This window comes from Ruegeria sp. BJ5, assembly GCF_056537865.1.
Map to the genome: position 1 here is coordinate 1 of NZ_JBQFSH010000005.1, position 110,436 is coordinate 110,436.

At 61.6% G+C, this 110,436-nt stretch carries 117 protein-coding genes and 1 tRNA gene (1 of these 118 only partly in view); 77 read left to right on the plus strand and 41 right to left on the minus strand.

Annotated features, from left to right (window positions below; all coding sequences use genetic code 11):
- The first annotated feature begins 15 nt into the window (after positions 1-15).
- The 6 genes from ACR0NY_RS15420 (at position 16) to ACR0NY_RS15445 (ending at position 4,967) form a co-directional block, all read left to right on the plus strand.
- Positions 16-92 (plus strand) — tRNA-Met (locus ACR0NY_RS15420).
- Between the two features lie 252 nt (positions 93-344).
- Positions 345-1,055, plus strand: a complete 711-nt coding sequence (locus tag ACR0NY_RS15425; RefSeq protein WP_170342586.1) for a hypothetical protein — start codon at positions 345-347, stop codon at positions 1,053-1,055.
- A gap of 567 nt (positions 1,056-1,622) precedes the next feature.
- Complete coding sequence (locus tag ACR0NY_RS15430; RefSeq protein ID WP_170342584.1) at positions 1,623-2,492, plus strand: glycosyltransferase family 8 protein; 870 nt, start codon at positions 1,623-1,625, stop codon at positions 2,490-2,492.
- Between the two features lie 461 nt (positions 2,493-2,953).
- Positions 2,954-3,346 carry an MAPEG family protein gene (locus ACR0NY_RS15435; protein ID WP_170342582.1) on the plus strand — a complete coding sequence of 131 codons (393 nt, stop codon included), beginning with the start codon at positions 2,954-2,956 and terminating at the stop codon, positions 3,344-3,346.
- A gap of 28 nt (positions 3,347-3,374) precedes the next feature.
- Positions 3,375-3,617: a YciI family protein gene (locus ACR0NY_RS15440; protein WP_254432984.1), complete on the plus strand. Its 243-nt coding sequence runs from the start codon at positions 3,375-3,377 to the stop codon at positions 3,615-3,617.
- A gap of 120 nt (positions 3,618-3,737) precedes the next feature.
- On the plus strand, positions 3,738-4,967 hold the full coding sequence (locus ACR0NY_RS15445) for an RNA polymerase sigma factor (protein ID WP_170370005.1): 1,230 nt from the start codon (positions 3,738-3,740) through the stop codon (positions 4,965-4,967).
- Positions 4,968-5,015: 48 nt separating this feature from the next.
- Here ACR0NY_RS15445 and ACR0NY_RS15450 read toward each other — a convergent pair whose 3' ends face one another.
- Entirely contained in the window at positions 5,016-5,303 is a 288-nt protein-coding gene (locus ACR0NY_RS15450) for a hypothetical protein (RefSeq protein ID WP_170589195.1), read from the minus strand.
- An 82-nt stretch (positions 5,304-5,385) separates the two neighbouring features.
- Here ACR0NY_RS15450 and mgtE point away from each other — a divergent pair, with 82 nt between their 5' ends.
- From mgtE to ACR0NY_RS15470, 4 genes are read left to right on the plus strand one after another with little or no spacing between them, the layout of a single operon-like run.
- On the plus strand, positions 5,386-6,759 hold the full coding sequence (mgtE, locus tag ACR0NY_RS15455; protein ID WP_170342577.1) for a magnesium transporter: 1,374 nt from the start codon (positions 5,386-5,388) through the stop codon (positions 6,757-6,759).
- A 2-nt stretch (positions 6,760-6,761) separates the two neighbouring features.
- Positions 6,762-7,247 carry an ATP-dependent zinc protease family protein gene (locus ACR0NY_RS15460; protein ID WP_170342576.1) on the plus strand — a complete coding sequence of 162 codons (486 nt, stop codon included), beginning with the start codon at positions 6,762-6,764 and terminating at the stop codon, positions 7,245-7,247.
- Complete coding sequence (rimK, locus tag ACR0NY_RS15465) at positions 7,244-8,149, plus strand: 30S ribosomal protein S6--L-glutamate ligase (RefSeq protein ID WP_093963715.1); 906 nt, start codon at positions 7,244-7,246, stop codon at positions 8,147-8,149. Before ACR0NY_RS15460 ends, rimK begins: the two co-directional genes overlap by 4 nt.
- Before the next feature lie 4 nt (positions 8,150-8,153).
- Entirely contained in the window at positions 8,154-9,197 is a 1,044-nt protein-coding gene (locus ACR0NY_RS15470; protein ID WP_170342571.1) for a succinylglutamate desuccinylase/aspartoacylase family protein, read from the plus strand.
- A 64-nt stretch (positions 9,198-9,261) separates the two neighbouring features.
- Here ACR0NY_RS15470 and ACR0NY_RS15475 read toward each other — a convergent pair whose 3' ends face one another.
- Genes ACR0NY_RS15475 through ACR0NY_RS15485 form a run of 3 tightly spaced genes read right to left on the minus strand, consistent with a single transcriptional unit; the run spans position 9,262 to position 12,289 of the window.
- Complete coding sequence (locus tag ACR0NY_RS15475; RefSeq protein ID WP_170370003.1) at positions 9,262-10,407, minus strand: ABC transporter permease; 1,146 nt, start codon at positions 10,405-10,407, stop codon at positions 9,262-9,264.
- Entirely contained in the window at positions 10,404-11,330 is a 927-nt protein-coding gene (locus tag ACR0NY_RS15480) for an ABC transporter ATP-binding protein (RefSeq protein ID WP_170370001.1), read from the minus strand. Before ACR0NY_RS15480 ends, ACR0NY_RS15475 begins: the two co-directional genes overlap by 4 nt.
- A complete protein-coding gene (locus ACR0NY_RS15485) occupies positions 11,327-12,289 on the minus strand; it encodes an HlyD family secretion protein (RefSeq protein ID WP_254432983.1) in 963 nt (320 codons plus the stop codon). Before ACR0NY_RS15485 ends, ACR0NY_RS15480 begins: the two co-directional genes overlap by 4 nt.
- A 300-nt stretch (positions 12,290-12,589) precedes the next feature.
- Between ACR0NY_RS15485 and iolG the strand changes: the two genes are divergently transcribed.
- The 10 genes from iolG to ACR0NY_RS15535 all read left to right on the plus strand — a co-directional run bounded on the left by iolG (position 12,590) and on the right by ACR0NY_RS15535 (position 22,862).
- Positions 12,590-13,603 (plus strand): inositol 2-dehydrogenase, encoded by a 1,014-nt coding sequence (gene iolG / locus ACR0NY_RS15490; protein WP_170369999.1) that lies wholly within the window; start codon positions 12,590-12,592, stop codon positions 13,601-13,603.
- A gap of 122 nt (positions 13,604-13,725) precedes the next feature.
- Entirely contained in the window at positions 13,726-14,646 is a 921-nt protein-coding gene (locus ACR0NY_RS15495) for a sugar ABC transporter substrate-binding protein (RefSeq protein ID WP_093963710.1), read from the plus strand.
- A gap of 62 nt (positions 14,647-14,708) precedes the next feature.
- The gene (locus tag ACR0NY_RS15500; protein ID WP_170369997.1) at positions 14,709-15,815 is read left to right on the plus strand and encodes an ABC transporter permease; all 1,107 of its coding nucleotides are present in this window, start codon (positions 14,709-14,711) and stop codon (positions 15,813-15,815) included.
- A gap of 1 nt (position 15,816) precedes the next feature.
- Positions 15,817-16,638 carry an ATP-binding cassette domain-containing protein gene (locus ACR0NY_RS15505; RefSeq protein WP_170369995.1) on the plus strand — a complete coding sequence of 274 codons (822 nt, stop codon included), beginning with the start codon at positions 15,817-15,819 and terminating at the stop codon, positions 16,636-16,638.
- 158 nt (positions 16,639-16,796) lie between these two features.
- The gene (gene iolD, locus ACR0NY_RS15510) at positions 16,797-18,629 is read left to right on the plus strand and encodes a 3D-(3,5/4)-trihydroxycyclohexane-1,2-dione acylhydrolase (decyclizing) (protein ID WP_170369993.1); all 1,833 of its coding nucleotides are present in this window, start codon (positions 16,797-16,799) and stop codon (positions 18,627-18,629) included.
- The gene (gene iolE, locus ACR0NY_RS15515) at positions 18,626-19,525 is read left to right on the plus strand and encodes a myo-inosose-2 dehydratase (protein ID WP_170369992.1); all 900 of its coding nucleotides are present in this window, start codon (positions 18,626-18,628) and stop codon (positions 19,523-19,525) included. Before iolD ends, iolE begins: the two co-directional genes overlap by 4 nt.
- A gap of 43 nt (positions 19,526-19,568) precedes the next feature.
- Positions 19,569-20,750, plus strand: coding sequence for a phytanoyl-CoA dioxygenase family protein (locus ACR0NY_RS15520; RefSeq protein ID WP_170369990.1), 1,182 nt, complete (start codon positions 19,569-19,571; stop codon positions 20,748-20,750).
- Between the two features lie 43 nt (positions 20,751-20,793).
- Positions 20,794-21,600 (plus strand): 5-deoxy-glucuronate isomerase, encoded by an 807-nt coding sequence (iolB, locus tag ACR0NY_RS15525; protein ID WP_170342557.1) that lies wholly within the window; start codon positions 20,794-20,796, stop codon positions 21,598-21,600.
- Positions 21,597-22,355 (plus strand): SDR family NAD(P)-dependent oxidoreductase, encoded by a 759-nt coding sequence (locus ACR0NY_RS15530; protein ID WP_170369988.1) that lies wholly within the window; start codon positions 21,597-21,599, stop codon positions 22,353-22,355. Before iolB ends, ACR0NY_RS15530 begins: the two co-directional genes overlap by 4 nt.
- 90 nt (positions 22,356-22,445) lie before the next feature.
- Entirely contained in the window at positions 22,446-22,862 is a 417-nt protein-coding gene (locus ACR0NY_RS15535) for a VOC family protein (protein ID WP_170369986.1), read from the plus strand.
- A 42-nt stretch (positions 22,863-22,904) separates the two neighbouring features.
- Here ACR0NY_RS15535 and ACR0NY_RS15540 read toward each other — a convergent pair whose 3' ends face one another.
- The 3 genes from ACR0NY_RS15540 to ACR0NY_RS15550 are packed head-to-tail and all read right to left on the minus strand — an operon-like array spanning position 22,905 to position 25,591.
- Positions 22,905-23,744, minus strand: a complete 840-nt coding sequence (locus ACR0NY_RS15540; protein ID WP_170342552.1) for a class II fructose-bisphosphate aldolase — start codon at positions 23,742-23,744, stop codon at positions 22,905-22,907.
- Positions 23,741-24,577: a 5-deoxy-glucuronate isomerase gene (locus tag ACR0NY_RS15545; RefSeq protein WP_170369984.1), complete on the minus strand. Its 837-nt coding sequence runs from the start codon at positions 24,575-24,577 to the stop codon at positions 23,741-23,743. Before ACR0NY_RS15545 ends, ACR0NY_RS15540 begins: the two co-directional genes overlap by 4 nt.
- Positions 24,578-24,586: 9 nt before the next feature.
- Positions 24,587-25,591: a PfkB family carbohydrate kinase gene (locus ACR0NY_RS15550; protein ID WP_170342549.1), complete on the minus strand. Its 1,005-nt coding sequence runs from the start codon at positions 25,589-25,591 to the stop codon at positions 24,587-24,589.
- Positions 25,592-25,687: 96 nt separating this feature from the next.
- On the opposite strand from ACR0NY_RS15550, the gene ACR0NY_RS15555 reads away from it, so the two are divergent.
- Positions 25,688-26,791, plus strand: a complete 1,104-nt coding sequence (locus ACR0NY_RS15555; protein WP_170369982.1) for a Gfo/Idh/MocA family protein — start codon at positions 25,688-25,690, stop codon at positions 26,789-26,791.
- A 43-nt stretch (positions 26,792-26,834) separates the two neighbouring features.
- A complete protein-coding gene (locus ACR0NY_RS15560) occupies positions 26,835-27,968 on the plus strand; it encodes a Gfo/Idh/MocA family protein (RefSeq protein WP_170369980.1) in 1,134 nt (377 codons plus the stop codon).
- Here the strand turns inward: ACR0NY_RS15560 and ACR0NY_RS15565 are convergent, their stop codons facing one another.
- Positions 27,969-28,967 (minus strand): LacI family DNA-binding transcriptional regulator, encoded by a 999-nt coding sequence (locus ACR0NY_RS15565; protein WP_170369978.1) that lies wholly within the window; start codon positions 28,965-28,967, stop codon positions 27,969-27,971.
- A gap of 245 nt (positions 28,968-29,212) precedes the next feature.
- Between ACR0NY_RS15565 and ACR0NY_RS15570 the strand changes: the two genes are divergently transcribed.
- On the plus strand, positions 29,213-30,319 hold the full coding sequence (locus ACR0NY_RS15570) for a saccharopine dehydrogenase family protein (RefSeq protein ID WP_170369976.1): 1,107 nt from the start codon (positions 29,213-29,215) through the stop codon (positions 30,317-30,319).
- A gap of 2 nt (positions 30,320-30,321) precedes the next feature.
- A complete protein-coding gene (gene amaB / locus ACR0NY_RS15575) occupies positions 30,322-31,836 on the plus strand; it encodes an L-piperidine-6-carboxylate dehydrogenase (RefSeq protein WP_170369974.1) in 1,515 nt (504 codons plus the stop codon).
- A 44-nt stretch (positions 31,837-31,880) separates the two neighbouring features.
- Here amaB and ACR0NY_RS15580 read toward each other — a convergent pair whose 3' ends face one another.
- Positions 31,881-33,458: a DUF5928 domain-containing protein gene (locus ACR0NY_RS15580; RefSeq protein WP_170369972.1), complete on the minus strand. Its 1,578-nt coding sequence runs from the start codon at positions 33,456-33,458 to the stop codon at positions 31,881-31,883.
- A gap of 143 nt (positions 33,459-33,601) precedes the next feature.
- Between ACR0NY_RS15580 and ACR0NY_RS15585 the strand changes: the two genes are divergently transcribed.
- Positions 33,602-34,420 carry a sulfotransferase family protein gene (locus ACR0NY_RS15585; protein ID WP_170367498.1) on the plus strand — a complete coding sequence of 273 codons (819 nt, stop codon included), beginning with the start codon at positions 33,602-33,604 and terminating at the stop codon, positions 34,418-34,420.
- 199 nt (positions 34,421-34,619) lie between these two features.
- Here the strand turns inward: ACR0NY_RS15585 and ilvD are convergent, their stop codons facing one another.
- The gene (ilvD, locus tag ACR0NY_RS15590) at positions 34,620-36,452 is read right to left on the minus strand and encodes a dihydroxy-acid dehydratase (RefSeq protein WP_170342535.1); all 1,833 of its coding nucleotides are present in this window, start codon (positions 36,450-36,452) and stop codon (positions 34,620-34,622) included.
- A 105-nt stretch (positions 36,453-36,557) separates the two neighbouring features.
- Between ilvD and ACR0NY_RS15595 the strand changes: the two genes are divergently transcribed.
- The 4 genes from ACR0NY_RS15595 (at position 36,558) to ACR0NY_RS15610 (ending at position 39,532) form a co-directional block, all read left to right on the plus strand.
- The gene (locus ACR0NY_RS15595; RefSeq protein ID WP_170342533.1) at positions 36,558-37,121 is read left to right on the plus strand and encodes a helix-turn-helix domain-containing protein; all 564 of its coding nucleotides are present in this window, start codon (positions 36,558-36,560) and stop codon (positions 37,119-37,121) included.
- A gap of 22 nt (positions 37,122-37,143) precedes the next feature.
- Positions 37,144-37,413 carry a CBU_0592 family membrane protein gene (locus tag ACR0NY_RS15600; RefSeq protein WP_170342531.1) on the plus strand — a complete coding sequence of 90 codons (270 nt, stop codon included), beginning with the start codon at positions 37,144-37,146 and terminating at the stop codon, positions 37,411-37,413.
- Between the two features lie 80 nt (positions 37,414-37,493).
- On the plus strand, positions 37,494-38,348 hold the full coding sequence (gene sseA / locus ACR0NY_RS15605; protein WP_170365657.1) for a 3-mercaptopyruvate sulfurtransferase: 855 nt from the start codon (positions 37,494-37,496) through the stop codon (positions 38,346-38,348).
- Positions 38,348-39,532: an amino acid aminotransferase gene (locus ACR0NY_RS15610; RefSeq protein ID WP_170369970.1), complete on the plus strand. Its 1,185-nt coding sequence runs from the start codon at positions 38,348-38,350 to the stop codon at positions 39,530-39,532. Before sseA ends, ACR0NY_RS15610 begins: the two co-directional genes overlap by 1 nt.
- A 67-nt stretch (positions 39,533-39,599) precedes the next feature.
- Here the strand turns inward: ACR0NY_RS15610 and ACR0NY_RS15615 are convergent, their stop codons facing one another.
- Together ACR0NY_RS15615 and ACR0NY_RS15620 are read right to left on the minus strand one after the other, a co-directional pair.
- Entirely contained in the window at positions 39,600-40,928 is a 1,329-nt protein-coding gene (locus tag ACR0NY_RS15615; protein WP_093963690.1) for an ammonium transporter, read from the minus strand.
- Between the two features lie 34 nt (positions 40,929-40,962).
- Positions 40,963-41,301: a P-II family nitrogen regulator gene (locus ACR0NY_RS15620; RefSeq protein ID WP_093963790.1), complete on the minus strand. Its 339-nt coding sequence runs from the start codon at positions 41,299-41,301 to the stop codon at positions 40,963-40,965.
- Positions 41,302-41,556: 255 nt separating this feature from the next.
- Between ACR0NY_RS15620 and ACR0NY_RS15625 the strand changes: the two genes are divergently transcribed.
- Positions 41,557-43,743, plus strand: a complete 2,187-nt coding sequence (locus tag ACR0NY_RS15625) for a transglycosylase domain-containing protein (RefSeq protein WP_170369968.1) — start codon at positions 41,557-41,559, stop codon at positions 43,741-43,743.
- Positions 43,744-43,791: 48 nt separating this feature from the next.
- On the opposite strand, the gene leuB is transcribed toward ACR0NY_RS15625, so the two are convergent.
- Positions 43,792-44,895 (minus strand): 3-isopropylmalate dehydrogenase, encoded by a 1,104-nt coding sequence (gene leuB / locus ACR0NY_RS15630; RefSeq protein ID WP_170369966.1) that lies wholly within the window; start codon positions 44,893-44,895, stop codon positions 43,792-43,794.
- A gap of 143 nt (positions 44,896-45,038) precedes the next feature.
- Positions 45,039-45,932, minus strand: coding sequence for a LysR family transcriptional regulator (locus ACR0NY_RS15635; protein WP_170369965.1), 894 nt, complete (start codon positions 45,930-45,932; stop codon positions 45,039-45,041).
- Between the two features lie 96 nt (positions 45,933-46,028).
- Between ACR0NY_RS15635 and ACR0NY_RS15640 the strand changes: the two genes are divergently transcribed.
- Positions 46,029-46,940, plus strand: a complete 912-nt coding sequence (locus tag ACR0NY_RS15640) for a Rossmann-fold NAD(P)-binding domain-containing protein (protein WP_170369963.1) — start codon at positions 46,029-46,031, stop codon at positions 46,938-46,940.
- Here ACR0NY_RS15640 and ACR0NY_RS15645 read toward each other — a convergent pair.
- The 5 genes from ACR0NY_RS15645 to leuC all read right to left on the minus strand — a co-directional run bounded on the left by ACR0NY_RS15645 (position 46,935) and on the right by leuC (position 51,786).
- Positions 46,935-47,981 (minus strand): endonuclease/exonuclease/phosphatase family protein, encoded by a 1,047-nt coding sequence (locus ACR0NY_RS15645; RefSeq protein WP_170369961.1) that lies wholly within the window; start codon positions 47,979-47,981, stop codon positions 46,935-46,937. The two genes, ACR0NY_RS15640 and ACR0NY_RS15645, sit on opposite strands and share 6 nt — an antisense overlap.
- Entirely contained in the window at positions 47,978-48,808 is an 831-nt protein-coding gene (locus tag ACR0NY_RS15650; protein ID WP_093963685.1) for a hypothetical protein, read from the minus strand. The genes ACR0NY_RS15645 and ACR0NY_RS15650 overlap by 4 nt, the downstream gene beginning before the upstream one ends.
- A 332-nt stretch (positions 48,809-49,140) precedes the next feature.
- Positions 49,141-49,746, minus strand: a complete 606-nt coding sequence (gene leuD / locus ACR0NY_RS15655; protein WP_170342515.1) for a 3-isopropylmalate dehydratase small subunit — start codon at positions 49,744-49,746, stop codon at positions 49,141-49,143.
- 43 nt (positions 49,747-49,789) lie between these two features.
- Positions 49,790-50,344 (minus strand): HdeD family acid-resistance protein, encoded by a 555-nt coding sequence (locus ACR0NY_RS15660; protein WP_093963682.1) that lies wholly within the window; start codon positions 50,342-50,344, stop codon positions 49,790-49,792.
- A gap of 38 nt (positions 50,345-50,382) precedes the next feature.
- Positions 50,383-51,786 carry a 3-isopropylmalate dehydratase large subunit gene (gene leuC, locus ACR0NY_RS15665; RefSeq protein WP_170342514.1) on the minus strand — a complete coding sequence of 468 codons (1,404 nt, stop codon included), beginning with the start codon at positions 51,784-51,786 and terminating at the stop codon, positions 50,383-50,385.
- Positions 51,787-52,052: 266 nt separating this feature from the next.
- Here leuC and ACR0NY_RS15670 point away from each other — a divergent pair, with 266 nt between their 5' ends.
- The 4 genes from ACR0NY_RS15670 to ACR0NY_RS15685 all read left to right on the plus strand — a co-directional run bounded on the left by ACR0NY_RS15670 (position 52,053) and on the right by ACR0NY_RS15685 (position 54,944).
- Complete coding sequence (locus tag ACR0NY_RS15670) at positions 52,053-53,414, plus strand: mechanosensitive ion channel family protein (RefSeq protein ID WP_170369959.1); 1,362 nt, start codon at positions 52,053-52,055, stop codon at positions 53,412-53,414.
- Positions 53,415-53,578: 164 nt separating this feature from the next.
- Positions 53,579-53,938, plus strand: a complete 360-nt coding sequence (gene rsfS / locus ACR0NY_RS15675) for a ribosome silencing factor (RefSeq protein WP_093963679.1) — start codon at positions 53,579-53,581, stop codon at positions 53,936-53,938.
- A 44-nt stretch (positions 53,939-53,982) separates the two neighbouring features.
- Complete coding sequence (rlmH, locus tag ACR0NY_RS15680; RefSeq protein WP_170342510.1) at positions 53,983-54,453, plus strand: 23S rRNA (pseudouridine(1915)-N(3))-methyltransferase RlmH; 471 nt, start codon at positions 53,983-53,985, stop codon at positions 54,451-54,453.
- A gap of 5 nt (positions 54,454-54,458) precedes the next feature.
- Positions 54,459-54,944, plus strand: coding sequence for a flavodoxin family protein (locus ACR0NY_RS15685; RefSeq protein ID WP_170369958.1), 486 nt, complete (start codon positions 54,459-54,461; stop codon positions 54,942-54,944).
- A 3-nt stretch (positions 54,945-54,947) separates the two neighbouring features.
- On the opposite strand, the gene ACR0NY_RS15690 is transcribed toward ACR0NY_RS15685, so the two are convergent.
- Complete coding sequence (locus ACR0NY_RS15690; RefSeq protein ID WP_170342506.1) at positions 54,948-55,295, minus strand: hypothetical protein; 348 nt, start codon at positions 55,293-55,295, stop codon at positions 54,948-54,950.
- A 35-nt stretch (positions 55,296-55,330) separates the two neighbouring features.
- Complete coding sequence (locus ACR0NY_RS15695; protein ID WP_170369956.1) at positions 55,331-56,041, minus strand: DUF599 domain-containing protein; 711 nt, start codon at positions 56,039-56,041, stop codon at positions 55,331-55,333.
- A gap of 81 nt (positions 56,042-56,122) precedes the next feature.
- On the opposite strand from ACR0NY_RS15695, the gene ACR0NY_RS15700 reads away from it, so the two are divergent.
- The 6 genes from ACR0NY_RS15700 (at position 56,123) to ACR0NY_RS15725 (ending at position 62,343) form a co-directional block, all read left to right on the plus strand.
- On the plus strand, positions 56,123-57,571 hold the full coding sequence (locus ACR0NY_RS15700) for an FAD-linked oxidase C-terminal domain-containing protein (protein WP_170369954.1): 1,449 nt from the start codon (positions 56,123-56,125) through the stop codon (positions 57,569-57,571).
- 26 nt (positions 57,572-57,597) lie between these two features.
- The gene (gene glcE / locus ACR0NY_RS15705; protein ID WP_170369952.1) at positions 57,598-58,698 is read left to right on the plus strand and encodes a glycolate oxidase subunit GlcE; all 1,101 of its coding nucleotides are present in this window, start codon (positions 57,598-57,600) and stop codon (positions 58,696-58,698) included.
- 4 nt (positions 58,699-58,702) lie between these two features.
- A complete protein-coding gene (gene glcF / locus ACR0NY_RS15710; RefSeq protein WP_170369950.1) occupies positions 58,703-60,025 on the plus strand; it encodes a glycolate oxidase subunit GlcF in 1,323 nt (440 codons plus the stop codon).
- A 119-nt stretch (positions 60,026-60,144) separates the two neighbouring features.
- Positions 60,145-60,936, plus strand: coding sequence for a trypsin-like serine peptidase (locus ACR0NY_RS15715; protein WP_367646371.1), 792 nt, complete (start codon positions 60,145-60,147; stop codon positions 60,934-60,936).
- Positions 60,933-61,751, plus strand: a complete 819-nt coding sequence (locus tag ACR0NY_RS15720; protein ID WP_170342494.1) for a trypsin-like serine peptidase — start codon at positions 60,933-60,935, stop codon at positions 61,749-61,751. The genes ACR0NY_RS15715 and ACR0NY_RS15720 overlap by 4 nt, the downstream gene beginning before the upstream one ends.
- 124 nt (positions 61,752-61,875) lie before the next feature.
- Entirely contained in the window at positions 61,876-62,343 is a 468-nt protein-coding gene (locus ACR0NY_RS15725; protein ID WP_170342492.1) for an Hsp20 family protein, read from the plus strand.
- Between the two features lie 142 nt (positions 62,344-62,485).
- Here ACR0NY_RS15725 and ACR0NY_RS15730 read toward each other — a convergent pair whose 3' ends face one another.
- The gene (locus tag ACR0NY_RS15730; RefSeq protein WP_170369948.1) at positions 62,486-63,961 is read right to left on the minus strand and encodes an NAD-dependent succinate-semialdehyde dehydrogenase; all 1,476 of its coding nucleotides are present in this window, start codon (positions 63,959-63,961) and stop codon (positions 62,486-62,488) included.
- 288 nt (positions 63,962-64,249) lie between these two features.
- Between ACR0NY_RS15730 and ACR0NY_RS15735 the strand changes: the two genes are divergently transcribed.
- The 8 genes from ACR0NY_RS15735 to ACR0NY_RS15770 are packed head-to-tail and all read left to right on the plus strand — an operon-like array spanning position 64,250 to position 71,496.
- On the plus strand, positions 64,250-65,329 hold the full coding sequence (locus tag ACR0NY_RS15735; protein WP_170369946.1) for a coiled-coil domain-containing protein: 1,080 nt from the start codon (positions 64,250-64,252) through the stop codon (positions 65,327-65,329).
- A gap of 6 nt (positions 65,330-65,335) precedes the next feature.
- Entirely contained in the window at positions 65,336-65,710 is a 375-nt protein-coding gene (locus tag ACR0NY_RS15740; RefSeq protein WP_170369944.1) for a hypothetical protein, read from the plus strand.
- Positions 65,711-65,743: 33 nt separating this feature from the next.
- A complete protein-coding gene (locus ACR0NY_RS15745) occupies positions 65,744-66,862 on the plus strand; it encodes a hypothetical protein (protein ID WP_170369942.1) in 1,119 nt (372 codons plus the stop codon).
- Between the two features lie 21 nt (positions 66,863-66,883).
- The gene (locus tag ACR0NY_RS15750; protein ID WP_170369940.1) at positions 66,884-68,815 is read left to right on the plus strand and encodes an AAA family ATPase; all 1,932 of its coding nucleotides are present in this window, start codon (positions 66,884-66,886) and stop codon (positions 68,813-68,815) included.
- Positions 68,812-69,180, plus strand: a complete 369-nt coding sequence (locus ACR0NY_RS15755) for a hypothetical protein (RefSeq protein ID WP_170367519.1) — start codon at positions 68,812-68,814, stop codon at positions 69,178-69,180. The genes ACR0NY_RS15750 and ACR0NY_RS15755 overlap by 4 nt, the downstream gene beginning before the upstream one ends.
- Positions 69,181-69,235: 55 nt before the next feature.
- Positions 69,236-70,573 (plus strand): DUF6638 family protein, encoded by a 1,338-nt coding sequence (locus ACR0NY_RS15760; protein ID WP_170369938.1) that lies wholly within the window; start codon positions 69,236-69,238, stop codon positions 70,571-70,573.
- A 1-nt stretch (position 70,574) separates the two neighbouring features.
- Positions 70,575-70,841 (plus strand): hypothetical protein, encoded by a 267-nt coding sequence (locus ACR0NY_RS15765; RefSeq protein ID WP_093963662.1) that lies wholly within the window; start codon positions 70,575-70,577, stop codon positions 70,839-70,841.
- A 10-nt stretch (positions 70,842-70,851) separates the two neighbouring features.
- Positions 70,852-71,496 (plus strand): DUF1523 family protein, encoded by a 645-nt coding sequence (locus ACR0NY_RS15770; RefSeq protein ID WP_093963661.1) that lies wholly within the window; start codon positions 70,852-70,854, stop codon positions 71,494-71,496.
- A 50-nt stretch (positions 71,497-71,546) separates the two neighbouring features.
- Here ACR0NY_RS15770 and ACR0NY_RS15775 read toward each other — a convergent pair whose 3' ends face one another.
- The 6 genes from ACR0NY_RS15775 to ACR0NY_RS15800 all read right to left on the minus strand — a co-directional run bounded on the left by ACR0NY_RS15775 (position 71,547) and on the right by ACR0NY_RS15800 (position 78,789).
- A complete protein-coding gene (locus ACR0NY_RS15775) occupies positions 71,547-72,641 on the minus strand; it encodes a flagellar basal body P-ring protein FlgI (RefSeq protein ID WP_170342478.1) in 1,095 nt (364 codons plus the stop codon).
- Positions 72,638-73,645 (minus strand): flagellin, encoded by a 1,008-nt coding sequence (locus ACR0NY_RS15780; RefSeq protein ID WP_170342476.1) that lies wholly within the window; start codon positions 73,643-73,645, stop codon positions 72,638-72,640. The genes ACR0NY_RS15775 and ACR0NY_RS15780 overlap by 4 nt, the downstream gene beginning before the upstream one ends.
- A 2-nt stretch (positions 73,646-73,647) precedes the next feature.
- Positions 73,648-75,093: a flagellar hook-associated protein FlgK gene (gene flgK, locus ACR0NY_RS15785; RefSeq protein ID WP_170369936.1), complete on the minus strand. Its 1,446-nt coding sequence runs from the start codon at positions 75,091-75,093 to the stop codon at positions 73,648-73,650.
- 32 nt (positions 75,094-75,125) lie between these two features.
- Positions 75,126-76,421, minus strand: coding sequence for a flagellar hook protein FlgE (locus tag ACR0NY_RS15790; RefSeq protein ID WP_170369934.1), 1,296 nt, complete (start codon positions 76,419-76,421; stop codon positions 75,126-75,128).
- A 97-nt stretch (positions 76,422-76,518) separates the two neighbouring features.
- The gene (locus ACR0NY_RS15795; protein WP_170369932.1) at positions 76,519-77,358 is read right to left on the minus strand and encodes a flagellar motor protein MotB; all 840 of its coding nucleotides are present in this window, start codon (positions 77,356-77,358) and stop codon (positions 76,519-76,521) included.
- A 93-nt stretch (positions 77,359-77,451) separates the two neighbouring features.
- Positions 77,452-78,789 carry a FliI/YscN family ATPase gene (locus tag ACR0NY_RS15800; RefSeq protein ID WP_170369930.1) on the minus strand — a complete coding sequence of 446 codons (1,338 nt, stop codon included), beginning with the start codon at positions 78,787-78,789 and terminating at the stop codon, positions 77,452-77,454.
- 87 nt (positions 78,790-78,876) lie between these two features.
- Between ACR0NY_RS15800 and ACR0NY_RS15805 the strand changes: the two genes are divergently transcribed.
- Genes ACR0NY_RS15805 through ACR0NY_RS15845 form a run of 9 tightly spaced genes read left to right on the plus strand, consistent with a single transcriptional unit; the run spans position 78,877 to position 83,434 of the window.
- On the plus strand, positions 78,877-79,266 hold the full coding sequence (locus tag ACR0NY_RS15805; protein WP_170342467.1) for a FlgB family protein: 390 nt from the start codon (positions 78,877-78,879) through the stop codon (positions 79,264-79,266).
- A gap of 10 nt (positions 79,267-79,276) precedes the next feature.
- The gene (flgC, locus tag ACR0NY_RS15810) at positions 79,277-79,663 is read left to right on the plus strand and encodes a flagellar basal body rod protein FlgC (RefSeq protein ID WP_170342465.1); all 387 of its coding nucleotides are present in this window, start codon (positions 79,277-79,279) and stop codon (positions 79,661-79,663) included.
- Between the two features lie 12 nt (positions 79,664-79,675).
- Positions 79,676-79,966: a flagellar hook-basal body complex protein FliE gene (gene fliE, locus ACR0NY_RS15815; protein ID WP_170342463.1), complete on the plus strand. Its 291-nt coding sequence runs from the start codon at positions 79,676-79,678 to the stop codon at positions 79,964-79,966.
- A 3-nt stretch (positions 79,967-79,969) separates the two neighbouring features.
- Positions 79,970-80,242 carry a flagellar biosynthetic protein FliQ gene (locus tag ACR0NY_RS15820; RefSeq protein ID WP_093963653.1) on the plus strand — a complete coding sequence of 91 codons (273 nt, stop codon included), beginning with the start codon at positions 79,970-79,972 and terminating at the stop codon, positions 80,240-80,242.
- On the plus strand, positions 80,242-80,952 hold the full coding sequence (locus tag ACR0NY_RS15825; RefSeq protein ID WP_170342461.1) for a flagellar hook-basal body complex protein: 711 nt from the start codon (positions 80,242-80,244) through the stop codon (positions 80,950-80,952). The genes ACR0NY_RS15820 and ACR0NY_RS15825 overlap by 1 nt, the downstream gene beginning before the upstream one ends.
- Positions 80,953-80,976: 24 nt before the next feature.
- Complete coding sequence (gene flgG / locus ACR0NY_RS15830; RefSeq protein WP_093963652.1) at positions 80,977-81,762, plus strand: flagellar basal-body rod protein FlgG; 786 nt, start codon at positions 80,977-80,979, stop codon at positions 81,760-81,762.
- Positions 81,762-82,178, plus strand: coding sequence for a flagellar basal body P-ring formation chaperone FlgA (gene flgA / locus ACR0NY_RS15835; protein ID WP_170369929.1), 417 nt, complete (start codon positions 81,762-81,764; stop codon positions 82,176-82,178). The genes flgG and flgA overlap by 1 nt, the downstream gene beginning before the upstream one ends.
- Before the next feature lie 2 nt (positions 82,179-82,180).
- Positions 82,181-82,909 (plus strand): flagellar basal body L-ring protein FlgH, encoded by a 729-nt coding sequence (flgH, locus tag ACR0NY_RS15840; RefSeq protein WP_170369927.1) that lies wholly within the window; start codon positions 82,181-82,183, stop codon positions 82,907-82,909.
- Positions 82,910-82,921: 12 nt separating this feature from the next.
- Positions 82,922-83,434, plus strand: coding sequence for a flagellar basal body-associated FliL family protein (locus ACR0NY_RS15845; RefSeq protein ID WP_170369925.1), 513 nt, complete (start codon positions 82,922-82,924; stop codon positions 83,432-83,434).
- 28 nt (positions 83,435-83,462) lie between these two features.
- Here the strand turns inward: ACR0NY_RS15845 and ACR0NY_RS15850 are convergent, their stop codons facing one another.
- The 8 genes from ACR0NY_RS15850 to ACR0NY_RS15885 form a co-directional block, all read right to left on the minus strand.
- Positions 83,463-83,849, minus strand: a complete 387-nt coding sequence (locus ACR0NY_RS15850; protein WP_170342453.1) for a hypothetical protein — start codon at positions 83,847-83,849, stop codon at positions 83,463-83,465.
- A complete protein-coding gene (gene flhB / locus ACR0NY_RS15855) occupies positions 83,846-84,931 on the minus strand; it encodes a flagellar type III secretion system protein FlhB (protein ID WP_170369923.1) in 1,086 nt (361 codons plus the stop codon). Before flhB ends, ACR0NY_RS15850 begins: the two co-directional genes overlap by 4 nt.
- Positions 84,928-85,701, minus strand: a complete 774-nt coding sequence (locus tag ACR0NY_RS15860; protein WP_170369921.1) for a flagellar biosynthetic protein FliR — start codon at positions 85,699-85,701, stop codon at positions 84,928-84,930. The genes flhB and ACR0NY_RS15860 overlap by 4 nt, the downstream gene beginning before the upstream one ends.
- Positions 85,698-87,725 (minus strand): flagellar biosynthesis protein FlhA, encoded by a 2,028-nt coding sequence (flhA, locus tag ACR0NY_RS15865; RefSeq protein ID WP_217354985.1) that lies wholly within the window; start codon positions 87,723-87,725, stop codon positions 85,698-85,700. The genes ACR0NY_RS15860 and flhA overlap by 4 nt, the downstream gene beginning before the upstream one ends.
- 63 nt (positions 87,726-87,788) lie before the next feature.
- Entirely contained in the window at positions 87,789-88,493 is a 705-nt protein-coding gene (locus tag ACR0NY_RS15870; RefSeq protein ID WP_170342446.1) for a transglycosylase SLT domain-containing protein, read from the minus strand.
- A 72-nt stretch (positions 88,494-88,565) separates the two neighbouring features.
- On the minus strand, positions 88,566-88,994 hold the full coding sequence (locus ACR0NY_RS15875; RefSeq protein WP_093963783.1) for an Lrp/AsnC family transcriptional regulator: 429 nt from the start codon (positions 88,992-88,994) through the stop codon (positions 88,566-88,568).
- A 56-nt stretch (positions 88,995-89,050) separates the two neighbouring features.
- The gene (locus ACR0NY_RS15880) at positions 89,051-90,370 is read right to left on the minus strand and encodes an MFS transporter (protein WP_170342444.1); all 1,320 of its coding nucleotides are present in this window, start codon (positions 90,368-90,370) and stop codon (positions 89,051-89,053) included.
- Entirely contained in the window at positions 90,370-90,624 is a 255-nt protein-coding gene (locus ACR0NY_RS15885) for a metal-sensing transcriptional repressor (protein WP_170342441.1), read from the minus strand. The genes ACR0NY_RS15880 and ACR0NY_RS15885 overlap by 1 nt, the downstream gene beginning before the upstream one ends.
- Before the next feature lie 131 nt (positions 90,625-90,755).
- On the opposite strand from ACR0NY_RS15885, the gene ACR0NY_RS15890 reads away from it, so the two are divergent.
- The 7 genes from ACR0NY_RS15890 to ptsN all read left to right on the plus strand — a co-directional run bounded on the left by ACR0NY_RS15890 (position 90,756) and on the right by ptsN (position 95,537).
- Entirely contained in the window at positions 90,756-91,370 is a 615-nt protein-coding gene (locus tag ACR0NY_RS15890; RefSeq protein WP_093963642.1) for a ribonuclease D, read from the plus strand.
- Positions 91,367-92,335: a KpsF/GutQ family sugar-phosphate isomerase gene (locus ACR0NY_RS15895; RefSeq protein WP_170342439.1), complete on the plus strand. Its 969-nt coding sequence runs from the start codon at positions 91,367-91,369 to the stop codon at positions 92,333-92,335. The genes ACR0NY_RS15890 and ACR0NY_RS15895 overlap by 4 nt, the downstream gene beginning before the upstream one ends.
- Before the next feature lie 12 nt (positions 92,336-92,347).
- Positions 92,348-92,947 (plus strand): LPS export ABC transporter periplasmic protein LptC, encoded by a 600-nt coding sequence (gene lptC, locus ACR0NY_RS15900; protein ID WP_093963640.1) that lies wholly within the window; start codon positions 92,348-92,350, stop codon positions 92,945-92,947.
- Between the two features lie 3 nt (positions 92,948-92,950).
- The gene (locus ACR0NY_RS15905; protein ID WP_367646370.1) at positions 92,951-93,442 is read left to right on the plus strand and encodes an LptA/OstA family protein; all 492 of its coding nucleotides are present in this window, start codon (positions 92,951-92,953) and stop codon (positions 93,440-93,442) included.
- Positions 93,442-94,200, plus strand: a complete 759-nt coding sequence (gene lptB / locus ACR0NY_RS15910; RefSeq protein WP_170369917.1) for an LPS export ABC transporter ATP-binding protein — start codon at positions 93,442-93,444, stop codon at positions 94,198-94,200. The genes ACR0NY_RS15905 and lptB overlap by 1 nt, the downstream gene beginning before the upstream one ends.
- A 252-nt stretch (positions 94,201-94,452) precedes the next feature.
- On the plus strand, positions 94,453-95,016 hold the full coding sequence (hpf, locus tag ACR0NY_RS15915) for a ribosome hibernation-promoting factor, HPF/YfiA family (RefSeq protein ID WP_170369915.1): 564 nt from the start codon (positions 94,453-94,455) through the stop codon (positions 95,014-95,016).
- A gap of 56 nt (positions 95,017-95,072) precedes the next feature.
- Positions 95,073-95,537: a PTS IIA-like nitrogen regulatory protein PtsN gene (ptsN, locus tag ACR0NY_RS15920; RefSeq protein ID WP_093963782.1), complete on the plus strand. Its 465-nt coding sequence runs from the start codon at positions 95,073-95,075 to the stop codon at positions 95,535-95,537.
- 59 nt (positions 95,538-95,596) lie between these two features.
- Here the strand turns inward: ptsN and dalA are convergent, their stop codons facing one another.
- Entirely contained in the window at positions 95,597-96,115 is a 519-nt protein-coding gene (gene dalA, locus ACR0NY_RS15925; RefSeq protein WP_093963636.1) for a divisome-associated lipoprotein DalA, read from the minus strand.
- A gap of 169 nt (positions 96,116-96,284) precedes the next feature.
- Between dalA and ACR0NY_RS15930 the strand changes: the two genes are divergently transcribed.
- Together ACR0NY_RS15930 and ACR0NY_RS15935 are read left to right on the plus strand one after the other, a co-directional pair.
- Positions 96,285-96,884, plus strand: a complete 600-nt coding sequence (locus tag ACR0NY_RS15930; protein ID WP_093963635.1) for a L,D-transpeptidase — start codon at positions 96,285-96,287, stop codon at positions 96,882-96,884.
- A 138-nt stretch (positions 96,885-97,022) separates the two neighbouring features.
- Positions 97,023-97,205 carry a hypothetical protein gene (locus ACR0NY_RS15935; protein ID WP_005979327.1) on the plus strand — a complete coding sequence of 61 codons (183 nt, stop codon included), beginning with the start codon at positions 97,023-97,025 and terminating at the stop codon, positions 97,203-97,205.
- Positions 97,206-97,280: 75 nt separating this feature from the next.
- On the opposite strand, the gene hemH is transcribed toward ACR0NY_RS15935, so the two are convergent.
- Together hemH and ACR0NY_RS15945 are read right to left on the minus strand one after the other, a co-directional pair.
- Entirely contained in the window at positions 97,281-98,330 is a 1,050-nt protein-coding gene (gene hemH / locus ACR0NY_RS15940) for a ferrochelatase (protein ID WP_170369913.1), read from the minus strand.
- Positions 98,331-98,385: 55 nt separating this feature from the next.
- The gene (locus tag ACR0NY_RS15945; protein ID WP_170342434.1) at positions 98,386-99,216 is read right to left on the minus strand and encodes a methyltransferase domain-containing protein; all 831 of its coding nucleotides are present in this window, start codon (positions 99,214-99,216) and stop codon (positions 98,386-98,388) included.
- On the opposite strand from ACR0NY_RS15945, the gene ACR0NY_RS15950 reads away from it, so the two are divergent.
- Genes ACR0NY_RS15950 through ACR0NY_RS15965 form a run of 4 tightly spaced genes read left to right on the plus strand, consistent with a single transcriptional unit; the run spans position 99,197 to position 101,541 of the window.
- Positions 99,197-99,961 (plus strand): ComF family protein, encoded by a 765-nt coding sequence (locus ACR0NY_RS15950; protein ID WP_170342432.1) that lies wholly within the window; start codon positions 99,197-99,199, stop codon positions 99,959-99,961. The two genes, ACR0NY_RS15945 and ACR0NY_RS15950, sit on opposite strands and share 20 nt — an antisense overlap.
- A gap of 37 nt (positions 99,962-99,998) precedes the next feature.
- Positions 99,999-100,256, plus strand: coding sequence for a glutaredoxin 3 (gene grxC, locus ACR0NY_RS15955; protein ID WP_170342430.1), 258 nt, complete (start codon positions 99,999-100,001; stop codon positions 100,254-100,256).
- Complete coding sequence (locus tag ACR0NY_RS15960; RefSeq protein ID WP_170342428.1) at positions 100,256-101,086, plus strand: carbon-nitrogen hydrolase family protein; 831 nt, start codon at positions 100,256-100,258, stop codon at positions 101,084-101,086. Before grxC ends, ACR0NY_RS15960 begins: the two co-directional genes overlap by 1 nt.
- Positions 101,087-101,100: 14 nt before the next feature.
- Entirely contained in the window at positions 101,101-101,541 is a 441-nt protein-coding gene (locus ACR0NY_RS15965) for a MarR family winged helix-turn-helix transcriptional regulator (RefSeq protein WP_005979313.1), read from the plus strand.
- A 3-nt stretch (positions 101,542-101,544) separates the two neighbouring features.
- Here ACR0NY_RS15965 and ubiG read toward each other — a convergent pair whose 3' ends face one another.
- Entirely contained in the window at positions 101,545-102,291 is a 747-nt protein-coding gene (gene ubiG, locus ACR0NY_RS15970; protein ID WP_170343132.1) for a bifunctional 2-polyprenyl-6-hydroxyphenol methylase/3-demethylubiquinol 3-O-methyltransferase UbiG, read from the minus strand.
- Positions 102,292-102,339: 48 nt separating this feature from the next.
- On the opposite strand from ubiG, the gene pip reads away from it, so the two are divergent.
- From pip to infB, 6 genes are all read left to right on the plus strand, one after another.
- Entirely contained in the window at positions 102,340-103,317 is a 978-nt protein-coding gene (pip, locus tag ACR0NY_RS15975) for a prolyl aminopeptidase (protein ID WP_170369911.1), read from the plus strand.
- Entirely contained in the window at positions 103,314-104,135 is an 822-nt protein-coding gene (locus ACR0NY_RS15980; protein ID WP_170369909.1) for an ABC transporter substrate-binding protein, read from the plus strand. Before pip ends, ACR0NY_RS15980 begins: the two co-directional genes overlap by 4 nt.
- 182 nt (positions 104,136-104,317) lie before the next feature.
- Entirely contained in the window at positions 104,318-104,908 is a 591-nt protein-coding gene (gene rimP, locus ACR0NY_RS15985) for a ribosome maturation factor RimP (protein WP_149775996.1), read from the plus strand.
- Positions 104,908-106,527 (plus strand): transcription termination factor NusA, encoded by a 1,620-nt coding sequence (gene nusA / locus ACR0NY_RS15990; RefSeq protein WP_093963624.1) that lies wholly within the window; start codon positions 104,908-104,910, stop codon positions 106,525-106,527. The genes rimP and nusA overlap by 1 nt, the downstream gene beginning before the upstream one ends.
- A gap of 22 nt (positions 106,528-106,549) precedes the next feature.
- Positions 106,550-107,173 carry an RNA-binding protein gene (locus ACR0NY_RS15995; protein ID WP_170342420.1) on the plus strand — a complete coding sequence of 208 codons (624 nt, stop codon included), beginning with the start codon at positions 106,550-106,552 and terminating at the stop codon, positions 107,171-107,173.
- A gap of 8 nt (positions 107,174-107,181) precedes the next feature.
- Positions 107,182-109,668, plus strand: coding sequence for a translation initiation factor IF-2 (gene infB / locus ACR0NY_RS16000; protein ID WP_170342418.1), 2,487 nt, complete (start codon positions 107,182-107,184; stop codon positions 109,666-109,668).
- A 51-nt stretch (positions 109,669-109,719) separates the two neighbouring features.
- Here the strand turns inward: infB and ACR0NY_RS16005 are convergent, their stop codons facing one another.
- A protein-coding gene (locus ACR0NY_RS16005; protein ID WP_170369908.1) for an alpha/beta hydrolase crosses the window boundary here: on the minus strand, positions 109,720-110,436 show its 3' portion. It continues 111 nt past the right edge of the window; only the last 717 of its 828 coding nucleotides appear in the window; the start codon falls outside the window, past its right edge; it ends in the stop codon at positions 109,720-109,722.

Here is a 110,436-nt window from a genome sequence, read left to right on the forward strand (position 1 = left end):
ACCAAACCAAAGTGTCGCGGGATGGAGCAGCCCGGTAGCTCGTCAGGCTCATAACCTGAAGGTCGCAGGTTCAAATCCTGCTCCCGCAACCAAACTCAAAAAACCAAACTACAGCCCGAAAACCCAAAATTGATCCACTGGATCAATTGCTCAACGTCTTCACCGCGTCAGGCTCAAAACCAGAAGGCGCAGATTCAAGCTGCGCAGTTTCACAAAACGCTTACAAGAATTTTCATGCCCTTCGCAATTTAATGATGTCTCCGTACTGTAAATTAAGTAAGTCTCATCGAATGGTCGTTGCTTAGCCAACACAGAAGCACAGGTCCGCAGCCTAAGGTGACAACATGCTGTCGAATTTTGGATGGAAGTGGTTAAAGCTTTTGCTAAACCGCCAACAGAAAACTGAAGGCGATGCGCTTCGCGTGTTGTCGGATGATCTTGGCCACTATCGAAGCGTACTTGAGGTGCGCTGCGTAGACGCTGCGGGAGAAGAGATCCCCTGGTACGCATACTCGGCGATTGAATACATCGATTCGTATGATTTGAACGGAGTTCGCGTTCTGGAATATGGCAGTGGGCACTCCTCAGTGTTTTATGCAAAACGTGGCGCGATGGTCACCGCGATTGAGCATAATCAAGGATGGTATGATGAGGTGTCAAAAACGCTGGCCCGATCAGCAGGGTTTGACATTCATCTCGCCACCGAACCCGAAACATATACCCGGCGACCTGAAGTGGCAGATGCGGATATCGTGGTGATCGATGGAACACATCGCCGTCTTTGCACAGCGTATGTCTTAGAAGAGGTAAAGGCCGGTCGAGCTGTTCCTGCGCTGATTGTCCTCGACAATTCTGAACGCTACCCAAGGGTTCTGGCTTCTCTCGATGCTGCAATGAGGTGGCCTCGTGCTGATTTCACCGATTTTGCCCCTATCAATGCGTATCGGCAGGTCACTTCGATCTATTTCAATCCCGCTCGTCAGATCTCGCGCCGTAGGGCGCCAGCTCCGATTGGCGGTCTGGGAGAGATTGCGCCGGATGACGGACCGCTTTAAGGCACGTGTATTCGTATTACTGACTGATAAGGGTTCTCATAGGCTGAGCCAATGCGTGCCGGGGCAAAGCTGGCCTCGGCATGGGCGCGGGTCCAAGGCCGCTGGGTGTGGCGGGTATGCCAGGGCACCCATCTCGCGATCGGCTACAAGATTAGGTAAGCCTCCCGTGGCAATACCAACTAGGGGCATGCCTCAGGCCTAGGCTTTGACACCCGTGTTGGGCAGATTGTCCTGCAAAGAGCCCAGCGCAAATAGGTCAGCCTCGGCATAGACAGCTTAGCTTTGCGCACCTAAAGCTTCTCACCAAGGGTTGGCAGAACATGCTCTCAAATGCGAAGGGTTGTAGTGTTGAGAGATCTTTGGGGTGACGCCAAATGTCTCGGTAGTTTTGGTCACAAAAAACCAAACTTGGTTTTCTCAAGCAACTCACTTACTTAAATCGGATGCGAAGCGCGCGCCTTAGAGTGCCACCGCAGACTGCGCTCGTGGAAAAACATGCTTGTTGAGCATGCATATTCAAGTGATCTTGCGTGCAGATGTCAGTGCACTTGTAGAAAGACGGTTGTGATGAATATTCTTTTCACTTTTGACAGAAATATGATCGCGCCATTGTCGGCGGCGCTTTATTCACTTGCTGCCACAAATGTTCGAAGTGATTTGGAATTGTATCTCGTGCATGGTTTTCCCGCATGTGACGAGCTGTTTAGGCTGCAAACCTTTTGCAACGACATAGAGCTCCGCACCCAATTCATTGAAATCTCAAACAACGCGTATTCGGAGATTTGGGGCACCTTGCGGGATGAACCGCATATTTCATCGGCGGCGCTCTACCGGTGTTCTTTGGGGAGCATTCTTCCAAAGACTGTTACCCGGGTCTTGTACTTAGATTGCGATACTTTGGTACTCAGTTCTTTGGCGGAACTATATGATCGAGATCTCGGTGGCAGCATAGTTGCGGCATATCAGGTTGGCAACGCACTTCATGAGGATTTGGGCGTGGGTCCGTCACAGTATTTCAGCTCAGGCGTTATGTTGATTGATCTAAACCTCTGGCGGAAACAAAACGTCGAAAAACGTGTGTTTGAAGTTCTTACAACCATGTCCGATCGGCTTGTCTGGCATGATCAATGCGCGCTGAATATCGCACTTGCAGGACAAGTCATGGGATGCGAGCGGAGATACAATTATACATTTTACCCTACACGTTTGATCGGCGATTTTGAGGTGCCGGTTATCCTTCATTTTGCGGGTTCCGTTAAACCGTGGACTGCGCCTCTTAAGCACCCTTGGGGCGGCATCTATTGCGAAATGGCCGGGCGCACGCCTTGGGCCGAACAACTGGATTTATCGCCCGATGCTGGAATGTCACCGAAGCGCAGATATCGCCGCCATTTGCTAAGGCGCTTTGGTTTGCACTGGCTCGCCCGTCGGATTTAGCTCACGAGAAACTGTGCTTGGAACCGGCCGCACAGTACTACTTCATCGATCTTGCCACTCGCGCGGCGGATTTGTTGCCTTTCTCTCAGGCGAATTTTTGCACTAGGATCAACCGCCTATCTTGACATAGCAGCGGACCACTTCAGTGGTTGAAGACTGCAATTCTGTCGGATGTAGTAAATCTATTGTATTGCCAACCCAAAAGGGTCAACTGTCGGCGGTTTCATGCTCCCGCAACCAGCACAGTCGAACAAAACACCGAACGAGCCGCCTCAGGGCGGCATTGCTCGCCTTCCACCGCTCATTTTGCGCCAACCCAACCATCGCAGCCATACAAAAGGTAATACACGCGCAAAATGCGCAAGAATTGCAGCGCGCCACCAAAATATCTCAGCACCTGTCGAAATCTGAGAAAACCCGGCGTCCTTGGAGCACGAACCTGAAAACCGGAACGACGATAGATGGTTTTTTTAACGACACCGATTTATGCGCTGCTTGTGGCGCTGGTCCGGCTCATCTTATGGTTTCGTGTCTCGGGGATGCGGTCGGCCACGGGCCAATCCATCGGCGTTGGCGGCGACATGGCACTGATGTTGCGCGTGCGCCAACACGGAATCTGCCAGGACTGGGCGACCTTCATATTGATATTGATGATGCTGGGCGAAGGGGGCGGAACACCAGCGCTTTACCTCAACGCGGCGGGCATCTTGCTGGTGACCGGACAAGTTGCGCATCCTTTCGGGCTGAAGATTGACAATGCCGCCCACCCGCTGCGCTATGTCTGTAATGGCACCAATATTTTGGCTGCGCTGATCATGGTGATTTGCATCGCAGCCCGGGTCTCCAGTCTTTGACCCAGAACTTTTTCAAAGGATTGTTGCTATGAAATACATGATGTTGATCTACACTGACCCCGCGCAGGAACCGGCCTATGGCACCCCGGAATTTGACGAGATGATGAGTGGCTTCTTTGCCGCCAATGAGCGGATGAAAGCGGATGGTGTTCTTCGCGATGGCGAGGGCCTGCAAGGGATCGAAACTGCGACCACCCTTCGGATCCGCTCCGGAAAAGTTGAAACCATGGACGGGCCCTATGCCGAAACGCGGGAGCATTTGGGCGGATAATATGTGGTTGACGTTGCTGACTTGGATGCGGCGCTGAAATACGCGGCACTGATCCCGGCCGCCAACTACGGCACAATCGAGGTTCGGCCTCTGATGGACTACAATCCGGCTGGATAATCCATGAAGAACACCGCCCCCAAAGCGTTCGCAGTTGGACATGTCATTGATGATGTGTTGCGGCGGGATCGGGGGCTGCTTTTGGCCGGTCTGATCAACCGGTTGGGTGACTTCCAACTGGCCGAGGACGCACTGCAGGAGGCCGCAATCTCGGCCGTGAAACACTGGAGCCGCAACGGAGTTCCGGACAACCCGACCGCATGGTTGATGCGGGTTGGTTTGAACAAGGGCATCGATCGCATTCGAGCGCAACACAGGGAGGGACGGAAAACAGCAGCCCTGGCCATAACCCTGCCGGACTCTGTGACGGACGATATGTCTGAGCAGATACCGGATGACCGGTTGCGTCTGATCTTCACCTGCTGTCACCCCGCGCTGGACCAGAAATCACGCACCGCGCTGACCTTGCGCACGGTCTGCAACCTGACCACACGGGAAATCGCCGCGGCATTTTTGGACAACGACCAGACCATGGGCCAGCGCCTGTCCCGAGCCAAGGCCAAGATTCGCGCCAAGGGGATTGGCTACTCTTTTCCCGATCCGAAAATCTGGCCGGAACGTTTGGAAACGGTGCTGACGACCCTCTACCTGATCTTCACCACCGGATACGTGACCGAGGATACAGGACCGCGGGACCTCTGCCACGAAGGTATCTACCTTGCGCGGGTTCTGCGGGACCTCCGACCGGGAGAGCCGGAAATCGAAGGTGCGCTGGCCCTGATGCTATTGACCGATGCCCGCCGCCCTGCGCGTATCGACGCTGATGGCGCTATGGTGCCCGTAGAGGATCATGACCGAACACTTTGGCAGCAGGATCAGATACGTGAGGCGCAGGGCATCCTGGAAACTGCGGTCGACCAAAGAAAGCCGGGACCGTTTCAACTCAAGGCCGCCATTGCGGATTGCCACATGATGGCGCCGGCCCCGGATTGGCGGCAGATGTCGCTGCTGTATCAGTCCTTATGGGCCTGCGAGCCAACCCCGGTGGTTGCTCTGAACTGGGCCGTCGTGATGGCCGAGGCAGGTCATGCCCAACTGGCCTTGGACAAGCTGGACAGCCTACGGCCCGATCTTGATGATTTTCAGCCCTGGCAGGCGGCCCGCGCGCATATTCTGCAGAAGACGGGCCGCACCGCCGCGGCTGCCGCGGCCTATCGGCAGGCCATAGAGGCCGCACCGAATCTGGCGTCCAGAAAGTTTCTGCAACAAAGACTGCAGCGGCTCGCGCATTGAGGATCTGACAAGATCAGGAGCCATTGCGCCGATTGCTAGGACCGGGACTCAGCTAGTGCCTTCCGTGTGGGCCAGCATTTCCTTGCCGACCCGCCGATAGTTCACGAAGGAATTGGCGCTCATGACGACAAAGAAGCTGTCCATATCAATCATGACATAGCCCATTTCCAGAAGTTCGCGGGTCAGAGCCGTGATGTCCTCCTGGTACAGCCTTCTCCGGCCACACAGTTCACGCAGCAGCTTCTGCGGGATGCGATACCGGCCCGAGGCCTTTCCTCCGAATTCCCGGGTATAGAGCCCGGCCAGGGTTTCTGCGGCATTCGTGAAGTCAGACATTCTACATCTCATATAATTTTGTCTATAGACAAAAAATTATCACCTATATAAAGGAACGACAACCCAATTGAATGGCTAAGGCATGGACGGAAACGTAGACATTCCCTCAACCGACGAAGAGCTTTCGGTTCGGATCAAGGAAGCGGTCGAGCAGTCCAATGCGTCCGAGCTTGAGGCGCTTCTGGATCCGCTGACCAGCAGCGAAGCCCTGCGCGAAGTTCTTCAGCTGACACCGGCTGAGCGCGATACCGTTCTGGAGATCGTTCCCGTTGGGCTTGCCGCGGAACTGGTCGAAGAAGCGCCAAACGAGATGGCGGTCGAGCTTGTGGAACGCCTCAAGCCTGAGCGTGCTGCCGAGATCATCGAACAGCTGGATTCGGACATTCAGGCCGACGTTATCGGCGAGTTGGATACGCCGGATGCCGAGGCCATCCTGTCCGAAATGGACGCTGAAGAGGCTGCGGATGTCCGCCTGCTCAGCACATTCGAGGATGACACCGCTGGCGGTCTGATGATGACCGAGGTGTTCAAGTTCCGCGACACGCAGACCGTTGGCAATGTCCTGCGCGAACTTGCTTCGGACGACGAGGATTTTGAAAGGTATCGCGGGCAGCACCCCTATATTGTCGATTCCGAGGGGCGCGCCGTTGGCGTGGTATCGCTGCGCAGCCTGCTGACCGCCAAGCGCAGCGAAAAGCTGACAAGCATCATGGTTCAACCTCTGACCGTGACCGTGGACACCCCGTTGGAACAGCTGGAAGACGTGTTCAACGATCACCCTTTCCTGGGGGTGCCGGTGGTTTATGCCGACGGAGTCCTAGCGGGTGTCGTGTCCCGCACGGCGGTGGCAGAAGCCATTTTGGAACGCTCGGAAAGTGAAAGCCTCAAACGTCAGGGTGTGGTTGGCGACGAGTTGCGCTCGATGCCTTTGTCGGTGCGGTCCCGTCGCCGGCTGGCCTGGCTTGCGGCCAACATCGTACTCAACATCATCGCGGCCAGCGTGATCTCGGCCTACGAAGAGACTCTGGCCGCCGTGATCGCGCTGGCCATCTTCCTGCCGATGGTATCGGACATGAGCGGCTGTTCCGGCAACCAGGCTGTCGGCGTCACCATGCGCGAACTGAGCCTTGGATTGGTACGGCCGCAAGATGCCGTGCGGGTCTGGATCAAGGAGATTTCGGTCGGGGTCATCAATGGGATCGCGCTAGGTGTTCTGATCGGGCTGGTCGCGTGGTTCTGGAAAGGCAATCCGGCCCTGGGTTTGGTGATTGGTACTGCGCTGGCACTCAACACGATGCTGGCGGTATCCATCGGCGGTGTTGTTCCTTTGCTGCTGAAGCGGATCGGACAGGACCCGGCCGCCGCAAGTGGCCCGCTGTTGACCACGATTACGGACATGGCCGGCTTCTTCTTCGTGCTGAGCCTTGCAACCCTTATGATGCCCTGGCTGGTGTGATCATGGCAAACGTATCGGACAAGGGTCAGCCGCAGATGCCGAAAGTCATTGGTTGGATGGAATACATCGACCTTCCCGACCTGCCATTGAACGACATCAAGGCCAAGATCGACACCGGCGCCCGCACGTCAGCGCTGCATGCAACCGACATTCGGCGGTTTCAACGGGACGGACATCACTGGGTGTCCTTCCTGACGGAGGTGCCGGGCGGAGAAGGCATGATCCGTATCGAGGCTCCGATCAAGGAACGGCGCAACATCAAGAACACCAGCGGAATTCCTGAAAACAGGATCGTCATCCGAACCACCATCCGGTTGGGCGACGAAACCTGGCCGTTGGACCTGTCTCTGACCGATCGCACGAACATGACCTTTCAGATGATCGTGGGCCGGGCGGCGCTGAAGAACCACGCAATCGCCGTTCACACCAAGCGCGCGCATCTGTTGCGCGGCAAACCAAAACACCAGGACAAAGGGGATTTGTCATGAAGATTGCCATGCTGGCGCGCAATGCCAACCTGTACACGCACCGCCGCCTCAAGGAAGCGGCCGAGGAGCGTGGGCATCAGCTCGACATCATCGACACCCTACGGTGCTACATGAACATCGCAACCCGTCGCCCCGAGATCTATTACAACGGCGAAAAGCTGACGGGGTATGACGCGGTGATTCCGCGGATCGGTGCCTCGGTCACCTTCTACGGAACCGCAGTGCTGCGTCAGTTCGAAATGATGGGTGTCTACCCGTTGAACGAAAGCGTCGCCATCGGTCGGTCGCGCGACAAGCTGCGGTCGATGCAGTTGCTGGCCCGCGACGGTGTCGGTCTGCCCGTCACAACCTTTGCTCACGACCCCAAACAGACCGACGAGGTGCTGAGACTGGCCGGTGGCGCGCCCATCGTCATCAAGCTGCTGGAAGGGACGCAAGGCATCGGTGTGGTTCTGGCCGATACGGACCGGTCCGCCAAATCGGTTGTCGAGGCGTTCCGCGGCGCGGGTGTGAACATCCTGCTGCAGGAGTTCATCAAGGAAGCCGGCGGAACCGACATTCGGGCCATCGTGGTGGGCGGCAAGGTTGTCGCTGCGATGAAACGCACCGGTGCGGAGGGCGATTTCCGCTCGAACCTGCATCGCGGGGGTTCGGCCAAGGTGGTCAAACTGACACCGGAAGAGCGTGCAACGGCCGTTCGCGCGGCCAAGTCGATGGGCCTGAATGCCTGCGGCGTCGACATGCTGCGCGCCAATCACGGCGCTGTGGTGATGGAGGTCAATTCCTCGCCGGGTCTGGAGGGCGTGGAAAAAGCCACGGGTCTGGATATTGCCGGAAAGATGATCGAGTTCCTGGAAAAGAACGCAAAAGCCGGAGCCACCAAGACCAAGGGCAAAGGGTAACGGCATGGCAAAGCGGCAGCCATTCACGATCGGCCACGCCACGGTGGCGCCGGGATCGCGGCTTACCGTGGATCTGCCGGTCAGCGTTCTGTCGGACCATACCCCGGTGACCATGTCCGCGCATGTGGTGCATGGCCGACAGGACGGGCCCACCGTTTTTGTCAGCGGTGGGGTGCATGGTGATGAGGTGATCGGCGTCGAGATCATTCGCCGTCTGTTGCGTGCGCCCAACCTGGCGACATTGAAAGGCACGCTGATCGCGGTGCCGATCGTGAATGCGTTCGGCTTCATCAACCATTCCCGCTATCTGCCCGACCGTCGCGACCTGAACCGGGTGTTTCCCGGCAGCGAGAACGGGTCGCTGGCCTCGCGGCTGGCGCATCTGTTCATGACCGAAATCGTCGCCCGCTCGGATCTGGGGATCGATCTGCATTCGGCGGCGATACATCGCACGAACTATCCGCAGATCCGGATCTCGCCCGACAACCCTCGGACCAAGGAACTGGCCAGCGTTTTCGGAGCACCGATCGTCATCCAATCTCCCCTGCGCGATGGATCATTGCGCGGCGCGGCGAAGGCGCAGGGGAAAGATATCCTGTTGTACGAAGCGGGCGAGGGTCTTCGCCTGGATGAACTGTCGATCCGCGCGGGCCTTGCAGGCATTCTGCGGGTACTGAGGCACATGGGGATGGTTCCCGCCAAGCGGATCTCCAAGCCCAAAGCGGCACCGCAGTTCTGTTCGTCAAGCAAGTGGTTGCGCGCCCCGATGGGTGGGATCCTCCGGATTTACAAAGCGGACGGTGAACTTGTCCGCAAAGGTGATCTGTTGGGTGCCGTATCGGACCCGTTCGGCGAAGCCAGCGAGGACATCATCGCTCCGTTCGACGGCTTGATCGTCGGGCGTGCGGTCATGCCTGTGGTGAATGAGGGCGATGCCGTGTTTCACCTGGGGCGGGTCGGGTCCGTGGAAAAGGCCGAAGACTCGATGGAAGATATCAACGCGCAGCTGGAAGATGATCCCATGTTCGACGAGGACGAGATCATCTGAACGGTCCGACACGGATAAGAGACTGGCAATCCAGACACTTGGCGCGGCCTTGGCCGCCCTTCTTTCATCCCAGGCGTTTCTTGAACCTGAGCGTCGCGGCCAGCATCCCAAGGACGGCAAACCCGATCATCCACAGGATGTCACCGCGCAGAGCGTAAAGCGTTGCATCCCGCAGAACCACGCCGCGGATCATGTCCATGAAATGGGTGGCCGGCAGCACTTGGGCGATCACCTGAACCGGCTTGGGCATTCCGTCGAACGGGAACATGAACCCCGACATCAGGATTGACGGCAGCAGAACGAAAATCGTCATCTGCATGGACTGCAGCTGGTTCTGGGCCAGCGTCGAGATCACTAGGCCAAGCGACAGGCTGGCGATGATGAACAGAAGCGTTACCACCAGCAGCGGGATCATCCCTCCGTTTATGGGGACATCGAACAGGAAATGTCCCAGCCCGAGGATAATCGCGACCTGCAGCAAGCCCAGGAAGATGTAGGGAATGATCTTGCCGATCATCAGCTCGATGGATTTGACCGGGGTGTTGATCAGCATCTCCATGTTCCCCCGCTCGCGCTCTCGGACAATGGCGGCCGAGGTGAACAGGATCATGGTCATGGTCAGGATGACACCCACAAGGCCGGGCACGATGTTCACCGCCGATCGTTGCTCGGGATTGAAATACAGCGTGACCTCGAAGGTCGGGACCTGACGGTTTGGCGGCTGTCGCAGCAATTCGGTCAGTGGCATGCTGCGCAGGGATTTGATGGCGCTGGCCACCATGGTGTCCGACCCGTCCACGATCCAATGAGCCACGGGGCGGCTGGATGTCTGGTTGGTGGCGTTGGGCAGACCCAATCCGATGGACGGGCTTCGGGCAAGCCGGTCATCGACGTCGGGCGGAATGATGAACGCGGCACGCACGGTGGACTCGGTGATCGCCTGTTCGGCTTCTTCTGGGGTCGAGAAAACCTTGGTGATGGTCACGACCTGCGTGGCCTGAACGATCTGAGCCAAGGTCCGGGACAGCGACGAGTCGGCCTGATCCACGATCCCGACCGGTATATGGCGGATGTTTGTGTTGATTGCGTATCCGAACAACAGCAGCTGGATCAGCGGGATCATGATGACCATGGCAAAGGTCATCCGGTCGCGCCGCAGTTGCAGCAGCTCTTTCTTGAGAACGGCGGTGATGCGGCGGAGCGATTTCATTGGGCAGGCCCCTTCGTCGCGCTGACGAACACGTCTTCCAGGTTGGGGCGCTGCACCGACATCGTCACGTTGGGAAAGTCCGAAAGGCGCGACGTGATCATCGCCATCGGTTCGGTTTCCGACTTGTCCACCAGAACGCGCAATCGGGCACCCACCTGCGCCGTCGACAGCACCTTGGGCGTGTCGTCCAGAAGGTGTTTGACCTGCCGCAGACCCTCGCCTTCGACCTCGATCACGGTGGCGTTCAGGTCTTCCATCAGTTGCCGGGGCGATCCATCCGCCTTTTTCACCCCATTCTCGAGAATGGCCAGCTTGTGACACCGTTCCGCCTCGTCCATGAAATGCGTGGACACGATCATCGTCGCGCCCTGATCGACCAGGTCGAACAGCTGTTCCCAGAAAGACCGGCGGGTTTCGGGGTCGACGGCCGATGTCGGCTCGTCCAAAAACAACAGCTTGGGGCCGTGCAGCACCGTGGCGGCCAGCGCCAGTTTCTGCCGCTGCCCGCCGCTCATGCTGCCGCTCAGTTGATTGGCGTTTTCGGTCAGGTCGTAGGTTGTCAGCAGTTCGTCGATCCGGTCGGCAGATTTGCGGCGCGGCATCCCATAGATCTCGGCGGCAAAGCGCAGGTTCTCAAGCACCGTCATGTCGCGGTAATACGAAAAGATCTGCGTCATGTATCCGATTTCATTCTTCAGCGGCTCGGCGTATTGCGGCATCGGTCGGCCCAGCACCGAGACGGATCCGCTGCTGGGTGTCAGCAGTCCGGTCAGCATTCGCATCGTCGTTGTCTTGCCGCAGCCGTTCGGGCCCAGAAACCCATAGATCTGACCCTGGCGTATCTCCAGGTCCAGGTTGCTGACGGCTGTCTTCTCTTTGAACCGGCGCGTCAGACCCTGGGTCGAGACCACCAGATCGCTCATGGCATCTTCACCTGAACGGGAACGCCCGCGGGCAGATCTCGGGCAGTTTCCGGCAGGTCGATTTCTGCCAGATAGACCAACCGCGTCCGATCATCCTTGTTCAACCCGTAGTAGGGGGTGAAGGACGGGTCGTCGCTGACCCATCGCACGGTGCCCGTCAGAGGTTGGTCCAGCCCGTCGACCCGAACCTCGAGAGAGTCTCCGGGAGCGATGTCCACCCGGCTGGGTTCGGGGACATAGACGCGGGCGAAAGGGGCCGCGCCGGACACCAGCACCGCGACCGGGCTGCCCTGAGCGACCCGTTCCCCCAGGTTCCAGGGAAGGGAATCCAGGATGCCGTCCCGTGTCGCAACAACCGTCAGGTCATCCAGAACGGTCTGCTCGGCGGCAACCGCCGCTTCGGCCGCCCGCACATTGGCCCGGGCAACCGACAGATCTTCGGGGCGGGTTCCGTTTTCCAGTTCTTTCAGGGATTCCCGAGCGCTTTCCAGTGCCGCCCGAGCGGAATCGCGTGCGGCAATATCCTGGTCCAGGCGCGCCTGGCTGACGACCGAGTTGACGACCAGCTGGGAATTCCTCTGATACACGGCCTCTGCGTCCAGCAGACGCGCCTCGGCACCGGCGACGTTGGCGCGCGCGATCGCAATCTCTTCCTCGCGCGGGCCGACTTCCAGTTTCAGTAGCGTGGCCTGCGATTTTTCCAGTTCCGCCTGCGCGAGGTTCAGCTTCGCGGTCTGCAGATCCGTGTCGAACCTGACCAGCACGTCGCCGACCTTGACCGGAGACCCTTCTGCTACAGGCAGTTCCACGATGATCTCATTGGCCGTTGCCGTCAGTGCGACCCGGTCCCGCGCCAGAACTCCCAGCGCGGTGCCGGTGTTCTGGCCCGAACATCGGTCCAGCAACGCAGCAGGGAGAATGGCCATGACCAGCAGCGGAATCGGCAGGGACACATTCATCAAATCATCGTCTCCTTGGTCGGGGCGGTTTGGTATCGGTGTCAATTTCTGCCCCGACTCAAAGGTTTAACAGACGATTGAAAAATCACAAAAGCAGAACCAAACGGGCCAAAACCAAGCCATCCAAGGATGCCCAGGCTGCAAATTCAAGAGATTGACCCCGCCCACGACCGGCTGAGTTCTGTCCTGACCGCGGTGCAATGGCGGGCAAGAGCGCGGGCACATACAGGGCGCAAATAATCCTTGCAACCGGTTGCAAAAAAGAACATGCTCCCGCCAGAAATATACCCAGAGGTCACAATGCTCAGAATCGGATTGCTTGGAGCAGGGCGCATCGGAACCGTCCACGCGCAAGCCATTTCGGACCACCCGGACAGCACGCTTGTTGCGGTTTCGGACGCAATGGAAGACGCCGCTGCACGTCTGGCGCAAGCTCATGGAGCCGTGGCGCGGACGTCGGAGGACATCATCGCCGACCCGGATATCGACGCGGTGCTGATCGCCACGCCGACGGATACGCATTCGGACCTCATCGAAGCGGCGACCGCCGCGGGCAAGGCCGTTCTGTGCGAAAAGCCGGTCGATCTGGACCTGAACCGCGCCTTGGCCTGCCAGCGAGCCGTGTCAGGTACCGGTCAGCCGGTCATGATCGGGTTCAACCGGCGTTTCGATCCGGGCTTCGGCGCATTGAAATCCGCCGTTCAGTCTGGCGAGATCGGAAGCCCGGAATTGCTGTCGATCACCTCGTTTGATCCGGCCCCGCCCCCGATTTCCTATGTGAAAGTCTCGGGAGGATTATTTCGGGACATGACGATACATGATTTCGACCTCGCCAATTTCATCATGGGTGACGTACCAGTCACTGTTTCGGCCGTTGGCACATCGACCGTGGACCCGGCCATCGCCGAGGCAGGGGATGTGGACACAGCCGTCGTCACCATGACCTACAAGGATGGTCGGATCGCCGTCATCAAGAATTCTCGCCGGGCCGTATACGGCTATGACCAACGGGTCGAGGTGTTGGGGTCCGGCGGGCTGCTGCAGGCGTGCAACGTGCTCGAGAACAACCTGGTTAAATCCACGGCCGATGGCGTGATCAGTGCCAAGCCGACCTACTTCTTCCTCGAACGCTACATGCCTGCCTATCGGGCGGAATGGGATGCGTTCGTGACTGCGGTCAAGACCGGATCCGCTGTGCCGGTGCCGCTGGAAGACGGCGTCGCAGCGCTGGCCCTGGCCGAAGCTGCGACCCGGTCGGCCCGGACGGGTATTCCGGTAAAGCTAGAGGAAATTTTGAAACCGGTTGCAAAATGACGTGAAGTATTGAAACTGAAACGGCCCCGATGCGTATCGGAGCGACAGAGATTCGGCCTTGCCGGATGAATGGGTCCAGGACCCGGACAAGACAAAAATCTGTCCTAGTGGGAGGAAACGAAATGAACAAATTTTTCAAAGGTGCTTTGGCCGCCGGCGCGCTGGCGCTGGCCACTCCGGCCTTTGCGCAGGACATCGTCGTGGTATCGCACGGTCAGGCGAATGACGCGTTCTGGAACGTGGTCAAGAACGGGGTCGAGCAGGCCGGCACGGATATGGGCGTGAACGTCGAGTACCGTGCGCCCGAAACCTTCGACATGGTTGCCATGTCGCAGTTGATCGACGCTGCCGTAAACCAGGAGCCCGACGGGCTGATCGTCTCGATCCCGGACGCCGACGCGCTTGGCCCCTCGATCGAACGCGCGGTTGCCGCGGGTATCCCGGTGATCTCGATGAACTCGGGCTCGGACGTGTCCAAGGAGTTGGGCGCGGCGCTGCATGTGGGTCAGGATGAATTCGACGCCGGCAAGGCCGCCGGTGAGAAGCTGGCCGAAATGGGCGGCAAGAATGCGATCTGTGTGAACCACGAGGTCGGCAATGTCGCGCTGGACCTGCGCTGTGCGGGCTTTGCTGAAGGCTTTGGCGGCAATGTGACCGTTCTGCCGACGTCCAACGATCCGTCCGAGATTGAGTCGAAAGTGTCGGCGGCTCTGGCTTCGGATGAAAGCGTCGATACCGTGATGGCGCTGGGCGCAAGCTCGGCCGGTGAGCCCACCGTGGCCGCCGTCAAAGGGTCGGGGCGCGACGTGAACGTGGCCTCGTTCGACCTGTCGGCCAACTTCCTGCAGTCGATCGTCGATGGTGACGCGGCCTTTGCGGTGGACCAGCAGCAGTATCTGCAGGGTTATCTGCCGGTCGTGTTCATGGCGCTGAACGCCAAGTACGGCCTGATGCCGGGCGGCAACGTGCCCTCGGGTCCGAACCTGATCACCGCCGACAAGGCCGGTCAGGTGGTCGAGCTGTCCGCTCAGGGCATCCGCTGATACCGGCGGGCTGAAAATCGGGGCGGCGTCAGGGCGCCGCCCCTGCCAAACGGGAGGAAACCATGACCGAGTCTGCACAAGTGGCGGTGGACGAACGGATCAAGAAGGAGCCGTTCCTGACCAAGCTGATGAAGCGGCCCGAACTGGGGGCCATCGCAGGGGCGATCCTTGTCTTCATCTTCTTCGCCATCACGGCCGATGAATCGATGTTCACGCTTGCCGGCATCATGAACTTCATGACCCCGGCCGCCCAACTGGGTATTCTGGCCATCGGCGCGGCGCTGCTGATGATCGGGGGCGAGTTTGACCTGTCGATCGGCTCCATGGTGGCCTTTGCCGGCCTGTTCTTCGGGGTCTGCGTGGTGACCTGGCAACTGCCCTTGGTGGCCGCGATCCCGATGACTTTTGTCTTTGCCGCCTTTGTCGGGGCAATCAACGGCACCATCGTCATCCGCTCGGGCCTGCCATCCTTCATCGTGACGCTTGCCTTTCTGTTCATTCTGCGCGGCCTGTCCCTGGTGGGGCTCAAGGCGGCCACCGGCGGGTCGACCCAGCTGCGCGGCGTGCGCGATCAGGTCGAAAATGACTGGCTCGCGCCGTTCTTTTCCGGCGAAGCCTTCGGCAGCCTGTTCACCTGGCTTGCCGAAAAGGGCCTGATCGACACGTTCAAAAGTGGCGCGCCCAAAGTGCCGGGTGTCCCGGTTGAAATCCTGTGGTTCGTGGCCTTCGCCATTGCCGCCACCTATGTTCTGCTGCGCACCCCGGCCGGCAACTGGATCTTCGCCTCGGGCGGCGACCGGGTTGCGGCGTCGAACTCGGGTGTGCCGGTGAACCGGGTCAAGATTTCACTGTTCATGCTGACCGCCTGCTGTGCCGCGCTGGTGGCGATAATAACCGTGATCGATGCAGGCTCGACCGATGCGCGGCGCGGCTTCCAGAAGGAGTTCGAGGCGATCATCGCCGCAGTGATCGGCGGCTGTTTGCTGACCGGCGGGTATGGTTCGGCCATCGGGGCATTCTTCGGGGCGATTATCTTCGGCATGGTGGTCATCGGCCTGACCTATACCGATTTCGATCAGGACTGGTTCCAGGTGTTTCTGGGGGCGATGCTGCTGATCGCCGTCCTGTTCAACAACGCGATCCGCAAACGCGTAACCGGGGAGCGCTGACATGACCGAAGATACCAAGTTCCATCACGGCGATGCGGTCAAAGACGTGGCCCCGGTCGTCGAAATGAAAGAGATCGAAAAGCATTTCGGCAACATCATCGCGTTGGCGGGCGTCAGTTTCGACGTCAAGCCGGGTGAATGCCACTGTCTACTGGGTGACAACGGGGCGGGCAAATCGACCTTCATCAAGACGATGTCGGGCGTGCACAAACCCACCAAGGGCGAGATCTATTTCGAAGGACAGCCGATGTCCTTCGACACGCCCCGCGACGCGATGGAGGCGGGCATTGCCACCGTGTTCCAGGACCTGGCGATGATCCCGCTGATGAGCGTCACGCGCAATTTTTTCATGGGGCGCGAGCCGACCAAGGGGAAAGGCCTGCTGAAACGGTTCGACATCGAACACGCCAACCAGGTCTGCATGGAAGAGATGCGAAAGATGGGCATCAACCTGCGCGGCCCCGATCAGGCGGTAGGCACTTTGTCGGGGGGTGAGCGTCAGACCGTGGCGATTGCCCGCGCGGTCTATTTCGGCGCCAAGATCCTGATCCTGGACGAACCGACCTCGGCACTGGGTGTGCGGCAGACATCGAACGTGCTGGCCACCATCGACAAGGTGCGCCACCAGGGCATCGGCGTGGTCTTCATCAGCCACAACGTCCGGCACGCGCTGGCCGTGGGCGACCGGTTCACGGTTCTGAACCGCGGCAAGACGCTGGGCACCGCCCGGCGCGGCGAGATCTCGCCCGAAGAGCTGCAGGACATGATGGCCGGCGGGCAGGAGATGGCCGAGCTGGAAGGGTCGCTGGGCGGTACCGTCTGAAGGTTTCTCCCCGGTGTCCCGCATCATGCGGGGCACCAAAATCACCAGGGTCCGGGAGGCCGGGCCACCCGGTCCGGGTGGTGGGCGTGTCGGATCCTTTCACGACAGAATGATTGCAACGGATTGCCCACAGCGGCCTCGTTCTGAAAGGGATCATGATGAGCAAGACAATCCGACTGACCGCGGCGCAGGCCCTGGTGCGTTACCTTGGCGCGCAGATGAACGAAGACGGCGAGCCCTTCATCGCCGGTGTCTGGGCGATTTTCGGCCATGGCAACGTGGCCGGTCTGGGCGAGGCGCTGCACGGAGTGCGCGACAGCCTGCCCACCTATCGCGGTCACAATGAACAGACCATGGCCCATTGCGCCATCGCCTATGCCAAGCAGATGCGGCGCAGCCGCGCCATGGCGGTCACCTCGTCGATCGGGCCCGGGGCGACCAACATGGTCACCGCCGCCGCGCTGGCGCATGTGAACCGCCTGCCGGTGCTGCTGTTGCCGGGCGATGTGTTCGCCAGCCGTGGCCCCGACCCCGTTCTGCAACAGACCGAGGATTTCACCGACGGCACCGTCAGCGCCAATGACTGTTTCCGCCCGGTCAGCCGCTATTTCGACCGGATCACCCGGCCCGAACATCTGCTGACCGCCCTGCCGCGCGCCTTCCGCACCATGACCGACCCGGCCGATTGCGGGCCGGTGACCCTGGGCTTTTGCCAGGACGTGCAGGCCGAGGCCTATGACTATCCGCTCAGCTTCTTCGAGCCGCGCATCTGGCATCAGCGCCGCATCCGCCCCGACGCAGCCGAGCTGGCCCGCGCCGCCGAGGCCATCCTGTCAGCCAAACGCCCGATCATCGTGGCCGGCGGCGGTGTCCATTACTCCGGCGCGACCGACGCGCTGCAGGCCTTGGCCGAGACCCACAACATTCCCGTGGCCGAAACGCAGGCCGGCAAATCGGCCCTGGCCTGGGATCACCCGCTGAACCTGGGTCCGGTCGGCGTGACCGGGGGCGAACCCGCCAACGCCGTATGCGCCGAGGCGGACTTGATCCTAGGCATCGGCACGCGGTTTCAGGACTTCACAACCGGGTCCTGGGGGCTGTTTTCCAACCCCGAGCGCAAGATGGTCTGCCTGAACACCGCCGCCTATGACGCCGCGAAACACGGCGCGATGCCGCTGTTGGCCGACGCGCGGGTCGGGATCGAGGAACTGGGCGCAGCCCTGCAGGGCTATCGCGCCGATCCGGTGGCCGACACGCTCAAGGCTGAGTGGTTTGCCAAGGTCGATGCGCTGACCGATGCGCCGGGCGACGCCAACGCGCTGCCCACCGACATGCAGGTGGTGGGTGCGGTGCAGCGCGCGGCGCATGACGACACGGTGGTGATGTGCGCCGCCGGCACCATGCCGGGCGAGCTGCACAAGCTGTGGAAGGCGCCGCGTCCGGGGACCTATCACATGGAATACGGCTTCAGCTGCATGGGCTACGAGATCGCCGGCGCCATGGGCATCAAGATGGCCCAGCCCGACCGCGACGTGATCTGTTTCACCGGGGACGGCACCTACATGATGGCCAACTCGGAAATGGCGACGGCGGCGATGATGGGCGTGTCCTTCACCGTGGTGATCACCGACAACCGGGGCTTTGGCTGCATCAACCGGCTGCAGATGGGCACCGGCGGGGCCGAGTTCAACAACTTGCTGGACCATGCGGTGCACGAGACGCCCTCGGCCATCGACTTTGCGGCCCATGCGGCGGCGATGGGGGCGACCTCGGTCAAGGTCGGCTCGATCGCCGAGCTGGAAGAGGCGCTGGCAAAGCGCGCTGAAGTCAAAGGCCCCTATGTGATCGTCATCGACACCGACCCGTACCCCTCGACCGAATATGGCGGCACGTGGTGGGAAGTGGCGGTGCCCGAGGTCAGCACCCGCCCTGCAGTGAAAGAAAAACGTGCGGCCTACGAGGCTGCCATCAAGGAAAGAAACACCAAATGAGCGTGAAGATCGGCATCTCTCCGATTGCGTGGCAAAATGACGACCTGCCCGACCTGACGGCGGCGTTCACGATGGAGCAGGCCCTGAAAGAGGCGCGTCAGATCGGCTATACCGGGGTTGAGCGCGGGCAGCGCATGCCCGCCGATACCGCAGGCCTGCGCGCCTACTTGGAAGAAAATGACCTTGCCCTGTGCGGCGGCTGGTGTTCGGGCAATTCGCTGGTCAATGACTTCGCCGCCGAACGCGACGCGGTGCGCGCACAGGTCGAACAGTTCGTGGCGCTGAACAGCCCTTGCATCGTCTATGCCGAATGCTCGAACACGGTTCAGGGCCAGATCGGCACCCCGGTCAATGACCGCCCACAGCTGTCGAAAGACGAGATCAAGGCCTACGGCGCCAAGATCACCGAACTGGCCAAGTGGATGGCCGATGAGGGCATGCCGATGGCCTATCACCACCACATGGGTACGATCATCGAAGGCGAAGATGACGTGAACTGGCTGATGGACGGATCCGGCCCCGAGGTGAGGCTGTGCTTTGACACCGGGCATCTGCTGTTCGGCGGCGGTGATGTGCTGGCCACGCTGAACCGTTGGGGTGATCGGGTTCACCACGTGCATTTCAAGGACATCCGCCCCGGCATCGTGCGCGACACGCGCGGCAACCGGCGCAGTTTCCTGGATGCGGTGATCGCAGGGGCCTTCACGGTGCCCGGCGATGGCTGCATCGACTTTCAGGAGGTCGCCCATGCGTTGAAAGCCATGGATTACGAAGGCTGGATCGTGGTCGAGGCCGAGCAGGACCCGGCCAAGGCGCCGCCCTATGAATACTCGAAGATGGGCTATGACCACATCGTCGAGGTCTGCAGTCAGGCCGGATTGACGATCACGGCCTGATCTTTCGCGCCCCCGGGGCGCCGCCATGGGAAAGGAGCGTTTCATGGTCCATCAGCAACCTGGTTTCGTCGGCTATTTCGGTCGTGAGTCCTGTGATCTGGACGAATTCAAGGTGCTGACCTCGCAAAGTCTGCTGCCCGAGCAGGTGCCCCACGCGGCCGCGGTGGAAAAGGACGTGCCGATCTATGACATGCATGCGCTGCGCCCCGCCTTGGAAACGCCCGAAGCACGGCGCGCCCTGCTGGCAGAATGGGGCTGGGTTCTGGGTCAGTCGGCCGGGGTGATCGCGCTGAAAGGCGCCTATGCCGATGCCGCGGTCATCGACCGGGCGACCGAGGTGTTTCGCCAGATCATCGAAGATGAGCGTCAGGCCGGGGGTGGCGAGGGCGATCACTTTGCGGCCTCGGGCGCGAATGACAGGGTGTGGAACGCGCTGCAAAAGCAATGCCTGCGCGACCCCGAGGGCTTTGCGCTCTATTTCGGCAACACGGCGATTGCCGCCGCCTGCGAGGCCTGGCTGGGCCCCGACTACCAGATGACCGCGCAGATCAACCAGGTGCGGCCGGGCGGCAAGGCGCAGCAGGCGCATCGCGACTATCACCTGGGGTTCCAGACCGCCGACAAGGCGGCGCAGTTCCCGGCGCATGCCCATATGGTCACCGCCGCGCTGACCCTGCAGGGCGCGGTTGCCCATTGTGACATGCCCATCGAGAGCGGCCCGACCAAGCTGTTGCCCTTCTCGCAGCTGTATGGCCCCGGCTATGTCGCGTTCCACGACGACGCGCATCGGGCGCATTTCGAACGGGCCTGCATCCAGTTGCCGCTGGCCAAGGGCGATGCGGTGTTCTTCAACCCGGCGCTGTTCCATGCCGCCGGCGAAAACAGCAGCGCCGACATCCACCGGATGGCCAACCTTCTGCAGGTTTCGTCGGCCTTCGGACGGGCGATGGAGGCTGTGGACCGCAATGCGATGTGTGTGGCCGTTTTCCCCGCACTGATGGCGCTGAAACAGCGTGGCAATCTGGATGATGCCCGGATCGACGCCGCAATCGCGGCCACCGCCGAAGGCTATCCCTTTCCGACCAATCTGGATACCGATCCGCCGGTGGGCGGAAACGCTCCGCCCAGCCAGGCCGACATCCTGCGCCGGGCGGTGTCGGACAGCTGGACGCAGGCGCAGCTGGAACAGGCGCTGGACGCGCTGCAGGCGCGGCAGGCGGCATGACGGAACCCGGGCGGCTGGTGCTGCCCCAACACAGGTGAAACCGATGGCAGAACTTCTGAGAAAACCCTTCGGAACCCACGGCAAGGTGCATGACATCACGCCGGCCAGCGCCGGCTGGCGCTTTGTGGGCTTTGGCCTTTATCACCTGCGGGCCGGCGACCGCGCCGCCGAGGTCACCGGCGACCGCGAGGTCATTCTGGTGATGGTCGAGGGCAAGGCCCGGATCACCGGCGCCGGGCAGGATTGGGGCGTGTTGGGCGACCGGATGAACGTGTTCGAAAAATCTCCGCCCCATTGCCTGTACCTGCCCAACGGCACCGAGTGGGAGGCCACGGCCGAAACCGATTGCGTGATCGCCGTGTGCTCTGCCCCGGGCAAGGGCGGCCATGCCCCGCGCCGGATCGGGCCCGAGGGCATCACCCTGACCGAGCGCGGCAAGGGAACGAACACGCGCCACATCAACAACATCGCGATGGAGGCCGAGGATTACGCCGACAGCCTGCTGGTGACCGAGGTCTTTACCCCCAGCGGCCATTGGTCATCCTACCCCAGCCACCGGCATGACGAGGATGACTATCCCCGCATCACCTATCTGGAAGAGACCTATTACCACCGCCTGAACCCGGCCAGCGGCTTTGGCATCCAGCGCGTCTATACCGATGACGGTCAGTTGGACGAAACCATGGCCGTGTCCGATGGCGATGTGGTACTGGTGCCGCGCGGGCACCACCCTTGCGGGGCGCCCTACGGGTTCGAGATGTATTACCTGAACGTCATGGCCGGGCCGCTGCGCAAATGGCGTTTCGTTCCGGCGCCCGAAGTGGAATGGATCATGGAGCGCGACAAATGACCAAGACCTTTGCCATCTATCCCGGCCTCAAGGGGCGCACGGTGTTCGTGACCGGCGGGGCCTCGGGCATCGGGCGCGAGATCGTGCGCGGCTTTGCCGAGCAGGGGGCCAAGGTCGGCTTTGTCGACATCAACGCCGAGGGCGGAAACACGCTGCTGGCCGAACTGGACGGAAACCACGCCTTTGCCGCCTGCGACCTGCGCGACATCGCGGCGTTGCGGTCGGCATTCGAGGAACTCGCCGACGCGCTGGGCGCGGCGGACGTTCTGGTCAACAACGCCGCGCATGACGACCGGCACGACTGGCGCGAGGTGACGCTGGACTATTGGGACGAGCGCATGGCGACCAACCTCCGCCACATGTTCTTTGCCATCCAATCCGTGGCGCCCGGCATGATCGGCAAGGGCGCGGGGTCGATCATCAATATCGGCTCGAATTCCTGGTGGGAGGCCGGCGCGGGCTTTCCCGCCTATGCCACCGCGAAATCCGCAGTGCACGGCCTGACCCGCACCATGGCGCGGGAACTGGGCGATCACCGCATCCGGGTCAACACGGTCGTGCCCGGCTGGATCATGACCCAGCGCCAGAAAGACCTGTGGGTCACCCCCGAGGCGCTGGCAAAACAGATCGACCGCCAATGCCTGCCTGATCCGATCGACCCGGTCTATGTGGCGCGGATGGTGCTGTTTTTGGCCTCGGACGACGCGGCCATGTGCAGTGCCGGGAACTTCATGGTCGAGGGCGGCTCGATCTGACGACCTTGGGGCCTTCCATGCCCGGAATCGACGTGCGCCGATGCGCTGGTGCCGGTTGACGGATTGACACCCTGCAAGGGAAGATGCGGCATGATTTCCTATGTCACGGTCGGCGCGGACGACATCGCGCGTGCAAAACGGTTTTACTGCGCCTTTCTGCCGGATCTCGGCTATGCGCTGGAGGAAGGCCCAGAAGGGCTGAGTTTCGCCCTGCCGGTGCCGCCGGGCCAGCAGCCGGTTCTGCCGGAATTTTATGTCAAACCGCCTTTTGACGGGGCCGCGGCCTCGGCCGGGAATGGTGCGATGGTCGCGTTCGAGGCGCGCAATCAGCAGCAGGTGTGCGACCTGCACGCCGCCGCGCTGCGGGCCGGCGGGTCTGACGAAGGCCAGCCGGGCATTCGCGCCATGTACGGGCCGCGTTTCTATGTCGGCTATCTGCGGGACCCACAGGGCAACAAGATCGCCCTGTTTTCCAGCAATCCAAACGAACCGGGGCGTGACGACTAGGACCCGCCTGCGTATTCTGCAGAACGGCCCAGGTCGGGACGCTTAGCGCTGCGGCGGCGCACCAAAGGCGCGGATCACGGTGCGGGCGGCGGCCTCAACCGGGTCATGGGTTTCCTTCAGGATCGTCACCCGGTCGAACCGGTCGGGGTCACGATTTACGGCCTCGCGTAGGGCGGCGCCGAAGGCCATGCGCAGCTCGGTCCCGATGTTGAACTTGCAGATCGCGGTTTCACGCGCCAGCCGCGCGCGCTGTTCCACGGGCACGCCCGAACCGCCATGGATCACCAGCGGCACGTTGGTCACGGCCTGAATCCGGCGGATGCGGTCCTCGTCCAGTCCACCTTCCTTGTTCTGCTGAAGGTGGACGTTTCCGACCGAGATCGCCATCGCATCCACGCCGGTCTGGGCGGCGAAGGTGGCTGCCTCGTCCGGATCGGTCCCGGCCGAGCCTTCGCCGCCGGAATAGCCGACGAAGCCGATTTCGCCCTCGCACGAGATCCCGGCGGCGTGGGCCATTTCGGCAATCCCGGCGGTCTCGTCGATATTCTGCTGCAGGGGCTTGCGCGATCCGTCGAACATCAGCGAGGTGAACCCGCTGTCCAGCGCGATCTTGCACTCCTCGAACGTATAGCCGTGGTCCAGATGCGCCACGACGGGCACCGAGGCGTTTTCGGCCAGATACCGGAACATCTTGCCCAGAACCGGCAGCGGCGTGTGTTCGCGGCAGCTGGGGCCGGCCTGCAGGATCACCGGGGCGTTCTCGGCCTCGGCCGCGGCGACATAGGCGCGCATGTCCTCCCAGCCCAGCGTCACCAGGCCGCCGACGGCATAGCCCTGTTCATAGGCGGGTTGCAGGACGTCTTTGAGCGTAACGAGGGTCATTTGAACTTGGCGATCATGTCTTTGATGCCCGGGATCGTTTCGATCTGATAGGCATGGGTGGGTTGGAAATACTGCACCAGCGACCGCTGGGTCAGCCCGCCGAGGATGGTGAAGTAATACATCTCGTATCCCGGCAGCACGCAGCAGGGGTGATAGCCCTTGTCGATGCAGATCGTCGAGCCATCGACGATGTGATAGGCATCGCCCGGCGCGTTGTCCTCGCGCTGCAGCATCTGCAGGCCCGAGCCCCAGTTCGGTTTGAAACGGAAATTGTAGGTCTCGTCATGCCGGGTCTCGTCCGGCAGGCGGTTGGTGTCGTGCTTGTGGCTGGGAAAGCCCGACCAGCCGCCCTGACCCACGGTGAACAGCTCGCTCACCAGCAGGCGGCCGACCTTGTCATGCTGTTTCTGGCCCAGGATATGCTTGATCTTGCGATGGGTCTTGGTGTCGTCGCTGCCATATTGCACCAAGTCATGCTCGCGCACGTCGAACGGGTCCAGCACCTTGTCATACTTTGCGCCGGCCACGAACACCTCGGCCGTTTCCGACACGCAGACCATCTGCGCCCTTGCCCCTGACGGGACATAAGCCCCCTCGGGCTCGCCATCCCAGACATCCTCGCCCCGGTTGCCCAGATGGGCAAAGTGCACGCCCTCGACATCCACATCGACGCTGCCGGTGGCGGGCACGATGCAGGTCTCGTACCCTGGGACCTGGTATTCAAAGGCTTCGCCCCGCTTCAACTTGACGATGTTGAAATAGTTCAACGGTACGGTCGGGTCATCGACATCGACGATGGGTTTGTTCTGGTTGTCGAACGGGGGGATGTGCATCGGGCTCTCCTATCCGGCCGGGGTGGGGCCGGGGTGGGACGCAAGGAAAGCGTCCAGGTCTTCGGTGGTTGGCATGGCGGGCGCGCAGCCCGGTTTGGATACGACGATCGAGGCGCAGGCCGAGCCGCGCAACACCGCCTGTTCCAGCGAATGGCCCGCCGCGATCGAGGCCAGCAGCCCGGCCATGAAGCTGTCGCCCGCGCCGTTGGGTTTGACGGCGGTGACCGGGTAGATGCCGGTGTGGATCTCTTGCCCGTCGGTTAAGGTCACGGCGCCCTTTTCGCCCATCTTGTAGATGACGATGCGGCCGGGTTTCTCGGCCAGATCGCAGGCTTTCCGGAAGCCTTTCTCGATCCCACCGGCCATGAAGCCGAATTCTTCGTCATTGCCGACGATCATGTCGCTGGCCTCGCCCGCGCGCGACAGCACGTCGGCGGCGACCTGCGCCGAAGGCCAGCTGTAGGGCCGGTAGTCGATGTCGAAGATCACCGGCAGCCCGGCCTTGCGCGCGTTTTCGAAGGCGCGGAAGGTGGCGCTGCGCGACGGTTCGGCGGCAAACACGGTTCCGGCCGAGATCGCCGCGCTGAAACGGCCATAGTCGACCCGGTCCATGTCATCTTCGGTGACCTGAAAATCGACGGCGCCGTTTCGGTAGATGACGTTCTGAAAGTCCTCGATGCAGCTTTCATAGACCGCCAAGGACATGCGGTATTCACCGCCGACGACGCGGATGAAAGAGGTGTCGACACCATAGTGATGCAACTTGTTGAGGCAGAACCGCCCAACCGCGTCATCCGAGACGGAGGTGATCAGCGACGCCTGGCTGCCCAGCTTGACCAGACCCGCGCAGATATTCGCGGACGAACCGCCCAAGTCCGCGCGGAACATGTCGGCATGTTCGCTTTTGACACCGACCGGATCGGCGAACATGTCCATGCCAGCGCGCCCGAAAACGGCAAACCGGTTTCCTTTGATGCCGTCGATCAAGTGACTCAAACTGTACCTCCCAGGCATTTTGATCCCGCCGATCCGATGGACCTTGCATTGGATCGATTCTCACGATACTGATTTTGCAACCGGTTGCAATCAGTATGTTCGGAGCCGCCCAAAATGCGAGAAATCGGAATTGGAATCGTCGGAGGCGGCTATATGGGCAAAGCCCATTCGGTGGCCATGTCCGCCGTGGGCGCCGTGTTCGACACCGCGCTCAGACCGCGGCTCGAGATGATTTGCGCCTCAAGCCTTGACAGTGCCGAACGCTACCGCGCCGCCTACGGGTTCCGCCGTGCCACCGCCGACTGGCAGACCTTGGTCAAAGATCCGGTGGTCGAGGCCGTCGTGATTGCATCGCCCCAGTCCACCCACCGGCAGATAGCCGAGGCGGCGCTGGCGCTGGGCAAGCCGGTGCTGTGCGAAAAACCGCTGGGCGCGTCGCTTGAGGACAGCCGTGCCATGGTGGCGGCGGCCGAGGCCTCGGGCACCGTCAACATGGTCGGGTTCAACTATATCCGCACCCCGGCCAGCCAGTTTGCCCGCCAGCTGATCGCCGACGGCGCGATTGGCGACATCACATGGTTCCGCGGTGAACATACCGAGGATTTCTATGCCGACCCCGAGGCCCCGGCGACCTGGCGCACGACCGGCATGGCCAACGGCACCATCGGCGATCTGGCGCCGCACATGGTCAATGGCGCGCTGGCCTTGGTGGGACCGATCGCGCAGGTCATGGCCGATGTGGAAACCGTTCACCACACCCGGCCGGGCGGCGCGGTGACCAATGACGATCACGCCCAGATGATGTGCCGGTTTGAAAACGGCGTCATGGGGAACCTCTATTTCAGCCGTATCGCGACCGGCCGCAAAATGGGCTATGCCTACGAGATTTCGGGTACCAAGGGCGCGATCCGTTTTGACCAGGAGGATCAGAACGCCCTGTGGCTCTATCGCCGCGAAGGCCCCGAGGCCCAGTGCGGCTTCACCAAGATTCTGACCGGTCCGGCGCATCCCGATTATGAACCCTTCTGCCAGGGTCCTGGCCACGGCACCGGCTATCAGGATCAGATCATCATCGAGGCCAAGGATTTTCTGACCGCCATTCACTCCGGCCGGAACATCTGGCCCACCTTCCGGGATGGGCACGAGGTCAACCGGGTGCTGGCGGCGGCGCTGGCCTCGGCCGACAGTCGCGGCTGGCAGGACGTCGGCGCGTTCTAGGCCCGGCACGTTTTCCAACATCGTTCGCAGAGAGACCAAGACCATGGCAAAGTTGAAATGGGGCATGATCGGGGGCGGAGAAGGCAGCCAGATCGGGCCCGCCCACCGTCTGGGCGCACAGGCCGACGGCCTGTTCGAATTCGCCGCCGGCGCGCTGGACCACCGACCCGAGGCGGGGCGCGCCTATGCGCAGCGGCTGGGTGTGCCCGCCGACCGCGCCTATGGCGACTGGCAGGAAATGCTGGCCGGCGAAAAGGATCGGCCCGACCGGATCGACCTTGTGACCATCGCCACCCCGAACGCGACCCATTTCGAGATCGCCAAGGCGTATCTCGAGGCCGGGTTCAACGTGTTGTGCGAAAAGCCGATGACCATGACCGTGGAAGAGGGCGAGGAGATCGTGCGCGTGGCCCGGGCCTCGGGCAGGATCTGCGCGGTCAACTACTGCTATTCGGCCTATCCGATGGTGCGGCAGGCCCGCGCCACGGTCCGCGCAGGAGAGATCGGCAAGGTGCGTCTGGTCGTCACCAATTTCAGCCACGGCCACCATGGGGATGCCACTGACGCGGACAATCCGCGCGTGCGCTGGCGCTATGATCCGGCCATGGCGGGCGTGTCGGGGCAATTCGCCGATTGCGGCATCCACGCGCTGCACATGGCCAGCTTCATCTGCGATGACGAGGTCGCGACGCTGTCGGCCGACATGGCCTCGACCATTCCCAGCCGCCAGCTGGAGGACGACGCCATGGTCAATTTCCGGATGGAGGGCGGCACCGTGGGCCGGTTGTGGACCTCGTCCGTTGCGATCGGGCGGCAGCACGGGTTCGATATCCAGGTGTTCGGCGAGACCGGCGGGCTGCGCTGGGCCTCCGAACACCCCAACCAGCTGATCTACACCCCAGTCGGTGGACGAACCCAGATCATCGAAAAGGGCGAGGGCGGCTTGCATGAAGACGCGATGCGCCTGTCGCGCGTGGCGATTGCCCATCCCGAGGGCTTTCCGCTGGCCGTGGCCAATATCTATTGCGATCTGGCCGACGCGATCCGGGGCGAACCGCGCGATGGGCTGCCCAACGCCGCCGATGGCGTCCGCTCGATTGCCGCGGTGCACGCAGCGGTGGCCTCGGCCCGGGCCGAGGGCGCCTGGCAGGACGCGCGCCCGCCGATGTTCCGCTGATCAGGGGCGGGGCCGCAACGTGCCCCGCTCGATCACCCGGCAGGGAAAGATCCGCGCCTCGGGGTAGCGGTCGGGCGTCTTCAGCATCTCTTCCACCAGATCGACCGACGAGGTGATGATCTGCTTGATCGGCTGATGGATGGTCGTCAGGTTGATGTATTCCCAGCGCGACATCTCCATGTCGTTCAGGCCGATGATCCCGATGTCAGAACCCGGTTTCAGCCCGTGGTCGGCCAGCGCCGACAGCGCCCCGATCGACAGGATGTCGTCGCCGCAGAAATAGGCCTGCGCCGGGTCACCCGCCAGCAGGCGCAGCATCTCGGCCCGGCCGGCCTCGAAGGAGTAGGCCCCAGCGAAGGAGTGGCTGACGGGAACCTGCGGGTGGTTTGCCATTTCCTCGGTAAAGCCCCGTTGCCGGTCCCGCGCCGAGGTCGCATCGATCGGCCCGCCCAGATAGCCCACGCTGGCATAGCCCCGCGCGACCAGCTCGCGCGCGGCCATGCGTCCGCATTCCACATTGTCGATGCCCACCACATGCACCTCGGGCGAGGTCGCCGAGCGCCCGAAGGTGTGCACCACCGGCACGCCGGCATCGTGAAACGCCTTGGCAAAGCTGGGCGGCAAGGTCGACGAGGCGACGATCACCGCATCCACCGAATACTGCCGCAGCATGCGCACGGAATTGGCGGGCTCGGTCTCGTCGGTCAGGTTCACGATCAGCGGGCGCAGCCCGCGTTCCTGCAGGGCGCGGGTGAACTGGTCGAAAACCTCAAGAAAGATGGGATTGTGGAAGTTGTTCGAGATCAGCCCGATCAGCTTGGTCCGCCCCGTCGTCAACGACGAGGCCAGCGCGTTGGGGCTGTAGCCCAGTTCCTTGGCGGCCTTTTCCACCTTGGCGCGGGTCTTGGCCGAGACCGAGGCGCCCGGCGTGAAGGTGCGCGACACCGCCGACCGCGACACCCCGGCCAAGGCCGCAACTTCCTTCAGCGTAACGCTCACCTGCCTGGTCTCCTTCGTGCGGTCGATCGGGTCTGTTGAATGTCGCATCATTGCAAAAATGGTGCAATCGGTTGCAAGACATTTCCACCCCTGACGTCAGGTTCCAAAACGCTGCGGCCGTGATCCGACATTGTGATTCAATTTTCGTCAATATGACGGAAAAGTTGCCCGTTTCGTCAACTCGATTGCTGTGCCCGGACGGCGGCGCGGTCATACTGGAACCAGAGCAGAGGAGGAGGCGCACAATGAGTTGGAACGTCTGCGTCGTCGGGGCCGGAAAGATCGGACAGATGATCGCCGCCCTGTTGAAGAAATCGCACGACTATACCGTAACCGTGGCCGACCATGACCTTACGGCCTTGTCGGCGCTGAATAGGCAGGGCATCACCACCCGCCAGATCGACGCGGGCGACGAAGCCGGGCTGGCACAGGGGCTGGCGGGGTTCGATGCGGTGATCTCGGCCGCACCGTTTTTCCTGACGCCTGCGATCGCCAAGGCGGCCAAGGCCGCGGGTGCGCATTATTTCGACCTGACCGAGGATGTCGCCGCCACCAACGCCGTGCGCGAACTGGCCCGCGACAGTGACACCGCCTTCATGCCGCAATGCGGGTTGGCCCCGGGTTTCGTCGGCATCGCGGGGGCCTCTTTGGCGGCCGAATTCGACACGCTGGACAGCCTGCACATGCGGGTGGGCGCGCTGCCTCTCTATCCGACCAATGCGCTGAAATACAATCTGACCTGGTCCACCGACGGGCTGATCAACGAATACTGCAACCCCTGCGACGCCATCATGAATGGCGACCGGGTCAAGACCGCGCCGCTCGAGGATTACGAGATCATCGGCCATGACGGTGTGGAATACGAATGCTTCAACACGTCGGGCGGCTTGGGCACCTTGCCCGAGACGCTGGCCGGCAAGGCGCGCGCGGTGTCCTATCGCTCGATCCGCTATCCCGGCCATCGCGACATCCTGAAACTGCTGTTGACCGACCTGGGCCTAGGCCAGCGCCGCGACCTGTTGAAGGACATCTTTGAAACCGCGCTGCCGCGCACCGATCAGGACGTGGTTCTGGTCTATTGCACGGCCAAGGGCATGATCGACGGCGCGCTGCGCGAGAAATCCCTGATCAACAAGTCCTTTGCCCGCACCATTGACGGCCAGATCTGGAGCGCGATCCAGATCACCACCGCCGCCGGCGTTCTGGGCGTGGCCGACCTGATGCGTACGGGCGCGCTGCCCACCAAGGGCTTTGTCCGGCAAGAGCAGGTCAGGCTGGATGACTTCCTGAACACCGAATTCGGCCAGATGTACCGTGCTGGCGATGTGACACCCCAGAACAAGGCGGCCTGAACATGAAAGACGTAGTCATGACTGCAGAACACACACTCGAAAAACTGGGCCTTATGGCGGCCGAGATGACCGGCGGGACGCTGGAGGTCCGCTCGCCCATCGACGGCCGCGTGCTGGCGCGGGTGCATGAAACGCCCGTTGCCGACATGGACGCGGTCTTTGCCCGCGCCACGGCGGCCTTCAAGGCCTGGCGCACCGTGCCCGCCCCGCGCCGGGGCGAGCTGATCCGCCTGCTGGGCGAGGAACTGCGCGCTGCCAAGGAGGACCTCGGCGCGCTGGTCAGCTGGGAGGCCGGCAAGATCACCTCGGAAGGTCTGGGCGAAGTGCAGGAGATGATCGACATCTGCGACTTTGCCGTGGGTCTGTCACGGCAGCTGTACGGCCTGACCATCGCCTCGGAACGCCCCGGCCACCGGATGATGGAGACCTGGCACCCGGCCGGTCCGGTCGGCGTGATCTCGGCCTTCAACTTCCCGGTTGCGGTCTGGTCGTGGAACGCGGCGCTGGCGCTGGTCTGCGGCGATCCGGTGATCTGGAAACCGTCCGAGAAAACGCCCCTGACCGCGATGGCCTGTCAGAAGATCTTTGAAAAGGCCGTGGCCCGGTTCGGCGACGCGCCCGAGGGGCTGCTGCAACTGCTGATCGGCGGTGCCGATCTGGGCAAGGCGCTTGTGGCCAGCGAGGCGGTGCCGATCATTTCGGCCACCGGCTCGACCCGGATGGGCCGCGCGGTCGCGCCGATCGTGGCGCAGCGGTTCGGCAAGTGTATCCTGGAGCTGGGCGGCAACAACGCCATGATCGTCGGCCCTTCGGCCGATCTTGAAATGGCGGTGCGGGCCATCGTGTTCTCGGCCGTGGGCACCGCGGGTCAGCGCTGCACCACGCTGCGGCGGCTGATCGTGCACAACTCGATCCGTGCCGATCTGGTTGCGCGGCTGAAAAAGGCCTATGCCGGTCTGCCCATCGGTGACCCGCTGGCCGAAGGCACCTTGGTCGGGCCGCTGGTGGACGAGGCTTCGGGGCAGGCGATGGAGGCTGCGCTGAAGGCGGCCGAGGCCGAGGGCGGCACAGTCTTCGGCGGCAAGCGCGTGACCGATGGCGTGCCCGAGGGCGGTGTCTACATGAAGCCCGCGATCGTCGAAATGCCGGGCCAGACCGAGATCGTGAAGACCGAAACCTTCGCGCCGATCCTCTATGTCATGGGCTATGACGGTTTCGACGAGGCGCTTGAGATGCAGAACGACGTGCCGCAGGGCCTGTCGTCTTGCGTGTTCACGCTGAACATGCGCGAGGCGGAACAGTTCCTGTCGCCCGCCGGGTCCGATTGCGGCATCGCCAACGTGAATATCGGCCCCTCGGGCGCCGAGATTGGCGGCGCGTTCGGCGGTGAGAAGGAAACCGGTGGCGGACGCGAAAGCGGCTCGGATGCCTGGAAGGGCTATATGCGGCGCCAGACGAACACCGTGAACTACTCGGCCGAACTGCCGTTGGCGCAGGGCGTGAAGTTCGACATCTGAAAACCTGGCCCGGCGGCCTAGTGCGGCCGGGCCAACACTTGCGTTCAGTCCGTGAACAGGTAATCAAGCTGCATGATTGACTGCGCGGTCTCCTCGGAAACCCCTAGGAACCCCGCGATCGCGGCTACGTTCTCGGCCGGGTCAGCGGTTTCGCGCAATCGGAAGAACCTCTCGATCCCGGCACCGCGCAGCTGTTCGGATTCATAGGCCAGATCGCTGCGGATCGTCGGCAAGAGGCGTTCGACGGTTGCGGCTGGGCTGTTTTCTCCGGCCAACCCGACCCTGTGGGCGTGGCCGACAAGATACGCGTCCGAATAGGTGCACTCGATTTCAAGCACATGGGTGCGCGCCTTGTCCAAGCAGAAATCCTGTACGATATCCAGACTGGCCGGATCCAGGCAGATCAGCAGCCGATCGGTCCCGAAGTGATCGTACAGCATCCGGGTGACCGCCCTGCGATGCCGGGATCGTTTGACCAGCGTGGTCTCCAAGCCCCCCAGATCGGGCAGCGGGGCGGCTTCCTCGTTAAACAGGTACTCGATGCAGGGCAGGTTGGTCTCAGAGGCGATCTGGTCGATCAGCCGCTTGGCCACATGCCACTTCTTGCAGACGACCATGTACAGATCGCGATCGGCGCCCAGCGTGTTGGCCGTCTCCCAGAAGCGGGGCGCATACCGGCGTCCCACGCGGCCACGGCCGGTCAGAAATCCGTGCAGGTTCCGTCCCTCGTTCGATATCTGGAATTCGACCCCTTCGCTGGCATAGAGCGCACCCAATTTCTGCTTCAGCAACTGCGCCTCGGGGCTGATCTTGCGGGCGAACAGGTAATCTTGCGTCAGCAGAAGGTCGTAGTGATCGTTGTAAAACGTCACCGGCATCCCGTAGTCCGAGAACATCAGGAAAGTCAGCGTGCGGTTTTCGATTTCGGTTTTGGGGATCAGGTGGCGCACGAGGGTCTGAAAGAACGTCTCGTCCGGAATCCAGGTGGTCGAGAAAAAACGGACCACGTCCCGACGCTGGCCCAGGAAATCCAGGATCATCTCGATTGTCCGGCGGCGCAGGCACCACCACTGGCTGCCGATCATGATCTGGAGATCCTCCGGGATCTCGCGGGTCAGGCCGAGACGTTTCTGGGCCTCGTAGGCGGCATAGAACAGTTTGCTCTGCGTGCGCTCGTTGAAATAGTGGCGATAGATCAGCCGGTCTTCCTTCATGCCGGTCTTGATCCAGTCGCTTTCGAAAAAGTCGTGGCTTTCGATGAAATCCTTGTCGGTTTCATCCAGAAACCGATGCGCATATTCCGCGGTCTTTATCGCCATGCAGTCGCCTGACAGCATGTAGAAATGGGTGGCTCGCGGGAAGGCGTCGACTGCGGCGTGCACCGCGTTCAGTGTGGCCTGCACCAGCGACCATTCCCCCCAGCCACATTTGATCCGCCTGGCCGCGAAGATCACATTGGGATTGCTTTTCAGGGCCGTCTGGATCCGGTCAAAATCCCGGGCGGATGCGCTGGCATCGAAATGGATGGCCATGCAGTCCCCTGCGGCCGTCAGCCGTTCGGCCTGTGCGATAATCGCATCAGGGTCTTTGTGACACAGCAGAATGTAGGCGATCTTGGCCATTGGCGTTGCATGAAGTCCGTTACTGCCCGGTTCCAACCGTGATACTGAGGATGAGCGATTGAATAAACAGAATATTTTTGCTTCTCTGGCGTCAAAAGCTGGCGCATCACCTTGAGACTCGGCCGGCTAAGGAGGCATGGCAGATGGGATTTCCCGGTACATGGATGACCGAAAGCGAAAGCATGGTCTATCGCGTGGTGCCCAAATGCGCCTGCTCGACCATCGGGCAGATCATGTATTACTCGGATCACGGTCGGTTCTTTGACGGCGATATCCACGACGCCAAAGACGGGATGCACAAATGGGCGTTTGACCACAGCCAGGATGTGATCTCGGCCAATGTGCGCGGACACAAGTCGTTCGCGTTCACCTGCGTGCGCAACCCCTACACGCGGATCCTCAGCTCGTTCTTCGACAAGATCTGCGGGATCCAGCGCAACGGGAAACGGTACCGTGGCAATCTGGTGCCGACGCTGATCTACAATTACGGTATCGAGGTCGGGGGCGAGGACGGCAAGGGCGAATTCGACCAGATCGCCAGTTTCCGCCGGTTTCTTCTGTTTGCCCGCGACACGATCCGTTGGCGGCGGCCAATGGACCCGGACATTCACTGGTCGGCCATGTCGGGGCATGTGTCGACCTTCATCGTGAATGGCGGGCGCTACGACCGGATTTTCTGGACCGAAAAATTCAATGACGGGATGCAAGGCGTGCTGGACGCGCTGGAAACCCCGCATCCCGTGACCCTGTCCGAGATCCCGCGCTTCAACGAATCCGAAGGCCACGGCCCCAAACGTGCGCATCCTGTCGAGGATTATTTCGACGACCTTTCGATGCACTTGGTCTACGAAATCTACAAGCAGGATTTCGAACTGTTCAAATACGATTTCGAGAACCCGGCCAACAAGATGCCGACAGGTGAAATCGACTTGGATGAGATTCACGCCAAATTGGGTGACTGACCCAACTTTCCGGAGTGCTCCCGCCCATCGTCGATGTCTCTGACGAGACATCTCCTCTGGTTGGGCCGGGCGCCGCGCACAGCGCGGCGCCCGGCCCAAGACTGAAGGAGGCAGCGGCGCAGCCGATGGGTCCTGTCAGGCGCGGGAGCACTTCGGTTTCAGGCAACGGACCGGCCCGCATGACGCGGGCCGTCAGCGTTCAGACCTGACGCACCGCGCCTTTTGCAGCGCTGGTGGCCAGCTTGGCATAGGCCTTCAGTGCTGTGGACACCTTGCGCTTGCGCGGTGCAGCGGGAACCCAACCTTTTTCGTCCTGGACTTCCCGGCGGGCTGCCAGCTCTTCGTCGGACACGGCCAGGTGGATCGAGCGGTTTGGGATGTCGATTTCGATCGTGTCCCCGTTCTGCACCAGACCGATCTCACCGCCTTCGGCCGCCTCGGGCGAGACGTGCCCGATCGACAGACCCGAAGTGCCGCCCGAGAAGCGACCGTCGGTCAGCAGCGCGCAGGCTTTGCCCAGACCTTTGGATTTCAGGTACGAGGTCGGGTACAGCATCTCTTGCATACCAGGCCCGCCGCGTGGGCCTTCATACCGGATCACGACCACGTCGCCTTCCTTGACCTTGCCAGTCAGGATGTCGTTCACCGCCTGGTCCTGACTTTCGCAGACATAGGCGGTTCCGGTGAATTTCAGGATGTTCTCATCCACACCTGCGGTCTTCACGATGCAGCCGTCGCGCGCGATGTTGCCGAACAGAACAGCCAGACCGCCATCCTGACTGAACGCATGGTCCTTGGACCGGATCACGCCGTTTGCCCGGTCGGTGTCCAGTTCCTTGTAGCGGTTCGACTGGCTGAACGCCTGGGTCGTGCGCACGCCACCGGGGGCGGCCTTGAACAGATCTTGCGCTTTGGGGTTGTTGGTCACCGTGATGTCCCAGTTGGCGATGGCCTCGGCCATGCTGGCCGAATGCACCGTGCAGCAGTCGTCATGCAGCAGGCCGGCGCGGCTCAGCTCACCCAGGATCGAGAAGATGCCACCCGCGCGATGCACATCCTCCATGTGGACGTTTTCGGTGTTGGGCGCGACCTTGCACAGGCAGGGCACCTTGCGGCTCAGCCGATCCATGTCGGACATGGTGAAATCCACCCCGCCCTCATGCGCGATGGCCAGCAGGTGCAGCACCGTGTTGGTCGAGCCGCCCATGGCGATGTCCAGGCTCATGGCGTTTTCGAAGGCCTCGAAGGTCGCGATCTCGCGCGGGAGGAAGCCTTTCTCGTTCAGCTCGTAGTGACGCTTGGTGATCTCGACGATGCGGCGCCCGGCTTCCAGGAACAGCTCCTTGCGGTCGGCATGGGTGGCCAGGGTCGAGCCATTGCCCGGCAGCGCCAGACCCAGCGCCTCGGCCAGGCAGTTCATCGAGTTCGCAGTGAACATGCCCGAGCACGATCCGCAGGTGGGGCAGGCGTTTTCTTCGATATGCTTGACCTGCTCGTCGGTGTACTTGTCATCGGCGGCGGCGACCATGGCATCGACCAGGTCGATCTTCTTCACATCCAGATCGGCGATGTCGATCTTGCCGGCCTCCATCGGGCCGCCCGAGACGAAGATGGCCGGGATGTTCAGCCGCATTGCCGCCATCAGCATGCCCGGGGTGATCTTGTCGCAGTTCGAGATGCAGACCATCGCATCGGCGCAGTGTGCGTTGACCATGTATTCGACGCTGTCGGCGATGATCTCGCGCGAGGGCAGCGAATACAGCATCCCGTCATGGCCCATGGCGATCCCGTCATCGACGGCGATGGTGTTGAACTCTTTGGCTACACCGCCAGCGGCCTCGACCTCGCGGGCGACCATCTGACCCAGATCCTTGAGGTGGACGTGCCCTGGCACGAATTGCGTGAACGAGTTGACGATGGCGATGATCGGCTTGCCGAAATCGTCGTCGCCCATCCCGGTGGCGCGCCACAGGCCACGGGCACCGGCCATGTTGCGGCCATGGGTCGAAGTTCTGGATCGGTACATTGGCATGATGCTGTTTCCCTTTTGCCCGGTTGCAAAACCAGTGTTGCGTGCGTTATAGCGCACGTAACACATGTGCGTTATAACGCACAAGGTAAATCGCGGGACATGACCATGGAATCGGACGACATCACCCTGAAACTCAGAGACGTCCGGGCAGCATCGGGGCTGAGCCTGGCCAAAGCGGCCGAGTTGACCGGAGTCAGCAAGGCCATGTTGGGTCAGATCGAACGCGGCGAATCAAGCCCCACCATCGCGACGCTGTGGAAGATCGCCAAGGGGTTCCAGATGCCGCTGAGCGCGCTGATCGGCACCAGCGCCCTGCGCGATCCAGCGGACGCGGCCCGGTTCCGCACCGTGACCTTTCCGGGCAGTCTGAAGGTCAAGATCGTCTTTCCCTTCGACCCGGTTCTGGGGGCCGAGACCTTTCACGTCGAACTGGACCGCAACCAATGCCACGAATCCCCCGCCCATGCCGCCGGCGTGACCGAGGAAGTCTTTGTGCTGAGCGGCGCGCTCGAGGTGCTGCGGAACGGCGAATGGGTGCCGTTGAGCGCGGGCCAGGGGTTGCGCTTTTCGGCCGATCTGCCGCATGGCTATCGCGCCGGGCCCGAGGGCGCGGCGTTTCTGAACATGCATCACTACGGACACCGGTCCGCGACCGCCGCGGCCGGTTGATACGGCAGAAGGAGATGACCCGATGACGGAATTCCTGAACGGCCTGACGTTGGCCGATGGCATCGGGTCCTTCGGGGCGCTGATCGTGGTCGCGGCTTATTTCGCCACCCAGATGCGGATGATGAATTCTGACGATCTGGCGTTTCCGGTCGTCAACCTGGTGGGGTCGGTTCTGATCGTCTATTCGCTGCTGCAGAACTTCAACCTGGCCTCGATGCTGATCGAAAGTTTCTGGATCGCCATCAGCTTGATCGGCATCATCCAGCATTTCCGCCTGCGACGGGCGCGATAGGGCCGCAGGGACCCGATCCAGCCTTGAACCCGCACCCTTGCGCGTATAGGGAAATCCCTGCGCGTAAAGGGGAGGCTTTGATGCTGGACGATCCAAAAACCCTGGTTTCCACCGAGTGGCTTGCCGCCCACCTCAAGGACCCGGATCTGCGGATTCTCGACGCCTCGTGGTACCTGCCGCAGCAGGGGCGCGACGCCCGCGCCGAATACGAGGCCGGACATATTCCTGGCGCGCGGTTCTTCGACATCGACGAGATCTCGGACCACCGCTCGGACCTGCCGCACATGGCGCCTCCGGTCGAGAAATTCATGTCGCGCCTGCGCGCGATGGGTGTCGGCGATGGCCATCAGGTCGTTGTCTATGACGGCGCGGGCCTGTTCTCGGCGGCGCGGGTCTGGTGGTTGTTCCGCCTGATGGGGCAGGAGAACATCGCCGTTCTGGACGGCGGCCTTCCCAAATGGGTCGCCGAAGGGCGCGAAATCGAGGATCTGCCCCCTGTCATCCGCGATCGCCACATGACCGTGCGCGTGCAGAACCACCTGGTCCGCGACGTGACCCAGGTCTCAGCCGCCGCCAAGCTGGCCGATCACGAAATCATCGATGCCCGCGCCGCCGACCGTTTTGCCGGATCCCAGCCTGAACCGCGCGAGGGTTTGCGGGCGGGGCACATCCCCGGTTCGCGCAACGTGCCGTTCGGACAGTTGCTGAATGCCGATGGCACCATGAAATCGCCCGAGGACTGCCGCGCGGTGTTCGAAGCCGCAGGCGTCGATCTGTCGAAACCCGCCATCACCACCTGCGGGTCAGGCGTGACCGCCGCGATCCTCAGCCTTGCGCTCGAGCGCATGGGCAAGAAAGACCATTCGCTTTATGACGGCAGCTGGGCCGAATGGGGCGCCTTCCCGACCCTGCCCGTCGCAACCGGAGACTCCTGATGTTCGAAAATCTCAAGCCGCAGCCAGCCGACAAGATCCTGGCCCTGATGCAGATGTATCGCGAGGACCCGCGCGAGCAGAGGATTGATCTGGGTGTCGGCGTCTACAAAGACGCCAATGGAGTGACCCCGGTGATGCGCGCGGTCAAGGCCGCCGAGCACCGCATCTGGGAAGAACAGCAGACCAAGGCCTATACCGGGCTGGCCGGTGACCCGGCCTATGCCGATGCGATGATCACGCTGATTCTGGGCACCAGCGTGGCGCGCGCCAATATCGCCGCCGTGGCCACCCCGGGCGGCACAGGCGCCTGCCGGCAAGCGTTCGAGCTGATCCGCATGGCCAACCCCTCGGCCCGGGTGTTCGTGTCGAACCCGACCTGGCCGAACCACATCTCGATCCTGAACTACCTGGGCATCGAAACCGTCGCCTACCGCTATTTTGACGAGGAAACCCGTGGCGTCGATTTCGACGGCATGATCGAGGACCTCAAGACCGCCAAGGCCGGCGACGTGGTGCTGCTGCATGGCTGCTGCCACAACCCGACCGGCGCCAACCTGAACATGGTCCAGTGGCAAGAAGTGGTGAACCTGATCAACGACCGCGGCCTGGTGGCGATGATCGACATCGCCTATCAGGGCTTTGGCGACGGTCTGAACGAGGATGCGCAGGCGACCCGGCTTGTCGCTTCGTCGGTCAAGGAATGCCTGATCGCGGCGTCCTGCTCGAAGAATTTTGGTGTCTATCGCGAGCGGACCGGTCTGCTGATGGCCATCAGCGCCGATGCGGGCCAGACCGCGCTGAACCAGGGCACGCTGGCGTTTCTGAACCGCCAGAACTACTCGTTCCCGCCGGATCACGGCGCACGCGTGGTGACCACGATCCTGATGGATGAGGGTCTGCGCGCCGACTGGATGGCCGAACTGGAGGAGGTTCGCCTGTCGATGCTCGGCCTGCGCCGCCAACTGGCGGACGAGCTGCAGCGGCTGAGCGGATCGGACCGGTTCGGGTTCTTGGCCCAGCACCGCGGCATGTTCTCGCGCCTGGGCGCCGCGCCCGAACTGGTCGAGAAACTGCGGGTTGAGCACGGCATCTACATGGTCGGCGACAGCCGTATGAACATCGCCGGGTTGAATGAGGCCACCGTGCCGATCCTGGCCAAGGCCATCATCGACGTCGGCGTCTGAGGTTAGGCATTTCAAAAAAGAAACCCGGGCACGAATGCCCGGGTTTTTTGTTTGGATTGAAAGGGGCTCAGCCCTTCGAGAACTCGGGATAGGCTTCCATGCCCAGCTCGCCCATGTCGAGGCCGTTGATCTCTTCTTCCTCGCCAACCCGCAGGCCGACGGTGGCTTTGAGGATCGAGAACAGGATGTAGCTGACCACGAAGACGAAGATCCCGATGGCCGCAAAGCCGATGATCTGGGTCACGAAGGACGCGTCCCCATTGGTCCAAGCCACGATGAAGGTGCCCCAGAAGCCCGCGATCAGGTGAACCGGGATGGCGCCGACCACGTCGTCGATCTTCATCTTGTCCAGCAGCGGCACGGTGTAGACCACGATCACGCCACCGATACCGCCGATGATCAGCGCCTGGAACAGCGACGGTGCCAGCGGTTCGGCGGTGATCGATACCAGCCCGGCCAGCGCACCATTCAGCACCATTGTCAGGTCGACCTTGCCGTACATCACCTGGGTGAGGATCAGGGCAGCGACTGCGCCGGCGGCGGCGGCCATGTTGGTGTTGGCGAAGATACGGCTGATGTCAGCCATGTCGCCGATCGTGCCCATGGCCAGCTGCGAGCCGCCATTGAAGCCGAACCAGCCCAGCCACAGGATGAACGTACCCAGGGTGGCAAGCGCCAGGTTCGAGCCGGGGATCGGAACGACCTTGCCGTCCTTGCTGTACTTGCCGATCCGGGGGCCCAGCACGATGGCACCGGCCAGCGCGGCAAAGCCACCTGCGGCGTGCACCAGGGTCGAGCCTGCGAAATCGCTGAAGCCCATTTCGGACAGCCAGCCGCCGCCCCACTGCCACGATGCTTCGATCGGGTAGATGACACCGGTCAGGACGATCACGAAGATGAAGAAGGGCCACAGCTTGACCCGCTCGGCCATGGTGCCCGACACGATCGAGGCAGTGGTGGCGCAGAACATCAGCTGGAAGAAGAAGTCCGAACCGACCGACGCATAGGACAGATCGGTTTCGACGCCATCAAGGCCAACCGGTTCCAGCGAGGTGGGCGAGAAGGCGCCCAGAATGCCGGTGATGGTCCAGCCGTCGCCCGGATACATCAGGTTGAAGCCAACCAGCCAGTACATGATGGCGGCAAAGGAAAACAGGCCGATGTTCTTGACCAGCTGCATGGCCACGTTCTTGGAGCGCACCAGACCGGCCTCGAGCATGGCAAAGCCCGCGGCCATCCAGAACACCAGGAAGCCGCCCATCAGGAACAGCAGCGAGGTCAGGATATATTGCGTATGCTGCGCGGTTTCGCCGGTTGCGGCGGCCTCCTGCGCCAGGCCCATCTGCGGCAGCGCGACGATCGCGGCGGCAGGGATGAGGGATTTCATCAGGTTCATGTTCAGTCCTCGAATGATTGTCGGTCGCGGCGCCTTACAGCGCCTCTTCGTTGAGTTCCCCGGTCCGCACGCGCAGGGCCTGCTCGACATCGAGGACAAAGATCTTGCCGTCGCCGATCTTGCCGGTCTTGGCGGTTTTGGTGATGGTTTCGACGATCTGGTCGGTCATCGCGGCGGGCACCACGATTTCCAGCTTGATCTTGGGCACGAAGTTCACCGCGTATTCGGCGCCCCGATAGATTTCGGTGTGACCGGATTGCGAGCCGAAGCCCTTGATCTCGGTCACCATCATGCCGCGCACGCCCGCCTCGGTCAGTGCCTCGCGCACCTCCTCGAGCTTGAACGGCTTGATTGTCGCAATGATCAGTTTCACGTCTTTCCCCTCTTCTGTTCCGGTGGGTCCGGCTTTGCACCTGCAGAAAAAGAGCCCGACATGGCCGCTCAAGGAACGATTTCGGCAAAAAGACGCTGGGGAAGAGGGGCAAAGTTGCACATTTTTTGCACAAAAGCGGCAAAGTGATTAAAAAATACGCAAGTGTGAGAGGGAAATTCGCGCTATTTCACACCTCTACATAGGCGCGACAGCACGGTATGGTGCCACAAAAGCAAAAACGGGCAGAGTTTGAGCATGACTGAGTCCAAGCGTCGAAAACCGCTGGTGGCGGACAAACGGTATCCGTCCGGAGGCCGCAAGACCTCGTCTGCCAAGCGGACGGCGAAACCGGCGGGCAAGAAGGCGACGGCGCGCAAGACTACGACCCGAAAGACCAGCCGCAAGCCCCGGCGCAAACGTTCGGGAGGCGGGCAGGGCGGCTTCTTTCGCCGGCTGTTCCGCTGGATAGGGCGCCTGATCTGGGGGCTGACCTGGCGAGTGGGTACGATAGCCGCGCTGCTGCTGGCGCTTGCCGTTGGGGTTGTGTACTCAACCCTTCCCGAGGTCGATGCCCTGCTGGACGGGCGCGCACGCGGGTCGGTCACGCTGCTGGACCGGGACGGCAAGGTCTTTGCCTGGCGCGGGGATCAGTTCGGCGGCGTTATCACCACCGACACCGTGTCGCCGCATCTGAAAAATGCGGTTGTCGCGACCGAGGACAAGCGGTTTTACCGTCACTTCGGCGTAAGCCCGCGCGGCATTGCCAGTGCGGTGAAGATCAACCTGTCCGAGGGGCGTGGCCCACTGTCGGGGCATGGCGGTTCGACCATCACCCAGCAAACGGCCAAGCTGCTGTGTCTGGGCGTGCCGTACGATCCGACCGAGTGGGAATCGGAAGCGGCATACGAGGCTGACTGCCGCCAGGGGTCGCTGTGGCGCAAGGCCAAGGAAGCGATCTACGCGATGGCGATGGAGGTCAAATACTCCAAGGATGAGATCCTGACCATCTATCTGAACCGGGCGTTTCTGGGGGCCGGGGCCCGCGGGTTCGAGGCGGCCAGCCAGCGCTATTTCGGCAAGTCCGCGGCCGAGGTGGATCCGGCCGAGGCGGCGATGCTGGCGGGGCTGCTGGTTGCGCCCACGCGCTATGCACCCACCAACAACCTGCAACGCTCGCAGGACCGGGCCAAGGTGGTCATCAGCCTGATGGAGGATCAGGGTCACCTGACCACGTCACAGGCAACTGCGGCCCGCAACAACCCGGCCGAGCTGTCCGAGGCCGCCGCCGCCCGCGCCGGGGGCTATTTTGCCGACTGGGTCATGGCCAGCGGCCCCGAGTTCTTTACCCGCAACACCACCGAGGACGTGGTTATCAAGACCACGCTGGACCAGCGGATCCAGCAGGCGGCCGAGGCGGCGCTGAAACAGGTGTTCGACGAAAAGGTCAGCGAAGGCTCGAAAGCGCAGGCCGCGATCGTGGTGATGTCGGCCGATGGTGCGGTCCGGGCCATGGTGGGCGGACGCAAGACCAAGGTGTCGGGCGCGTTCAACCGCGCGACGCAGGCGCTGCGCCAGACCGGGTCTTCGTTCAAGCCCTTCGTCTATGCCACCGCTCTGGAACTGGGCTATTCGCCATTGGCCACGGTGGTGGACGAACCCTATTGCATCGACATCCCGGGGTCCGGCCAGTGGTGCCCAAAGAATTACACCAATAAGTTCTACGGCCGCGTGACCCTGGCGGATGCGCTCAAGAACTCGCTGAACATCCCAGCCGTCAAGGTGGCCGAGGTTGCCGGGCTGGACAATGTGCGCACGGTGGCTAGCGGGTTCGGGATCGAAAGCGATCTGGCGGCGGGCCCTGCGCTGGCGCTGGGCGCCTCGGAAAGCACGCTGATCGAAATGACTGGCGCCTATGCCGGTATCCTGAATGGTGGCTCGTCCGTGGAGCCGTACGGCCTGACCGAGTTGAAACTGCTGGGTGATGATGCCCCGATGATGGTGACAACGACCGGGATTGGCGAGCGAGTGATCCGAGACGAAGCTGCCAAGCAACTGACCTGGATGATGGAACGCGTGGTATCCGAGGGAACTGGACAACGCGCCAAGTTGCCGGGATGGCAGGTTGCAGGCAAAACAGGCACGACCCAGGCCGCCCGGGATGCATGGTTCATCGGCTTTACCGCGGACTATGTGGCCGGTGTCTGGATGGGCTATGACGACAACACACCGTTGTCGGGCGTGACCGGCGGTGGGCTGCCAGCCGAGATTTGGAAGGAAACCATGGTGCGGGTCACCGAAGGTATGACTCCGACCCCTCTGCCGATGCTGGCTCCGGCCGCTCCGGTCCAGACGACTCAGCAATCCCAGCCACGCCGCAGGCAGCAGGGTGGCTTTGCCAAGGCCGTCGACAGTCTTTTGAAGGATCTCTTTGGCGGCAATTAGACCGCAGATGATCAGACGGGCGGCGCTGGGCGCCGCCCGGATCGGTCGTTACAGGCTTTCGTCCAGCGCGGCGACGATCGCATCGCCCATTTCGCTGGTCGAAACCGGCTGAACGCCTTCTTCGGCCAGCAGATCAGCCGTGCGGACACCATCGGCCAGAACCTTTTCGACCGCCGCTTCCAGACGATCGGCCTCGGCGCCTTGGTCAAAGCTGTAGCGCAGCGCCATTGCAAAGCTGAGGATACAGGCGATCGGGTTGGCCTTGCCCTGGCCGGCGATGTCGGGGGCCGAGCCGTGGACGGGCTCGTACAGCGCCTTGGGCCGGCCATTGGCCATCGGTGCGCCCAGCGAGGCCGAGGGCAGCATGCCCAGCGATCCGGTCAGCATTGCAGCGCAATCCGACAGGATGTCGCCGAACAGGTTGTCGGTCAGGATTACGTCGAACTGCTTGGGTGCGCGCACCAGCTGCATGGCGCCGTTGTCGGCATACATATGGCTCAGCTCGACCTCGGGATAGTCCTGGCCCACGCGGGTCACCACCTCGCGCCACAGGATGCCCGATTCCATCACGTTGGCCTTCTCCATCGAGCACAGCTTCTTGTTGCGGCGCATCGCCAGTTCAAAGGCCGAGCGCGCGGCGCGTTCGATCTCGGATTCGGTGTAGCGCTGGGTGTTGATGCCCACGCGCTCGTTGCCTTCCTCGAAGATGCCGCGCGGCTCACCGAAATAGACGCCCGAGGTCAGTTCGCGCACGATCATGATATCGAGGCCGGCGACCACGTCCTTTTTGAGCGACGAGAAATCGGCCAGCGCGTCAAAGCACTGGGCCGGGCGCAGGTTCGAATACAGGTCCATCTCCTTGCGCAGGCGCAGCAGGCCGCGCTCGGGCTTCACGCTGAAATCCAGATCGTCGTAATTCGGGCCGCCCACGGCGCCCAGCAGAACCGCGTCGACCTCTTGCGCCTTGGCCATCGTCTCGTCCGACAGGGGCTTGCCGTGCGCGTCATAGGCGGCACCGCCGACCAGATCCTCGCTCACGTCGAATTCAAGGCCGCGCTTGGCGCCGAACCAGCCGATGATCTTGCGCACTTCGGCCATGACTTCGGGGCCAATTCCGTCTCCGGGCAGGATGAGGAGCGAGGGGTTGGACATGAACGGTCTCCTTGCGTTTTTCAGCATCGGGCCTAGCGTTTGCGGTGCATCTGGTCAATGAGGCGATCTGGTCAAAATGCGCGGATTCTGGGCCGTACGGCGCGAAAAACGCCGCTGAACATGCGCCTGGCACCCGATCTGGGTTACAAGCTGGCTTTCAGCCCTTCTGCCAGAAGGTCCCAGACCCGGCGAATGCGCGGTGTCTGCCGCATGGCCTGCGGCGCAGCCAGCCAGACCGGCAGGACCGGGATGTCCACACCCAACGGCAGAATTTCGACCGCAGGATCAGCCTGGGCCACTTGAACCTGGCTGAAACCGATGCCGCAACCCGCACGGATCAACTCCCAATAGGCGCTTTGAAGGTCGCAACGGGTGGCAAAGTTTTCCTTGCTGGCAGGCCAACCCTTGGCCTGCATCTTCGAGATGATCAGGTCGTTGGAGTCGAATCCCACCAGGTCATGCTGAAACAACTCTTCGGGGGTGGTTGGACGACCGGCACGGTCCAGATACGACCGGGCTGCGCAGAAACACAACGGTACGTCGCCCAGATGCCGGGTCACGATATCGACCTGCTCGGGGCGATACATGCGAACTGCGATATCAGCTTCGCGGAACAGCAGGTTCTCGCTGATGTCGGTGGCGACCAGTTCCAGCTGGATCGAAGGTTCTTGCCTGCGGATGTCCGCCAGAATGGGCGGCAGGATATGGTGCGATGCGAAGACCGACGCGGTGATGCGGACCGTACCGCCCAGCTGTTGCGACTGCCCGGCGGCGGCCAGGCTCAGCTGACGCATGGCCGCGTGCATCTGTTGCGCCATCGGCAGCAATTGCTGGCCGGCGGCGCTGAGCTTCAGGCCTCGCGCATGGCGATCGAACAGCGACACGCCCAAATCCGTCTCGAGCGCCTGCACCTGGCGACCAAGCGTCGGTTGACTGCGCCCCAGTTCCCGCGCGGCCGCCGACAACGATCCCGTTTCCGCAACTGCCAGAAAGCTCTGCACCAAAGACCAATCAGAAAGAGCCAAGGTTTTATCCATGCGCAGATGAATACATGCTCTGCGTTTTTCGGCAATTCCCAAAGGTGCGTGAATGGATATCTTTTGTTTAACCGCCAGGGCTGACAGGAGGTCGAGATGACGGGAAGGGTGCTGATCCTGGGATCTTCGGGGCGTTTTGGCCGCAATGCCGCAGACGCGTTTCAAGCGGCCGGATGGACGGTGCGGGGATTTGACCGCGCGAGGGATGATCTGTCCACCGCCGCCAGAGGCACGGATGTCATCGTGAATGGCTGGAACCCGCCATACACCGAGTGGGCGCGGCAGGTGCCGGAGTTGCATGCTCAGGTCATCGGTGCGGCACAGGCAACCGGGGCGACCGTGATCGTGCCCGGGAACGTCTATGTTTTCGGGGCCGACACGCCCGGGCCGTGGGCGGCAGATACGCCGCATCTTGCAACCAACCCTCTGGGCCAGATTCGGATCCGGATGGAGGAGGCCTATCGGTCGTCGGGCGTGCGCACTGTGATACTGCGCGCCGGGGATTTCCTCGACACGCAAGCCTCTGGCAATTGGTTCGACCAGATCATGATCAAGCCGCTGGCCAAGGGGCGTTTCGTCTATCCCGGTGACCCTGACATTGCCCATGCCTGGGCCTACCTGCCGGATCTGGCCCGCGCTGCGGTTCAGTTGGCCGAGATGCGGGATGCCTTGCCGCGCTATTGCGACATTCCTTTTGCCGGATACACGCTGACCGGCCGGCAATTGGCACAGGCCTTGACGGAAGTGACCGGGGCTCCGGTGCGCCTAAGGCAGATGAACTGGTGGCCAGTTGTTCTGGCCCAGCCGTTCTGGAAACTGGCCCCGCATCTGCTTGAGATGCGCTATCTGTGGGACACGCCGCACCGCTTGGATGGCTCGTTCTTCGATTCTTTGGTCAGCGATTTCGCATCCACGCCGCTGCACGAGGCTTTGAAAACCGCTGTGCTGTCCGTGTGGCATGATAGCCCGCGAACCACAGACGTGGATCGAGTTCAGGGCCTGTCATAGGCCCGGCCGCATGTTCGGGTGTGACAGGTCAACCCAAATCAGACGATGTCGGCTGGCCTTGCGGGCCGCGGCAAGGGGCACACCGTTGGCGTCGGTCCAGTGGATGCCGGCGTCTTCAACCACCCAGTCGGCCGATGGCAGCAGATAGTCAACACGCCGTTCGCCCACCGCTTTCCAAACCACCGTTACAGCCGAGCCTGCGCCATCCACGGGTTGCGGATCCTGCAGGCTGGGGTGCTGTAACAGATCGCGTATGGCTTCATTGCGCCCCTCGCCCAGGTTCGGGTCAAGATTGGCGTCCCCGGCAATGATGAAACGACTTTTCGGGGTTGGACCCAGCCCGCCGTCAAGCAACACCGACCACAGCCGGATCTCATCGCGATTGCGCAATCCGTTGCGATCCTCAGGCCCGTCAAAGACAGGAGGGGTGGCGTGAAAGGTCATCAGGTTCAGGCGGCCTTGAGGTGTCTCCACTGGCACGATCCAATGGGCGGTCGACGACAGGCGTTGAACCGCGCGGGCCTGTTCAGACGGGAAGGGCAAACCGCCACGGGTGGGTAGCGTCGCGCCGGGCAGGTCCTTCCACAGCAGCGCCGAGAGGTCACGAACCTCATCCTTTGCGATTGGATAACGGGACAGCACGGCCAGCCCGCCATTCCCGGTGAAACGGCCCCATCCCTGGGCGTCCCCGGATCCGCCCCGTTCTCCGTCCCCGTCCAGATCAAGCGACGTCATCAGCCCCGAGTTGGGCTGGCCAGCGAAGAGATGCGGGTAATCCAGCCCTGCCGCGCGCAACCGATCAGCCAGAGCGGACAGGGCCAGGTTGTCATGGTCCCAGTCGATGCCTTGCAGGGCCAGAACATCGGGGGCAGTGGCGGTCAGAACGTCAATCACGGCCTGCACCTGGGGATCATCACGCCGAATATCCCGCAGCAGCAGGCCCGGACCTTTCCGGCCTAGCTCAGCATTGAAGCTGGCAACGCGCACTGGCTCTGCCTGCGCCGCAAACGGCAGCAACAGCAGAACAAGAATACGGATCATGCGGTTTGGGTCGTCTCGGCGGTCGAGTAGGCGCGGCGTTTTTCCACGATCAGCCCGGCAATGCGCAGGGTTGCCATCCCGCGCATGATCATGCTGGCCGGCAGGAAGGCCCACGCGCTCATGGTCCAGATCAGCGTCTGCGGATTGGACAACGACAGCGGATCAATGAAATCCGTGAGCAGCTTGATCAGGGCCGGAATCAGGAACGGCAGCAGAACGCCGACCGAGATGTTCAGTCGACCGTCGCGCTGCAGGCGAGTCACCACGTCTCCACCCTTGGTGGGGTCGAACAGGGGCAGGTTGGTCCAGACATTGAACGCCCCATTGCCAGTGGGCCATCCACGCAGTTTGACCGCGTAGGCGAAGCTGGCGATCGTGACCAAAGCGGCGACATAGGCGACACTTGCCGTTATGCGCACCAACTCGACCAGGGGTTGGCTCGCGTCAGCAGGCAGCATCAACACCACCAGGCGGACAGGCGAATAGGGGAAGTCGACGACATTCGCGACGGCCAGACCGACCGAATACACGGTGCTGGTCAGTTCCGTCGGCGCATAGGCGTTCTTGCAGATCAAGGTCAGAAACGAGATCATCGACATCAGGCCGACAAAGCGCAGTCTGTTCACGGGCGGCGCATCGCGGAATTCGATAAAGCTGGGAAAGGCCGAGTTGTATTCGGCGAATGTCAGGATGAATGCTAGGATTGCCAGAAAGACAACGATCTCGGTCCCGTTGGACGTAGATGCGGGCAGATACAATGCGGGTGTCAGCACCAGAAGTGCCACCAACAATCCCCGTATCGCAGCCCCTGTTGTGCGAGCAATCACTATCCGAACCCTTTCCAAACCGGACCAGTCGATTCTTTGCCGACTTGGTTCCAACTTGATGCCCGCCAATCTCGATATTTGGCGGATGCCCCTTTAGCGCCATCATTGGCGATAAGCGGCATTTCGCTCAAGCCGAGGTGCAGAAAACACGTGATTTCGGGCAAAAAGATGGCGAAACTGGTGCGGCTTTGCATCATTCACGTCGCAAATTCGACGTGTAATGGAAATGGTTCTCTACATGTTGTGGTTGCTTTGACTTTAACCCCAAGAATGCGAACGGGGCCGCCTTGGCGACCCCGTCAGGTTGAGTATCCACAGGTTCTTCCCCAGAATCACACCCAGGGGCGCGCCTGGCTGGCATGGGACTCGAACGAGTCGATGTGGTGATCTTTTTCCATCGTCAGGCCGATATCGTCCAGACCGTTCAGCAGGCAATGCTTGCGGTGCGGGTCGATATCAAACTCGATCACGACGCCGTCCGAGGTGACGATCTGCTGATCTTCCAGATGCACGGTCATGCGCGCGTTCTCGCCCTTGTGGGCATCCTCCATCAGCATGACGTGGTGGTGTTCTTCGACCACAATGGGCAGGATGCCGTTCTTGAAGCAGTTGTTGAAAAAGATATCGGCGAAGCTGGTCGAGATGACCACCTTGATACCGAAATCCTTGATCGCCCAAGGCGCGTGTTCCCGAGATGAGCCGCATCCGAAGTTGTCGCCGGCCACCAGAATCTCGGCGTTGCGATAAGCGGGTTTGTTCAAGACGAACTCTTCGTTTTCGCGCCCGTCATCGTGATAGCGCATCTCGTCGAACAGCACGACGCCGAGGCCGGACCGTTTGATCGTTTTCAGGTGCACCTTGGGAATGATCATATCGGTGTCGATATTGATCAGGGGCATGGGGGCTGCCACACCGTGGACTTTTTCAAACTTTTCCATGTTCACACTCCTGCGGGAGAGGTCAGGCCCCATGCCCCGCGTTTCAAGCTTGTTGAGCTTCTGTAGTTTCGTCTTTGGGCGCGTTCTTGACGAAGAACGCCATGAAGACCAACCCGAACCCGTTGAACAGCATCTCGATGCCCAGCAGGATACCCAGAAGGCTCAGCAAAGCGGCAGGTTCGCTGCTTGCATAAGACCAGATGATGCCTGCCAGGATGATCGACAAGATGCCCGAGATCAGGGTTGGCCAGAAAAATGACGTGCCTCGCATCTGAAACGAGAGAATGATCCGTGCGATCCCGCCTGCCATGAACAGGATAAGCACGACTGTTGCCAGCGTCAGAGTGCCCGCCAGCGGATGGTCCAGAAACGACCAGCCCAGGAACAGCATGACCGCACCCATGATGAAGGCCAGGATCTTGTTGCCGGTTCCTTCGACGGTGAAACCGCCGACGACTTGCAGAACGCCGGATACCAGCAAAAGGACGCCGGTGACCACGGTCACTGCCACGGATGCCACAACCGGTGCGCCCAGCACGAATATGCCGAACACGATCGATAGAAGCCCCATCAGGAGCCATTTGACCCATTCACTCATTTCAGTCTCTCCCTCAAATATCTAGATATGAGGGGACCTTACATCAATTCGCGCACATCTGTCAGCTTTCCCGTGATTGCCGCAGCGGCAGCCATCGCGGGGCTCAGCAGATGGGTGCGTCCGCCGCGGCCCTGACGGCCCTCGAAATTGCGGTTCGAGGTGGCGGCGCAACGCTCGCCCGGGGTCAGCTGGTCGGGGTTCATGGCCAGGCACATCGAGCAGCCCGCAAGACGCCATTCGAACCCGGCCTGCTTGAATATCTCGGCAATACCTTCCTCTTCGGCCTGGGCGCGGACGAGGCCCGAGCCGGGCACGACCATGGCGCGGATGCCGTCCTTGATCTTTTTGCCCTTCAGGATCTCGGCGGCGGCGCGCAGATCCTCGATCCGGCCGTTGGTGCAGGAACCGATGAAAACCGTGTCGATTTCGATGTCGCTCAGTTTCTGACCCGGCTGCAGACCCATGTATTCGATCGAGCGGCGCGCGGCCTCGACCTTGCCGCCCTCGAAATCCTCGGGGTTGGGCACGGTCGCGGTGATCGGCAGAACGTCTTCGGGGCTGGTGCCCCAAGTGACCACGGGGGCGATGTCCTCGCCACGGATGGTGACGACCTTGTCCCAATGGGCGTCGTCATCGGAATAGAGCGTCTTCCACCAGGCCAGGGCGGCCTCCCACTGCGCGCCCTTGGGAGCGTGCGGGCGGCCCTTGACGTATTCGAACGTCTTTTCGTCCGGCGCGATCAGGCCGGCGCGGGCGCCGCCCTCGATGGCCATGTTGCAGACGGTCATGCGGCCTTCCATCGACAGGTCGCGGATCGCTTCGCCGCAATATTCGATCACATAGCCGGTGCCGCCGGCGGTGCCGGTTTCGCCGATCACGGCCAGAGTGATGTCCTTGGCGGTCACGCCCGGCTGCAGTTTGCCGGTGATCTCGACCTTCATGTTCTTGGACTTTTTCTGGATCAGAGTCTGGGTGGCCAGAACATGCTCGACCTCGGAGGTGCCGATGCCGTGGGCCAGCGCGCCGAACGCGCCGTGGGTGGCGGTGTGGCTGTCGCCGCAGACCACGGTCATGCCCGGCAGGGTCCAGCCCTGTTCGGGGCCGACGATGTGGACGATGCCCTGACGGATATCATTCACCGGGTAGTAGTGAATGCCGAATTCGCGGGCGTTCTTGTCCAGTGCTTCGACCTGGATGCGCGATTCGGGGTTCTCGATTCCGTTCACGCGGTCGGGCGTGGTGGGCACGTTGTGGTCCGGCACGGCGATGGTCTTTTCCGGCGCGCGCACCTTGCGGCCCGCCATGCGCAGGCCTTCGAAGGCCTGCGGGCTGGTCACTTCGTGCACCAGGTGGCGGTCGATATAAAGAAGGCAGGTGCCATCGTCGGCTTCGTGCACGACATGGGCATCCCAGATCTTGTCATAGAGTGTTTTGGGGGACATCGGTCCTCTCCCGTCTGTATTGAGAAATGCTGGCGAGTGGCTGGGCGCCGATTATAGGCGGGCCAGAACCGTGCGGGCGGCCCCGAAGAACCGTTCACGCAGGCGCGCGCGGTCTTGCAGGTTGGGAGCAGGGGCCTGATGGAATCTCATGCGATCCAGATATATCGCGCCCCCTCGTCAATCAAGGCTCAATCCGCGTCCCACGACAGGTCGGTGGGCCTTGCAAGCCGCCACATTGCTGTTCAATCTGGCGGCAGGAGACGCGCATGGACAATGATTTGATCCCAAGTTCGATTTCAGAACTGTTCGACAACATGGCCGAGGCCTTTCTGTTGCAGCTTGGGAACCTGGTCGAGTTGATCGTGACTCCGGGGTGGCGGCAGTATCAGATCGCCATCATCCTGGGGCTGGTGGCGCTGTCCTTCCTTTTGACACTGCTGACAAAAGGCCGGTGGGAAGCCTGGGCACGGGCGCGCAGTGGATGGCCCAAATGGCGGTTGCGGGTTCTGGTTCAGCTGATGCAGCGGATGACGCTGGTCTACTTCGTCGTGCTGGCCTGGGGCGTCTATCTGGTGATGCAGCAGGTAACCTGGCCATCGCGCAGTTACATCATCGGTGTTCTGGCAACGCTGGCAACCGCGTGGCTTGCGATCGCGCTGATTTCGCGACTGGTCCGCAACCGGACGATTCGGCGCATCTTCCGCTGGTCGATGTGGATCTACGCCACGCTGGTCGCGCTGAGTCTGACCGATGACGTCGCCGAGTTCCTGGACGGCGTGGCGATTTCGATCGGCAGCCTTCACATCTCGGTATTGGGGATTCTCAAGGCCATTCTGCTGATCGGCACGTTGTTGGTGCTGGCGCGGCTCGGCACCCGGGCGGCGGAACGCGGGCTGAAAAGCAATGACGACATCTCGCCCTCGATGCAGGTGCTGCTGGCCAAGGGGATCCAGGTGGCGCTGTACGGGCTGGTCTTTCTGGTCGGGATCCGGACGCTGGGATTCGACCTGACCGGGATCGCGCTGTTGTCCGGTGCGGTTGGCGTGGGCATCGGCTTCGGCCTGCAGAAGGTCGTGTCGAACCTGATCTCGGGGATCATCATCCTGATGGACCGGTCGATCAAGCCGGGCGACGTGATCTCGCTGGGCGATACGTTCGGTTGGATCAACGCGCTGGGCGCCCGCTACGTCTCGGTCGTTACCCGCGACGGGCGCGAATACCTGATCCCGAACGAGGATCTGATTACCGGGCAGGTGGTGAACTGGTCCCATTCCGACGAGTTCGTCCGCCTCGATCTGACCTTCGGCACCAGCTACGGCGACGACCCGCACAAGGTGCGCGAGACCGCCGTGCGAACGGTGAAATCAGTCAAACGCGTTCTGAGCGGCGGCAAGCACGAACCGGTCTGCCACATCACCGGGTTCGGCGACAGCAGCGTCGATTACGTGCTGCGGTTCTGGATCCGGGACCCGACGGCCGGCCTGACCAACATCCGCGGCAATGTCTATCTGGCGCTGTGGGATGCCTTCCAGGCCGAGGGCATTTCGATTCCCTTCCCGCAGCGCGAAGTGCGCCTGCTGGGGCAGGGCGCCACCGACACCTCTGTGCCACATCTGGACACGGATTGATCAACCCCGTGCCATCAACGGTTGCCGTTCATTGAAATGTTGCAATTGCCTTGCTACCTTAATAGTACCCCGGCGCCGGGGTTACGCGGCGCTTTAGCAAGGAGGACCATGTCCTGTCTCTACACACACAGGCGGGTTTGCCCGCCGATGAAGGGGCCGCTGTGATGGCCCGCTCTCAGTCAATCAGCGACAAGCTGCTTGAACGCATCCTTTCCTCACTTTCCGATGACAAGGCCGAAGATGTTGTGCAGATCAACCTGCAGGGCAAGTCTTCGGTGGCCGACTACATGGTCATCGCTTCGGGCCGGTCGACGCGTCAGGTGTCGGCGATGGCGGAAAAGCTGACGGATCGCATCAAGCAGGAATTCGGTTTCACCTCGAAGGTCGAAGGCAAGGATGCCGGCGACTGGGTGCTGATCGATACGGGCGACGTGATCGTCCATATCTTCCGCCCCGAAGTGCGCGAATTCTACCAGCTGGAAAAGATGTGGTTGCCTCAGGGCGGCAGCGCCTCGGCCAACTGAGGCGCCATCCCGGCCCGTATTGAAGGGCCGGCGGCGAGAGCGACATGCGTATCAGCATTTGTGCGGTCGGGCGATTGCGTGCCGGACCGGAGAAGACCCTGCTTGACGACTATCTGACCCGTTTCGACCGGACCGGCCGCGGCCTGGGCCTGGGGCCTGCGCGCGTGATCGAGGTCGAAGACAAGAAGAACGCCGGTATGGGCGCCGAGGCCAGCTTGCTGCGCAAGGCGATGCCCACTGGGGCGGTGATCTGCACATTGGACGAGCGGGGAAAGGTGATGTCGTCACCCGATTTCGCGCAGAAACTGGCCGGGTGGCGTGACATGGGCCGGCAGGATCTGGCCTTTGTCATCGGTGGTGCCGACGGGATCGACCCGGCGCTGCGGGCTGAGGCTGATTTTTCGATTTCTTTCGGCGCGATGGTCTGGCCGCATATGCTGGTCCGGGTGATGCTGTCGGAACAACTCTATCGTGCCGCGACGATCCTGTCGGGCGGCCCGTACCATCGGGCCTGACCGCCGTGGCCCGTCTGCTGATCGTCTACCATTCCCGCACCGGCGGCAGCCGGCAGATGGCCGAGGCGGCCGCACAGGCGGCCAGCGCCGAGGCCGAGATCAGCCTGAAGCCCGCCGAGCAGGCCGGGACCGACGATCTGTTGGCGGCCGACGGATACATCTTTTGCGCGCCCGAGAACCTCGCGGCGCTGTCAGGCGTCATGAAGGACTTCTTCGACCTATGCTACTATCCGGTTCTGGGCCGGATCGAGGGGCGGCCCTATGCGCAGATGATCTGCGCCGGGTCCGACGGTCAGAACGCGGCGCGGCAACTGGCACGCATCGCCACCGGTTGGCGTTTGAAAGAGGTGCAGCCGCCCCTCATCGTCTGCACCCATGCCCAGACGCCTGAGGCGATATTGGCGGAAAAGACCATCCCCGAGGATGAACTGGACAAATGTCGCGAGATCGGCGCGGCGCTGGGCGCCGGGTTGTCGCTGGGCGTGTTCTGACGATCAGTCCAGAGCCACAAGCGTGGTGTCCGCGTTCCAACCATCGACACTGCACCGGGCCTGTACCTGAACCTGACTCGCGCCTTCGGGGATCGCGACCCCGCCCAGCGATCGGGTAAAGGGCTGCTCGGTCTCGTGCGGGTGATGCAGCACCCGCATCCCCAGCTCGGTCCCGTCCATCGCCAGAACACGCCAGCCATCGGCATAGTGGTCCCACCCGGTATCGGGATGGCGGATGGCCACGTCGAATCGCCAGGTCTCGCCCGTGCGCGTCGCGGTGACATTTTCGACCGTCGGCGGGTCGGCGAGGGCCGGGGCGGCCAGAAACAGGCAGGGGATCAGGTGTCGCATTTCGCCAGTCTAGGATCTGATCGGGCGGGGCGCGATCACGACTGCGTGTCCGGCGGCAGGCTCAGCAGGATCGCGCGGGAATGCGAGGCAAACTCGCGCCGGTACAGGACTCCCAGCGTCAGAAGCGTGCCGATGATCAAAGTGATCGGGCCCAGTATCCACGCCAGCGAGGCCAGCGCGAAATAGGTGGCGCGCAGGGCACGGTTGAAGCTGCGCGCGGCGGTCACGCAGATCTCGGCCGCCTGCGCCGCGCGGGGATAGGCCTGCGGATCTTCGGGGTCGTTGGGCACCGCCGCCATCAGCACCGCGCAGTAGCCGAACAACCGATGCGCCCAGACGTATTTCAGAAAGGCATTCGACAGAAACAGCAACACGATCAGGATCTTGACCTCCCACACCATGGCAGGTGCGCTGCCGATGGCCAGATCCTTGGCTACGCCCGACAGTCGCTCGGTATTGCCCAGAAGGGCCAGCCCGCCCCCGATGGCGATCATCGTGGTCGAGGCAAAAAACGTACTGCCCTGACGCATCGTGCCCACGACCTGGGCGTCGAACATGCGGGGCTGACGGGTCACCATTTCGCGCATCCAGCAGCGGCGGAATTCGTCCATCATCACCGCGACCGAGCGCTTGCCCGGCGCGGGGTTCTCGATCCGCCATCCGATCCATTGCCAGGCGATCAGCAACAGCAGGACGGCGGCGTAGTCCAAGGGTGAAAACAGCAGGGCGCGTTCGGTCAGTGTCATGGCGCGACAGTACGTCCGACGAAGGCAACTTGCCAGATGCAGAAATTGGTAATATTATTTTACCAAACCGGAGGATCCGCCATGGACATGCCACAGCCCAACCCCGACGTTCTGGCCCGCAAGGCCAGCGTGCTTGCCCGTCTGCGGCAGGTCCTGCCCGAAGATGCCATCATCGCCGAACCGGCCGAAACCCGCGCCTATGAATGCGACGCCCTGACCGCCTACAAATGCGCGCCGATGATCGCGGTTCTTCCCTCCTCGACGCAGGAGGTCTCGGACATTCTGCGCATCTGCCATGACGAAGGCGTGCCGGTCGTGCCGCGCGGGGCCGGGACCTCGCTGGCCGGTGGGGCGCTGCCCACGGCCGATTGCGTGATCCTGGGCGTGGCCCGCATGAACGAGGTGCTTGACGTCGACTATGACAACCGCTTCATCCGTGTGCAGACAGGCCGCACCAATCTGAGCGTCACCGGCGCGGTCGAGGAGCAGGATTTCTTCTATGCGCCCGATCCGTCGTCGCAGCTGGCCTGCGCCATCGCGGGCAATATCGCGATGAATTCGGGAGGCGCGCATTGCCTGAAATACGGCGTGACCACCAACAACCTGTTGGGCGTGACCATGGTGCTGATGGATGGCCGCGTGGTCGAGATCGGCGGCGCGCATCTGGATTCCGGCGGGCTGGACCTGCTGGGCGTGATCTGCGGTTCGGAAGGTCAGCTGGGGGTCGTCACCGAGGCGACGCTTCGCATCCTGCGCAAGCCCGAGGGCGCGCGCCCGGTCCTGATGGGCTTTGATGACAATGCGGTGGCGGGCGAATGCGTCTCGGACATCATCAAATCGGGTATCCTGCCCGTGGCGATCGAGTTCATGGATCGGCTGTGCATCGAGGCCTGCGAGAATTTTGCCCATGCCGGCTATCCGAATTGCGAGGCGCTGCTGATCGTCGAGGTCGAAGGCTCGGACGCCGAGATCGACAGCCAGCTGGCCAAGATCGTCGAGATCGCCAAACGCCACAACCCGGTCGAACTGCGCGAAAGCCAGTCGGCCGAGGAAAGCGCCCGCATCTGGCTGGGCCGGAAGTCGGCTTTTGGCGCGATGGGGCAGATCAACGACTATATGTGCCTGGACGGAACGATCCCGGTGTCGGCGCTGCCGGACGTGCTGCGCCGCATCGGCGAACTGAGCAAAGAGTTTGGCCTGCCCGTGGGCAACGTGTTCCATGCCGGCGACGGCAACATGCACCCGCTGATCCTGTTCGATGCGAACAAGCCCGGCGATCTGGAAAAATGCGAGGCCTTCGGGGCCGAGATCCTGAAACTGTGCGTCGATGCCGGCGGCTGCCTGACCGGTGAGCATGGGGTGGGCATCGAAAAGCGTGACCTGATGCATCATCAATACGCGCCGCAGGACCTTGAGGCGCAGATGGCCGTCAAGGACGTGTTCGACCCGAAATGGCTGCTGAACCCCGCCAAGGTGTTCCCGCTGGATGCCAGTGCACCCCGCCGCAACCCGAAGATGGCGGCGGAATGAATTCCCAAGACAGAACGGACCCCGCAATGAGACCTGAATCAGAGTCTGAACTGGCCGAAATCGTGGCCGGGCTGAACGGCCCGGTGCGGATCAAGGGCGGGGGAACCCGTGGCGTGGACGGCCCCGACCAGGTGCTGAGCACCGAGGGACTGCGCGGGATCACCCTGTACGAGCCGGGGGCGCTGACGCTTGTGGCGCAGGCCGGAACCCCGCTGGCCGAGATCGTGGCCGCGTTGGAGGCCGAAGGTCAGCAGCTGGCGTTCGAGCCGATGGATCATCGCGCCCTGCTGGGGTCCTCGGGCGCGCCCACGATCGGCGGTGTCGTGGCCGCCAACGTCTCGGGGCCGCGCCGGATCCAGGCCGGGGCCTGCCGCGATTTCCTGCTGGGTGTGCGCTTTGTCGACGGGCGGGGGCAGGTCATCAAGAATGGCGGCCGGGTGATGAAGAACGTCACCGGCTATGATCTGGTCAAGCTGATGGCCGGGTCCTGGGGCACGCTGGGCGTGCTGACCGAGGTATCGCTGAAGGTGCTGCCCAAACCCGAGGCCAGCGCGACGCTGGCCGTACCCGCCAAGGACGCCGCGACTGCGGTTCGCATCCTGTCCGAGGCGCTGAAATCACCCTTTGAGGTCACCGGCGCAGCGTATGATCCGCAGCAGCAGCGCGCCTTGATCCGGATCGAGGGGTTTGCGGAGTCGGTCTCGTATCGCACCGGACGCCTGCAGACCCTGCTGGGCCAGTTCGGCGCGGTTGATCCGGTCGAGCCGTCGGACGCGCTGTGGCAGACGGTCCGCGATGCGGCCGATTTCGCCGACACGCCCGGCGATGTCTGGCGGATTTCAGTGAAACCCGGCGATGCGCCCGAAATCGCGGCGCGGGCCGAGGCCGATCAGACTCTGTTCGACTGGGGTGGCGGGCTGATCTGGGCGCTGGTGCCCGCAGGCACCGACCTGCGCGCGCGCATCGGGGCGTTTTCCGGCCACGCCACGCTGGTGCGGGCCGGGGCCGATAGCCTTGCCCGGCTGGGCCGGTTCCAGCCGGAATCGCAGGGGATTGCGGCTCTGACACAGGGGATTCGACAGAAATTCGACCCGCGCGGCGTGTTCAACCCCGGGCTGATGGGATAGGGCGATGCAGACCACATTCACCGAAGACCAGTTGAAAGACCCCGGCACCCGTCGCGCAAACGAGATTTTGCGCAACTGCGTGCATTGCGGGTTCTGCACCGCCACCTGTCCGACCTATCAGGTCCTGGGCGACGAATTGGACAGCCCCCGCGGGCGCATCTACCTGATCAAGGACATGCTGGAAAACGAGCGTGTGCCGGATGAAAAGACCGTCAAACATATCGACCGCTGCCTGTCCTGTCTGGCCTGCATGACGACCTGCCCGTCGGGCGTGCATTACATGCATCTGGTCGATCACGCGCGTGAATATATCGAAAACCGCTACACGCGCCCCTTCTCGGACCGGGCGCTGCGGTGGGTTCTGGCGCGGATCCTGCCCTATCCGATGCGATTCCGCTGGGCGCTGATCGGGGCCAAGCTGGGGCGGCCGTTCCGCTTTCTGATGCCCGACGCGCGCCTGAAGGCGATGCTGGACATGGCGCCGAAACACATCCCGCCGGTCAGCCGCAATGACGAGCCCCAAAGCTTTGCGCCCAAGGGGCAGGCGATCAAACGCGTGGCCCTGATGACGGGCTGTGCGCAAAAGGCGCTGAACACCGACATCAACGATGCCACGATCCGCCTGCTGACCCGGCTGGGTTGCGAGGTCGTTGTGGCCGAGGGCGCCGGCTGCTGCGGGGCGTTGACCCATCACATGGGCAAGACCCGCGAAAGCCATGCCACCGCCGCCGCCAATATCCGCGCCTGGACGCGCGAGATGGACGGCAAGGGATTGGATGCGATCGTCATCAACACCTCGGGCTGCGGCACCACCGTCAAGGATTACGGGCACATGTTCCGCAACGACCCGCTGGCCGAGGACGCGGCGCGGGTGTCGGGCATTGCCATGGATGTCAGCGAGATCCTGATGCAGCTGGACCTGCCGCAGGGCGACGACAAGGGAATGACGGTGGCCTATCACGCGGCCTGCTCGCTGCAACATGGGCAGCAGATCAAGACCTATCCCAAGGACCTGCTGAAAAAGGCGGGGTTCACCGTGGTCGAACCCGCCGACAGCCATCTGTGCTGCGGCAGCGCGGGCACCTACAACCTGATGCAGCCCGAGATCTCGGCCAAGCTGAAACAGCGCAAGGTGCGCACGCTCGAGGCCAAGAACCCCGATCTGATCGCAGCCGGCAACATTGGCTGCATGATGCAGATCGGGTCGGCTACCCAACTGCCCATCGTGCATACGGTCGAGCTGTTGGATTGGGTCACGGGCGGGCCTCGGCCCCCTGCGCTGGATCGGGCCGGACAGCCTGCGGATGCGGTGCCGATCCTGCGGTGATCGGTCCTGATGCGTCGACGCATCAGTCTGGTGCGGATTAGGCGCGGTGCGGCTCTGCCCTATTTTCGCCAAACGCCAGGCGTAAGTAGATTGGCCGATACCTCATGCCGGAGAACCGCGTGCGCACATGGAGCAGGGCGATAGCGTTATGTGTTCTGCCATTGGCAGCCACGGCGCAGGATACTGGGCTGCAAAGCCTTGAAACCTCGGATTCCGGGCGCGAATGGATGGCGGTCGGACGGCTGAACATCGACGGCACCGGCTTCTGCACTGGTGCGTTGATCTCACCCACGCTTGTTCTGACTGCAGCGCATTGCCTGTTCGACCAAGCGACCCACCAACGAATTGATCCGGGCCAAATCGAGTTTCTGGCGGGGTGGCGACACGGCCGCGCATCGGCCTATCGCACGGCGCGCCAGGCGGTCATTCATCCGGAATACGAATATGACCGCGCCGCATCCGTCAGCCGCGTGCGCCACGACGTCGCGCTGATCGAGTTATGGCAGCCGATCCGAAATACGACCGTGATCCCGTTTGAAACCGGCTACAGGCCAACGCGTGGCGAGGATGTCGGAGTGGTCTCGTACGCCCACAACCGCGCAGAAGCCCCTTCGCTGCAACAGGTCTGCTCGGTCATGGCGCAGCAATCGGGGGTGCTGGTCATGTCCTGTGACGTGGATTTGGGTGCGTCCGGCGCGCCGATCTTCTCGTTCTCAGGGGATCACCCCCGGATCGTATCGGTCGTGTCCGCGAAGGCCGAATTGGAAGGCCGGCGGGTATCGTTGGGAACAGCGCTGGAAGAGTCGCTGGAGGTGCTGCGCACCGAACTGTCCGCAGGGAATGGATTTGGCGCGTCCGGCAAGACGCTCGAGCCGGGAAAGAACGTCGGCGCAAGGTTTGTCCGGCCATGATCCGCCGTATCGTGACAGCGGCCCTGATTTTGGCCGGGATTGCTGCGTCGGCGGTGGCCCAGGACAGTGGCAAGCGCCGGCTGACCGATCGGGACGACCTGTATGGTTGGGAGGCCATCGGGCGGCTGGACATCGGAGACCGCTCGTTCTGCACGGGTACGCTGATCGCGCAGGATCTTGTTCTGACCGCAGCCCATTGTGCGACGGACAAGGCCACCGGCCGGACCTACGCACCCGGCGAAGTCACCTTTCGCGCAGGTCTGAGCGATGGACATGCGCTTGCCGAAGGCACGGTCGTGCAGATCGCCGTCCTTCCCGACTATGACCCCCGGGTTGGCCTGTCACCCGAGATGGTCCGGGTCGATGTCGCCCTGATGCGACTGGATCAACCGATCCCGTATACCGTCGCCAACCCATTTGCATTGCACAGTGGCCGGGTCGCCGGGGATGAGATCAGCATCGCTTCGTACGGGCGCGGCCGATCCGAGGCAATCACGCGCCAGCGGTCCTGCCGGATTCTGGAGCGGCGCCAAGGTTTGATTACCTTCAATTGCGATGTCACGTTTGGATCTTCCGGTTCGGCAATTCTGGCCCGCAATGGGCCGCGTTGGCAGATCCTGTCGGTGGTATCTGCGGTTGGTACCGACGGCCGTCGGAAGGTCGGGTTCGGCATGGAACTTGAGGGGATCGTCTCGGACCTCAAGGCCATCATGCGGCGGGATGCGCCGCAGCCAAAGGCCAAGATCCGGCGGCTGCAGGTCGGCTCGGGCAAGTCCAGCTCAGGCGCGAAATTCATCAGCTCCGGCGGGTCTTGAACTCAGCCAGATCCTTTCCCATTTCATGTGTGTCGGGCAGCCAAACCGGGGTCCGACGATGACCAACGCCCGTCCAATCGGAGGGCAAAACTCGTAAATCGCTCTGAACATGAGGATAACGAACATGCGTAGCTTTGATTTTGCACCACTGCACCGTGCAACCGTCGGCTTTGACCAGATTGCCGACATCATGGATCGGGTCATGACCAGCGAAGTGTCACAACCCAGCTATCCCCCGTACAACATCGAAAAAACCGATGCCGATGCGTATCGCATTTCGATCGCAGTCGCCGGCTTTGCCGAAGATGACCTGACGATCGAAGTCAAGGAAAACGCGCTGGTCGTGGCCGGTAAGAAAGCCACCGAAGACACCAAGCGCACCTATCTGCATCGCGGCATCGCCACCCGCGCCTTCGAGCGTCGTTTTGCTCTGGCCGACCACGTCCGCGTGACCGGCGCCAGCCTGGAAAACGGCATGCTGCACATCGACCTGAAGCGCGAGGTGCCCGAAGCGCTGAAACCGCGCCGGATCGAGATCACCTCGACCAAGGCGATCGAAAAGGACGTGGTTGACGCCAAGCCCGTGAACTGAGGCTGAGACCGCCCAAGCGGCGATGATCGTCTCCTCCCTCGGTTGTCGCACAACCCCGCGTTCCTCCGGACGCGGGGTTTTTTCATGACGGTTGCAAAGAAAAAGGGCGCCCAAAGGCGCCCTGGTCTCATGGTCCGTCCGATCAGATCGCCATGCAGATGTATTTCATCTCGAGATAGTCTTCCATGCCGTGGTGGCTGCCTTCCCGGCCAAGGCCGGATTGCTTGACACCACCAAACGGGCCCAGTTCCGAGCTGATGATGCCGGTGTTGATGCCGACGATGCCGTATTCCAGCGCCTCGGCCACCTTGTACACGCGGCTCAGATCCTTGGCGTAGAAATACGAGGCGAGGCCGAAGATCGTGTCATTGGCCATGGCGATGACCTCGTCCTCGTCCTCGAATTTGAACAGGGGCGCCAGCGGACCAAAGGTCTCTTCCTGCGCGACCTTCATGTCCTGGGTCACGTCGGTGATGATCGTGGGCTGGAAGAAGGTGCCGCCCAGATCGTGCGGCAGGCCTCCGGTCAGGATCGCGCCGCCATTGGCCGTGGCATCGGCGATATGTTCCTGCACCTTGGCCACCGCCTCGTCGCTGATCAGCGGGCCGGTCGTTGTGCCATCGGACAGGCCGTCGCCGATTTTCAACGCCTCGACCGCGGCCTTGAGCTTGGCGGCAAAGGCGTCATAGACGCCAGCCTGCACATAGATGCGGTTGGCGCAGACGCAGGTCTGGCCGTTGTTGCGGAATTTGCACAGCATCGCGCCTTCGACGGCGGCATCCAGATCGGCGTCGTCGAACACGATGAACGGCGCGTTGCCGCCCAGCTCCATCGAGCATTTCATCACCTGGTCCGCGGCCTGGCGCAGCAGGATCCGGCCCACCTCGGTCGAGCCGGTAAAGGTCAGCTTGCGCACGCCGGGGTTCTCGCAGAACTCCTTGCCGATCTCGCTGGCCTGTGACGAGGGCACCACGTTGAACACACCCGCCGGAACGCCGGCCTGTTCGGCCAGCAGCGCCAGCACCAGCGCCGACAAGGGCGTTTCGGTGGCCGGGCGCGCGACAAAGGCGCAGCCGGCGGCCAGTGCCGGGCCTGCCTTGCGCGTGATCATCGCGTTGGGGAAGTTCCACGGCGTGATCGAGGCCGCCACCCCGATAGGCTGTTTCAGCACCATGATCCGCTTGTCGCGCTGATGGCCGGGGATGGTCTCGCCATAGACCCGCTTGGCCTCTTCGCCGAAGAATTCGATGAAGGACGCGCCATAGGCGATCTCGCCCACCGCCTCGGCCAGGGGTTTGCCCTGTTCGGCGGTCAGGATCTTGCCCAGATCCTCGGCGTTTTCCATCATCAGGTCGAACCACCGGCGCAGGATCGCGGCGCGCTCCTTGCCGGTCAGCTTGGCCCATTCCTTCTGTGCCGCCTCGGCCTGCGCGATGGCACCGGCCACCTGGGCGCGGCTGACATCCGCGACCTCGGCGATCACGTCGCCGCGGGCCGGGTTGGTGACGGCAAAGGTGCCGTTGTCACCATCGACCCACTGCCCGCCGATATAGGCCTTGGTGACCAGAAGGTCGGGGTTCTTCAAAAGCGATTTCAGGTCGGTCGTGGTATCCAGCATGGGTCGGCCTCCGGGAAGGGAAAGAATTTGCGCGTACCCAATCAGGTGGCGCAGAACATGTCTAGGGCCACCCGGGGGCGTCAATCAATCCAGATTTGATCAAAAAATCGATCGGCGTGCGATGCAAGGGCCGGAAAGCATCAAAGCCAGCCAGCTGTTGGTTTTGACGCCTATCTTTTTCGATAGGGTTTTGCCAAAGTTCCGGTGATTTGAGAGACCCAAGGGGATGTAAATCGTTATAACATTCCCTATCTTGTTGGGTAGATAAGAAAAACAAGGATTGGACAGATGTCGAACCAGCAATTCGAAGCATTGATCGAGGAAACCCAGGCCAAGGTGCGCGAAAGCCAGTCGCAGATCGAAGGGCTGACCTCGCGGATCGAGGCCGCACGCGCCAAGATCGGAACGGCCGAAGCGGATATCGACATCGAAAATGCCACGCTTGAAGACGTGCACGCCCACACCGAGGTGATGAACGCGAACATCGCTGAACTGATCATGGGGTTGGACGACGTCACCAGCGCGTTTTCCAAGGATTTCGACGAGATGCGCTCGAAGACCGGGTGGGAATCGTTCGTGGGCATCTTCTCGAAGGGTAAATCCGAGTCCATGCGCCAAGAACGGATGCGCTCAGCCAATATCGACGACAAACTGCAGGACCTGATCGCGAAATCAGACGTGATCGTGAAGCTGCTGGAAGGACAACTGGCCGTGCTGGAAGAGCAGCGCGTGAAGGTGGAGAACAACCTGACCGTCACGCTAGACGACCGCGAGGCGACCGTGGCTGAACTGGAAGCGCTGCGGGCCGAGATTCAGGGCATGGACCCGGCGATCATCACGCTGGAAAACAAGATCAGTGTCGAGCAGGACGCCGCCGCGCGCACCAAGCTCGAAACCGAACTGGCCGAACTGAACAAGCAATACAACGCCAAGGTTCAGGAAGAGCAGGTCAAGCTGGCCAAGTCTCAAACGCTGGAACGGTACATCGAAAAGGGCAAGACCTGGGTCGATTCACTGCAGAACCAGGCTGCGACGCAGATGGTGCTGATCAACAAGCTGCAGACAGACACGCAGCAGCGCGTTGTGCTGTATGACGCCCTGACCAAATCGCTAAAAACCGCGCAGCAGCAGGACGTGGCCCACCGCATCAACGAGATCGGTGTGCAGACCGACCAGGAGGCGCAGACAGCCATGGCCGCCATCGGCACCGCGACCAACCAGAAAATGGCCGACATGCTTGAGGCGCATGAGGACCACATGGTCTTTGCCCGCGACGTGCTGGAGAAAAAGGCCAAGGCGGATGAACGCTTTGCCCGCCGTTTTGCCTCGATTGTCGAGAAGCATGATAAGAATTTGTATGGGGGATAACCCCTAATGTGGAACTGGAAAGTTTTTCGTAAATTTGGCCTTTTAGGCATTTTGATCACGGTTGCAGGGGGATTAGTTTCACTGTTCTCTGACGACGGTGTTTCCTTGGCGAAAATTGGTGCTGACGCACCATTTCTTATCACCAGTCAGGACGGCATAAACGGAATTCTGGTCGCGATACTCTTTCTAACACTTCTGTTTATTTTGCTTGGGTGTTTCGGAAATCTCGCGCGAGCGCTGTTTTCCATGACTGCTCACACAATTAGGAGCCGAGAGCCAAAATTTTTCAATGCGCACCAATCGGAGGCCAATATGGTCTTTAGTTTCTTTGAACTCGATGCGTTAGGAAGAGTGCCTTCCGTCAAGGATGAACCGCAGTGATTTCAATAGGTGAAATGCTGCTGAGAGCCGCCAATGACTAACCCCACCCAAGACCATGTCGGTCTGACCGACACCTTCGCCTCGCGCCGCTATTTCCGCAAATTCGAGGTGATCACCGTCCACCTCCTGCGCGTGGCCGCGACGATGGAGGCGGAGGGCGCGATCAGCAAGCAAGAGGTGCGGATTATTTCGCGTTACCTCTCGGGGTTGCTCTACACCTTCCGCGCGCTGAGCATGAAATACCTGCTGGTCGGGCGTGATACCGGGCGGTTCTTTGGCAGCCTCGCCATGGACAAGCGCGACAGCGGGTTTCCGGTGGCGGCCGAGTTGCTGACCATGGCCAATGACGCGCAGCAGGCGCAGGTACATCTGGCGAATATGCCCTCGGAAGATGACCTGAAAACCGAGATGGTGCGGACCATCATCAGCGACAGGGAAATCCCCACCAAGCTGCAATTCGCGCTGTCGCAAAGACTCTATTACGAGGAATTGCTGAAAGGTCAGTTGTTCTGGGCCCGCAATGATCCGGAGTGCCATTGGATCGAGACCGAGGGCGAACGTAGGAAATTCCTGATTCATTGGGCGGTCTATGACAGCCAGATCAACCTGCCGGTCATCTACCTGATGCAGTTGGAGGACAGCGGCAATACTGCCCTGCCCAAGGATCAACGCCGCTGGCCTGAAGTGCAGGCGCATCTGATGGCGCAATCCTTGGCCGGGCTGAAACTGGTGACCATCGCCAAAGGCTTCGATCAGGATTTCGACGACCTGCACCCCAAACACCTACGCCGCATTCATGTGGGTCCGATGTATTCCTCGGCTTATACCGAGCAGTCCGGCCCTCTGCGGCAGGTGCTGGAAGACGCGCAAGCCCCCGCGGGGCAGGACTGGGCACTGGCCTGGACCACCGAAGAGCTGCACAGCGAAGAGGTGATCGAAGAACGCGCCGGATGGTTCTCGACCGTCGAGCGCGAGGTCTTTGCGTTGGACCCCTTCGGCGGACAGGGGGCCGAGACCGGGGCCACACGCACCCAGCGCTCGATAATCCTTCCGCAGCGTCCGTTCCAGGTTCTGGCCGAACGCAATCCGCCGGGCTTTGCAGATGTGCGCAAATTCGTGGTCAGCAAGTCCGGGCAGGTGTTGCGATATTGATAATACAAAGGCGATTTTGAAATGAGTTTGACATCAGACCAGATGGAATTGCGCGAAGACGATATTCGCAAGCACTATCCTGCCGCCACCGCATTGCTGAACGGGTTTGAGCATGCGCCGCGTATAGCCAAACCCGCCGAGGCCGCCGTCGAACGGTCCCCCGGTGTGTCGACGGGGCGGCGGTTTCGGTCGACCACGCCGGGGTTGGTAACCCGCCGCACTGCCCGGGCCGATGGGGTGCATCTGGTCGAACGGATCGAGGCCGCGGATGACGGCGATGCGCTGGTGTCCCCACAGCAGGCGACCACACAGCAGGCGATCCGCCGGGCGATTGCCATCGCTTTAACCGTGGCCGAAACCTATGCCGACCAGACCCCGCTGGCCGATCTGAAACGCGCCAATCTGGCCGGAGATCTTGCCGCCGCGCGCAAGACCGAATTCTCGGATCTGCTGACCGCCGAAGCGTTGACCACCTTGCACACCTTCGGCAATGCGTTGGCCTATCTGATGTCCTCGCATCTGGGGGAGACCACGGTCGAAATCGGTGAAATCGAAGAGGTCCTGACAGACAACGGCCAACTCGCCCTGCACGGTGCCCTGTGGGAGCTGGATCAGGTTCTGGCCAAGCACGCGCCCGATGATGCCCATCTGATCGCGGCCACCAGTGCCTATGCAGAGCAACTGATGGAAAAAGCTGCTCTGCGCGCGCAAACGGCTGGCCATCTGGCCCCGTTCCAGAACGCCGCCTGGCATATCGAGGCGGATGATCTGACGATCCGGGGGTTCGAACCGGCCTCCAAGGCCAAATCCACCACGCTTACCATGACGTTCAAGAAACCGAACGAGGTGGTGGGCAACCATATTGCCAAATATCAGGCCATGAAGCTGGCCAAGATGCTGATGGCTTATGATTTTGACCGTCGCCTGAACCCGTTCGCGGAGCTTGGCGGGTTCATCTTCACCTTCATGGGCGACGGCAAGCCGGGCACCGGCAAGACGACCCTGATCCAGATGATGGCCGGGCTGATCAACGACTACTGCCAGAACGCAGGCTATCCATTCCGCTATCAGAACCTGAGCACCGATAATATCGACAGCTATCAAGGCAAATCCGGCCAGAACGCCAAGGCGTTCATCAACACGATCATCGACCCCTCGGTCATCGGTTTCGGCACGATCGACGATATCGACCAGCTGGCGGGCAAACGCGGCGACCGGCAGTCATCAGCCGGACAACTGGAAATCACAGCCGTGCTGATGGAGAGCTTTGCCGGGGCCAACACCGTGGTGCGCGGCAACTGCACCTTTGGCATGTTCTCGAACTACCCCGAGAATGTCGATGACGCCCTTCGCCAGCGGGCGGGTGCGCGGTTTCTGGTGGACGGACCGCAAACGCGCGAGGATTACATCGACATCCTGCACCTGCTGATGGGCCGCAACCACGACATCCCGCTGGGTGAACACGAAGCCTATGCCGCGCAGGAAATCAAAAAGGCCGTCGCCGCCAGTTTCGAAAGCCACTCCCGTCCGCATGAGGATGCTTTGCTGCAGGTCTATGAGCGTGTTTCTGGGGAGATCGGCCGGATGGACACGATCGCCAAGCTGGGCACCTACCTCAAGGCGATCCAGCAGGCGGATGAGCGGTTCACCGGCCGCGCGATCAAGAACATCACCGACGCGGTCAAGGTCCGCGCGATGGATTTCGAACTGCCCGACGAATGGATGGAAAACCCCGACCTGTTCCTGTTCCGCGACTACGACACCAAGAAGGCGATGATCGAGGAGCTGCGCCAGCCGATCACGGTCGAGATGGTGATCCAGGAGATCAATCGCTACGCCGACAGCGAATTCCGCTATGCCGACAAGAGCGACGAGGTCGCCATCGAAAACGCCGTCCGCGAGATGGGCCGGATGGAAGAGGCCAAGCGGCGATATCTGGAGGGGAAGGGGTGAGCTTTTGGAGCTTTTTCTTACCCTACTTCGTTGCTTTATTAGTACTTTCTCTATTGAGCTATATTTGTGTGTCTCTCTTTTGGCTCAAGCCGCTCGAAAGGCTACATATTCTTTTGGCGTTGGTAATCGATGTCGTGATCACGATCTCGCTTATGTCTGTATTGACGGTCATCGCCCTTCTTTATGCAACGGGTTTCGCTGTCTCGGAGACTTGTGGCGACCCCCTCACAAGCGGCTTACCTTGTCCGATTCTGGAAAAATTCGGTTGGTCAGTTTGGGCGATACTTATTTGGATTCCAGTGACTTTTTATGGTTTGGTACGAAGGCTCAAAGTGGCTTTCGTCGAGAACAGAGCTGCATCATGATGGATAGCTATCTGTCATCAATCGATTGGCTGCCAACTGAACAAAGGCTCGCTTCATGATCCGCCTCATCGAAAAAGGCCTGATGTTCGGCAATCTCGTCCACATCTCCAGCCCGGCTCTGGTCGAGCGGTATAACCGCGCGCTGCAACATCTGGCGGGCAAGACCACGGCGCTGACGGATTTCCATGTCGATATCTCGGGGTATTCGCCCGAGGTGGGGATTGAACTGGACGACCCGCTCTACCTCAACCCCAACGGGGTCAACCGGCAGTTCATTCTGCTGACGACCGAGCAGAAACGCGCGCCTCTGCTGAACGTCAAATTCTCGACCTCGCGCGATATCCTGCGCGAATTCATCGAGATGAACGAGGCGCAGCTGTTTGCCCTGACCGCCACAGATGCGGTGGCCGGAGAGTTGGTGAACTCGGTCTTCAAACTCACCACCCCGCGCGACCTGCTGAACCTGCGCAAGATCGAGATCGAGGCCGACACCGTCGGCGGCACCCTGCGCAAGGCCGATCAGTTGGCAGGCATGGTGGAACGGTTCAAGACCGAAGAATACGCCTGGTTCGACGATGTGCTGATCGCGAAGATGATCGAAACCGCTAAGGAAACCGGCGACGTCACCCGCAACCCTGTCCGGTTGCGCCACACGGCGTTTGAACAGCGCAACTTCTGGACGGCGCATTTCGGCGGCGTGTATCTGTTCCCGGATCTGGATCACCCGGCGGCGATCTGCATGGGTGAAAGGCCAGAGGATTTGCCGATCAAATATGTCTTTGATCCGTCGCAGCGAAACCAGATTGCCAAATTTCTGAATTACAACGATCTGGTCGAGCCGATCGTCAAGGCCCGCGGCGTGGATGCCGCCGCGATCCTGCAACAGAAGATGGACTTTCTGACCGTTGACGCCGCCGCGGATGCGGGCATTGATCTGACCGGGCTGGACCGCAGCGACATGCGGCGTTTGGCGCGCAATCACGCGGATCGCTTGCCCGAAGCCTATCATGGCCTCGCGCAATTGTTGCGCTGGGCGACAGATGGCGGGCCTTGGCCGCGTATCACCTCGGATCATCCGGCCTATTTCTATTCGCTGCGCGCCGCCAATACCCCGAACCGCGATCTTGTGAATATGCTGCTGGCCGAACTTGCCCCGCTGGACCCGCGCCAGATGTTCATTTGCCACAAGGAACTGTTCTACCGCACCTATGGTGGCTGGGCAGAGCCAAAAAAGGCCTATGTGGCCGAGTTTCTTGCCCGTGAATATCAAGTGGACAAGGCCGGGGCCCGCGCCGCACTGTTCGGGCATGAACCCGACATGAGCGGCGAGGACCGGGTCAGCGAGGCGGTGATCGCACGGGTCGGCCCCTGGGGCGCGGTAAGGAAAGAGTGATATGTTCGGAGCAATGCGCCTGTTTCTCGGTCTGCTCGTCGTTCAGACGATTGCCTACTTTGCCTTGTCTCTTTACTCGCGTCGCGTCCGGCGACAAAAGCTTGAGACATGGTGGGAAGAGAAGGGCAAGACCGGCAACAAGGAAGCCTTCGTCGAACGCGGATTGCACGTCTATGACAATTCGTTCCGTCGCAAACTGATCTTGGGTGTTTATATCGTGCCTTGGGTGGCGATCGCCGCGCTGATCTATGTCGTGAACTACATGTGAGGTTTTGGGAATGGTCTACATCAAATGGGCGTTCATCCTGATTTTCTGGATCACGCTGGGTGCGATCCTGCAATACTCGCTGCCGCAGCACGACATTGTCCGCATCGTAAACACCTACGAAGAGAGGCAGGATCTGACGGATTGGACCCGCATTTTCTGGTCCGAGCCCGATGATCAGTCGACCAGCCTTTCGAACCGCGATGTGCAGTTCATCCAAGCCGTGCGGGCGAACGGCAAGCCGATCGTCTATCGGAACGAAGATACCAGCTGGGGTTGGCCACCCTATTTCAAGTTCGATACCGCCAACCTTTACACCGAAGCCAACGACGCGATCTCGGACAAGGATGATCCGGATTGGGTTGTCGTGACCCACTACGGCTGGCGCAACGAGTTTCTTTCGATCTTCCCGAACGCCATTTTCATCAAACATGTCGAAGGACCGGACGTTCGCATCATTCCCTGGTTCAACATCATTTTCCTGACCGTGTTCTTTGCCATCGTCTGGGCGCTTTGGGTGCGTTGGCGCAGGTTCCGCGAAGCCCGCATCGACCCCATGCTTGAAAGCGTCGAGGATGGTCTCTACGCCGCTGGGGATGCAATCGATGAGCGAAGATCCAGCTTCCGGCGCTGGCTGGACAGTTGGAAGTCAAAATAGGTCAGAACCGGAAACCTGTCTGACCATCGGCTACCCGCCTATACGCACAGCTATCTGACGACAAACTCGGCATGAAGGGCCCCGGCCGCTTTGATGGTTTTGAGGATGTCGATCATATCCCGCGGGGACACGCCCAACGCGTTCAGGCCGGCAACCACCTGCGACAGCGTCGTCGCTTCGGGTATTTCTGCCAACCCGGTGCCGGCGTCCTCCTCAATCCCTGCGATGGTTCGTGGAACAACAACGGTCTCCCCTCTGGCAAAGGGGTTGGGCTGAACGGCGATCGGAGATTCCTCTACGCGAAGTGTCAGGTTGCCTTGGGAAACCGCGACACGTGAGATTCGGACCTCCTGCCCCATGACGATTGTGCCGGAGCGCTGATCAACAACCACGCGAGCCTTGGTTTCGGGTTCAATCAGGATGTTTTCGATCCGGCCGATCGCATGCGCGGTGGAAGGAGCCCGCGTTTCCGGGATGCTCAATTCCACCGTGCCCGAGTCGCGCATGACCGCAACTGCGCGATTGAACTCGCGGTTGATGGCCGCTTCGATCCGACCGGCGGTCGTAAAGTCCGGCTCGCGCAGGGCCAACCGCAATTGGGAAAGACCTGACAGTTCAAAATCGATCTCCTGCTCGACCCGGGCTCCGGCGGGGACGACACCGGATGTCGGCACCCCTTGAACAACCGATGCAGCGTCGCCCTCGGCGACTGCACCACCTGCCAGAACTGTGCCCTGCGCAACTGCATAGATCTGCCCATCCGCGGCGTTCAAGGGTGTCATGACGAGGGTGCCGCCCAGCAGGCTTTTGGAATCTCCGATCGCCGAAACGGTCACATCGATCTGCCCACCAACCCGCGCAAAGGGCGGAAGGGTGGCGGTGACAAGAACGGCGGCGACATTCTTGGGGCGAAAGTCCTCGCCAGTGACGTTTACGCCCAACCGTTCAAGTATGTTCGACATGATTTCTTCGGTGAACGGGGAATTGCGCAACCCGTCACCGGTTCCGTTCAGTCCAACGACAAGGCCATATCCCACCAGATCATTGCCGCGTACACCGTCAAAATTCACCAGATCCTTGAGCCGAACAGCCCCGGAAACCGCCACCGAAGGCAGCATGATCAGAAGGAAGGCCAGAAGTCTCATCTCAGGAAATTCACCAATGATAGGGTCGAATTGCGGACGGTGACCGAATAGAGGCTTTCAAGCTGGAACTGCACGGTCTGCAGGTGTGCTGCGGTTTCGTAGGGATCGGCGGCGACAAGTTCGTTGCGCGCGTATTCAAAACTGGTCCTGGCCGCAGCATTTCGTGTTTCGGCCTGTTCGATGCGGGCTTGCGCCGCTCCGATCTGAGCGCGCATCGTCACGACGTCATCCTTGGTGTTGGCCAGAGCCACGCCCAGATCGGTGAACAAGGCAGTTTGCAGGTCTGGTGGCCATCCCAGCGCGCCCTCCGTTGCCAGCGCCGCAAGCGCGACATCGCGCAATCCATCCCGAAGTTTCGGATCATTGGACGTGAACTGCATGTTCACCCGCTCGGTTTCCGAAATCTGCATAGGTGCGAGGGTCGTGTTGGAACCGTTGTACATGACCGCCTCAAACCCGGCAGGATCATTGAACCAATCTTCAGCCACCTGGCGAATATCGGTCAGGGTTGTCAGCCCCGCCAATTCGGTTCGCAGAGCAGCCAGTAGCGTGTCCGTCGACTGCAGCGGAGAGGCGTCCGTGGCGGTTCCCGCGAACAAGCTGCGGCCACCGACCCGCGTGTTCAGTGAAGAAATCATCGTGTCCAGTTCGTTGCGCGCCTGAGCCGAGGCCTGAGCATGCGATGTTGCTTGGTTGGATGTCCCAAACGCGAGCAGAGAAGCCGAAACCTCGCCAATCGAGGTTTCAAACGTCTCGAGGCTGATCTGAGTGGCATCAGCAAACAGATCTGCCTCGGCGGTCGCCGTAGAGAAGGCGTCCAGCTGTGCAATTTTTCGATCCAGGTCCAGCAAATGCGAGTAATCGCCATTGAGACGTCCAGAAATGTCAGCGGTTTTTCCCGTGGACATTTCATAGGACAGGGTTTCGATCTGCGTTTTGATCTCGGTGCTGCGCGCGCGCAAGGTCAGACCGCGGGCCAGATCACCAATCGAATTCAAGGTCATGGTTACATCCTCAGCAGCAAATCCATCAATTCGTCGACAACAGTGATGATCCGCGCATTGGCGGCATAGGCCTGTTCAATCTGCATCATGCGCTGCAATTCGGTGTCACTGTCCACGCCCTGCTCGGCCACTAACTGCTCCATTTGGAGTTGCGCGTTGGCTGCGTAGCTTTGGCGCGACAGAGCGGTATGGGCAGCTGTGCCTGCTTTGGACAAAAGCGCCGCCGACACCTCACTGGCCCGCAGGGTCCCAGTGCCGAAAGCCGGGGCAGGGCGTGGCGTGGTCAATACGGCGCCAAAAGCCTGCAGCTGGGTTGCCTCGCCGGGGTCGTTGGGTGCAACGGCCCCCAACCCCGCGCGCAGTTTCCAACTGTCGCCGCCGGCATCAGGATCGACAATCGGGTTGAGCTCAAGACGGGACGCGAGCCCCGCCGGCGCCGTGGCATCGAAACGGGCACCGGCATCGGTGAACAAGCCCAGATCAGTCGGCATCGCGGTCGGGTCCAGGCCGGCAGTTTCGAACCGTTCGATCAGATCGCGCGCGACTGCGTCGAGGTCCTCATGCGCGTCGATGGCCAACACGTCGCGAATGTCAAACTGGGCTGCCAGAGCGCCGCCGCGGATTTGTGCGGAATCACCGGATGTGCGGACTGGCCGTCCATTGAGTTCGAGCCCGGACAGCAGCCCGTTTCCCGCGGTCATGTGCGGTTTGGTATCACCGGTGACCGAGAACGCGAACTCTGCGGCTGATCCTTCCAGAAGTATCAGCCCACCGTCGGAAAACAGTGAGACGCGGTTGTTGTCGCGCGCCACGACATTGACTGGAACCAGCTGGTTGACTTGGTCAATGAGAACCTGGCGTTGATCCAGCAACCCATTGACATCGCCGCCTGCGTTCTCAACAGCCGAGATCTTGGCATTCAATGCTTCGATATCTTTCAGGGTCGTATTCAGTGTTTCGACATACGTCCCGATTGCTCGGTCCGCGTCAGAACGCATCTTGCTGAGGCCGTCGGACGCCGTATTCAGATCGGCAACCAGATCCCCAGCTGCGCGCGCCGCCAGATCTAGACGCTCGACCGAGCCGGGATTGCTTGCGGCCGTGATCAAGCTGTTCTCGAATGCGCCCAAAGATACCGCGATCGATCTGCCGTCATCGGGGGTACCGACCAATGCTTCGAATTGCGAGTAAAATTCAGAGATTGCCGAGGCCGCCGCGTTATCCGCTGTTGCCGCGCGCAGGTTCGCCATCAGAACAGGGTCTTGATGGCGGGTGATTCCCACGACCCTGACGCCGTTGCCGGAAATAGAGTTGGTGGTCAGCTCCAAGGTCCGCTTGGCGTAGCCGGGCGTCAGCGCATTGGCTATGTTGCCCGAGACGACGGCGGCGCCGTGGCTGGCCGCGCCCAGCCCACCCAGCGCGTTATTCAGGGCCGTTGACATGCTCATGAGGCCGCTCCTTTCCGCTTTGCAGGTTCAGATCAGCGCTTGATGTTGGTTGTTTCCTGCAACATCTCGTCGACTGTCTGGATCACCTTTGCGCTTGACGAATAGGCGCGCTGTGTTTGGATCATCGACGTCAGTTCAGTCGCAACGTCGGTCGTCGATTCTTCGCGCGCAAAGGAAATCAATTCACCCGTCGGACCTTCGCCGGCATCCCACAGGAAATAAGTTCCACTGTCGCGTGACGGCGCATATGTCTGGCTGTCGAGTGCGGTCAGTCCATTCGGGTTGGGGACGTCCGCCAACGGTATCTGATACATCCGACGGGTGACACCCGTGTCATACAGCGCGTAGACGTATCCGTTTTCATCGACCTGAACGCTGGACATGGTTCCGACTGCGGATCCGTCCCGAGTGATCGAAACCGGCGCAAACGTATCAGAAAGTTGAGTGATTCCATCGCTGTCACCGACCAGGCCGATATTGACCTCCATCGGGCCGCCGGCGACGTTGACGACAAAGCTGCCCGTGGTCGGATCATATGTGCCGCCGGACACGGTGGTCACACTGGCAAGGGTACCACCTGCCGTTCTGCTGTCCGTAAATGTCAGCGTATATTCACCGATCACGGTTCCGCCCGAAGCGGAATCGCGCAAGATCATCGTCCATTCGTTGCTGGACCCGGTGGCCGGCACCGTCGGGATAAGTTCGATATCGACATTCTCGGGTTTGCCCAAATTGTCGAAATATTCGACGGACAAGGGCTGCGTGTCACCAGGTGCGCCGGTATCGGTGGCCGTGGCGGGCAGGTTCATGCGCAGATTCATCGCGGTGGTCGGCGAGCCGGACAGTTGATTGACGCTGAGTTGAACCGGCTGCAACGCTGCGGGTGTGTCGCGCGAAACGTTGGGAATGGACCCATCGGCGTTGGCGGGCCAGCCCAGCAGCACAAGTCCGGACTCGGTAACCAGATATCCTTCCGCATTGGTTCGGAAGGATCCGGTGGTGGTCAGAAGCATTTCGTTTGAATCGGTGCCGATCTGGGAACTTGGGCGAACCGGCAGCATGCCCCGGCCGCGCACGGCCAGGTCGGTTGAGTTGTTGGTGGTAACCAGCGAGCCGCGCTGATCGATCAGACGTTGACTGGTGGTCCGGACGCCGCCCGCCGAATAGCTTCCGCCCTGGCCCGACGTCACCATCGAATGAAAATCCGTCTCAACCCGCTTGTAGCCGTAGGTCGAAGAGTTGGCGATATTGTCCGATATGGTCGCCAACCTGTTCGCGTTGGCCTTCAGGCTGGCCACACCGGCATTCAGCGAAGAGGAAATTGTCATCGGCACGCCCTTCTGTTGCGTCAATCGTTCCCGCAACAGCTAACGCGTTGGGCCTTAACAGCGCGCTAACAAGTAAAATGCCAGATATCCACCGATCTCAGGGATTGCGCAGAAACACGATCTCGATCCGGTTGTTGCGGGCCGCCATCGGGTTTTTCACCGCCAGCTTGCGATCGGCATGACCCGTGACCCGTTCAAGCCGCTTGGCGCCGACTCCCTTGTCCTGAAGCATCTGCCGTACCACCTGCGCGCGCGAAGTCGACAGGTCCCACGACGGATTTCGGGCCAGAACCACCGGAGAGGAATGAACGTGACCCTCGACCGAGATGGAATTCGTCACCATGTCCGATGAACGTGCAACCAGCAGCACCAGTGCACGCATCATCTGGGTCGGAGAATCGGAACCTCTCTCGAACAGCGGCTCATCTTCGGTATCGAACAGCTCAACGATCAGACCCTCGTCCGTCACTCGAGTGACAATATGCTTCAAGGCCTTTTTGGACACCATGCTTTCGCCGGACCGCCCCAGCAGCCGCGCCTCGAGAGACGAGAAGTCTTCGAACGCGCCGCGTCCCCCGCCATCGGCATCTACACCGGTCGAACCCCGTGCGCGTTTGGCCTCGGTCGGGTTCTTGTTCGTCGCTCCCGAGCCGTCCATCACCATGGTTTTCTCCGAGAACATATTGTCGCCGCCAAAGGCCCCGTCGCCCCCGCCGGAAACGGGATTGATCGGAATTGTCGGAGAGAAGTAGTCCGCCAAACCCTTGCGTTGCTTTTCTGTCGTTGCGTTCAGCAGCCACATCAACATGAAGAACGCCATCATGGCCGTCACGAAGTCCGCATACGCGACCTTCCAGGCGCCGCCGTGATGGCCATCGCCACCCGAAACGCGCTTCTTCTTGATGATGATCGGCGCCGCATTTGATTGCGCACCCATCTAAACCACCCTTTTTCACCCACCCATTGGATTAACAGCGCGGGGATTAAGGGCGGCTTAATATCTAAAACTGTTCAGACCTTTGCCGACCCATCATTGGACCATCCCGGCGTTGGCCCGGCGCAGGATGACCGAAAGGCGGTTGAAACTGTTCTGGACTCCGTCCGGATCGAGTTTGCCGAAAAAGCCATCAAGCTCGTCATGGATGCGAACCGCCTGATCCAGGAGCGGGTCCGTGCCCGGCGTGTACAGACCCGCCTTGATCATCACTTCGGACTGCTCGTAGCTTCCGACCAACCGGCGGGCTTCGGTGATCAGCTTGTTTTCCTCGGGTGTCGCCGCAGCCGGTAAAGAGCGCGAGACCGAACGGCTGAGCGCGATGGCTGGAAAGCGCCCTCGCTCGGCGATCTCGCGACTTAGCACGATATGCCCGTCAAGAACGCCGCGCAGGATGTCGGCCACCGGTTCATCCATGTCCGAACCCGCGACCAGAACGCTGAACACGGCGGTGATGTCGCCCTGATCGGCGGTTCCCGGGCCGGCGCGTTCACAAAGGCCGGCGATCATCGGTGTAACCGAAGGCGGAAAACCCCGCAGGGACGGGGCCTCACCCATGGCGACGGCGATCTCGCGATGCGCCTCGGCGAACCGGGTGACAGAGTCGCACAGGAACAGAACGCTCAGACCCTGATCCCGCAAAAACTCGGCCGCTGTCATCGCAGACCAGGCGCAGCGCCGGCGGGCCAGAGCTGATTGGTCGGACGTGGCCGCAACCACGATCGAGCGCCCCATACCTTCGGCGCCCAACGCGGTCTCGACGAATTCATTCACTTCGCGCCCGCGTTCGCCCACCAGCGCGACGACCACTGCATCGGCTTGCATGGATCTGGCCAGCGTTGCCAGCAAACTTGATTTTCCCACACCCGACCCCGCAAAAAGGCCGACGCGCTGCCCCTGGACGATCGGAAGCAGGGTGTTCAAAATCGCCAACCCGGTGGGCATACGGTCCCCCAGCGGTTTGCGGTCGACGGCCCGGGGGGGCGCGGACATCACGTTGCGGGCCTGCGTCCCGGGCAGAAGCGGTTTGCCGTCCAGCGGTTTGCCGAACGGATCGACCACGCGACCAAGCCAATGCAAACCGGGTGCAAAAACCGGAGTCGGCTCAAGATAGACCCGGTCCCCCAGGCGCACGCCGTCAGGGGCTGCGCCAGGCAGCATGTGAACAGCGCCGGCCTCGACCTGCAACACTTCGCCGGCCAACGGTTGGTCGTCGCGTCGCTGCAAAATCAGATGGTCGCCGATGCGCGCTTGTTCTGCCAGCCCTTCGACCTCGATCACCCCACCGGAAACACCCGCGACCAGACCCATGTGCCGCACCGGAGAAAGTCGATCGAACTGGTACTTCAGAATCGAGGGATCGAGGTCGGACATGGCGTCGGCTCCAATTGGTTTCTGAAAACGGTTTCTAAAGGAATCGGGGTTAAGCCTTGATTGAAATTGATCGAGGGAGAAGCCCCGATGTTCTCGGACCTGAACGTCTTTACAGTTGCGTACGCCTTGGCAACCCACGCCGGACAACGGCAGGCCGTCATCTCGCGCAACATGGCCAACGCGGATACGCCCGGCTACCGGGCTCGCGATATTGAGCCTTTCGCGGAAGCCTTTGAGAAATCCAGTGCCACCAGCGCAATGAGCGCGACCCGCGAAGGGCATTTGAACGGTGTCGGGCCGGGCGGCATGACTTTGGCCGAACATATGCGCGGCGGCGCAGTCGATCCCAATGGCAATGGGGTTTCGCTTGAAGAAGAAATGCTGAATGCGGTCGAGGTCAAGCGACAGCATGACCGCGCGCTGGCCATCTACAAATCCTCGATCGGGATCCTGCGCACCGGTCTGGGCAAGGCGTGAGGAGACCGTCATGAGCGATTTCTCCAAATCCCTGGCCGTCACCGCCAGCGCGCTGCGGGCGGAAGCCGCGCGCCTGCGCCATGTTTCGGAAAACATCTCGAATGCGGACACTCCGGGTTACCGGCGCAAATCGGTTCCTTTCGAGACGGTGCAAAAAGACGGCACTGAATTGGTTCTGGCCGGTCGGGTCAGGCTGGACCGGCGGGCGTTGCCCCGGATCTATGATCCCAGTCACCCGATGGCGGATGCCAGCGGGTATTACTTAGGGTCCAATGTCGATCTGATGGTCGAGATCGCCGACGCGCGTGAAGCGCAACGCAGTTACGAAGCAAACCTCAAAATGTTCGACCAGACCCGGAAGATGTCGGCCAGCCTCATGGAATTGTTGAGAAAATAAAGGAAAGCCAGAATGGATACCCGATCGATCACCGCGGCTCAGAGCTATGCGCATGCCCGCCCGGCCACCCAAGCGGATCCGGGAACAAGTGGCGCTGCACAAGGGCTGCGCGCAACCTTTCAGGACTTTGCGGCAACCCTGAAACACAGCGAAGAGGTCGCCAATGCCGCCATGATTGGCCAAGCCGACCCACATGCCCTCGTGCAGGCACTGGCCCAGACCGAACTTGCTGTCGAAACAGCGGTTGTCGTGCGCAACAAGGTCGTTGAGGCCTACCAGGAAATTCTGCGGATGCCGGTCTGAACGATGCTCAGCGAAGGTCTGTTCTATGACGTCGTGCGTCAGGCCCTGTGGATTGCCGTGATCACGTCAGTTCCGATTCTGACGGTTGCGCTGGTCACGGGTTTGGCCGTGGGCCTGTTCCAGGCCTTGACGTCCATCCAAGAGATGACCCTGACCTTCGTTCCCAAGTTGGTGGCCATCGTCATCGTGTTCTGGGTCTCGATGGGGTTCATGACGCAGACGCTGGTCACATTCTTCACCTCGACACTGGTTCCGCTGATTGCAGGAGGCCGCTGATGGATACAGCCTACGTCACCTTGTCCCGTCAAACCGGGCTGATGAACGAAATGCGTCTGGTCGCGAACAATATCGCCAATGCGCACACGACGGGTTACCGCCAGCAGGGTTTGGTGTTTTCCGAGTTTGTGCGGGACCTTCCCGGCAGCCCCTCTCTGTCCATGAGCCGTGCTCAGGCACGCAACACGTCTTTTACGCAAGGCGTGCTGACGGAAACCGGTGGGCAATTCGATTTTGCAATCGAAGGCAGTGGATTTTTCTTGGTTGAAACTCCGTCCGGCAACCGTCTGACCCGGGCGGGCAGCTTTTCACCGGACGCCAATGGCGATCTGGTTACGATGGATGGGCACCGCGTACTGGACAGCAACGGGGCCCCAGTCTTCATTCCACCGGACGCAGCAACCATTGATGTGGGCGGCGACGGGACGCTCAGCGTGAATGGGCAGGTTTTGGGGCAGATCGGGGTGATTCAGCCCGCGGAAGGCACCGAGTTGGTGCGGGAAGGCAGTACCCTGTTCAAACCGGAAGGCGAGGTCGAGCCGGTCGAGCAGCCGGTGGTTCTCAACCGGTTTCTGGAGGGTTCGAACGTCAATGCCATCGGCCAAGTGGCCCGGCTGATCGAAATCCAGCGTGCCTACGAGCTGGGTCAGAGTTTTCTGGACGCCGAAGATGAAAGGGTCCGCGGCGCCTTGAAGACCTTGATGCGCTGATCTGAAACTGCAGGAGAAACCGAAATGCGAGCCCTGAAAATTGCCGCGACCGGAATGGCGGCGCAACAAATGCGGGTCGAGACGATCTCGAACAACCTGGCGAACATGTCGACCACGGGCTACAACGCCCGGCGGGCTGAATTTGCGGATCTGCACTATCAGCAGATGGCTCGCGCCGGCACGGTGAACGCCGCGGACGGGACTGTCCTGCCGACGGGAATACAGCTTGGTCTGGGTGTTCGTCCTGCAGCCGTGACCGTCGAGTTGGCCCAAGGCGCGTTGTCCGCGACGGGCAGTGACCTGGACATTGCGATCGAAGGGCGCGGGTATCTCGAGGTGGTGCTGCCAAACGGTCAGTCGGCCTATACCCGTGACGGCAGTCTGAAGCGATCGGCCGAAGGCCTCATCGTCACGTCGGACGGGTTTGCGGTCGCCCCCGAAATCACTATCCCGGACGACGCGCGGTCGATTTCCATCAACGCGTCCGGCGAGGTCTACGCCTATTTTGACGACACCGCGGAAGGGCAACTGCTGGGGGAATTCACGCTGGCCAGCTTTTCCAATGCCAAGGGCCTCGAGGCCATCGGCAGCAACCTGTTCAAGGAAACCGAGGCTTCAGGCGCACCGATCGTGGGTACCCCAGGCGAGGACGGGCTCGGAATGCTGCGTCAAGGCTATTTGGAAGACAGCTCGGTTGATGCGGTACGTGAGGTGACCGATCTGATCGAGGCGCAGCGCGCTTATGAAATGAATGCCAAGGTGATTTCGGCCGTCGACCAGATGATGGGCGCGACGACACAGGTACGCTGATGCGGGTCGTGGGCTTCATATCCCTGTGGCTTCTTCCGGTTGCCGCCTTCGCTGACATAGTCGTGCCGACCAGAACGATCCGGGCCAAGGAGATCATTGAATCCGCTGATCTTCAGGTGAAATCCGGTGAGGCGCCCGGCGCGGTAAATGATCCTGCAGACCTGATCGGGAAGGAAGCCAAAACCGCTTTGTATCCCGGTCGGCCAATTCTGAAGGCAAGTGTCGGCCCTCCCGCTCTGGTCGATCGAAACGATCTGGTGACGCTTGTCTTCGTGAAAGGTGGACTGTCCATCGCGGTCGAAGGGCGTGCGCTGGGCCGCGGAGCCGCCGGAGATCGCATCCGCGTCATGAACCTGTCGTCACGAACGACGGTAACCGGAAAAATCCGTCCCGACGGCCAAATCGAGGTGTTTTGATCATGAAACTGTCCAGATCCCTGTTGCTGGCCATCCTGTCCCTTTCCGCCTGCGGGCGTTTGGACCATCTGGGCAAACCGCCCAGCCTGTCGCCAACTACGGAAACTCCGGAACACGTGGCGATGTTGTGGCCGGGTTTGCCGTTGCACACTCAATCCCAGCGCGCGGTGGACCGCGCGTCTCTGTGGAGTGGGGGTCAGCAGTCTCTGCTGGGCGATCAGCGCGCCATCAAGAAGGGCGATATTCTGACTGTCGTGATCGAGCTGGATGAAAAGGCAGAAATCTCGAACGATACAAACCGGTCGCGCGGCAGCTCGGAAGATCTCAAGGTTCCCGGCCTCTTGGGATTACCCCAGCGCGCAGCGAAGCACCTGCCAGATGGTGCGTCACTGGACGAGGCGGTTTCGATCGATTCCGCGTCGGTCAGCAAGGGCAAGGGGTCGGTGAAACGCAAGGAAAAGCTGACGCTGCGCGTCGCCGCAACAGTGATCGATGTCCTGCCGAACGGCGTCCTGTCGATTTCAGGAACACAGGAACTGAGGGTGAATTTCGAACTTCGCGAGTTGCTGGTGTCTGGTTATGTGCGTCCGCAGGACATCTCGCGCCAGAACGAGATTACCTATGACAAGATCGCGTCTGCACGGGTGTCCTATGGCGGCCGCGGCCAGATCACGGATGTTCAGCAGCCACGATACGGGCAACAGGTGCTGGACGCGCTGTTGCCGTTCTAAGGTGTTCAAATGATGAAGAAACTGCTCCCCGTTCTCTTTTCGGTTGCAGGCCTCGGGGCCGGTGCTGCGGCTGGGCTTTTTTTGACACCGGGATCAGCGGATACCGAGGCCGATGCCAAAGCGCCGGAGCGCCACGCCGAGGAGACAACAGACAAGGCGAATAAAACCTCCGGCCACAGTGAGACATCCGGCAAGGCCGGTCCCTATGAGTATCTCAAGTTGACCAAACAGTTCGTCGTTCCGGTCGTCGAAAAAAACGAAATCTCTGCTCTTGTGACCATGTCGCTGAGCCTGGAAACCCGGCCGGGCATCTCGGAGGAGTTCTACGAAATCGAACCGAAACTGCGGGACGGGTTTCTTCAAGTTCTGTTTGATCACGCGAATATTGGTGGGTTCGACGGCGAATTCACGCAATCGGACAATCTCGAGGTGCTGCGAAAGTCCCTGTTGGAGGTTGCCCGAAAGAACCTTGGCGATGACGTGTCTCGTGTTTTGATCATGAGCGTGAGCCGCCAGGACACCTAACGCCAGAGGGCGGGCTTTGGCTTTCGTTTTACTGATTCATCAGTTTCCTGGCGCGTGCAATGCGCAGCGCGGTTTCTTGATCGCGCTGCAACGACTCAACCGCCTGCTTGCGGCCGAATGCTCGGCGAAGGTCCTCCATCATAGCCAGTTTCCGGGATCTGACCCGAGCCAAATCAGTGTTGAGGTCACGCCGGGTTCTGGACTCCCATCCGTGCCACAAGACGTCCGCGCCGGCGATCTGGTACCCAGGGGTTTGCGCGGCGTCCGACGCCGTTTGGGCGACCTGAGCGTTCAGCGCGCTGATCTGTGCCTGAATGCGGCTTTCGGCCTCAAGTATCGGTTTCAGTTTCTGAAACTCTCGTTCGAAAGAAGCCGCCGTGACCGCCGCTAGATCCCTTAGCTTCGCGCGCGTCATCCGAACGCTCCCTTCGCGCGTTTTCGCATGGCTTCGGCAAATCGGATGGCCGCAGCGACCGGGCGATACAGGTCTTCCGTTATCTCCTTTCCGATCTCGACGGTCGCATGCAGGGCCCGCGCCGTCGGCGGATCCGAGTGAATCGGAACTCCTGACTCCATCGCCGTTCGGCGGATTGTCGCGGCAACTTCGTCAACGCCCTTTGCGACGCAGACGGGTGCTGTTCCACGGGCGCGGGTCCATTTCAATGCCACCGCAAAATGGGTGGGATTGACGATGACCACATCGGCCTTTGGCACCTCGGCCATCATCTGGTTGGTCGCAATTTCTTGCGCGCGCTGGCGTCTTTGCTGTTTGACATGCGGATCGCCTTCCGAGTCTTTCGTCTCGTCCTGCAGTTCTTTGCGCGACATTCGATTTTTGCGCATGTGCTCGGAATACTGCCACAGGTAGTCGATGACCCCGATGGCCAGCGTGACGGCGACGACGATGAACAGGAACCGAAACAGAAGGTTCATCATCAGCGGGATAGAGGCTCGTACGGGGCTGGCTGCAGCGGTCAGGATGTCCGCCAGGTTGGATTTCAAAAACACGGCAAGGCATATGCTGTAGATCACCAGCTTGATGAAGCTTTTGAAGAACTCAAAAAGCCCGGCACGGCCGAACTTGTTTTTGGCATTGGATGGGATCGAAATGCGTGACGTCTTCGGCGTCAGCTTGCTTGGGGCAAACACCAGGGCGCGCTGCGCCAGCAAATTCAACAAGACAAGCGCCGCTGGAACCGCCAACAGAATGCCTGCGGAAACGGCAACCTTTGTCATCAGCCCGCCGACCGGTGCAGCCGCGCTGCCAGACAACAACAGTGACAGTTCCGGGGCCTGATCAATCAGGACCATCAGGGATGATCCCAAATGCTCGGTCGAAAACTGCCCGACCGCCAAAAGAGCGATTGTCAGGCCGGAATAGGCGGCGACGGCGGACAGGTCATTTGATTTGACGACCTCACCCTTTTCCCGAGCCTTCTGCAGTTTCTGCGGTGTCGCCTCGAAGGACTTGTCGGTGTCGTCGTCCGAGCCGCTCATTCCGGTGCTCCGATCGGATCAAGCAAGTACTGGAACAGGACGTCAGACCAGACCGCAAGGATGGTCGGCGTTCCCGCGAACAAAAGGAACGATCCGGCAAAGGTGATTGCCGGCGCGCCCACAAAGGCGACCATCAGTTGAGGCATGGCCCGGTTGATGACACCCAGAGCCAAGTTGTAGATCAATGATGCAATGACAAACGGCATGGCCAGCCCAAAGGCCAATGCAAAGCTGCGCGATACCTGCGACACCCCCCAACGTGACAGATCGGTCGCCATCGGGGCGGCACCCACCGGGAATAGTGAATAGCTGTCGATCAGGAATTGGGCCGCCCGGATGTGAACGCCCATCAGTGTGGCAAGGGCCAACCCGGACAGGGTCAAGAAATGACCCATCGCCGGGGCCGGGTCCGCAGCGGCACCACCCAGGATCTGCGATAACGACGTGGCTTGCGCGGCCATCGACCCGGCGGTTTGAAGGGCGAGTACCAGTAGCCGAAGCCCGATCCCCAGGGTCAGGCCGATCAGGATTTCGGTCAGTATCAATTGAACCAGCGGCATCAGGCCACTGTCGGGCTCGGCAACGGAAACCGACGGCGCGACGACCAGCGTGAATGCCATTGCGACCCCCAGCTTTACGCGGGTTGGAATGCTGCGCTCCCCGAAGGCTGGCAGCAGGGAAACCACCGCTGAAACCCTGAGAAAAACCGCAAACGAGGACCACAGGATGCCCCCCAGCTGAGCCAGCAAATCCGGCGGCAGCCCAATCACGCCGGCACCGTTCCGACCAGCGCCGGCCGCGCTTCGAGCCCAATTTCCTCGAACGACAGGACTGGATTCGAGATTCCCCGCGCGTGCATGATGGTACGCAGCAACCTGCGCCGCCGCGTCGAGGTTACCAACGCCGGGAACACACCCTGATCCGCGCTGCGTGTTATCGTCGTGACGACGCCATCGGCCAGTTTGTTGAACAGATTGGGGGGCAGCGCCACATCCAATCCAGCATTCGGAGTGTCGATCTGGTAGGTGGAGAACGTCTCCTCCCATTCCGGCGCCAACTGGATCAGGGGAATCGAGCCGTCGCCACGCTTCAGGTCCGCCACCAGCTGGAAGCCCAGTCGCTGGCGCACGATCTCACAGATCGCCTCAGGCTGCGTCGTGGTCATCCGCGCTTCGGCGGCGCTCTCCAGGATCAGCGCGATGTTGCGGATCGAAACCCGTTCTTCGAGCAGCAGACGCAAAACCGCGTGCAAGGTGTCGATCGGAACCTTGTCGGGGATCAGCTCATCCAGCAGCTTTCGGTTTGCCTCGGCCCGGACCGGGTCGCTCAGGCGGGTCATCTCGGACAGGAGCCGACGCAGGGATTTCAGGGTCAGCAGGCGCGGGAAGTTCTGCTTGATGATTTCCAGCAGATGGGTCGCCAGAATCTCGGGCGGGGTGACGATGGTTGCGCCGCTCAGCGCGGCGGACTCTTGATCCTTGGGCAGGATCCACCGGGCGGGCGCGCCGTAGACGGGTTCGGTGACGTCATTGCCTTCCGGCAACAGGTCCAGCCCGTCCTGCACCAGCGCCAGGATCAGGTCGGGGTGAAGCACCCCCCGGGCCTGTTCGACGCCCTGAACACGAATGACGTAAGTGCCCGTCGGCAAGTCGGCCCGGTCTGTCAGTCGGATCTCCGGAAGGATCAATCCAAAGCTCGACGCCACGTAGGTCCGCATGTTGGCGATCCGGGCGTCCAATCCGGTGCCAGGGTTCAACACCATACTGACCAGATCCGGGGCAAATTCGAGGTGAATGTCGTCGAGGTCAAGGACGTCGCCGATGCCTTGTGATGCCTTGGGCTCGGCGTCCGAAGCCGCCATCTGTGCCGCCTCTGTGGCAGCTGATTGCTTTCTGTGAACAACGAAGGCCGCATAGCCCAGGATCACGCCACCGAGAATGAACGGCAGAAAAGGCAACCCGGGCACCAGCGCAAACAGCACCATCAGGATCGCAACGGTTGCCAGCGCAGCCGGATGCCGCCCCAGTTGCGAGAACAAGGCGGTGTCGGTTGCACCCTGCGTGCCACCGCGGGCCAGCAACAGGGCGGATGCGATGGAGATGATGACAGCCGGTATCTGCGTGACCAACCCGTCACCAACAGTCAGGATCGCATAGGTTTCAAACGCCGAGGCGACCGGCATACTGTGCACGATCACCCCCATGATCAACCCCATCACCAGGTTGAGCAGGGTAATCAGCAGCCCTGCAATTGCATCGCCCTTGACGAATTTGGATGCCCCGTCCAGCGACCCGAAAAAGGTGGTTTCCTGTTGCTCGAGCTCGCGCCGTTCCTTGGCTTGCTGATGGTCGATGGCGCCGGCAGACATGTCGCTGTCGATGGCAAGCTGCTTGCCCGGCATTCCGTCAAGGGCAAAGCGGGCCCCGACTTCGGCCATGCGCGCCGCACCTTTGGTGATCACCATGAAGTTCACGATCAGCAGCACACCGAATACCACGAGGCCCAGGAAGATGCTGCCGCTCATGACGAATTGGGCAAAGCCCTCGATGACGTCACCGGCGGCGTTCGGCCCGGTATGACCCTGCCCGATGATCAGCTTGGTCGACGACACGTTGAGCGACAGGCGCAGCATCAGCGAGGCCAGCAGTATCGTTGGAAAGGACGAGAAATCCAAAGGTCGCTCGATGAACAGGGTCAGGGTGAAAATCAGGATGGCCAGTGCGAACGAGGCCGCAAGGCCAATGTCCAGTACCCAGGATGGCATTGGCAGGATCATCATGACGATCACCGTCATCAAGGCCAACGCCAGTAGAACGGTGGGTGAAAACAGGGATCGGGCGTCAAGCTTTGGCACGCGTCACTCCTGATCGAACGCGATGAAGGCAGCAGCAGCGGCTGAGGCGGGAACCAATGAGCCCAAGCGGCCCGGCCCGGTTCGGCCACGACCGGGCGGGATCAAAGGCGCGGCCGCCCGTGAAAACGGATCGCGCCCCGTGTGTCCCGGTTGCGCCGACGGTACGCCGTCGAGATTGGCCAGGATGGTTTCAAACCGGTCCGTATAAGCCTGTGCAAGGCCCGGCGTGCGCGAGTGATAGGCGCCAACCGCATGCCCCCACGAACCCTGTTCGGCATGGAGCGTCTTCAGGAACTGCGCCGCGTAGGCGGCGTTCTGGTCCGGATCAAACATAGCGTCTATGGACCGGAAGGCTTTGCCATGCCAGCGGTAGTTGATCTGGAAACAGCCAATATCAAAACTGCGGGCACCCGCTTTGAACACGTCGAAGACAAAGGCCTTGGCCTCGGTTTCGGTGGCGAACCAGTACCCTTTGCCCTCGACATTGACGGTCCAGGGCCAGGGTGTCAGGCGACCCATCATCGTGCGCCCGGTCTCGGTTCGGGTGACGGCCAACAGGATATCCTGCGGCACACCTTCGGCCATTGCCGCCCGTCTCGCGGCCCGGTCGCAGACATCAATCGCGGGGCCATCCGACCATGCCAAGGCAGCAGGCGCGGCGGCGGCCAGCCAAACGGCGATCGAGATGAAAAACTTGAGCTCTGGCATTCTGCCGGTCCGGGGATTCTTGTGTCCGGGCCAAGCTAGCCAGTTTTGGGTTTACAGAGGGTTATCGGGACCTCAGCCCCGATCGATGCGGCGGCCGAACACAACGCTGGTGTTGGTCCGCAGCACCCCCGGGATCGCCGCAAGCTCATCAACCAGAATGTCCAGATCCTCGATCCGCGGCGCTTCGGCGGACAGCAATAGATCGAATTCTCCATTGATCGACAGGCACAGCTTGACCTCTGGATAGGCTTCGAGCCGCTTGATGATGCGGGCGGTTTCTTTCTGCTGTACCTCCAGCAGGACAACGACCTGGACCTTGGGCGTGTCCTCGGCCTGGCGCAGGATCACCGAGTATCCGGCGATCACACCGTTTCTCTCCATCCGGCTGATACGTTCATGCACCGTAGTCCGGGCCACCCCGAGCGTTGCCGCGATATGGGTGGTCGAGGCGCGCGCGTTGTGTTGCAGCGCGGCAATGATGCGGCGATCAAGCTGGTCCATCGATGCTCCGTGTTCCGAAGGGATGGTTCGGGTGTATGCCAGTTTGGCGCCTGCGCTCAAGGCTGATGCGGGTAACGGGGGTGAAGGTCGTCGATGATGATCGGGTGGGCGTGCTCTGCCGATCCCGACAGGTGCGGATGGTCGATCGGCAGGTCCGGATGCTGGTGGATGACCGCGCCCGGCTCGGCGCGAGGCCATGCCAACAGGGCTCCGACCAGACCGCACAGCGACAGAACGGTCAACAAAGCCATTGCTACGGTAGCACCGAACGCTGTCATGACCCATCCGGCCAGCGGGTAGAGAACCAACCAGCAGGCATGCGACAGGGTGAACTGGGCGGCGAATACGGCCGGGCGGTCTTCGGCATGGGCCGAACGGGTCAGCAGGCGCCCCGATGGGGTTAGGGTCGCCGAGTATCCGAAGCCGACCAGTGCCCAGATTGCGGACAGCCCGGCAAGGCTCATGGGTACAGCTGCAGACAGGATCGCAGCAATCGCCATGGCCGCGGTGGCAATCGTCGCACCCGTCAGCATCACTTTGCGGTCCTCGAACCGCCGCAATACCGCCGGCAAGGCAAATGCCGCCAGCATTGACCCACCGCCGAATCCGGCCAGCGCGATGGCCACGGCACTATCGGACAGCCCCAGGCTTGCACGCACGATGACGACGGTATTGACCAAGACCATCGCGCTGAGTGCTGCGGCGCTCCAGCTCAAAGCCAGCAATCCCCGCAGGCGTGGTGTGGCCAGATAGATCCGCAGACCGCGGGTCGTGCGGTCGAAGATCCCGCGCGGCCGGACGGGCGTGGGTGAGGGAAGGGCAACCGACATGACCAACAAGGCCGAGGCGACAAAGCCGAGGCTTGTCCCCAGAAACAGGCTGTCGAAGCTGACGAAGATAAGCAGGAACGCGGCCAGCATCGGGCTCACCAGACTTTCCAGATCATAGGCCAGGCGCGACAGCGACAGCGCCTTGGTATAATCCTGCTGGTCGGTCAGAACGTCTGGTATCGTGGCCTGAAACGCCGGGGTGAACCCGGCTGAGGCAGATTGCAGAACGAAAATCAGAACGTAGACCTGCCAGATGTCGGTCACGAACGGCAGGCACAGCGCCACTGCGGCGCGGATGAGGTCCAGCGTCACAAGCAGTTTTCGCCGGTTTAGCCGTTCCGCAATGGCCGCCGCCACCGGTGCGACCGTAACATAGGCAACCATCTTTATCGTCAGTGCCGTACCCAGAACCAGGGCCGCAGAGCTTCCGGCCAGATCGTAGGCCAGAAGCCCCAGGGCCACCGTGGCAAGACCGGTGCCCGTCAAGGCCACGATTTGCGCCGCAAGCAGGTGACGATAGACCCGGTTTTGCAAAACGCTCAGCATCACAGGTACTTGGTGATGGTCTTGAAGGCGTCGACCGAGTCGGCGTCGCCCGAAGCCAGGCAATGGTCGACATGATCATGGATCAGTGTCCGCTTGGCATTCGTGATCGCCTTTTCCACGGCGAAAAGCTGCTGAGCGATATCCGGACAGGGCTCTTGGTCGTCCAGCATGGCGATGACCTTGGCCAGATGCCCATGTGCGCGTTTCAGGCGCGCGATGATCTGCGGGTGTGTTGAATGCTTGTGAGGGGTCATGTATTAACCCTATCCCCCCATGGGGATGCATCAAGCCGGCCGGAGATCAATCGTGGCATCGGTCCGGATGGCGTTGAGTTTGCAGGCCAAACACCCTATTTCGGGGACGATACCGAACGAAGGAAGCACGTGTGGCGAACCATCTGTACAAGAACGACCTGCCCGATGGGCTGGATCTGGGCCCGATCGTGGCCATTGATTGTGAGACCATGGGTCTCAACCCGCACCGGGATCGCCTGTGCGTGATTCAGATGTCCGGGGGTGACGGCGATTGCCATATCGTGCAGGTCGAAAAGGGCCAAACCTCGGCGCCGAACCTGAGTGCCATGCTGGAAAACCCGGATGTGCTGAAGCTGTTTCATTTCGGGCGGTTCGACATTGCCGCAATGTATCATGCCTTCGGGGCGTTGGCCGCTCCGGTGTATTGCACCAAGATCGCCAGCCGCCTTGTGCGCACCTATACCGATCGTCATGGTCTCAAGAACCTGTGTCAGGAGTTGCTGGGCGTCGATATCTCGAAACAGCAACAGATGAGCGACTGGGGTGCCGAGACCCTGACCGAGGCCCAACTGGATTATGCGGCCTCCGACGTCCTGTATCTGCACCGTCTGCGTGATGCCTTGAACGCGCGTCTGGAGCGTGAAGGGCGCACCGAAATGGCGCAGGCCTGTTTTGACTTCCTGCCGATGCGTGCCAGACTGGATCTGGCCGGATGGCCTGAAACGGATATTTTTGCGCACTCATGACAGACAATGAATCCTTTCTGAAGGTTGCCCGTCAGGTAATCACCGACGAAGCCCGGGCGTTGGATGTTTTGGCCGACAGCCTTGACGACCGGTTTGCCGAAGCCGTTCAGCTGATCCTGCAGGCCACAGGGCGGATCATCATCAGCGGCATCGGCAAGTCGGGACACATCGGCCACAAGATCGCCGCAACCCTGGCCAGCACCGGCACGCCGGCCTATTTCGTTCATCCGGCCGAGGCCAGTCACGGCGATCTGGGGATGGTGTCGAAAGGAGACGTGGTTCTGGCGATCTCAAATTCGGGCGAAGCACCGGAACTGGCCAATCTACTGGCCTTCACTCGTCGGTTCGGCATTCCGTTGATCGGCCTGTCCAGCAAGCCCGAAAGCTCGTTGATGAAACAGGCGGACGTTCATTTGCTGATCCCCTCTCTTGGCGAGGCCTGCGGTTATGGGATGGTGCCGTCGATTTCGACCACGCTGACGCTGGCCATGGGTGATGCGCTGGCGATTGCACTGATGAAATATCGTGACTTCAAGCCAGAAGATTTCCGCGCCTTCCATCCGGGCGGCAAACTGGGCGCGCAGCTGAGCGCCGTACGCGATCTGATGCACAGTGGCGATGCGGTGCCGCTGGTCTCTGCCGATACACCCATGAGCGACGCGTTGATCGAGATCAGCCAGAAAGGCTTTGGCGTGGTCGGGGTGACGGACGCGGATGGCAAGCTTGCCGGCATCATCACCGACGGCGACCTGCGGCGCCACATGGAGGGGCTGCTGGACAATACAGCCGCACAGGTCATGACCCGCAATCCGACCACGATCGCACCGGATTCTCTGGCCGAAGAAGCCGTGGCGATCATGAACGCGCGCAAGATCACCTCGTTGTTCGTGGTCGACCCCGAACAGCCGGGATTGGCGCAGGGCCTTCTGCATATTCACGATTGCCTGCGCGTCGGGCTGGGCTGACAGGAGGCGCAGGTGGACCGCTATTCCCGAATGGTGCAGTTCCTGAAGGTTCTGTTGCCGCTGGCGGCGATTCTGCTGCTGTCCACGGTATTCCTGCTGTCGCGCAGTATCGAAACCAACGTCTCGGGTCCGTTCACCCAGCAGGATATCGACGAACGGCTTGAGGGGCAGCTTGTGACCCGCCCGAACTATCGCGGGACCACCCGCAAGGGCGAAGATGTCCAGGTCGAGGCGGTACGGGCCAGCCAGGGAACTGCCGACAGCGATCCAAGAGCAACGGAATTCCGTGGCCGGTTCGGCCTGTTGAACGGTGGGGTGATCACGCTGGATTCCAACTCGGGGTCGATCCGACCGGACAAGGCGACGGCCACCTTCACCGGGGACGTGGTGATCACCACCACGGACGGTATACGGGTGACGACAGACCTGTTGAATACTTCATTGGACGAGATCCGGGGCGATACGCCAGGTCAGGTGCAGGGAACGGGGCCAATCGGCAATTTCTCGGCCGGGCGGATGACATTTGGCGCTGAAAAAGAGGGTGGACCGGTCCATATTCTTTTTACAGATGGCGTTAAGCTGTTATATGAGCCGAAAAAAGCCGAAAGATAGACTGTGTTTGATTTTCGTTTCGCCCTCGTTTGTTTCGCCCTGGCCGTGGGTTCGGTGCCAGCGTCCGCGCAGGAAGCGCAGGTGGCCTTTGGGTCGGTGAAGGCCGATCCCAGTCTGCCGGTCGAAGTGACATCCGAGACACTGAACGTCAATCAAGAGGACGGTTCGGCCGAGTTTCTTGGCAACGTCATTGTCGTTCAGGGCGAAATGCGCCTGTCCGCCGGTCGCGTGTTGGTGATCTACAACCAGGATCGGTCGGGGATCGAACGCATGGAGGCGTCGGAAAACGTCGTGCTTGTCAGCCCGCCGGATGCCGCCGAGGGGGACTGGGCGGAATACACCATCGACTCGGGTGTGATCGTGATGAAGGGCAACGTTCTGCTGACGCAGGGGCCCAGCACGATCAGCGGCGACCAGATGATTGCGAACCTGACAAGCGGAACCGCGACCATGTCGGGGCGGGTCAAGACGATCCTTCAGCAGGGCGGAAATTGATGGCGGGCCCGCAACTGTCCCTTGCCGAAGGGTCTCAGGGTCTGAAGATTCAGAAACTGCGCAAATCCTATCGCAAAAAGACCGTGATCCGGGACGTGTCGATGACACTGGACCGGTCCGAGGTCGTTGCGTTGCTAGGGCCGAACGGCTCGGGCAAGACGACCACGTTCTATTCCGTTGCCGGGCTGGTGTTCCCCGAGGCCGGAACGGTCACGTTGGACGGTCAGAATGTGACCACGCTGCCGATGTATCGCCGGGCGCGCATGGGCATCGGGTATCTGCCGCAGGAAATGTCGATCTTTCGCGGCTTGAGTGTCGAGGACAATATCTCGGCCGTGCTCGACATTGCGGTGAAGCATGTGCACCGCCGCAAGGAACGTCTGGAAGAGCTGCTCTCGGACTTTTCGATCGAGCATTTGCGGCGGGCGCCTGCCCTTGCATTGTCGGGTGGTGAACGCCGTCGCGTCGAGATAGCCCGCTGTCTGGCCGCCGACCCCAAATACCTGCTGCTGGACGAGCCGTTTGCCGGCGTCGACCCGATCAGCGTGGGCGATATCCGGCATCTGGTGGCGGATCTGAAAAAGCGTGGAATCGGCGTACTGATCACCGACCACAACGTGCGGGAAACGCTGGAAATTGTGGACCGCGCCTACATCCTGCACGACGGCCAGGTGCTGATGTCCGGATCGCCCGACGAGGTGGTGGAAAACGAAAATGTCCGCCGCGTGTATCTGGGTGAAAACTTCAAGATTTCATAGACTTAGTTGTCATTGCGCCAGGTGCATGACAGAATTCGCGTATATACACTCCTGTTTTGATTGACTCTTCTGCCGCCTCTTGGCTCAATTGGGACATGGCATTTTCGCGGTTCCAGACTGGATCTCGATCTCCCTTCTCCGAAGGGCCCTACCGAGGACAACCGCGAAACATGTCTCTACCCCCCACCCGATAAAAACAAGCATGTCACCCGACGTGACGTCATAATGGGTGTGAATTGTGAAGGAGATCACATGCGTTACCAAATCAGCGGCAAACAGATCGACATTGGTGCAGCCTTGCAGGCACACGTGCAGGACGCATTGGGCGAGGTCGTGAGCAAATATGCTCAGCGACCGACGGATGCCAACGTCGTCTTTTCCCGTTCAGCGCATGAGTATGTGTGCGAAACCACCATACATATGTCCACGGGCCTGACAGCCCAGGCCAAGGCACATGCAACCGAAATCTATGCGGCATTCGAGGCGTGCTGCGAAAAGATGGAGAAACAACTGCGTCGCTACAAGCGCCGCCTCAAGGACCACCATCGTGAACGGGCTCAGCCGGTTGAACTCTTCGGAGCGTCATCTTATATCCTCGCCTCGAACGAATCGGACGTGGCCGACGAACCCGACTCATTGCAGCCCATCATCGTGGCTGAGATGGAAACCAAGATCCCATCGTTGAGTGTCGGCGAAGCTGTCATGCAAATGGAATTGGCCGGCGCCCCGGTGCTGGTGTTCAGGAATGAAAACAAGGACGGATTGAACGTCGTGTATCGCCGGGATGACGGCAATATCGGCTGGATCGATCCGTAACAGGCAAGAATTGGGCGGGGCCCCCGGATTCTGGGGGCGTCGCCGTGGAGCAAAACATGGATTTGTCGAGCATACTGAAGCCCGAGGCGGTGCGCGTGCTATCTGCAGCGTCCAGCAAAAAGCGGTTGTTTCAGGAAATCGGTGACGTTGCCGCGGGCGCACTCGGACTTGATCCGCAGACCATCGTAGACTGCCTGCTGGAGCGGGAAAGCCTTGGGCCGACCGGCGTTGGCCATGGTGTTGCCCTGCCACACGCCCGTTTGTCCGAGATCGACTCGGTTGCCGGCGTGTTCGTCATGCTGGAAAAGCCCATCGACTTCGGATCGGTCGACCGTCAGCCCGTGGATCTGGCCTTTGCACTGTTCGCCCCGGAAGACGCCGGTGTCGAGCATCTCAAGGCCTTGGCGCTGGTATCGCGCACGCTGCGCGACAGCGCGGTCTGCTCGAAGCTTCGGGCCAACCCGGATCCGGTCAAGCTGTATGCGATCCTGACCACAGCCCAGTCCATGCAAGCTGCCTGAGACCTGTTAGAAAGAAAAAAGCCCCCGGTTTTCGGGGGCTTTTTTCGTCTGGGCCATTCTTAACCGCCAGTTCCCATCTCGAGCGTCCACCAGATCTTCCCGCCGTTTTCCTGATGCCATGCAAAACCCATCTGGGTTGCTTGCGGGTCCATGATCACCGATCGCGGACCCGGTTCCTGCATCCACGCAGCCAGGGTTTCGGTTTCGGTCTCGTAGGTCTCGGAAATCGCTTCACCCAGGAAACGGCCCGCATAACCGGCACGGGCCACCCGATCGAGTGGCGAAGATCCGTCAGAGCCGAAATGCCAGGGTCGGTTCTGCCGCGACATGTCCTTGGCGTGTGTCGCTGCCGCTGCGTTCAGCTGCGCGTTCAACTGCACCGACTGCAGTCCAGACGCCTGCCGCAGGGCGTTTACGGAATCAAGCATGCGGAACTGCAGTTTTTCGGGATTGCCCCGGATCTTGTAGGCTTTGGGCAGCGGGCGTCCATCCGCACCAAGGGTTGAAGTGCCGCTCACGTCGGTACATGCCGCCAGTGCGACAAGGCAAATCAAGAGCAGGGAAAAAATGCGCGTCATGATGAGTCCGGTTTGCTTGTTTCCAATTGGCAATACCCTGCCAGCGGCCCATGAGCAAAGGCTCAAATGCACGAACCCGCATGATTCTGCCGGTTTGATTTGCGACTGAAGCATTCTGGCAATAACATAGAGCGGATTCTTGCACATCTTTCGCAGAGGACCTGTCACCATGGTCAAGAAACGCGTTTTCTCTTCGTCCCGCCGCGGATTCCTCGCAGGCGCATCGTCTTTGCTCGCCAGCCCGGCGATCGCCCAATACATCCCGGGCGACCCATTGCGCCCTGCACCCGAGGCTGAACCGGCCGTTCGCCGCAATGTGTCGGGCTTCAAGGCGCAGCAATGGCAGCCCTACTTCTCGAACACCCGGAACGGGGCGATTCTGGTCGACACCGTTTCCCGCGCTTTGCACTACTGGTCGGAAGACCAGACCGTCTACAAGCTGTACCCGTCGTCGGTTCCGCTGACCGAAGAACTGACCCGCCGCGGTCGCACGAGTGTCATCCGCAAGGTCGAGGGGCCCAGCTGGTCGCCGACGCCGTCGATGAAGAAAAGAAACCCGGAATGGCCGGATTACATCCCTCCGGGGCCCGATAACCCGCTGGGGACGCACGCTTTGTATCTCAGCTGGAAGTATTACCGGATCCACGGAACCCACGATACGCGGAAAATTGGCCGCCGGTCGTCGAACGGGTGCATCGGGTTGTTCAACGAGAACATCGCAGAGCTGTACGCCATGGCGAAGGTCGGGACGCAAGTGTTGCTAATTTGACGACATTTTCGCGCGCCAACCCGCTTGCACTGCAAGTTGCAATTGCATTCGTTCTGCTTTGCTGATTAGAAAAAACCACGAGGTAAGTCTTAGGTGTGTGGTTCCGCAATTGGGATCGCGCAAACTCTGGAGGTTAATATGAAGAAACTTGTACTCGCTGCTGCACTGACCGCTGCTGCTTCGACCGCATATGCTGGCAACCTGGAAGAGCCGGTTGTTGAGGCACCTGTTGTCGTCGAAGAAACCCAGGGCTCGTCGCAGGGCATCATCCTGCCGCTGATCCTGCTGGTCGTTGTTGCCGCAGCTGTTGCCGCAGGCTAAGTCCAACGGACTACGACAAAAAAAGAAAGGCGGTGGATCTCCACCGCCTTTTTTCGTGCTTAATCCCGGGCCGATTCAGTCCAGCCAGCCTTTGAGGTTGTCCTCGACAACCTTGCCCAAGGCCGCGATATGCGCGTCCTCGTCGTTGAGGCAGGGAATGTAGGTAAAGCTTTCGCCGCCGGCGTGCTCAAAGCTTTCGCGGATCTCTTCGTTGATCTCTTCCAGCGTTTCAATGCAGTCCGACGAAAATGCCGGGGCGATGACGGCTATGTTCTTTTTGCCCTGCCGAGCCAGTTCCGCGACATGGTCGACAGTGTAGGGCTTCAGCCATTCCTCGGGCCCGAATCGTGACTGGAAGGTGGTCACCAGTTGATCATCCGCCCAGCCCAGCCGTTCTTTCAGCAGGCGTGACGTCTTGGCGCACTGGCAGTGGTACGGATCACCCTGCATCAGATAGCGTTCCGGCATGCCGTGATAGGAGCACACCAAAACGTCCGGCTTGGTCTCCATCGCGGCATAGGCCGTCTCGACCGACTGCGCGAGGGCGTCGATATAGGCCGGCTCGTCGAAATAGGCGGGCACCGTGCGGCTGGCGGGCTGCCAGGCCTCGTCCATCAGTGCGCGAAAGAACTGGTCGTTCGCGGTGGCAGTCGTAGCGCCCGCATATTGCGGATAGAGCGGGAAAAACAGGATGCGGTCGCAGCCTTCGGCCACCATCTGGCGGACCTTCGACTTGGTCGAGGGGTTCCCGTAACGCATGCAGAAATCCACCATGACCTTGTCACCATAGCGTTTCTGCATCGCCGCACGCATCTTGGCGGTCTGGTCCTTGGTGATGGTCATCAAAGGGCTTTCGCCCTTGTCGTGGTTCCAGATCGACTTGTACGCCGCGCCCGAGCTGAAGGGACGTTTGGTCAGGATGATGGCTTGCAGGATCGGCTGCCATTTCCAGGCCGGATAGTCGATCACTCGCTGGTCGGACAGGAACTCGTTCAGATAGCGGCGCATCGGCCAATAGCTGTAGTCGTCCGGGGTGCCGAGATTGGCCAGAAGAACGCCGACGCGGCCCATCTTCACTTTTGGGTGGTCTGCCGGAGCGTGTTCCGGGCGGGTGGCATCGAACATTGTAAGCTTCCTGAATTTTGGTTTAGAGGCTGACATAATCGGTTCCGTCAGCGGGTCAATCGGACAGTTTGCCTTCTTTCGTGCCAAGGGCGTCGGCCAGTCTCATTTGGGCCGAGCCGGGGCGCAGTGGCTTGGGCTGGCTGGCATCCGGCGCCCAGCCCGTCAGGCAGATCAGCTCGAACGTGGCAGCCAGCCGGCCTTCGGGCGACGTGAAATGCGCGGCGTAAACCTCTTGGGCCCGGGAAAAGAGCGCGCGGCGCGACGGGTGTTTCAACCGCTGGGTCATGGCGTTGGTTTCACCCATCGCGCGCAGGTCCCGCATCAAGTGCCACAGGTCGCGGTACGTCGCGGTCAGGGGCACTTTGTCCGCAACAGGTAATGCAAAACCCGCACGCTGCAGCAGCGCGCCAAGATCTCGCAACTCGGCCATCGGCGCGACACGGGGGCTGAGACCGCCGGTCACCTCGACCTCGGCCTGACCCAGCGCTGCCCGCAATTCGTGCAGGGTTTCACCGCCCAGACACACCACCAACAACAAACCGTCGGGCTGCAGCGCGCGGACACATTGAATCAGCTGGCCCACCGGATCGTTGGCCCAATGCAGGGCCATCGCATGAACCACCAGGTCATGCGTAGCGGGTTTGAGATCCAACACGTCGTCATCGGCCACGACCCTGGCGCCCGGCAGGACCGGCGCCCAGATGTCGGGGCAGGGGGTTACGATCGCTGGCGCGGTAAAGGATTTGTTAACCATGGAAAGGCGATCCTGCACCTCGTCCATGGCGGCGTGGTGAAGAAACAGGGCCTCGTCGCTGATCCGCGCGCGGTGTGCCGCAAGCGCTTTGCGATCGAACAGCGAGGGTGCATTGGGTGCTGGCAAATCCATAGGCCGCAATTATCGCATATGGCAGCGGATTCAAACCGCGATCGAGGTCGTATATCCCCCACGCTGCATCGGCTGCGGCGAGATGGCGGCCTCGGATTTTGGCTTGTGCGGGCCGTGCTGGCGCGAAACCCCGTTCATCGGCGGAACAGTCTGCCACAGTTGCGGTGCGCCCGTTCCTGGCAGCGATGATGGTCACCGAATCGACTGCGATGATTGCTTGCGCCGCCCGCAACCGTGGGCCGAGGGACGCGCGGCATTGCTGTATCAGGGGCGGGCGCGGTCACTGGTTCTGGCCCTGAAGCACGGGGATCGTTCCGAACTGGCAAAACCTGCGGCGCGTTGGATGGCGCAGGCAGGTCGCACGCTGTTTCGACCGGATACGGTGATCGCTCCGGTGCCGCTGCATTGGTCGCGGCTGCTGAAGCGCCGGTACAACCAGTCCGCGCTCTTGTCGCTCCACTTGGGAAAGGAGGCGGGCCTGCCGGTCTGTCCGGATCTGTTGAGACGCAAGCGGCGCACCCCACCGCTGGAAGGCAAAACGGCGGCCGAGCGTGCCGAAACGCTGCGCGAAGCAATCACATTGCATCCGCGCCGCGGTCAAGTTCTGCGCGGGCGGTCTGTTCTGCTGGTGGATGATGTCATGACGTCGGGCGCGACGCTGGCGGCCTGTAGCCGAGCCTGCCAAGAGGCCGGTGCGGCTCATATTTCCGTGTTGGTACTGGCGCGCGTTGCCAAGGATGCCTAATTCCCCCTAGATTGCGCGAAATCCAAGGGAACGGACCATGAAACCGGTTGTCATCTATACCTCGCCGCTGTGCGGCTTTTGCCACGCGGCCAAACGGCTGCTGAACCAGAAAGGCGTCGCCTTCGAGGAAATCGACGTTCTGATGAACCCCAAACGCAAGCCCGAGATGATCCAGCGGGCGGGCGGACGGCGCACGGTGCCGCAGATCTTCATCGGCGACACTCACGTCGGTGGCTGCGACGACCTGTACGAACTCGAACAGGCCGGCAAGCTGGACCCGCTTTTGGCCGCCTGATGAGAACCGCCCTGCTGCAGATCACCTCGTCGGACGACCCGGCCGCGAACCTGGACATGGTGCGCACCATGATGGCCGAGGCCGCGAGCGGGGGCGCGAGGTTCATCCTGACGCCCGAGGTCACCAACTGCGTCTCCACCAGCGGAACGCGCCAGCGCGAGGTGTTGCAGCACGAGGAAGACGACATCACCTTGGGGGGCCTGCGCGAACAGGCGGCGGAATCGGGCGTGTGGCTGCTGATCGGATCGCTGGGGCTGAAGACACATGACGCCGACGGGCGGTTCGCCAACCGGTCTTTCATGATCGACCCGCAGGGCGGGATCGTGGCGCGCTATGACAAGATCCACATGTTCGACGTGCAGGTCACCGAGACCGAGACCTTTCGCGAATCGGCCAGCTATCGCCCCGGGTCGCGGGCGGTGATCGCCGAGACCGCCTTCGGCAAGGTCGGCATGACGATCTGCTATGACATCCGGTTCCCGCATCTGCACGCCGCGCTGGCGCAGGGCGGGGCCACGATCCTGACGGTTCCGGCGGCGTTTTCTCCGGTGACCGGCGCGGCCCATTGGGAACCGCTGCTGCGCGCCCGCGCAATCGAGACTGGCTGTTGGGTCATTGCCCCCGCGCAGACCGGAGAACACCTCAAGACCCGGGGCAAGACGCGCCATACCCACGGGCACAGCATGGTCGTATCGCCCTGGGGCGAGGTGCTGATCGACGCAGGCACTCAGACCGGCATTCACTTTTTTGATCTGGATGATAGGTCTGTTACAGAGGCACGGCGGCGCGTGCCGTCCCTGACACATGTTCGCCCGTTTGACGGGCCCTGATCCAGAACCGGGTAATGACTGACGAAACCAACGCCCTGGCGGTCGCGCTGTTCAGCGAGATCCTGACCGCGGACCAATTGCTGCGGAACCGGCTGAGCCGGGTTCTGCCCAAGGGCATGGAAATTTCGCATTTCTCGGTGCTGAACCACCTGGTGTTCGTGGGGGGCGAGCGGACGCCTGCCCAACTGGCCCGCACATTCCATGTGACCCGTGGGGCGATGACAAACACCTTGGCCAAGTTGGAATGGGCCGGATACATCCACATCCGACCCGATTGGGACGATGCCCGCCGCAAGATGGTGGCGATCAGCCCGGCCGGCCGCCGAGCGCGTGATCAGGCGATCTCGGCCATCGCGCCTCTGATCAACCGTGTGGTGGGCGAGTTGGGCCTTGAGCGTGTACGCACGACCCTGCCGGTTCTGCGCGACCTGCGCATGAAGCTGGAAGAGGAATAGGCCTCAGCCCGGCTTCACGCTGGCGGTGACATAGTTCACGCTCAGATCCCGGTCCGAGATCGACCAGCTCCAGGTGATCGGATTGAACACGAATCCCTTACGGTCCACCGGGTCCAGACCGGCCTGACGCAGCAGGTCGAACAGCTCGTCCGGGGTGATGAACTTGGACCATTCATGCGTGCCGCGCGGCAGCCAGCGCATGACGACCTCGGCCCCGAAAATCGCCATCGCATAGGATTTCGGGTTGCGGTTGATGGTGGAACAGATTTCCAGCCCGCCGGGTTTCAACAGCTGTTGCGTGGCTGTCAGATAGGCCAGCGGATCGGCCACATGCTCGACCACCTCCATGTTCAGAACCACGTCGAACTGTTCGCCCGCGTCGGCCATCGCCTCGGCAGTGGTGTGGCGATAGTCGATCTGAAGGCCGGATTGCTCGGCATGGATGCGGGCCACGGGCAGGTTGCGCTCGGCCGCGTCGGCGCCTACGACCTCGGCGCCCAGCCGCGCCATCGGCTCGCTCAGCAATCCGCCGCCGCAGCCGATATCCAGAAGGCGCAGGCCCGCGAACGGTTTCGCAGCCGTCAGGTCCCGGTCAAATTCGCCCGCGATCTGCTGTGTGATATAGTCCAGACGGCACGGATTGAGCATGTGCAGAGGTTTGAATTTCCCGTGCGGGTCCCACCATTCGGCGGCCATGGCCTCGAATTTTGCGATCTCGGACGGGTCCACCGTGTTCGGATGCGCTTGCATTCCTGTCTCCGTGTGCTCTTTTACGCTGTAGGACTATATAGGGCCATAATGGACAAGTACCCGGACCAAAAGCGCGCAGTGCAATATCTTTACCCGCCGGTCGATCCGTTCGACCAGCGCGTGGTGGATATGGGCGACGGGCACCGCATCTATGTGGAACAATGCGGCAATCCCGACGGGATTGCGGTGGTGGTTCTGCATGGCGGCCCCGGCGGCGGCTGCAGCCCGGCCATGCGACGTTATTTCGACCCCGAGGTCTACCGGGTGATTCTGTTCGATCAGCGCGGCTGCGGTCGGTCGCGGCCCACGGCCTCGGTCGAGAACAACACGACGTGGCACCTGGTGGCCGATATCGAGCGTCTTCGGAAACTGTTCGAGATCGACGACTGGATCGTGTTCGGCGGCAGCTGGGGCGCCACGCTGGCGCTGATCTATGCCCAAACCCATCCCGACCGGGTGACCCGCCTGGTTCTGCGCGGCGTGTTTCTGGCCACGCAGGCAGAGCTCGACTGGTTCTATGGCGGCGGGGCCGGCAAGTTCTGGCCCGAGCAATGGGCGCGCTTCACCTCGCTACTGCGCGACTCGGAACTGTCCGACACCATAGGCGCCTACAACAAGCGGCTGTTTTCGGGCGATCGCGCGACGGAGATCCTGTACGCCCGCGCCTGGTCGCACTGGGAAAACGCGCTGGCCTCGATCCACACGAATGGCGCCGTCGGTGAAAGCCCCGGCGAATACGCGCGCACCTTCGCGCGGCTCGAGAATCACTATTTCATCAACAAGGCGTTTCTGGAATATGACGGCCAGATTCTGGACCGGATGGATCGGATCGCGCATATCCCCGGCCATATCGTGCAGGGCCGTTACGACATGATCTGCCCCCCGCAGGCGGCCTGGAGCCTGGCCGAGAAATGGCCCGAGGCCGAGCTGAAGATGGTGCGGCAGGCCGGTCACGCCCTGTCGGAGCCTGGGATCAGCGCCGAACTGGTGCGCATCATGGACCGAACCGCGCAGGAGGTTGCATGACCCGCATCGACCGCCGTGCTCTGTTCACCTCGGGTGCCGCCGCAGCCCTGCTGGCCGCGACGGGGGCCTCGCTGGCGGATACGCCGAAATCGGGCGGCGTGCTGCGCATCGCCGTGCCGCGCGATGACAGCCTGGACCGGCTGGCCCGGGGTGCGGCGTTCGACACCCTGACCGAGATCGCGCCGGACGGCACTCTTCGCGGCGAGCTGGCGACCGCATGGCAGACCGATTCCGAGGCCCGTGTCTGGACATTCGACCTGCGTGCCGATGCGGTGTTTCACGACGGTGTGGCGCTGACGGCCGGAGATGTTCTGGCGGTCCTGTCCGAGGTCGGGCGCGCCGAAGCCCTGGCGCCGGACCGCATACGGATCGAACTGGCCGAGGCCAACCCCGGCCTGCCTTTCCTGCTGGCCGATACCCGGTTCGTCATTACCCGCGACGGGCAGAGCGTTTCGCCGCTGCAGCAGGCGAACGGCACCGGGTGTTACCGGGTCGAACGGGCCGAAGACGGGCGCCATTTCCGCGGCCGCCGGGTCGCGGGCCACTACAAGGATGGCCATGCCGGCTGGCTGGAGGCGGTCGATATCATCGTGATCCCCGACCCGGCCGTGCGGGCCGAGGCGCTGCGTGACCGTTATGTGGACGTGTCGGTGCTGCCGGCGGCGCAAGGGCTGCGCGGTCTGGGTGGCGTGCGGTTCTTCCCCAACGAATCAGAGATGTCGCTGGCAATCTCCGGCACCGTGGGTCTGCCACGCCGGATCGGGCGGGGCGCGCCGTTGGACGATGGGCGCATCGCGGAACGCTGGTGGATGGCCTGAGACCGACCTGAAAACTGACGCGGATTGTCCGTTGGTTGACGGCAGGGGTTGCAGACTCGGGGCGTCCTGCGTATATGCAGTTGCAACAGCGGCGTGTCGGACTTCTGGTCCGAGGCTCCACCGGAAAATTCGACGGGCCGCGCGCCCGTTTTTTTGTGCCCGATTGAAGGGTAGAGCACCATATGACAAACGACCTGATAGCCAAGGCGGCGATCGACCGACGACTGGCCGAGATCATCACTCCGGTGATCGAGGATCTGGGGTACGAGCTGGTCCGCATCCGCCTGATGAGCGGCAAGCAGACTACGCTGCAGATCATGGCCGACAAGCCCGATGGCGGCATCGAGGTGGATGATTGCGCCGAGATTTCGAACGCGGTCAGCGCCACGCTGGACGTTGAGGACCCGATCCTCGACGCTTATACGCTCGAGGTGTCCAGCCCCGGCATCGACCGCCCGCTGACGCGACTGAAGGATTTCGAGACGTTCGAAGGATACGAGGCCAAGCTGGAAACCACCGAACTGATCGACGGCCGCCGCCGCTTCAAGGGGGAACTGGCCGGTGTCGAAGGGGATGAGGTTCTGATCAACATCCCCAACGGCGAAGAGACCGTGACCATCGGTCTGCAATTCGACTGGCTGAGCGACGCCAAGCTGGTCCTGACCGATGACCTGATCAAGGAAATGCTGCGCCAGCGCAAGGATGCCGGCGCCCTGAACGAAAACGCTTTCGACGAGATTGAGACCGAAGGGTCCGAAGAGGAGACGAACTGATGGCAATCACCTCAGCAAACCAGCTTGAGCTGTTGCAGACCGCCGAGGCTGTGGCCCGCGAAAAGATGATCGACCCCGGTCTGGTCGTCGAAGCGATGGAGGAATCGCTCGCCCGTGCCGCCAAGAGCCGCTACGGCGCGGAAATGGACATCCGTGTGTCCATCGACCGCAAGACCGGCAAGGCGACCTTTACCCGCGTGCGCACCGTGGTCGCGGATGACGAGCTTGAGAACTATCAGGCCGAGATGACCGTCGAGCAGGCCAAGCAATACATGGAATCGCCCGAGATCGGTGACGTCTTCGTGGAAGAGGTCCCGCCGGTGGAAATGGGCCGGATCGCGGCTCAGTCGGCCAAGCAGGTGATCCTGCAGAAGGTTCGTGAGGCCGAGCGTGACCGCCAGTACGAAGACTTCAAGGATCGTGTCGGCACCATCATCAACGGCGCCGTCAAGCGCGAGGAATTCGGCAACGTGATCGTCGATCTGGGTGGGGCCGAGGCTGTTCTGCGCCGCAACGACAAGATCGGCCGTGAAAGCTATCGCCCCAATGACCGGGTGCGCGCCTACATTAAGGAAGTGCGCCGCGAAACGCGTGGTCACCAGATCTTCCTGTCGCGCACGGCGCCCGAGTTCATGGCCGAGCTGTTCAAGATGGAAGTGCCGGAAATCTATGATGGCATCATCGAGGTCAAAGCCGTGGCCCGTGATCCCGGTTCGCGTGCCAAGATCGCGGTCATCTCGTATGACAACTCGATCGATCCCGTCGGCGCCTGCGTTGGTATGCGCGGCAGCCGCGTGCAGGCCGTCGTGAACGAGCTGCAGGGCGAAAAGATCGACATCATCCCGTGGAACGAAGACCAGCCGACCTTCCTGGTGAACGCGTTGCAGCCCGCCGAGGTTTCCAAGGTGGTTCTGGACGAAGAAGCCGGCAAGATCGAAGTCGTCGTGCCCGAAGAACAGCTTTCGCTGGCGATCGGTCGCCGTGGTCAGAACGTGCGCTTGGCCAGCCAGCTGACCGGTCTGGACATCGACATCATGACCGAGGCCGAAGAATCGGCACGCCGTCAGAAGGAGTTCGAAGCCCGCACGCAGCTGTTCATGGACAGCCTGGACCTGGACGAGTTCTTTGCCCAGCTGCTGGTCTCGGAAGGCTTCACCAACCTGGAAGAAGTGGCCTATGTCGAGCTGGACGAACTGCTGGTGATCGATGGCGTCGACGAAGGCACCGCGAACGAGCTGCAAGCGCGTGCGCGCGAATTCCTCGAGGCGCAGGCCAAGGCGGCGCTGGACAGCGCCCGCAGCCTGGGTGCCGAGGACAGCCTTATTGAATTTGAGGGTCTGACACCCCAAATGGTTGAGGCACTTGCCAAGGACGGCGTCAAGACGCTGGAAGACTTTGCAACCTGCGCTGACTGGGAACTGGCCGGAGGCTGGACCACGGTTGATGGCCAGCGGGTCAAGGATGACGGTATTCTCGAACCCTTTGGCGTGACGCTGGAAGAGGCGCAGGATCTGGTGATGACCGCTCGGGTCATGTTGGGCTGGGTCGACCCCGCCGATCTGGAGCAGCCCGAGGCAGACGTCGAGGACGAAGCAGCAGACGAGGAGGCCGAGGCCTGATTCCAGGCCTCGGGTGGCACACATGGGTCGCGGTGGCGTCCAAAAGGAACGGTCCGAAGGGCCAGAGCGGAAATGCATCGCCACGGGCGAGGTGCAGCCTCGGTACGGGCTGATCCGCTTTGTAACCGGCCCGGATGGGCAGGTTTTCCCGGATGTCGCGTCCAAGTTGCCGGGTCGGGGCGTTTATGTCTCGGCGGATCGCAAGGCGCTGGACACGGCCATCGGCAAGAAGCTGTTTGCACGCGGGTTCAAGGCGCAGGTGACTGTACCGCAGAACCTTGTCGACGAGGTGGAGCGTCAATTGTCGCGCCGCGTGATCGAGTTGATCAGTCTGGCGCGAAAATCCGGCGATGCGGTCGCCGGGTATGAAAAGGTCAAGTCCTGGCTTGATCGCGAAGAGGCCTGGGTTCTGATTCAGGCGGTCGATGGTTCCGGGCGCGGCAAGTCCAAGCTGAGCACGCCGCATTTCGGGAAATTCATCGGCTGGCTGACCGCAGACGAGCTTGGGGCGGCATTTGGGCGCCAAACGGTGATTCATGCGGCGCTCGCCTCTGGCGGACTCGCCAAACGTGTTGTAGAGGAAGCGCAGCGCCTGCGTGGCTTGCGCGATATGGATGACGGCGGCAAGGGCCGCGCGGAAGGGTAAGAAGCTTTATGAGCGATAGTGACGGCAAAAAGACATTGGGCCTTCGTGGCGGGGCACGCCCCGGGAATGTGAAACAGAGTTTCAGCCACGGACGTACCAAGAATGTCGTGGTGGAAACCAAACGCAAGCGCGTGGTGGTTCCCAAGCCGGGAGCGTCCAAGCCCAGCGGTGGCGCTGCGCCGTCGGGTGATCCTTCGCGCCGGCCAGCCGGGATTTCCGATGCCGAGATGAATCGGCGCCTGAAGGCATTGCAGGCGGCCAAGGCCCGTGAGGCCGAGGAAGCCGAACGCCGCGAGGCCGAGGAAAAGGCGCGCGCCGAAGAGCGTGAACGCCGCCGCGCCGAACAGGAAGCCAAGGAGCGCGAACAGCGCGAGGCCGAGGAAAAAGCCCGGCAGAAAGCCGAGGAAGAAGAGCGCAAGCAGAAAGAGGCCGAAGAAGCCGCTCAGCGCGCCGCAGCAGAAGCCGCGGCTGCGAAAGAGGCACCCAAGGCCAAGGCCCCCGCGGCCAGCAAGCCTGCGCCAGCGGAAACGCCGCGCAAGACCGACCGCGAGCGCGAACAGCGCCAGACCCGCGGCAAGGGCCGCGACGACGGCCGTCGCTCGGGCAAGCTGACGCTGAACCAGGCTCTGCGTGGTGGGGAAGGTGGCCGTCAGCGGTCCATGGCCGCGATGAAACGCAAGCAGGAGCGTGCGCGGCAGAAAGCCATGGGCGGTTCGGTCGAGCGTGAAAAGGTGATCCGCGAGGTTCAGCTGCCCGAGGCGATCGTCGTTTCGGAACTGGCCAATCGTATGGCCGAACGCGTCGCCGACGTCGTCAAGTCGCTGATGAACATGGGTATGATGGTCACGCAGAACCAGACCATCGACGCCGACACTGCCGAACTGATCATCGAAGAATTCGGCCACAAGGTCGTGCGGGTTTCGGACGCGGATGTCGAGGATGTAATCTCGGATGTCGAAGACAAGGATGAAGACCTGCAGCCCCGTCCGCCGGTCATTACCATCATGGGTCATGTCGACCACGGGAAGACCTCGCTGTTGGACGCGATCCGCGACGCGAAAGTCGTTGCGGGCGAGGCCGGTGGCATTACCCAGCATATCGGCGCCTATCAGGTGCAGACCAATGACGGCACCACGCTGACCTTCTTGGACACGCCGGGCCACGCGGCCTTTACCTCGATGCGCTCGCGCGGTGCTCAGGTAACGGATATCGTGGTGCTGGTGGTTGCGGCGGATGACGCGGTGATGCCGCAGACGGTCGAGGCAATCAACCACGCCAAGGCCGCCGGTGTTCCGATGATCGTGGCGATCAACAAGATCGACAAGCCCGATGCGAACCCGGACAAGGTGCGCACCGACCTGCTGCAGCACGAGATCGTCGTCGAAAAGATGTCGGGCGAGGTTCAGGATGTCGAAGTTTCGGCCATCACGGGACAGGGTCTGGACGATCTACTGGAAGCCATCGCGCTGCAGGCCGAGATTCTGGAGCTGAAGGCCAACCCGAACCGCGCCGCGCAAGGTGCTGTGATCGAGGCGCAGCTGGATGTGGGCCGCGGCCCGGTCGCGACCGTGCTGGTCGAGAAGGGCACGCTGCGCCAGGGCGACATCTTCGTCGTGGGCGAGCAGTACGGCAAGGTCCGCGCGCTGATCAACGACAAGGGCGAGCGCGTTCAGGAGGCCGGTCCTTCGGTTCCGGTCGAGGTCTTGGGTCTCAACGGTACGCCCGAGGCCGGTGACGTTCTGAACGTGACCGAGACCGAGGCGCAGGCCCGCGAGATCGCCGAGTACCGCGCGCAGGTCGCCAAGGACAAGCGCGCCGCCGCCGGTGCCGCGACCACGCTGGAACAGCTGATGCAGAAGGCCAAGGAAGACGAGAACGTGGCCGAGCTGCCCATTCTGGTCAAGGCCGACGTGCAGGGCTCGGCCGAGGCGATCGTGCAGGCGATGGAGAAGATCGGCAACGACGAGGTGCGCGTGCGCGTGCTGCACTCGGGCGTCGGCGCCATCACCGAAACCGATATCGGCCTGGCCGAAGCGTCGGGTGCTCCGGTCTTTGGCTTCAACGTGCGGGCCAACGCATCGGCGCGCAACACCGCCAACCAGAAGGGCGTCGAGATCCGCTACTACTCGGTGATCTACGATCTGGTGGATGACGTCAAAGCCGCCGCCTCGGGCCTGCTGAGCGCCGAGATCCGCGAGAAGTTCATCGGCTATGCCGAGATCAAGGAAGTGTTCAAGGTCACCGGCGTCGGCAAGGTTGCCGGCTGTCTGGTCACCGAGGGCGTTGCCCGCCGTTCGGCCGGCGTGCGCCTGCTGCGCGACAACGTGGTGATCCACGAAGGCACGCTGAAGACGCTGAAGCGCTTCAAGGACGAAGTGGCCGAGGTTCAGTCGGGTCAGGAATGCGGTATGGCGTTCGAGAACTACGACGATATCCGCCCCGGCGACGTGATCGAGATCTTCGAGCGTGAGGAAGTTACCCGCACGCTGGATTGATCCGGTCGAAATTGAAAGAAACGGCGGTCCTTGGGGCCGCCGTTTTCGTTTTCAGGGGTGGTCGTTCAGAAACGTCCCGTCCTTGAGGATGATGTCGAAATGGTGCGTGCCCGGCTGCAGGTCAAAGCTGACGGCATGGCCGGCCTTGCGCAACGCTTCGGCATAGTCGCGGCTCTGGCGGATGAACTCGCCCGTGTCCCGCTCGCCCACCGTTACCCGATAGCGTGGCCCAGGCGCGGGTAGGTTCAGGATGGGGGACAGGTCGTGCAGCTCGACCGGGGTCAGCTGCAGCGGATCGTTGACCGGGGTCAGGCTAATCGGTTCCAGGTCGTAGACGCCACTGATCAGGATGACTTCGCGCACCCGCAGGCCGATCCGGGCGAATTGGTCGGCCGAGGTCGCCATGACCATCGCTGCCAGATGCGCACCGGCGCTGTGCCCGGACAGGGTGACATGCGAGGCATCGAACCCCAGCGACTTGGCCCGGGTGGCCAGCCATAGCAGCGCGGTCCGGCATTCATCGACCATCTGGTCCAGCCGCGCGTCGGGGGCGAGCGTGTAGTTCACCGTTGCAAAGGCCTGCCCGCCTTCGACCAGCGCGGGCGCCATCATCGCCGAATCGCGCTGGCTGAGCGCCTGCCAATAGCCGCCATGGATGAACACATGCAGCGGCGCATTGGGCGTGCGGGCGGGAAAGAAATCCAGCACCTGCGCGGGCGTGTCGCCATAGCCGAGGTTCTCTTGCACCGTCAGTTGCGCCCGCGCCTG

What these genes read in the sequence shown, in the direction of transcription:
- hemH (WP_170369913.1), bottom strand. Translation starts at nt 98,330, where the DNA reads ATGTTCGATGCCACCCGCCCGGAACACGCTCCGGCAGACCACCCAAAA.
- ACR0NY_RS15800 (WP_170369930.1), bottom strand. Translation starts at nt 78,789, where the DNA reads ATGTCCGACCTCGATCCCTCGATTCTGAAGTACCAGTTCGATCGACTT.
- dalA (WP_093963636.1), bottom strand. Translation starts at nt 96,115, where the DNA reads ATGACGCGCATTTTTTCCCTGCTCTTGATTTGCCTTGTCGCACTGGCG.
- ACR0NY_RS15795 (WP_170369932.1), bottom strand. Translation starts at nt 77,358, where the DNA reads ATGGGTGCGCAATCAAATGCGGCGCCGATCATCATCAAGAAGAAGCGC.
- rlmH (WP_170342510.1), top strand. Translation starts at nt 53,983, where the DNA reads ATGCGTATCAGCATTTGTGCGGTCGGGCGATTGCGTGCCGGACCGGAG.
- ACR0NY_RS15435 (WP_170342582.1), top strand. Translation starts at nt 2,954, where the DNA reads ATGGTTTTTTTAACGACACCGATTTATGCGCTGCTTGTGGCGCTGGTC.
- ACR0NY_RS15475 (WP_170370003.1), bottom strand. Translation starts at nt 10,407, where the DNA reads ATGAAATCGCTCCGCCGCATCACCGCCGTTCTCAAGAAAGAGCTGCTG.
- ACR0NY_RS15460 (WP_170342576.1), top strand. Translation starts at nt 6,762, where the DNA reads ATGGCAAACGTATCGGACAAGGGTCAGCCGCAGATGCCGAAAGTCATT.
- ACR0NY_RS15450 (WP_170589195.1), bottom strand. Translation starts at nt 5,303, where the DNA reads ATGTCTGACTTCACGAATGCCGCAGAAACCCTGGCCGGGCTCTATACC.
- ACR0NY_RS15820 (WP_093963653.1), top strand. Translation starts at nt 79,970, where the DNA reads ATGCTCAGCGAAGGTCTGTTCTATGACGTCGTGCGTCAGGCCCTGTGG.
- ACR0NY_RS15870 (WP_170342446.1), bottom strand. Translation starts at nt 88,493, where the DNA reads ATGCCAGAGCTCAAGTTTTTCATCTCGATCGCCGTTTGGCTGGCCGCC.
- ACR0NY_RS15750 (WP_170369940.1), top strand. Translation starts at nt 66,884, where the DNA reads ATGAGTTTGACATCAGACCAGATGGAATTGCGCGAAGACGATATTCGC.
- ACR0NY_RS15610 (WP_170369970.1), top strand. Translation starts at nt 38,348, where the DNA reads ATGTTCGAAAATCTCAAGCCGCAGCCAGCCGACAAGATCCTGGCCCTG.
- ACR0NY_RS15580 (WP_170369972.1), bottom strand. Translation starts at nt 33,458, where the DNA reads ATGGCCAAGATCGCCTACATTCTGCTGTGTCACAAAGACCCTGATGCG.
- ACR0NY_RS15555 (WP_170369982.1), top strand. Translation starts at nt 25,688, where the DNA reads ATGCGAGAAATCGGAATTGGAATCGTCGGAGGCGGCTATATGGGCAAA.
- flhB (WP_170369923.1), bottom strand. Translation starts at nt 84,931, where the DNA reads ATGAGCGGCTCGGACGACGACACCGACAAGTCCTTCGAGGCGACACCG.
- ACR0NY_RS15645 (WP_170369961.1), bottom strand. Translation starts at nt 47,981, where the DNA reads ATGATCCGTATTCTTGTTCTGCTGTTGCTGCCGTTTGCGGCGCAGGCA.
- ACR0NY_RS15965 (WP_005979313.1), top strand. Translation starts at nt 101,101, where the DNA reads ATGACTGACGAAACCAACGCCCTGGCGGTCGCGCTGTTCAGCGAGATC.
- leuB (WP_170369966.1), bottom strand. Translation starts at nt 44,895, where the DNA reads ATGTCCAACCCCTCGCTCCTCATCCTGCCCGGAGACGGAATTGGCCCC.
- ACR0NY_RS15995 (WP_170342420.1), top strand. Translation starts at nt 106,550, where the DNA reads ATGGGTCGCGGTGGCGTCCAAAAGGAACGGTCCGAAGGGCCAGAGCGG.
- infB (WP_170342418.1), top strand. Translation starts at nt 107,182, where the DNA reads ATGAGCGATAGTGACGGCAAAAAGACATTGGGCCTTCGTGGCGGGGCA.
- rimK (WP_093963715.1), top strand. Translation starts at nt 7,244, where the DNA reads ATGAAGATTGCCATGCTGGCGCGCAATGCCAACCTGTACACGCACCGC.
- leuD (WP_170342515.1), bottom strand. Translation starts at nt 49,746, where the DNA reads ATGGAAAAGTTTGAAAAAGTCCACGGTGTGGCAGCCCCCATGCCCCTG.
- flgK (WP_170369936.1), bottom strand. Translation starts at nt 75,093, where the DNA reads ATGAGCATGTCAACGGCCCTGAATAACGCGCTGGGTGGGCTGGGCGCG.
- ACR0NY_RS15530 (WP_170369988.1), top strand. Translation starts at nt 21,597, where the DNA reads ATGACCAAGACCTTTGCCATCTATCCCGGCCTCAAGGGGCGCACGGTG.
- fliE (WP_170342463.1), top strand. Translation starts at nt 79,676, where the DNA reads ATGGATACCCGATCGATCACCGCGGCTCAGAGCTATGCGCATGCCCGC.
- ACR0NY_RS15535 (WP_170369986.1), top strand. Translation starts at nt 22,446, where the DNA reads ATGATTTCCTATGTCACGGTCGGCGCGGACGACATCGCGCGTGCAAAA.
- ACR0NY_RS15570 (WP_170369976.1), top strand. Translation starts at nt 29,213, where the DNA reads ATGAGTTGGAACGTCTGCGTCGTCGGGGCCGGAAAGATCGGACAGATG.
- flhA (WP_217354985.1), bottom strand. Translation starts at nt 87,725, where the DNA reads ATGACGGTGATCGTCATGATGATCCTGCCAATGCCATCCTGGGTACTG.
- ACR0NY_RS15600 (WP_170342531.1), top strand. Translation starts at nt 37,144, where the DNA reads ATGACGGAATTCCTGAACGGCCTGACGTTGGCCGATGGCATCGGGTCC.
- ACR0NY_RS15885 (WP_170342441.1), bottom strand. Translation starts at nt 90,624, where the DNA reads ATGACCCCTCACAAGCATTCAACACACCCGCAGATCATCGCGCGCCTG.
- ACR0NY_RS15440 (WP_254432984.1), top strand. Translation starts at nt 3,375, where the DNA reads ATGAAATACATGATGTTGATCTACACTGACCCCGCGCAGGAACCGGCC.
- ACR0NY_RS15520 (WP_170369990.1), top strand. Translation starts at nt 19,569, where the DNA reads ATGGTCCATCAGCAACCTGGTTTCGTCGGCTATTTCGGTCGTGAGTCC.
- iolD (WP_170369993.1), top strand. Translation starts at nt 16,797, where the DNA reads ATGAGCAAGACAATCCGACTGACCGCGGCGCAGGCCCTGGTGCGTTAC.
- ACR0NY_RS15495 (WP_093963710.1), top strand. Translation starts at nt 13,726, where the DNA reads ATGAACAAATTTTTCAAAGGTGCTTTGGCCGCCGGCGCGCTGGCGCTG.
- glcE (WP_170369952.1), top strand. Translation starts at nt 57,598, where the DNA reads ATGAGACCTGAATCAGAGTCTGAACTGGCCGAAATCGTGGCCGGGCTG.
- flgG (WP_093963652.1), top strand. Translation starts at nt 80,977, where the DNA reads ATGCGAGCCCTGAAAATTGCCGCGACCGGAATGGCGGCGCAACAAATG.
- flgH (WP_170369927.1), top strand. Translation starts at nt 82,181, where the DNA reads ATGAAACTGTCCAGATCCCTGTTGCTGGCCATCCTGTCCCTTTCCGCC.
- rimP (WP_149775996.1), top strand. Translation starts at nt 104,318, where the DNA reads ATGACAAACGACCTGATAGCCAAGGCGGCGATCGACCGACGACTGGCC.
- flgA (WP_170369929.1), top strand. Translation starts at nt 81,762, where the DNA reads ATGCGGGTCGTGGGCTTCATATCCCTGTGGCTTCTTCCGGTTGCCGCC.
- ACR0NY_RS15745 (WP_170369942.1), top strand. Translation starts at nt 65,744, where the DNA reads ATGACTAACCCCACCCAAGACCATGTCGGTCTGACCGACACCTTCGCC.
- iolB (WP_170342557.1), top strand. Translation starts at nt 20,794, where the DNA reads ATGGCAGAACTTCTGAGAAAACCCTTCGGAACCCACGGCAAGGTGCAT.
- ACR0NY_RS15625 (WP_170369968.1), top strand. Translation starts at nt 41,557, where the DNA reads ATGACTGAGTCCAAGCGTCGAAAACCGCTGGTGGCGGACAAACGGTAT.
- leuC (WP_170342514.1), bottom strand. Translation starts at nt 51,786, where the DNA reads ATGTCCCCCAAAACACTCTATGACAAGATCTGGGATGCCCATGTCGTG.
- ACR0NY_RS15695 (WP_170369956.1), bottom strand. Translation starts at nt 56,041, where the DNA reads ATGACACTGACCGAACGCGCCCTGCTGTTTTCACCCTTGGACTACGCC.
- ACR0NY_RS15880 (WP_170342444.1), bottom strand. Translation starts at nt 90,370, where the DNA reads ATGCTGAGCGTTTTGCAAAACCGGGTCTATCGTCACCTGCTTGCGGCG.
- ubiG (WP_170343132.1), bottom strand. Translation starts at nt 102,291, where the DNA reads ATGCAAGCGCATCCGAACACGGTGGACCCGTCCGAGATCGCAAAATTC.
- lptB (WP_170369917.1), top strand. Translation starts at nt 93,442, where the DNA reads ATGGCGGGCCCGCAACTGTCCCTTGCCGAAGGGTCTCAGGGTCTGAAG.
- rsfS (WP_093963679.1), top strand. Translation starts at nt 53,579, where the DNA reads ATGGCCCGCTCTCAGTCAATCAGCGACAAGCTGCTTGAACGCATCCTT.
- ACR0NY_RS15730 (WP_170369948.1), bottom strand. Translation starts at nt 63,961, where the DNA reads ATGCTGGATACCACGACCGACCTGAAATCGCTTTTGAAGAACCCCGAC.
- ACR0NY_RS15430 (WP_170342584.1), top strand. Translation starts at nt 1,623, where the DNA reads ATGAATATTCTTTTCACTTTTGACAGAAATATGATCGCGCCATTGTCG.
- ACR0NY_RS15480 (WP_170370001.1), bottom strand. Translation starts at nt 11,330, where the DNA reads ATGAGCGATCTGGTGGTCTCGACCCAGGGTCTGACGCGCCGGTTCAAA.
- ACR0NY_RS15585 (WP_170367498.1), top strand. Translation starts at nt 33,602, where the DNA reads ATGGGATTTCCCGGTACATGGATGACCGAAAGCGAAAGCATGGTCTAT.
- ACR0NY_RS15775 (WP_170342478.1), bottom strand. Translation starts at nt 72,641, where the DNA reads ATGAGACTTCTGGCCTTCCTTCTGATCATGCTGCCTTCGGTGGCGGTT.
- ACR0NY_RS15790 (WP_170369934.1), bottom strand. Translation starts at nt 76,421, where the DNA reads ATGACAATTTCCTCTTCGCTGAATGCCGGTGTGGCCAGCCTGAAGGCC.
- ACR0NY_RS15725 (WP_170342492.1), top strand. Translation starts at nt 61,876, where the DNA reads ATGCGTAGCTTTGATTTTGCACCACTGCACCGTGCAACCGTCGGCTTT.
- ACR0NY_RS15635 (WP_170369965.1), bottom strand. Translation starts at nt 45,932, where the DNA reads ATGGATAAAACCTTGGCTCTTTCTGATTGGTCTTTGGTGCAGAGCTTT.
- ACR0NY_RS15780 (WP_170342476.1), bottom strand. Translation starts at nt 73,645, where the DNA reads ATGACCTTGAATTCGATTGGTGATCTGGCCCGCGGTCTGACCTTGCGC.
- iolE (WP_170369992.1), top strand. Translation starts at nt 18,626, where the DNA reads ATGAGCGTGAAGATCGGCATCTCTCCGATTGCGTGGCAAAATGACGAC.
- ACR0NY_RS15740 (WP_170369944.1), top strand. Translation starts at nt 65,336, where the DNA reads ATGTGGAACTGGAAAGTTTTTCGTAAATTTGGCCTTTTAGGCATTTTG.
- ACR0NY_RS15735 (WP_170369946.1), top strand. Translation starts at nt 64,250, where the DNA reads ATGTCGAACCAGCAATTCGAAGCATTGATCGAGGAAACCCAGGCCAAG.
- ACR0NY_RS15700 (WP_170369954.1), top strand. Translation starts at nt 56,123, where the DNA reads ATGGACATGCCACAGCCCAACCCCGACGTTCTGGCCCGCAAGGCCAGC.
- ilvD (WP_170342535.1), bottom strand. Translation starts at nt 36,452, where the DNA reads ATGCCAATGTACCGATCCAGAACTTCGACCCATGGCCGCAACATGGCC.
- ACR0NY_RS15875 (WP_093963783.1), bottom strand. Translation starts at nt 88,994, where the DNA reads ATGGACCAGCTTGATCGCCGCATCATTGCCGCGCTGCAACACAACGCG.
- grxC (WP_170342430.1), top strand. Translation starts at nt 99,999, where the DNA reads ATGAAACCGGTTGTCATCTATACCTCGCCGCTGTGCGGCTTTTGCCAC.
- ACR0NY_RS15660 (WP_093963682.1), bottom strand. Translation starts at nt 50,344, where the DNA reads ATGAGTGAATGGGTCAAATGGCTCCTGATGGGGCTTCTATCGATCGTG.
- ACR0NY_RS15470 (WP_170342571.1), top strand. Translation starts at nt 8,154, where the DNA reads ATGGCAAAGCGGCAGCCATTCACGATCGGCCACGCCACGGTGGCGCCG.
- ACR0NY_RS15935 (WP_005979327.1), top strand. Translation starts at nt 97,023, where the DNA reads ATGAAGAAACTTGTACTCGCTGCTGCACTGACCGCTGCTGCTTCGACC.
- ACR0NY_RS15560 (WP_170369980.1), top strand. Translation starts at nt 26,835, where the DNA reads ATGGCAAAGTTGAAATGGGGCATGATCGGGGGCGGAGAAGGCAGCCAG.
- amaB (WP_170369974.1), top strand. Translation starts at nt 30,322, where the DNA reads ATGAAAGACGTAGTCATGACTGCAGAACACACACTCGAAAAACTGGGC.
- ACR0NY_RS15505 (WP_170369995.1), top strand. Translation starts at nt 15,817, where the DNA reads ATGACCGAAGATACCAAGTTCCATCACGGCGATGCGGTCAAAGACGTG.
- ACR0NY_RS15945 (WP_170342434.1), bottom strand. Translation starts at nt 99,216, where the DNA reads ATGGATTTGCCAGCACCCAATGCACCCTCGCTGTTCGATCGCAAAGCG.
- ACR0NY_RS15485 (WP_254432983.1), bottom strand. Translation starts at nt 12,289, where the DNA reads ATGAATGTGTCCCTGCCGATTCCGCTGCTGGTCATGGCCATTCTCCCT.
- ACR0NY_RS15550 (WP_170342549.1), bottom strand. Translation starts at nt 25,591, where the DNA reads ATGCCTGGGAGGTACAGTTTGAGTCACTTGATCGACGGCATCAAAGGA.
- ACR0NY_RS15845 (WP_170369925.1), top strand. Translation starts at nt 82,922, where the DNA reads ATGAAGAAACTGCTCCCCGTTCTCTTTTCGGTTGCAGGCCTCGGGGCC.
- ACR0NY_RS15825 (WP_170342461.1), top strand. Translation starts at nt 80,242, where the DNA reads ATGGATACAGCCTACGTCACCTTGTCCCGTCAAACCGGGCTGATGAAC.
- ACR0NY_RS15980 (WP_170369909.1), top strand. Translation starts at nt 103,314, where the DNA reads ATGACCCGCATCGACCGCCGTGCTCTGTTCACCTCGGGTGCCGCCGCA.
- ACR0NY_RS15640 (WP_170369963.1), top strand. Translation starts at nt 46,029, where the DNA reads ATGACGGGAAGGGTGCTGATCCTGGGATCTTCGGGGCGTTTTGGCCGC.
- ACR0NY_RS15770 (WP_093963661.1), top strand. Translation starts at nt 70,852, where the DNA reads ATGGTCTACATCAAATGGGCGTTCATCCTGATTTTCTGGATCACGCTG.
- flgC (WP_170342465.1), top strand. Translation starts at nt 79,277, where the DNA reads ATGAGCGATTTCTCCAAATCCCTGGCCGTCACCGCCAGCGCGCTGCGG.
- ACR0NY_RS15595 (WP_170342533.1), top strand. Translation starts at nt 36,558, where the DNA reads ATGGAATCGGACGACATCACCCTGAAACTCAGAGACGTCCGGGCAGCA.
- ACR0NY_RS15500 (WP_170369997.1), top strand. Translation starts at nt 14,709, where the DNA reads ATGACCGAGTCTGCACAAGTGGCGGTGGACGAACGGATCAAGAAGGAG.
- iolG (WP_170369999.1), top strand. Translation starts at nt 12,590, where the DNA reads ATGCTCAGAATCGGATTGCTTGGAGCAGGGCGCATCGGAACCGTCCAC.
- ACR0NY_RS15760 (WP_170369938.1), top strand. Translation starts at nt 69,236, where the DNA reads ATGATCCGCCTCATCGAAAAAGGCCTGATGTTCGGCAATCTCGTCCAC.
- ACR0NY_RS15670 (WP_170369959.1), top strand. Translation starts at nt 52,053, where the DNA reads ATGGACAATGATTTGATCCCAAGTTCGATTTCAGAACTGTTCGACAAC.
- glcF (WP_170369950.1), top strand. Translation starts at nt 58,703, where the DNA reads ATGCAGACCACATTCACCGAAGACCAGTTGAAAGACCCCGGCACCCGT.
- pip (WP_170369911.1), top strand. Translation starts at nt 102,340, where the DNA reads ATGGACAAGTACCCGGACCAAAAGCGCGCAGTGCAATATCTTTACCCG.
- ACR0NY_RS15540 (WP_170342552.1), bottom strand. Translation starts at nt 23,744, where the DNA reads ATGACCCTCGTTACGCTCAAAGACGTCCTGCAACCCGCCTATGAACAG.
- sseA (WP_170365657.1), top strand. Translation starts at nt 37,494, where the DNA reads ATGCTGGACGATCCAAAAACCCTGGTTTCCACCGAGTGGCTTGCCGCC.
- ACR0NY_RS15690 (WP_170342506.1), bottom strand. Translation starts at nt 55,295, where the DNA reads ATGCGACACCTGATCCCCTGCCTGTTTCTGGCCGCCCCGGCCCTCGCC.
- ACR0NY_RS15960 (WP_170342428.1), top strand. Translation starts at nt 100,256, where the DNA reads ATGAGAACCGCCCTGCTGCAGATCACCTCGTCGGACGACCCGGCCGCG.
- mgtE (WP_170342577.1), top strand. Translation starts at nt 5,386, where the DNA reads ATGGACGGAAACGTAGACATTCCCTCAACCGACGAAGAGCTTTCGGTT.
- hpf (WP_170369915.1), top strand. Translation starts at nt 94,453, where the DNA reads ATGCGTTACCAAATCAGCGGCAAACAGATCGACATTGGTGCAGCCTTG.
- ACR0NY_RS15850 (WP_170342453.1), bottom strand. Translation starts at nt 83,849, where the DNA reads ATGACGCGCGCGAAGCTAAGGGATCTAGCGGCGGTCACGGCGGCTTCT.
- ACR0NY_RS15930 (WP_093963635.1), top strand. Translation starts at nt 96,285, where the DNA reads ATGGTCAAGAAACGCGTTTTCTCTTCGTCCCGCCGCGGATTCCTCGCA.
- ACR0NY_RS15895 (WP_170342439.1), top strand. Translation starts at nt 91,367, where the DNA reads ATGACAGACAATGAATCCTTTCTGAAGGTTGCCCGTCAGGTAATCACC.
- ACR0NY_RS15425 (WP_170342586.1), top strand. Translation starts at nt 345, where the DNA reads ATGCTGTCGAATTTTGGATGGAAGTGGTTAAAGCTTTTGCTAAACCGC.
- ACR0NY_RS15615 (WP_093963690.1), bottom strand. Translation starts at nt 40,928, where the DNA reads ATGAACCTGATGAAATCCCTCATCCCTGCCGCCGCGATCGTCGCGCTG.
- ACR0NY_RS15765 (WP_093963662.1), top strand. Translation starts at nt 70,575, where the DNA reads ATGTTCGGAGCAATGCGCCTGTTTCTCGGTCTGCTCGTCGTTCAGACG.
- nusA (WP_093963624.1), top strand. Translation starts at nt 104,908, where the DNA reads ATGGCAATCACCTCAGCAAACCAGCTTGAGCTGTTGCAGACCGCCGAG.
- ptsN (WP_093963782.1), top strand. Translation starts at nt 95,073, where the DNA reads ATGGATTTGTCGAGCATACTGAAGCCCGAGGCGGTGCGCGTGCTATCT.
- ACR0NY_RS15720 (WP_170342494.1), top strand. Translation starts at nt 60,933, where the DNA reads ATGATCCGCCGTATCGTGACAGCGGCCCTGATTTTGGCCGGGATTGCT.
- ACR0NY_RS15445 (WP_170370005.1), top strand. Translation starts at nt 3,738, where the DNA reads ATGAAGAACACCGCCCCCAAAGCGTTCGCAGTTGGACATGTCATTGAT.
- ACR0NY_RS15545 (WP_170369984.1), bottom strand. Translation starts at nt 24,577, where the DNA reads ATGCACATCCCCCCGTTCGACAACCAGAACAAACCCATCGTCGATGTC.
- ACR0NY_RS15805 (WP_170342467.1), top strand. Translation starts at nt 78,877, where the DNA reads ATGTTCTCGGACCTGAACGTCTTTACAGTTGCGTACGCCTTGGCAACC.